At 73.0% G+C, this 110,230-nt stretch carries 107 protein-coding genes, 1 tRNA gene, 3 pseudogenes and 1 riboswitch (2 of these 112 only partly in view); of the genes and pseudogenes, 53 read left to right on the top strand and 58 right to left on the bottom strand.

The genetic code is table 11. The annotated features are described in order from the left end of the window. Together ACIGAN_RS16575 and ACIGAN_RS16570 are read right to left on the bottom strand one after the other, a co-directional pair. Positions 1 to 1,083, bottom strand: the 5' portion of a protein-coding gene (locus ACIGAN_RS16575) for an MFS transporter (protein ID WP_365091223.1). 297 nt of this gene lie to the left of the window's left edge; 1,083 of the gene's 1,380 nt are visible here — the first part of the coding sequence; its start codon is at positions 1,081 to 1,083; its stop codon lies off the left edge, out of view. 27 nt (positions 1,084 to 1,110) lie between these two features. Continuing rightward, positions 1,111 to 1,548 carry a MarR family winged helix-turn-helix transcriptional regulator gene (locus ACIGAN_RS16570; protein ID WP_309098097.1) on the bottom strand — a complete coding sequence of 146 codons (438 nt, stop codon included), beginning with the start codon at positions 1,546 to 1,548 and terminating at the stop codon, positions 1,111 to 1,113. Between the two features lie 153 nt (positions 1,549 to 1,701). On the opposite strand from ACIGAN_RS16570, the pseudogene ACIGAN_RS16565 reads away from it, so the two are divergent. Next, a pseudogene (locus ACIGAN_RS16565) lies at positions 1,702 to 1,875 on the top strand (ribbon-helix-helix protein, CopG family); the annotation flags it as partial. A 23-nt stretch (positions 1,876 to 1,898) separates the two neighbouring features. Here ACIGAN_RS16565 and ACIGAN_RS16560 read toward each other — a convergent pair. Continuing rightward, a complete protein-coding gene (locus ACIGAN_RS16560; protein ID WP_365091226.1) occupies positions 1,899 to 3,350 on the bottom strand; it encodes an NCS2 family permease in 1,452 nt (483 codons plus the stop codon). Between the two features lie 116 nt (positions 3,351 to 3,466). On the opposite strand from ACIGAN_RS16560, the gene ACIGAN_RS16555 reads away from it, so the two are divergent. The 3 genes from ACIGAN_RS16555 to ACIGAN_RS16545 all read left to right on the top strand — a co-directional run bounded on the left by ACIGAN_RS16555 (position 3,467) and on the right by ACIGAN_RS16545 (position 7,244). Further along, positions 3,467 to 3,733, top strand: coding sequence for a DUF2530 domain-containing protein (locus ACIGAN_RS16555; protein WP_365091228.1), 267 nt, complete (start codon positions 3,467 to 3,469; stop codon positions 3,731 to 3,733). Between the two features lie 140 nt (positions 3,734 to 3,873). Then, on the top strand, positions 3,874 to 4,719 hold the full coding sequence (locus tag ACIGAN_RS16550) for a class I SAM-dependent methyltransferase (RefSeq protein ID WP_399858147.1): 846 nt from the start codon (positions 3,874 to 3,876) through the stop codon (positions 4,717 to 4,719). A gap of 131 nt (positions 4,720 to 4,850) precedes the next feature. Then, a complete protein-coding gene (locus tag ACIGAN_RS16545) occupies positions 4,851 to 7,244 on the top strand; it encodes a cation-translocating P-type ATPase (RefSeq protein ID WP_399858144.1) in 2,394 nt (797 codons plus the stop codon). 10 nt (positions 7,245 to 7,254) lie between these two features. On the opposite strand, the gene ACIGAN_RS16540 is transcribed toward ACIGAN_RS16545, so the two are convergent. The 3 genes from ACIGAN_RS16540 to ACIGAN_RS16530 form a co-directional block, all read right to left on the bottom strand. Further along, complete coding sequence (locus ACIGAN_RS16540; protein ID WP_365091237.1) at positions 7,255 to 8,163, bottom strand: hypothetical protein; 909 nt, start codon at positions 8,161 to 8,163, stop codon at positions 7,255 to 7,257. Between the two features lie 172 nt (positions 8,164 to 8,335). Next, positions 8,336 to 11,452, bottom strand: a complete 3,117-nt coding sequence (locus ACIGAN_RS16535; RefSeq protein WP_399858142.1) for a sacsin N-terminal ATP-binding-like domain-containing protein — start codon at positions 11,450 to 11,452, stop codon at positions 8,336 to 8,338. A gap of 163 nt (positions 11,453 to 11,615) precedes the next feature. Continuing rightward, the gene (locus ACIGAN_RS16530; RefSeq protein WP_399858139.1) at positions 11,616 to 12,542 is read right to left on the bottom strand and encodes a DUF3027 domain-containing protein; all 927 of its coding nucleotides are present in this window, start codon (positions 12,540 to 12,542) and stop codon (positions 11,616 to 11,618) included. 251 nt (positions 12,543 to 12,793) lie between these two features. On the opposite strand from ACIGAN_RS16530, the gene ACIGAN_RS16525 reads away from it, so the two are divergent. The 4 genes from ACIGAN_RS16525 to ACIGAN_RS16510 all read left to right on the top strand — a co-directional run bounded on the left by ACIGAN_RS16525 (position 12,794) and on the right by ACIGAN_RS16510 (position 16,296). After that, a complete protein-coding gene (locus ACIGAN_RS16525; protein WP_399858136.1) occupies positions 12,794 to 14,227 on the top strand; it encodes an MFS transporter in 1,434 nt (477 codons plus the stop codon). A gap of 62 nt (positions 14,228 to 14,289) precedes the next feature. After that, entirely contained in the window at positions 14,290 to 14,763 is a 474-nt protein-coding gene (locus ACIGAN_RS16520) for a DUF2771 domain-containing protein (protein ID WP_365091248.1), read from the top strand. Beyond that, positions 14,733 to 15,458 carry a futalosine hydrolase gene (locus ACIGAN_RS16515; RefSeq protein ID WP_399858133.1) on the top strand — a complete coding sequence of 242 codons (726 nt, stop codon included), beginning with the start codon at positions 14,733 to 14,735 and terminating at the stop codon, positions 15,456 to 15,458. The genes ACIGAN_RS16520 and ACIGAN_RS16515 overlap by 31 nt, the downstream gene beginning before the upstream one ends. Then, positions 15,448 to 16,296, top strand: coding sequence for a 1,4-dihydroxy-6-naphthoate synthase (locus ACIGAN_RS16510; RefSeq protein ID WP_399858130.1), 849 nt, complete (start codon positions 15,448 to 15,450; stop codon positions 16,294 to 16,296). Before ACIGAN_RS16515 ends, ACIGAN_RS16510 begins: the two co-directional genes overlap by 11 nt. A gap of 19 nt (positions 16,297 to 16,315) precedes the next feature. Here ACIGAN_RS16510 and ACIGAN_RS16505 read toward each other — a convergent pair whose 3' ends face one another. After that, the gene (locus ACIGAN_RS16505; protein WP_010035896.1) at positions 16,316 to 16,699 is read right to left on the bottom strand and encodes a cold-shock protein; all 384 of its coding nucleotides are present in this window, start codon (positions 16,697 to 16,699) and stop codon (positions 16,316 to 16,318) included. Between the two features lie 162 nt (positions 16,700 to 16,861). Here ACIGAN_RS16505 and ACIGAN_RS16500 point away from each other — a divergent pair, with 162 nt between their 5' ends. Continuing rightward, positions 16,862 to 17,110: a hypothetical protein gene (locus ACIGAN_RS16500; protein ID WP_309096081.1), complete on the top strand. Its 249-nt coding sequence runs from the start codon at positions 16,862 to 16,864 to the stop codon at positions 17,108 to 17,110. On the opposite strand, the gene ACIGAN_RS16495 is transcribed toward ACIGAN_RS16500, so the two are convergent. Together ACIGAN_RS16495 and ACIGAN_RS16490 are read right to left on the bottom strand one after the other, a co-directional pair. Then, positions 17,089 to 17,712 (bottom strand): HAD family hydrolase, encoded by a 624-nt coding sequence (locus ACIGAN_RS16495; protein ID WP_399858126.1) that lies wholly within the window; start codon positions 17,710 to 17,712, stop codon positions 17,089 to 17,091. The two genes, ACIGAN_RS16500 and ACIGAN_RS16495, sit on opposite strands and share 22 nt — an antisense overlap. Before the next feature lie 42 nt (positions 17,713 to 17,754). Beyond that, entirely contained in the window at positions 17,755 to 18,756 is a 1,002-nt protein-coding gene (locus tag ACIGAN_RS16490) for a hypothetical protein (RefSeq protein ID WP_399858123.1), read from the bottom strand. Between the two features lie 152 nt (positions 18,757 to 18,908). Between ACIGAN_RS16490 and ACIGAN_RS16485 the strand changes: the two genes are divergently transcribed. From ACIGAN_RS16485 to ACIGAN_RS16475, 3 genes are all read left to right on the top strand, one after another. After that, entirely contained in the window at positions 18,909 to 21,446 is a 2,538-nt protein-coding gene (locus ACIGAN_RS16485) for a helicase-associated domain-containing protein (protein ID WP_399858120.1), read from the top strand. Between the two features lie 166 nt (positions 21,447 to 21,612). After that, a complete protein-coding gene (locus ACIGAN_RS16480; RefSeq protein ID WP_365089786.1) occupies positions 21,613 to 21,744 on the top strand; it encodes a hypothetical protein in 132 nt (43 codons plus the stop codon). Between the two features lie 739 nt (positions 21,745 to 22,483). Then, the gene (locus ACIGAN_RS16475) at positions 22,484 to 22,672 is read left to right on the top strand and encodes a hypothetical protein (protein ID WP_365738168.1); all 189 of its coding nucleotides are present in this window, start codon (positions 22,484 to 22,486) and stop codon (positions 22,670 to 22,672) included. Here ACIGAN_RS16475 and istB read toward each other — a convergent pair. Then, a complete protein-coding gene (gene istB / locus ACIGAN_RS16470; RefSeq protein WP_399858118.1) occupies positions 22,650 to 23,903 on the bottom strand; it encodes an IS21-like element helper ATPase IstB in 1,254 nt (417 codons plus the stop codon). The genes ACIGAN_RS16475 and istB overlap by 23 nt on opposite strands. A 189-nt stretch (positions 23,904 to 24,092) precedes the next feature. Between istB and ACIGAN_RS16465 the strand changes: the two genes are divergently transcribed. After that, entirely contained in the window at positions 24,093 to 25,736 is a 1,644-nt protein-coding gene (locus ACIGAN_RS16465; protein ID WP_365089794.1) for a DNA repair helicase XPB, read from the top strand. 16 nt (positions 25,737 to 25,752) lie between these two features. Here the strand turns inward: ACIGAN_RS16465 and ACIGAN_RS16460 are convergent, their stop codons facing one another. Continuing rightward, the gene (locus ACIGAN_RS16460) at positions 25,753 to 25,941 is read right to left on the bottom strand and encodes a hypothetical protein (protein ID WP_365089797.1); all 189 of its coding nucleotides are present in this window, start codon (positions 25,939 to 25,941) and stop codon (positions 25,753 to 25,755) included. Between the two features lie 269 nt (positions 25,942 to 26,210). Between ACIGAN_RS16460 and ACIGAN_RS16455 the strand changes: the two genes are divergently transcribed. Then, a complete protein-coding gene (locus ACIGAN_RS16455) occupies positions 26,211 to 28,250 on the top strand; it encodes a HelD family protein (RefSeq protein WP_399858114.1) in 2,040 nt (679 codons plus the stop codon). 14 nt (positions 28,251 to 28,264) lie between these two features. On the opposite strand, the gene ACIGAN_RS16450 is transcribed toward ACIGAN_RS16455, so the two are convergent. Together ACIGAN_RS16450 and ACIGAN_RS16445 are read right to left on the bottom strand one after the other, a co-directional pair. Beyond that, the gene (locus tag ACIGAN_RS16450) at positions 28,265 to 28,957 is read right to left on the bottom strand and encodes a copper homeostasis protein CutC (RefSeq protein ID WP_365089802.1); all 693 of its coding nucleotides are present in this window, start codon (positions 28,955 to 28,957) and stop codon (positions 28,265 to 28,267) included. A 109-nt stretch (positions 28,958 to 29,066) separates the two neighbouring features. Further along, positions 29,067 to 29,746: pseudogene (locus ACIGAN_RS16445) on the bottom strand (maleylpyruvate isomerase family mycothiol-dependent enzyme). 47 nt (positions 29,747 to 29,793) lie between these two features. Between ACIGAN_RS16445 and ACIGAN_RS16440 the strand changes: the two are divergent. Together ACIGAN_RS16440 and ACIGAN_RS16435 are read left to right on the top strand one after the other, a co-directional pair. Further along, positions 29,794 to 30,456: a hypothetical protein gene (locus ACIGAN_RS16440; RefSeq protein WP_399858111.1), complete on the top strand. Its 663-nt coding sequence runs from the start codon at positions 29,794 to 29,796 to the stop codon at positions 30,454 to 30,456. Between the two features lie 10 nt (positions 30,457 to 30,466). Further along, positions 30,467 to 31,546, top strand: coding sequence for a GNAT family N-acetyltransferase (locus tag ACIGAN_RS16435; RefSeq protein ID WP_399858109.1), 1,080 nt, complete (start codon positions 30,467 to 30,469; stop codon positions 31,544 to 31,546). On the opposite strand, the gene ACIGAN_RS16430 is transcribed toward ACIGAN_RS16435, so the two are convergent. Together ACIGAN_RS16430 and ACIGAN_RS16425 are read right to left on the bottom strand one after the other, a co-directional pair. Beyond that, positions 31,516 to 31,803, bottom strand: coding sequence for a DUF4031 domain-containing protein (locus ACIGAN_RS16430; protein ID WP_365738157.1), 288 nt, complete (start codon positions 31,801 to 31,803; stop codon positions 31,516 to 31,518). The genes ACIGAN_RS16435 and ACIGAN_RS16430 overlap by 31 nt on opposite strands. A gap of 7 nt (positions 31,804 to 31,810) precedes the next feature. Continuing rightward, entirely contained in the window at positions 31,811 to 32,194 is a 384-nt protein-coding gene (locus ACIGAN_RS16425; protein WP_365738156.1) for a hypothetical protein, read from the bottom strand. Positions 32,195 to 32,249: 55 nt separating this feature from the next. Here ACIGAN_RS16425 and ACIGAN_RS16420 point away from each other — a divergent pair, with 55 nt between their 5' ends. Together ACIGAN_RS16420 and murQ are read left to right on the top strand one after the other, a co-directional pair. Then, a complete protein-coding gene (locus tag ACIGAN_RS16420) occupies positions 32,250 to 33,185 on the top strand; it encodes a MurR/RpiR family transcriptional regulator (protein ID WP_399858106.1) in 936 nt (311 codons plus the stop codon). Between the two features lie 46 nt (positions 33,186 to 33,231). Next, entirely contained in the window at positions 33,232 to 34,164 is a 933-nt protein-coding gene (murQ, locus tag ACIGAN_RS16415) for an N-acetylmuramic acid 6-phosphate etherase (protein WP_365089821.1), read from the top strand. A gap of 9 nt (positions 34,165 to 34,173) precedes the next feature. Here the strand turns inward: murQ and ACIGAN_RS16410 are convergent, their stop codons facing one another. Together ACIGAN_RS16410 and ACIGAN_RS16405 are read right to left on the bottom strand one after the other, a co-directional pair. Continuing rightward, on the bottom strand, positions 34,174 to 36,225 hold the full coding sequence (locus ACIGAN_RS16410; protein WP_399858102.1) for a hypothetical protein: 2,052 nt from the start codon (positions 36,223 to 36,225) through the stop codon (positions 34,174 to 34,176). 189 nt (positions 36,226 to 36,414) lie between these two features. Beyond that, positions 36,415 to 36,606: pseudogene (locus tag ACIGAN_RS16405) on the bottom strand (hypothetical protein); the annotation flags it as partial. Positions 36,607 to 36,720: 114 nt separating this feature from the next. Here ACIGAN_RS16405 and ACIGAN_RS16400 point away from each other — a divergent pair. From ACIGAN_RS16400 to ACIGAN_RS16385, 4 genes are all read left to right on the top strand, one after another. Next, entirely contained in the window at positions 36,721 to 37,560 is an 840-nt protein-coding gene (locus tag ACIGAN_RS16400; RefSeq protein ID WP_365738151.1) for a helix-turn-helix domain-containing protein, read from the top strand. Continuing rightward, positions 37,544 to 37,741 carry a DUF397 domain-containing protein gene (locus ACIGAN_RS16395; protein ID WP_365738149.1) on the top strand — a complete coding sequence of 66 codons (198 nt, stop codon included), beginning with the start codon at positions 37,544 to 37,546 and terminating at the stop codon, positions 37,739 to 37,741. Before ACIGAN_RS16400 ends, ACIGAN_RS16395 begins: the two co-directional genes overlap by 17 nt. A gap of 253 nt (positions 37,742 to 37,994) precedes the next feature. Continuing rightward, positions 37,995 to 38,870 (top strand): hypothetical protein, encoded by an 876-nt coding sequence (locus ACIGAN_RS16390; RefSeq protein WP_399858099.1) that lies wholly within the window; start codon positions 37,995 to 37,997, stop codon positions 38,868 to 38,870. Then, positions 38,818 to 39,387, top strand: a complete 570-nt coding sequence (locus ACIGAN_RS16385) for a hypothetical protein (RefSeq protein ID WP_365089838.1) — start codon at positions 38,818 to 38,820, stop codon at positions 39,385 to 39,387. The genes ACIGAN_RS16390 and ACIGAN_RS16385 overlap by 53 nt, the downstream gene beginning before the upstream one ends. A 4-nt stretch (positions 39,388 to 39,391) precedes the next feature. On the opposite strand, the gene ACIGAN_RS16380 is transcribed toward ACIGAN_RS16385, so the two are convergent. The 6 genes from ACIGAN_RS16380 to thrC all read right to left on the bottom strand — a co-directional run bounded on the left by ACIGAN_RS16380 (position 39,392) and on the right by thrC (position 46,612). Continuing rightward, positions 39,392 to 40,948, bottom strand: coding sequence for a carboxylesterase/lipase family protein (locus ACIGAN_RS16380; RefSeq protein ID WP_399858096.1), 1,557 nt, complete (start codon positions 40,946 to 40,948; stop codon positions 39,392 to 39,394). Positions 40,949 to 41,041: 93 nt separating this feature from the next. Continuing rightward, positions 41,042 to 42,193 (bottom strand): NADH:flavin oxidoreductase, encoded by a 1,152-nt coding sequence (locus tag ACIGAN_RS16375; RefSeq protein ID WP_399858093.1) that lies wholly within the window; start codon positions 42,191 to 42,193, stop codon positions 41,042 to 41,044. Between the two features lie 159 nt (positions 42,194 to 42,352). After that, positions 42,353 to 43,975 (bottom strand): chaperonin GroEL, encoded by a 1,623-nt coding sequence (groL, locus tag ACIGAN_RS16370; RefSeq protein ID WP_365089857.1) that lies wholly within the window; start codon positions 43,973 to 43,975, stop codon positions 42,353 to 42,355. A 330-nt stretch (positions 43,976 to 44,305) separates the two neighbouring features. Next, positions 44,306 to 44,509, bottom strand: coding sequence for a cold-shock protein (locus ACIGAN_RS16365; protein ID WP_004986573.1), 204 nt, complete (start codon positions 44,507 to 44,509; stop codon positions 44,306 to 44,308). A gap of 456 nt (positions 44,510 to 44,965) precedes the next feature. Next, positions 44,966 to 45,241 (bottom strand): ubiquitin-like small modifier protein 1, encoded by a 276-nt coding sequence (locus ACIGAN_RS16360; protein ID WP_010035955.1) that lies wholly within the window; start codon positions 45,239 to 45,241, stop codon positions 44,966 to 44,968. A gap of 84 nt (positions 45,242 to 45,325) precedes the next feature. After that, positions 45,326 to 46,612 carry a threonine synthase gene (gene thrC, locus ACIGAN_RS16355; protein WP_365738143.1) on the bottom strand — a complete coding sequence of 429 codons (1,287 nt, stop codon included), beginning with the start codon at positions 46,610 to 46,612 and terminating at the stop codon, positions 45,326 to 45,328. An 18-nt stretch (positions 46,613 to 46,630) separates the two neighbouring features. Next, positions 46,631 to 46,786, bottom strand: a riboswitch (SAM riboswitch). Between the two features lie 155 nt (positions 46,787 to 46,941). Here thrC and ACIGAN_RS16350 point away from each other — a divergent pair. From ACIGAN_RS16350 to otsB, 3 genes are all read left to right on the top strand, one after another. After that, complete coding sequence (locus tag ACIGAN_RS16350; protein WP_365089864.1) at positions 46,942 to 47,886, top strand: glucosyl-3-phosphoglycerate synthase; 945 nt, start codon at positions 46,942 to 46,944, stop codon at positions 47,884 to 47,886. Positions 47,887 to 47,958: 72 nt separating this feature from the next. Next, positions 47,959 to 49,347, top strand: coding sequence for a trehalose-6-phosphate synthase (locus tag ACIGAN_RS16345; protein WP_399858088.1), 1,389 nt, complete (start codon positions 47,959 to 47,961; stop codon positions 49,345 to 49,347). Positions 49,348 to 49,355: 8 nt separating this feature from the next. After that, complete coding sequence (gene otsB, locus ACIGAN_RS16340) at positions 49,356 to 50,189, top strand: trehalose-phosphatase (RefSeq protein ID WP_399858086.1); 834 nt, start codon at positions 49,356 to 49,358, stop codon at positions 50,187 to 50,189. A 19-nt stretch (positions 50,190 to 50,208) separates the two neighbouring features. Here otsB and ACIGAN_RS16335 read toward each other — a convergent pair whose 3' ends face one another. Beyond that, on the bottom strand, positions 50,209 to 50,454 hold the full coding sequence (locus ACIGAN_RS16335; protein ID WP_365089872.1) for a DUF3263 domain-containing protein: 246 nt from the start codon (positions 50,452 to 50,454) through the stop codon (positions 50,209 to 50,211). Between the two features lie 35 nt (positions 50,455 to 50,489). Then, a complete protein-coding gene (locus ACIGAN_RS16330) occupies positions 50,490 to 51,743 on the bottom strand; it encodes an ABC transporter substrate-binding protein (protein ID WP_365738138.1) in 1,254 nt (417 codons plus the stop codon). 156 nt (positions 51,744 to 51,899) lie between these two features. On the opposite strand from ACIGAN_RS16330, the gene ACIGAN_RS16325 reads away from it, so the two are divergent. The 3 genes from ACIGAN_RS16325 to ACIGAN_RS16315 all read left to right on the top strand — a co-directional run bounded on the left by ACIGAN_RS16325 (position 51,900) and on the right by ACIGAN_RS16315 (position 55,102). Further along, entirely contained in the window at positions 51,900 to 52,841 is a 942-nt protein-coding gene (locus ACIGAN_RS16325) for an ROK family protein (protein ID WP_365089877.1), read from the top strand. Beyond that, positions 52,841 to 54,052, top strand: a complete 1,212-nt coding sequence (gene nagA, locus ACIGAN_RS16320) for an N-acetylglucosamine-6-phosphate deacetylase (protein ID WP_399858077.1) — start codon at positions 52,841 to 52,843, stop codon at positions 54,050 to 54,052. Before ACIGAN_RS16325 ends, nagA begins: the two co-directional genes overlap by 1 nt. Before the next feature lie 120 nt (positions 54,053 to 54,172). Continuing rightward, positions 54,173 to 55,102: a 1-phosphofructokinase family hexose kinase gene (locus ACIGAN_RS16315; protein ID WP_399858074.1), complete on the top strand. Its 930-nt coding sequence runs from the start codon at positions 54,173 to 54,175 to the stop codon at positions 55,100 to 55,102. Between the two features lie 12 nt (positions 55,103 to 55,114). On the opposite strand, the gene ACIGAN_RS16310 is transcribed toward ACIGAN_RS16315, so the two are convergent. Together ACIGAN_RS16310 and cdgB are read right to left on the bottom strand one after the other, a co-directional pair. Further along, the gene (locus tag ACIGAN_RS16310) at positions 55,115 to 56,062 is read right to left on the bottom strand and encodes a carbohydrate-binding protein (protein WP_365738130.1); all 948 of its coding nucleotides are present in this window, start codon (positions 56,060 to 56,062) and stop codon (positions 55,115 to 55,117) included. A gap of 118 nt (positions 56,063 to 56,180) precedes the next feature. Continuing rightward, entirely contained in the window at positions 56,181 to 57,839 is a 1,659-nt protein-coding gene (cdgB, locus tag ACIGAN_RS16305) for a diguanylate cyclase CdgB (RefSeq protein WP_365089888.1), read from the bottom strand. Positions 57,840 to 58,170: 331 nt separating this feature from the next. On the opposite strand from cdgB, the gene ACIGAN_RS16300 reads away from it, so the two are divergent. Beyond that, entirely contained in the window at positions 58,171 to 58,755 is a 585-nt protein-coding gene (locus ACIGAN_RS16300) for a flavin reductase family protein (protein WP_365738128.1), read from the top strand. Between the two features lie 44 nt (positions 58,756 to 58,799). After that, the gene (locus tag ACIGAN_RS16295) at positions 58,800 to 59,267 is read left to right on the top strand and encodes a GNAT family N-acetyltransferase (RefSeq protein WP_399858071.1); all 468 of its coding nucleotides are present in this window, start codon (positions 58,800 to 58,802) and stop codon (positions 59,265 to 59,267) included. Here the strand turns inward: ACIGAN_RS16295 and arfB are convergent. Further along, a complete protein-coding gene (gene arfB / locus ACIGAN_RS16290; RefSeq protein WP_365738124.1) occupies positions 59,264 to 59,701 on the bottom strand; it encodes an alternative ribosome rescue aminoacyl-tRNA hydrolase ArfB in 438 nt (145 codons plus the stop codon). The genes ACIGAN_RS16295 and arfB overlap by 4 nt on opposite strands. A 158-nt stretch (positions 59,702 to 59,859) precedes the next feature. Between arfB and ACIGAN_RS16285 the strand changes: the two genes are divergently transcribed. Further along, positions 59,860 to 60,435, top strand: a complete 576-nt coding sequence (locus tag ACIGAN_RS16285) for a TerD family protein (RefSeq protein WP_010035999.1) — start codon at positions 59,860 to 59,862, stop codon at positions 60,433 to 60,435. A gap of 250 nt (positions 60,436 to 60,685) precedes the next feature. On the opposite strand, the gene ACIGAN_RS16280 is transcribed toward ACIGAN_RS16285, so the two are convergent. Further along, positions 60,686 to 62,095, bottom strand: coding sequence for a M1 family metallopeptidase (locus ACIGAN_RS16280; protein WP_399858068.1), 1,410 nt, complete (start codon positions 62,093 to 62,095; stop codon positions 60,686 to 60,688). A gap of 31 nt (positions 62,096 to 62,126) precedes the next feature. On the opposite strand from ACIGAN_RS16280, the gene ACIGAN_RS16275 reads away from it, so the two are divergent. Then, on the top strand, positions 62,127 to 62,627 hold the full coding sequence (locus ACIGAN_RS16275) for a hypothetical protein (protein ID WP_399858597.1): 501 nt from the start codon (positions 62,127 to 62,129) through the stop codon (positions 62,625 to 62,627). 13 nt (positions 62,628 to 62,640) lie between these two features. On the opposite strand, the gene ACIGAN_RS16270 is transcribed toward ACIGAN_RS16275, so the two are convergent. Next, on the bottom strand, positions 62,641 to 63,318 hold the full coding sequence (locus tag ACIGAN_RS16270; protein ID WP_399858065.1) for a pentapeptide repeat-containing protein: 678 nt from the start codon (positions 63,316 to 63,318) through the stop codon (positions 62,641 to 62,643). 128 nt (positions 63,319 to 63,446) lie between these two features. Between ACIGAN_RS16270 and ACIGAN_RS16265 the strand changes: the two genes are divergently transcribed. From ACIGAN_RS16265 to ACIGAN_RS16255, 3 genes are read left to right on the top strand one after another with little or no spacing between them, the layout of a single operon-like run. After that, positions 63,447 to 64,607 carry an FAD-dependent oxidoreductase gene (locus ACIGAN_RS16265; RefSeq protein ID WP_399858064.1) on the top strand — a complete coding sequence of 387 codons (1,161 nt, stop codon included), beginning with the start codon at positions 63,447 to 63,449 and terminating at the stop codon, positions 64,605 to 64,607. Between the two features lie 58 nt (positions 64,608 to 64,665). Further along, the gene (locus tag ACIGAN_RS16260; protein ID WP_399858063.1) at positions 64,666 to 65,649 is read left to right on the top strand and encodes a zinc-binding dehydrogenase; all 984 of its coding nucleotides are present in this window, start codon (positions 64,666 to 64,668) and stop codon (positions 65,647 to 65,649) included. A gap of 38 nt (positions 65,650 to 65,687) precedes the next feature. Further along, positions 65,688 to 66,635, top strand: coding sequence for an aminoglycoside phosphotransferase family protein (locus ACIGAN_RS16255; protein ID WP_399858060.1), 948 nt, complete (start codon positions 65,688 to 65,690; stop codon positions 66,633 to 66,635). A 3-nt stretch (positions 66,636 to 66,638) separates the two neighbouring features. Here ACIGAN_RS16255 and ACIGAN_RS16250 read toward each other — a convergent pair. Further along, positions 66,639 to 66,712 (bottom strand) — tRNA-Thr (locus ACIGAN_RS16250). A 267-nt stretch (positions 66,713 to 66,979) separates the two neighbouring features. Here ACIGAN_RS16250 and ACIGAN_RS16245 point away from each other — a divergent pair. From ACIGAN_RS16245 to ACIGAN_RS16235, 3 genes are all read left to right on the top strand, one after another. Further along, positions 66,980 to 68,068, top strand: a complete 1,089-nt coding sequence (locus ACIGAN_RS16245; RefSeq protein WP_311681313.1) for an ABC transporter ATP-binding protein — start codon at positions 66,980 to 66,982, stop codon at positions 68,066 to 68,068. A gap of 219 nt (positions 68,069 to 68,287) precedes the next feature. Continuing rightward, a complete protein-coding gene (locus ACIGAN_RS16240) occupies positions 68,288 to 68,743 on the top strand; it encodes a hypothetical protein (RefSeq protein WP_365738113.1) in 456 nt (151 codons plus the stop codon). A 132-nt stretch (positions 68,744 to 68,875) separates the two neighbouring features. Next, on the top strand, positions 68,876 to 69,607 hold the full coding sequence (locus ACIGAN_RS16235; RefSeq protein WP_365738112.1) for a nucleotidyltransferase family protein: 732 nt from the start codon (positions 68,876 to 68,878) through the stop codon (positions 69,605 to 69,607). Between the two features lie 477 nt (positions 69,608 to 70,084). Here the strand turns inward: ACIGAN_RS16235 and ACIGAN_RS16230 are convergent, their stop codons facing one another. From ACIGAN_RS16230 to ACIGAN_RS16205, 6 genes are all read right to left on the bottom strand, one after another. Continuing rightward, entirely contained in the window at positions 70,085 to 71,773 is a 1,689-nt protein-coding gene (locus ACIGAN_RS16230) for a DoxX family protein (RefSeq protein WP_399858057.1), read from the bottom strand. 128 nt (positions 71,774 to 71,901) lie between these two features. Beyond that, positions 71,902 to 72,843 (bottom strand): 23S rRNA (guanosine(2251)-2'-O)-methyltransferase RlmB, encoded by a 942-nt coding sequence (gene rlmB, locus ACIGAN_RS16225; protein WP_094055622.1) that lies wholly within the window; start codon positions 72,841 to 72,843, stop codon positions 71,902 to 71,904. A 107-nt stretch (positions 72,844 to 72,950) separates the two neighbouring features. Next, entirely contained in the window at positions 72,951 to 74,345 is a 1,395-nt protein-coding gene (cysS, locus tag ACIGAN_RS16220; RefSeq protein WP_365738108.1) for a cysteine--tRNA ligase, read from the bottom strand. Positions 74,346 to 74,400: 55 nt separating this feature from the next. Further along, the gene (ispF, locus tag ACIGAN_RS16215; protein ID WP_399858052.1) at positions 74,401 to 74,895 is read right to left on the bottom strand and encodes a 2-C-methyl-D-erythritol 2,4-cyclodiphosphate synthase; all 495 of its coding nucleotides are present in this window, start codon (positions 74,893 to 74,895) and stop codon (positions 74,401 to 74,403) included. Next, a complete protein-coding gene (gene ispD, locus ACIGAN_RS16210) occupies positions 74,885 to 75,649 on the bottom strand; it encodes a 2-C-methyl-D-erythritol 4-phosphate cytidylyltransferase (RefSeq protein ID WP_365089924.1) in 765 nt (254 codons plus the stop codon). Before ispD ends, ispF begins: the two co-directional genes overlap by 11 nt. Before the next feature lie 282 nt (positions 75,650 to 75,931). Next, positions 75,932 to 76,414, bottom strand: a complete 483-nt coding sequence (locus ACIGAN_RS16205; RefSeq protein ID WP_003953493.1) for a CarD family transcriptional regulator — start codon at positions 76,412 to 76,414, stop codon at positions 75,932 to 75,934. Between the two features lie 599 nt (positions 76,415 to 77,013). On the opposite strand from ACIGAN_RS16205, the gene ACIGAN_RS16200 reads away from it, so the two are divergent. Then, positions 77,014 to 77,700, top strand: coding sequence for a DUF461 domain-containing protein (locus ACIGAN_RS16200; protein ID WP_399858050.1), 687 nt, complete (start codon positions 77,014 to 77,016; stop codon positions 77,698 to 77,700). 76 nt (positions 77,701 to 77,776) lie between these two features. Here the strand turns inward: ACIGAN_RS16200 and ACIGAN_RS16195 are convergent, their stop codons facing one another. Then, on the bottom strand, positions 77,777 to 78,457 hold the full coding sequence (locus ACIGAN_RS16195) for a response regulator transcription factor (protein WP_030243122.1): 681 nt from the start codon (positions 78,455 to 78,457) through the stop codon (positions 77,777 to 77,779). Continuing rightward, entirely contained in the window at positions 78,454 to 79,797 is a 1,344-nt protein-coding gene (locus ACIGAN_RS16190; protein WP_365089929.1) for a sensor histidine kinase, read from the bottom strand. Before ACIGAN_RS16190 ends, ACIGAN_RS16195 begins: the two co-directional genes overlap by 4 nt. Before the next feature lie 246 nt (positions 79,798 to 80,043). Here ACIGAN_RS16190 and phoU point away from each other — a divergent pair, with 246 nt between their 5' ends. From phoU to ACIGAN_RS16175, 3 genes are all read left to right on the top strand, one after another. Continuing rightward, positions 80,044 to 80,745, top strand: coding sequence for a phosphate signaling complex protein PhoU (gene phoU / locus ACIGAN_RS16185; protein ID WP_365089932.1), 702 nt, complete (start codon positions 80,044 to 80,046; stop codon positions 80,743 to 80,745). 201 nt (positions 80,746 to 80,946) lie between these two features. Then, positions 80,947 to 81,102, top strand: coding sequence for a hypothetical protein (locus ACIGAN_RS16180; protein WP_309097406.1), 156 nt, complete (start codon positions 80,947 to 80,949; stop codon positions 81,100 to 81,102). Between the two features lie 149 nt (positions 81,103 to 81,251). Continuing rightward, on the top strand, positions 81,252 to 81,503 hold the full coding sequence (locus tag ACIGAN_RS16175) for an SCO4226 family nickel-binding protein (RefSeq protein WP_365089935.1): 252 nt from the start codon (positions 81,252 to 81,254) through the stop codon (positions 81,501 to 81,503). A gap of 330 nt (positions 81,504 to 81,833) precedes the next feature. Here the strand turns inward: ACIGAN_RS16175 and ACIGAN_RS16170 are convergent, their stop codons facing one another. Both ACIGAN_RS16170 and ACIGAN_RS16165 read right to left on the bottom strand, forming a co-directional pair. Next, positions 81,834 to 82,376, bottom strand: coding sequence for a DinB family protein (locus tag ACIGAN_RS16170; protein ID WP_399858594.1), 543 nt, complete (start codon positions 82,374 to 82,376; stop codon positions 81,834 to 81,836). A gap of 376 nt (positions 82,377 to 82,752) precedes the next feature. Next, a complete protein-coding gene (locus ACIGAN_RS16165) occupies positions 82,753 to 83,514 on the bottom strand; it encodes a phosphoglyceromutase (RefSeq protein WP_365089937.1) in 762 nt (253 codons plus the stop codon). Between the two features lie 178 nt (positions 83,515 to 83,692). Here ACIGAN_RS16165 and ACIGAN_RS16160 point away from each other — a divergent pair, with 178 nt between their 5' ends. Both ACIGAN_RS16160 and ACIGAN_RS16155 read left to right on the top strand, forming a co-directional pair. Further along, positions 83,693 to 85,090: an MFS transporter gene (locus tag ACIGAN_RS16160; RefSeq protein WP_399858045.1), complete on the top strand. Its 1,398-nt coding sequence runs from the start codon at positions 83,693 to 83,695 to the stop codon at positions 85,088 to 85,090. A 177-nt stretch (positions 85,091 to 85,267) separates the two neighbouring features. Beyond that, complete coding sequence (locus ACIGAN_RS16155) at positions 85,268 to 85,681, top strand: nuclear transport factor 2 family protein (protein ID WP_365089941.1); 414 nt, start codon at positions 85,268 to 85,270, stop codon at positions 85,679 to 85,681. A gap of 25 nt (positions 85,682 to 85,706) precedes the next feature. Here the strand turns inward: ACIGAN_RS16155 and ACIGAN_RS16150 are convergent, their stop codons facing one another. Then, positions 85,707 to 86,426, bottom strand: coding sequence for a YqeB family protein (locus ACIGAN_RS16150; protein ID WP_399858042.1), 720 nt, complete (start codon positions 86,424 to 86,426; stop codon positions 85,707 to 85,709). Between the two features lie 84 nt (positions 86,427 to 86,510). Beyond that, positions 86,511 to 86,957, bottom strand: coding sequence for a DUF2000 family protein (locus ACIGAN_RS16145; protein WP_399858040.1), 447 nt, complete (start codon positions 86,955 to 86,957; stop codon positions 86,511 to 86,513). A gap of 49 nt (positions 86,958 to 87,006) precedes the next feature. On the opposite strand from ACIGAN_RS16145, the gene ACIGAN_RS16140 reads away from it, so the two are divergent. Then, positions 87,007 to 87,825, top strand: a complete 819-nt coding sequence (locus ACIGAN_RS16140; protein WP_399858037.1) for an AraC family transcriptional regulator — start codon at positions 87,007 to 87,009, stop codon at positions 87,823 to 87,825. Here the strand turns inward: ACIGAN_RS16140 and ACIGAN_RS16135 are convergent. Together ACIGAN_RS16135 and mshA are read right to left on the bottom strand one after the other, a co-directional pair. Then, a complete protein-coding gene (locus tag ACIGAN_RS16135; protein ID WP_365089951.1) occupies positions 87,822 to 88,334 on the bottom strand; it encodes a YbjN domain-containing protein in 513 nt (170 codons plus the stop codon). The genes ACIGAN_RS16140 and ACIGAN_RS16135 overlap by 4 nt on opposite strands. After that, on the bottom strand, positions 88,327 to 89,664 hold the full coding sequence (gene mshA / locus ACIGAN_RS16130; protein ID WP_399858033.1) for a D-inositol-3-phosphate glycosyltransferase: 1,338 nt from the start codon (positions 89,662 to 89,664) through the stop codon (positions 88,327 to 88,329). Before mshA ends, ACIGAN_RS16135 begins: the two co-directional genes overlap by 8 nt. 214 nt (positions 89,665 to 89,878) lie before the next feature. Here mshA and ACIGAN_RS16125 point away from each other — a divergent pair, with 214 nt between their 5' ends. From ACIGAN_RS16125 to ACIGAN_RS16115, 3 genes are all read left to right on the top strand, one after another. Next, on the top strand, positions 89,879 to 90,697 hold the full coding sequence (locus ACIGAN_RS16125) for a class I SAM-dependent methyltransferase (protein ID WP_399858030.1): 819 nt from the start codon (positions 89,879 to 89,881) through the stop codon (positions 90,695 to 90,697). 297 nt (positions 90,698 to 90,994) lie between these two features. Beyond that, positions 90,995 to 92,077, top strand: coding sequence for a C40 family peptidase (locus tag ACIGAN_RS16120; RefSeq protein ID WP_399858028.1), 1,083 nt, complete (start codon positions 90,995 to 90,997; stop codon positions 92,075 to 92,077). A 415-nt stretch (positions 92,078 to 92,492) separates the two neighbouring features. Then, on the top strand, positions 92,493 to 93,842 hold the full coding sequence (locus ACIGAN_RS16115) for a PP2C family protein-serine/threonine phosphatase (RefSeq protein ID WP_399858027.1): 1,350 nt from the start codon (positions 92,493 to 92,495) through the stop codon (positions 93,840 to 93,842). Positions 93,843 to 93,872: 30 nt separating this feature from the next. Here ACIGAN_RS16115 and ACIGAN_RS16110 read toward each other — a convergent pair whose 3' ends face one another. The 4 genes from ACIGAN_RS16110 to ACIGAN_RS16095 form a co-directional block, all read right to left on the bottom strand. Further along, positions 93,873 to 94,205 carry a DUF2516 family protein gene (locus ACIGAN_RS16110; protein ID WP_365089964.1) on the bottom strand — a complete coding sequence of 111 codons (333 nt, stop codon included), beginning with the start codon at positions 94,203 to 94,205 and terminating at the stop codon, positions 93,873 to 93,875. A 103-nt stretch (positions 94,206 to 94,308) separates the two neighbouring features. Further along, positions 94,309 to 94,989 (bottom strand): hypothetical protein, encoded by a 681-nt coding sequence (locus ACIGAN_RS16105; RefSeq protein WP_399858025.1) that lies wholly within the window; start codon positions 94,987 to 94,989, stop codon positions 94,309 to 94,311. An 83-nt stretch (positions 94,990 to 95,072) separates the two neighbouring features. Further along, complete coding sequence (locus ACIGAN_RS16100; protein ID WP_399858023.1) at positions 95,073 to 95,732, bottom strand: helix-turn-helix domain-containing protein; 660 nt, start codon at positions 95,730 to 95,732, stop codon at positions 95,073 to 95,075. 394 nt (positions 95,733 to 96,126) lie between these two features. Continuing rightward, positions 96,127 to 96,777, bottom strand: coding sequence for a class I SAM-dependent methyltransferase (locus ACIGAN_RS16095; RefSeq protein ID WP_399858020.1), 651 nt, complete (start codon positions 96,775 to 96,777; stop codon positions 96,127 to 96,129). 112 nt (positions 96,778 to 96,889) lie between these two features. Here ACIGAN_RS16095 and ACIGAN_RS16090 point away from each other — a divergent pair, with 112 nt between their 5' ends. The 3 genes from ACIGAN_RS16090 (at position 96,890) to ACIGAN_RS16080 (ending at position 99,292) form a co-directional block, all read left to right on the top strand. Further along, a complete protein-coding gene (locus ACIGAN_RS16090; RefSeq protein WP_399858018.1) occupies positions 96,890 to 97,429 on the top strand; it encodes a DUF2269 family protein in 540 nt (179 codons plus the stop codon). Between the two features lie 68 nt (positions 97,430 to 97,497). Then, positions 97,498 to 98,094, top strand: a complete 597-nt coding sequence (locus ACIGAN_RS16085) for a TetR/AcrR family transcriptional regulator (protein ID WP_399858016.1) — start codon at positions 97,498 to 97,500, stop codon at positions 98,092 to 98,094. A gap of 4 nt (positions 98,095 to 98,098) precedes the next feature. Further along, positions 98,099 to 99,292, top strand: coding sequence for a GDSL-type esterase/lipase family protein (locus ACIGAN_RS16080; RefSeq protein WP_399858014.1), 1,194 nt, complete (start codon positions 98,099 to 98,101; stop codon positions 99,290 to 99,292). Between the two features lie 61 nt (positions 99,293 to 99,353). Here ACIGAN_RS16080 and ACIGAN_RS16075 read toward each other — a convergent pair whose 3' ends face one another. From ACIGAN_RS16075 to ACIGAN_RS16055, 5 genes are all read right to left on the bottom strand, one after another. Further along, complete coding sequence (locus tag ACIGAN_RS16075) at positions 99,354 to 101,369, bottom strand: HelD family protein (RefSeq protein ID WP_399858012.1); 2,016 nt, start codon at positions 101,367 to 101,369, stop codon at positions 99,354 to 99,356. A 40-nt stretch (positions 101,370 to 101,409) separates the two neighbouring features. Continuing rightward, entirely contained in the window at positions 101,410 to 102,036 is a 627-nt protein-coding gene (locus ACIGAN_RS16070) for a TetR family transcriptional regulator (protein ID WP_399858009.1), read from the bottom strand. Between the two features lie 37 nt (positions 102,037 to 102,073). Further along, entirely contained in the window at positions 102,074 to 104,158 is a 2,085-nt protein-coding gene (locus ACIGAN_RS16065; protein WP_399858007.1) for a phosphotransferase family protein, read from the bottom strand. Between the two features lie 218 nt (positions 104,159 to 104,376). After that, on the bottom strand, positions 104,377 to 105,087 hold the full coding sequence (locus tag ACIGAN_RS16060) for an HAD family hydrolase (protein WP_399858005.1): 711 nt from the start codon (positions 105,085 to 105,087) through the stop codon (positions 104,377 to 104,379). Between the two features lie 29 nt (positions 105,088 to 105,116). Continuing rightward, positions 105,117 to 106,019, bottom strand: coding sequence for a winged helix-turn-helix domain-containing protein (locus tag ACIGAN_RS16055; protein ID WP_399858002.1), 903 nt, complete (start codon positions 106,017 to 106,019; stop codon positions 105,117 to 105,119). A gap of 169 nt (positions 106,020 to 106,188) precedes the next feature. On the opposite strand from ACIGAN_RS16055, the gene ACIGAN_RS16050 reads away from it, so the two are divergent. Beyond that, positions 106,189 to 106,377 (top strand): hypothetical protein, encoded by a 189-nt coding sequence (locus tag ACIGAN_RS16050; protein ID WP_399858000.1) that lies wholly within the window; start codon positions 106,189 to 106,191, stop codon positions 106,375 to 106,377. A 39-nt stretch (positions 106,378 to 106,416) separates the two neighbouring features. Here the strand turns inward: ACIGAN_RS16050 and ACIGAN_RS16045 are convergent, their stop codons facing one another. From ACIGAN_RS16045 to ACIGAN_RS16035, 3 genes are all read right to left on the bottom strand, one after another. After that, complete coding sequence (locus tag ACIGAN_RS16045) at positions 106,417 to 107,268, bottom strand: winged helix-turn-helix domain-containing protein (RefSeq protein ID WP_399857997.1); 852 nt, start codon at positions 107,266 to 107,268, stop codon at positions 106,417 to 106,419. A gap of 252 nt (positions 107,269 to 107,520) precedes the next feature. Continuing rightward, positions 107,521 to 108,783, bottom strand: coding sequence for a GNAT family N-acetyltransferase (locus ACIGAN_RS16040; RefSeq protein ID WP_399857994.1), 1,263 nt, complete (start codon positions 108,781 to 108,783; stop codon positions 107,521 to 107,523). Positions 108,784 to 108,848: 65 nt separating this feature from the next. Further along, positions 108,849 to 109,478, bottom strand: a complete 630-nt coding sequence (locus tag ACIGAN_RS16035; RefSeq protein WP_399857991.1) for an RsiG family protein — start codon at positions 109,476 to 109,478, stop codon at positions 108,849 to 108,851. Between the two features lie 212 nt (positions 109,479 to 109,690). Between ACIGAN_RS16035 and dtd the strand changes: the two genes are divergently transcribed. Continuing rightward, complete coding sequence (gene dtd / locus ACIGAN_RS16030) at positions 109,691 to 110,116, top strand: D-aminoacyl-tRNA deacylase (protein ID WP_365090002.1); 426 nt, start codon at positions 109,691 to 109,693, stop codon at positions 110,114 to 110,116. Between the two features lie 19 nt (positions 110,117 to 110,135). Here the strand turns inward: dtd and ACIGAN_RS16025 are convergent, their stop codons facing one another. Further along, positions 110,136 to 110,230 carry the 3' portion of a CAF17-like 4Fe-4S cluster assembly/insertion protein YgfZ gene (locus tag ACIGAN_RS16025; protein WP_399857988.1) on the bottom strand. It continues 871 nt past the right edge of the window, so only the last 95 of its 966 coding nucleotides appear in the window; its start codon lies off the right edge, out of view — the gene reads right to left on this strand; its stop codon occupies positions 110,136 to 110,138.

The raw sequence follows: 110,230 nt of genomic DNA, 5'->3' as shown, positions 1-110,230 counted from the left end.
GGTGTTCGTCGTGACGTTGACGGTCATGCCGAACAGGCCCAGCGGGATCATGAGCAGGGCGAACATCCACAGCGCGGGGGTCGTCGCGGCCAGGATCTCCAGCGCGCCGAAGGCCATCGCCGCCACGATCAGCAGCCGCAGCCGGGCCGTGCCCCGCCGCGCGGCGAGCAGCGCGCCCGCGACCGAGCCGACCGCCATCAGCGTGTTGAACATGCTGTACGCGCCGGCGCCCGCGTGGAAGACGTCGTCCGCGAAGGCGGAGAGGTAGACGGGGAAGTTGAAGGCGAACGTGCCGACGAAGCCGACCAGCACGATCGGCCAGATCAGCTCCGGCCGGCCGGTGACGTAGCGAACGCCCTCGCGCAGCTGCCCCTTGCCCCGCGGGGCGCGCTCGACGGCGTGCAGCTCCCGGGCGCGCATCAGCAGCAGGCCGGTGAGCGGCGCGATGAAGGACAGGCCGTTGAAGAGGAAGGCGTAGCCGGTGCCGACGCCCGTGATGAGTATGCCCGCGACGGCGGGGCCGACCAGGCGGGCCGACTGGAAGTTCGCCGAGTTGAGGCTGACCGCGTTCTGCAGCTGCCCGGGGCCGACCAGTTCGGAGACGAAGGACTGGCGGGCCGGGTTGTCGACGACGGTGGCCAGACCGACCGCGAAGGCGGCGACGTACACGTGCCACACCTGGACGTGCCCGGTGAGGGTGAGGACGGCCAGGGCGATCGCCGTCAGCGCCATGGACGTCTGGGTGACGAGCAGCGTGGGCCGCTTGCGCAGCCGGTCGACGAGGACACCGCCGTAGAGGCCGAACAGGAGCATCGGCAGGAACTGCAGGGCGGTCGTGATGCCGACGGCGGCGGAGGAGCCGGTGAGGCTGAGCACCAGCCAGTCCTGGGCGATGCGCTGCATCCAGGTGCCGATGTTGGAGACGACCTGCCCCATGAAGAACAGGCGGTAGTTGCGCACCCTCAGGGACGAGAACATCGAGGACCTGCGGACGCGGTCGCCGGAGGCGGGTGCTGCGGGAGCGGGCGGGGAGTCATGGGGATCAGGTGCGGGGGCGGAAGCTGCTCCGGGTCCCGAACTCAAAGGGTTCGCCTCCTTGCTACGTACGGCTTACAGGTGCGCGAGCTTCTCCAGCACGGGGGCGGCGGCGCGCAGTTTGGCCCACTCGTCCTCGTCGAGGTTCTCCACCAGGGAGGACAGGAACGCGTTCCGCTTGGCGCGGCTCTCCTCGAGCATCGCCTCGGCCTGCTCGGTGCGCGTCACGACCTTCTGGCGCCGGTCCTCGGGGTGCGGCTCCAGCCGGACCAGTCCCTTGGCCTCCAGCAGCGCCACGATGCGGGTCATCGACGGCGGCTGGACGTGCTCCTTGCGGGCGAGCTCGCCCGGGGTGGCCCGGCCGCACAGGGAGAGGGTGCCGAGCACCGACATCTCGGTGGGGCTGAGCGACTCGTCGACCCGCTGGTGCTTGAGACGGCGGGACAACCGCATCACGGCGGAGCGGAGGGAGTTCACGGCGGCTGCGTCGTCGCCATGGCTGAGGTCCGGCATGTTCTTTAGCGTAACTCATTACTCTCGCTAAATACCACCGGTGACACACGAAAGGGTCGTGACGCCCGCCACTGGCCCGCGACATCACTCATATGGGTGATCCCGGAGGGGAACGGGACACACCGCGGCGAACGGTGCCGCGACCCTCTGGTCATGGGGACCAGCGTGCTCAGCCTGCGAATAGACCACGACCTGCTCGAACGGCTCCGGCACCATGCCGCGAAACGAGGAATGAGCGTCCAGGACTATGTCGTCCGGACGCTCATTCGGGATGACTTCGACCAGCGGTTCCGGACCGCCGTCGAGGAGACGGAGAGGTTCTACGGCCCGTCCGGCTCCGGGGACGAGGATCAGGTCAGACCCAGCGCCGGCATCAGGTAGTAGAAGGCGAACACCGCCGCCACCGCGTACATCGCCGACGGCACCTCCCGGCCCCGTCCGGCGGCCAGCCGCAGCACCACGAAGGTGATGAAGCCCATGCCGATGCCGTTCGTGATCGAGTAGGTGAACGGCATCATCAGCATGGTCACGAAGGCCGGGACGGCGATCGTGTGGTCCGCCCAGTCGATCTCCTTCACCGAACCGGCCAGAATCAGGAAGCCGACCGCCACCAGCGCCGGGGTGGCCGCCTGGGACGGGACCATCGTGGCGACCGGGGTCAGGAAGAGCGCGACGGCGAAGAGACCGCCGGTGACCACGTTCGCCAGCCCCGTCCGGGCCCCCTCGCCGACACCCGCCGTGGACTCCACGAACGCCGTGGTCGCCGAGGAGGAGCTGGCACCACCGGCGGCGACCGCGAGGCCGTCCACGAACAGCACCTTGTTGATGCCGGGCATCTGGCCCTCGCCGTCGGTCAGCTTCGCCTCGTCGGAGACGCCCATGATCGTGCCCATCGCGTCGAAGAAGCACGACAGCAGCACGGTGAAGACGAACAGCACCCCGGTCAGCACGCCGACCTCGGCGAAGCCGCCGAACAGGCTGACCTCGCCGATCAACCCGAAGTCGGGGGTGGCGACCGGGTTGCCGGGCCACTTGGGCGTGGTCAGGCCCCAGCTCGGCACCTTCGCCACCGCGTTGATGACCACCGCGACGACCGTCATGGCGACGATCGAGATCAGGATCGCGCCCGAGACCTTGCGCACGATCAGCGCCAGGGTCAGCAGCACCCCGAGCACGAAGACCAGCACGGGCCAGCCGTTCAGATGCCCGTCGCCGCCGAGCTGCAGCGGGACGGTGGTCTGGGCGGCGTCCGGGATCCGGGAGACGAAACCGGCGTCGACCAGCCCGATCAGCATGATGAACAGGCCGATACCGATGGAGATGGCCTTGCGCAGCCCGTAGGGCACGGCGTTCATCACGCGCTCGCGCAGCCCCGTGGCGACCAGCAGCATCACCACGAAACCGGCCAGCACCACCATGCCCATCGCGTCCGGCCAGGACATGCGCGGGGCGAGCTGGAGGGCGACGACCGAGTTCACGCCGAGTCCGGCGGCCAGGGCGATCGGGACGTTGCCGATCACGCCCATGAGGAGCGTGGTGAGCGCCGCCGTGAGGGCCGTCGCGGTGACCAGCTGCCCGTTGTCGAGCTGGTGACCGTACATGTCCTTGGCACTGCCGAGGATGATCGGGTTCAGCACGATGATGTAGGCCATCGCGAAGAAGGTGGCGAGACCGCCGCGGACCTCGCGGGACAGGGTGCTGCCGCGCTCGGAGATGCGGAAGAAGCGGTCGAGTGCGCCGTTCGTGGGCCCGGCTCCCGGCTGTTCAGGGGCGGGGACCTTGGCGGGAGCCGAGGAGGACATGTCTTTGGTGTTTCCTACGAAGAGAAGTGGTCAAACGCAAACCGTTTCAGTATGAACATATGACCCCTCACCCGCCATCTCCGCGCGTAGACCTGATCGCCTCGTAAGCTGTCCCCATGGCGAAGTGGACCCCCCGACACGAGGCACCGGAGCCCCTGGAGGGCCCCGTGGTCGCCACCATCACCGGCGGCACGATCCTGTGGTTCGTCCTCTTCCTCGTCCAGCTCCCGTTCTACGGCTGGTTCGACGACCGCGGCAGCACCTGGTGGATCTGGACCTGCCTGGCCGGAGGCGGCCTCGGCCTGATCGGCGTCTACTACGTCCGCCGGCGCGACGCGGCCCTGAAGCGGGCCGCGGCCCGGGACGCCACCGACGCCGCCTAGGCCGGCGCACCCGCGCGAACGCGTCGCGCCCCACCGCCCGGCAGGACACGCCCGTGCCGCCTCCCTACGCTCGATAGAGGCGGGGAACCGCTCGCGACCTGGCGCGCGGGCCCGCCGCCCGACCGGTGAGGAGCGCAGCCATGACGACGCAGCAGAGCACGGCCGAGGCCGACCGGGCGCTGAAGTCCAAGCACCGCGCCATGTGGGCCCAGGGCGACTACCCGTCCCTGGCCGCCGAGCTCATCCCCGAGCTGGGACCGGTCCTGGTCGAGGCGTGCGGCGTGCGACCCGGCCAGAAGGTGCTGGACGTCGGCGCCGGTTCCGGCAACGCCGCGATCCCGGCGGCCCTGGCCGGCGCCGACGTCGTTGCCTCCGACCTGACACCCGAGCTGTTCGGGGCCGGGCGGCGCGCGGCCGAGCGGCAGGGGACGCGGCTCACCTGGCGGGAGGCCGACGCCGAGGCCCTGCCCTTCGGCGACGCGGAGTTCGACACCGTGCTGTCCTGCGTGGGCGTCATGTTCGCCCCGCACCACGAGCGGGCCGCCGGCGAACTCGTCCGGGTCTGCCGGCCGGGCGGCACCATCGGGCTGCTGAGCTGGACGCCCCAGGGGTTCATCGGACGCATGTTCGCCACCATGAAGCCGTACGCTCCCCCGCCCCCGCCGGGCGCCCAGCCGCCCCCGCTGTGGGGCGACGAGGACCATGTGCGCGCCCTCCTCGGCGACCGGGTCACGGACCTGCGCGCCGAGCGGCGGACCGTCCGGATCGAGCGCTTCGGGACGCCGGAGCTGTTCCGCGACTACTTCAAGGAGCGCTACGGCCCGACCATCAGCGTCTACCGGAACATCGCCGGCGACCCCGACCAGGTCGCCGCCCTGGACCGCGAACTGGCGCAGCTCGCCCGCGACGCCGACCTCGGCACGAGCCCGGGCGGGACGGTCCTGGACTGGGAGTACCTGCTGTGCACGGCCCGCCGGGCCGGCTGACGCACCGCGGGCACCGGGGTACGACGGCGTACAACTGCCGTACGACCACGGCACGAAGTGCGTCGTCCCCAGGTCGGATCTTCGCCGCATCCAGCGGGTGAAGCGACGCATCCGCACGTACCGTCGAAGGCATGACGCATCTCGACGCGGGTGCCCGGACCGACTCCGCGCGGCCGGCGACGGTCACCTCACGCGAGACCGGCCTGACCAGCGCCCAGGTGGCCGAACGGGTGGAGCGCGGCCAGGTCAACGACGTACCGGTGCGCAGCAGCCGGTCCACCGTCGACATCGTCCGGGCCAACGTCTTCACCCGCTTCAACGCGATCATCGGCGTGCTGTGGCTGATCATGCTGGTCGTCGCGCCGATCCAGGACAGCCTGTTCGGTTTCGTGATCCTCGCCAACACCGGCATCGGCATCGTCCAGGAGTGGCGGGCGAAGAAGACGCTGGACTCGCTCGCGCTGATCGGCGAGGTGCGGCCGACCGTGCGCCGGGACGGGGCCGCCGGGCAGGTCAGCACGTCCGAGATCGTCCTGGACGACCTGATCGAGATCGGCCCGGGCGACAAGGTCGTCGTCGACGGTGTCTGTGTCGAGGCCGACGGTCTCGAGATCGACGAGTCGCTGCTCACCGGCGAGGCCGACCCGGTCGTCAAGCGCCCCGGCGACCCGGTGATGTCCGGCAGCTTCGTGGTCGCGGGCGGCGGCGCCTTCCAGGCCACGAAGGTCGGCCGGGAGGCCTACGCGGCGCAGCTCGCGGAGGAGGCCTCCCGGTTCACACTCGTCCAGTCGGAGCTGCGCTCGGGCATCTCGACGATCCTCAAGTACGTCACGTGGATGATGGTCCCGACCGCGATCGGCCTGATCATCAGCCAGCTGTTCGTGAAGGAGAACACCTTCGACGACTCCGTCGCCCGCACGGTCGGCGGCATCGTCCCGATGGTCCCCGAGGGCCTGGTGCTGCTCACCTCGGTCGCCTTCGCCATCGGCGTGATCCGGCTGGGCCGCAAGCAGTGCCTGGTCCAGGAGCTGCCCGCGATCGAGGGCCTGGCCCGCGTCGACACCGTCTGCCTGGACAAGACCGGCACCCTCACCGAGGGCGGCATGGACGTCACCGAGCTGCGCCCGCTGCAGGGCGCCGACGAGACGTACGTACGGAAGGTGCTGGGCGCGCTGGGCGAGTCGGACCCGCGGCCGAACGCGTCGCTGAGGGCGATCAGGGACACCTACCCGGCCGGGGAGGACTGGCGGTGCACCGAGGTCCTGCCGTTCTCCTCGGCCCGCAGGTACAGCGGCGCCGCGCTCAGCGAGGGCGACGGGCCGAGCCGCACCTGGCTGCTGGGCGCCCCGGACGTGCTGCTGGCCGAGGACGATCCCGCCCTGGCCGAGACCGGCCGGCTGAACGAGCAGGGGCTGCGCGTGCTGCTGCTCGCCCGGGTCGCGCGGGACCTGGCCGATCCCGAGGTCGCCCAGGGCGCCGAGCCCGTCGCGCTGGTCGTGCTGGAGCAGCGGCTGCGCCCGGACGCCGCCGACACACTGCGCTACTTCGCCGACCAGGACGTCAGGGCGAAGGTCATCTCCGGGGACAACGCGGTGTCGGTCGGGGCGGTCGCCGCCAAGCTCGGGCTGTCCGGGACCACCGTGGACGCCCGCCGCCTCCCCGCCGACCAGGACGGCATGGCGGACGCCCTGGACGAGGGCACGGTGTTCGGGCGGGTCACCCCGCAGCAGAAGCGGAACATGGTCGGGGCGCTGCAGTCGCGCGGCCACACCGTCGCGATGACCGGGGACGGGGTGAACGACGTCCTCGCGCTGAAGGACGCCGACATCGGTGTCGCGATGGGCTCCGGCTCGGAGGCGACACGGGCGGTCGCGCAGATCGTGCTGCTGAACAACAGCTTCGCCACGCTGCCGTCGGTGGTGGCGGAGGGCCGCCGGGTCATCGGGAACATCACGCGGGTCGCGACCCTGTTCCTGGTCAAGACGGTGTACTCGGTGCTGCTGGCCGTCCTGGTGGTCTGCTCGCAGGTGGAGTACCCGTTCCTGCCGCGCCATCTGACCCTGCTGTCGACGCTGACCATCGGCGTCCCGGCGTTCTTCCTCGCGCTCGCGCCGAACAAGGAGCGCGCCAGGCCCCATTTCGTGCGGCGGGTGATGCGGTACGCGATCCCCGGCGGGGTCGTGGCGGCGGTGGCGACCTTCGCGACGTATCTGATCGCCCGGCAGCACTACCAGGGCGCGGGCGCGCTGGACGCCGAGACGAGCGCCGCGACGCTGACGCTGTTCCTCATCTCCATGTGGGTACTGGCGATCATCGCCCGGCCGTACACCTGGTGGCGGATCGCGCTGGTCGCCGCGATGGGCGGGGCGTTCGTGGTGGTGCTGGCGGTGCCGTGGCTGCAGGACTTCTTCGCGCTGAAGCTCGTCGGGATGACGATGCCGTGGATCGCGGTCGGCATCTCGGTGGTGGCGGCGGCCACCCTGGAGTTCACGTGGAAATGGGTGGACCGCCGCTTCCCGGCGTAGCGGGTGGTGCTTACTGCACGTCGACGAAGTCACCCGTGGCGTTGACCGCGGGGGTCGTGGTCGTGCCCGCGAAGGACCAGCGGTAGTAGCCGTCGGTCGACGCCGTGGTCGTGGTCTTCAGCTCACCGGTGCTGTTCGACTTGATGGTCTTCAGCGTGGTGTAGGTGTCGCTGCCCTTCTTGCGGAACTGCAGCTTCACCGACTGGTTGGTGTAGCCGTGGTACTTGTTGTCGTCCCAGTTGGCGCGGGACAGCTTGCCGGTGACCGTGATGGTCTTGCCCTTCTTCACCGGCTCGGGCGAGGCGTTGACCGTCAGCTTGGAGTAGCGCTGGAGCTTGAAGCTGTTGGTCGGGTCCGTCACCGCGACACCCACGTTGTCCAGATTGGGGTCGTCCGGGTCCTCACCGTTGAACGCGACCGCGAAACCGGCCGCCTTCCAGGAGCCGGCGTCCTCGTTCAGCAGCGCGAACGGGTCGATCTCGACGGTGGCCTTGCAGCTGGCGACGGTCGCGGAGGAGTCCGTGCAGGTCGCGTCGTTGCTGTCGAAGTAGAAGATCGACTCCTCGAACGAGGGGCCGCGGTACAGCTCGACGCCCGCGAAGAAGTCCGCGGCGTGGATGTTCACTTCCTTGCCGTGGGTCAGCGTGAAGGACACGGGGACCTTGACCACGTTGGTGGTGCCGACGGCGATGTTCTTGCCGTTGTTGACCTTGACCGAGGAGAAGGTCGCGTTCAGGGCGTAGGGCAGGCCGCCTTCGGCGGCGGCGAACGCCGACCGGCCGGCGTCGGCGTGGACGACCTCGCTGGCCGCGGCGATGTCCGCGGGGACCTTCGGCTCGGCGGCCTGGGCGGCCGGCACGGCGAGGGCGGAAAGGGCCAGGGCGCCGGTGACGGCGGCCACGGTGGCTCGGATACGCATGCGTTCCCCAGGTGGAGAGGGGCCCCGGTGCTCGTCGTCGGCTCTCGGGGCCCAAGTGATCGTGGAGTCTGTTGACTCGCATGATCAGATTCGCGAGCGGGCCGCTTGGTTGTACGGCCGGTGAAAAATATGTGCGAAGTTTTTCACCGGCCGGGTGAGCGCCGCCTCCGGCTCAGTCGAACCACCGGTCACGCGCCAGCTCCCGGGTACGGGACAGGTCCTCCAGCAGCGCCGCCACCTCGAACCGCCGCGGCCACTGTCCCGCCGCCCAGGCCAGCCCCGCGGCGACGCCCTCCAGGGTGGCGGCGTGCAGCACACCGTCGTCGGTGAGCCGCCAGTCGATCTCCACGCCGTCCACGACGAGTTCGTCGTGCTCCACGTAGGAGGCCGGGGTGCGCGGGCCGAGCAGCACCCGCACCGGCTCGGGCACCTCGTGCTCGGCGCCCTCGGAGGTGACCCGCCCGGTGACGGACTCGCTCAGCCGCCGCACCTGGAACAGTTCGGCCAGCTCGGCCGCGCGGGACGGCCGCACCGGGAGCAGCGGGACGCCCTCGGTGAACGGCAGCAGGTCGGGCGAGTCGCACACCACGGCGTCGGCCGCGTCCACGACCGCCACCCGTCCGTCGACGACGGCCCGCAGCTCGTCCGGCAGGGTCACCTGCTCCGGGTCCAGCTCGGCCAGCGCGCCGTACAGGGCGTGCAGCTGAGCCTCCGTCACCTCCCGGTCCGGGTCGGCGAGCCGGTCCAGCAGCTCGGCGGCGCCGCCGGGCTCGTCCAGCAGCGCGGCGACCGAGGTGCGCACACCGAGCGCGCGCAGCACCTGCTCGTCCTCGAAGCCGGTGGCGTCGGCCTCGTCGTACAGGCCGCGCAGCAGCGGGTCGCCGCCGGCGGCGCGCAGGCCCGCCGGGCGGCGGCCGTCCAGCACCGGGTTCCCGCGCAGCCACCAGGCCGTGTACGGGCGGACGGCCTCGTGCGTGCCGTCGTGCAACAGGATCCGCACGGGCTGCACGATCGCGTCCCTGAGCGGCGGCCGGGACAGCAGCGCCAGCGCCTGCGCCCACTTGTCCTCGGCCACGAGGTCCAGGTCCCGCACGGCGACGATCTCGGTGGCGACCGGCGGCACGGGGCTGTCCGGGAAGCGGTCGAGGACGTCCTCGCACCACACGTCGACGGCGTCCAGCAGGCCCGCGTCGTCGGGCTCGGCGAAGTCGCCCTCGCGGGGCTCCAGTTCGTCCGGGTCGAGGACGACGTCGGTGGCGCGGACCAGCGCGAAGTCCACCAGCACCCCGCAGGCGGCCAGCGGCTGCTCGCCCCACTTGGCGGCCAGCTCGGCGTCCACGGCGGCCAGTTCGCCCTCGCGCATGACCTGCGCGAAGGGGCCGCCGGGGAAGACCAGTTCGCAGGCCGGGGCCGGTTCGCCGTCCTCGTCGGGCAGGGCGAGCGCGCCGAGCCACGGCTCGTCACCGGGCTCCAGGCCCGCGTCCCGCACCAGCGCGAGCACGGTGTCGGCCAGTTCCTCGGCGTCGAGGGTGTCCTCCTCCCAGTTCACCGCGCCCTCGTCGTCGAGCGACGCGGCGACGGCGGCCCGCACCTGCGGGGTGGTGAGGACGGCCCGGGGGGTCGCGGGCAGCGCGCCCAGCTTCTCCAGGATCGGGTGGGCGGCGTCCGGGTGGGCGACCTTCAGGCCGAGCCGGGCCAGCACCTCCGGGTCGATCCGGGCGGTCTGCGTGCCGGGCAGCAGCACCTGCCGGGGCCCGATGGTCGTCCGCCCGTCGGCCAGCGGCACCGGCAGACCGGACAGCCGGTCGGGGTCGACCCCGGCCAGGCTGTCGTAGAGCCGCCGCCACCAACCCGGGTCCTTCTCCAGGCCGGCCAGCCGGTCGATCGCGTCGGCCAGCGGAACCCGGGCGACCGCCAGGGTCCGCAGTTCCGGGCGGCGTTCCAGCCCGGCGGGCAGCAGGGTGGGCAGCACCTCGGCGAGGACCCGCACGGTGTCCGCGCCCGCGCCCTCGACGAGTTCGGCGTCCCGCGGCCGCAGGGACTCCGGCAGGTCGTCGCCGTCCCGGGGCGGTACGGCGGGCGGCAGGAAGGACGTGCGGGGCAGCCGCTGAAGGACGGCCCGGCGCAGGGCGCCGTCCAGGTCCCCCTTGCCGAGCGGCCCGGGCACGAGGTCGACGATCCCCGCGGTCACCGGGCGCCACTCGCCCAGCAGTTGGGTGTACGCGTCGGCCGCGCGCTGCACGAGGAAGTCGGTCAGCGGGCCGGGGGCGGCGTGCCGGCGGGTGGTGTCCAGCGGGAACGAGGCGATGAGCAGGGCCGGCACGCCGAGCGGCTCGTCGCTGGGGGTCGGGGCGTGCACGACCGGGCTGGTGCGGGGCCGGGCCGGGCTGCCGTCGCTGCCGACGGGGACGGCCCAGGTGACGGACCAGTGGGGCCGCAGCCGCTCCTCGACGGGCCGGTCGGCCAGCAGGTCGGGGGTGAGGGTGCCGTGGGCCGCGGCGGTGCGCCAGTGGGTGACGCCGTCGGCGGAGTCGTCGACGACGGTGAAGGGGCCGTCGGTGCGGCGGGTGAGGGTGCGCGGGTCCTCGCCGCCGATCTCGACGACGACCTCCTCCAGCCCGGGCAGTGCGAGCAGCAGGGCGTCGTCGACGGCCCGCAGCAGCCGCTCGGCGAGGTCGGCGGCGGCCGCGTCGCGCAGCGGCAGGATGACGGCGGTGTCGTACGGGTCGGGGGCGGTGCCCTCGGCGGCGAACGGCAGCCGCAGCAGCGGCACGTGCCCGTCCCGGCGGCGGACCTCGTCGCCGAGGCCGGGGCTGTGCCGGGCGGTGTCCGAGGCGAGTTCGCGGGCCTCGGCCAGGGACCAGCGGACCCCGCCGTGCCGGCCGACGACGGCGGGTTCGTCGGTCACGGAGAGCACGGCCGCGAAGCCCACGCCGAACCGGCCGATCGAGGGCGTGTCCCGCTTGGCGGACGCGCGCAGCGTGGCCAGCGACTCGACGCCGGCCGCGTCCAGCGGGGCGCCGGTGTTGGCGGCGACGAGGACCCCGTCGCGCAGGGTGAGCCGCAGCCGCCCCGGCACTGCGGCCCGGGCCGCCGCGTCGGCGGCGTTCTGCGCGAGCTCGACGACGAGCCGGTCCCGGTAGCCGCCGAGGGCCAGGTCCTCCTCGGCGTTGGCGTCCTCGCGGAACCGGGCCGGGCTGGTGGCCCAGGCGTCCAGGACTCCGCGCCGCAGACGTGCCGTACCGAACGGGTCGGCACCTTCGGCGGCCGGGCGCACGAACTTGCTCACGTTGACTCTCCTCATCGGCGACGGGGGCCGTGAGGTCGAAGGTACCGCGCCCCGGCGGGGCCCCGGACCAGGTGCCGAAGCGCCCGCGGAGCCCCCGGGTCCGGACCGGGCGCGGCGGGCACGGGTCCACCCGCGTCCCACCGCCGGCCGGCGGCACCGGCCGCTACGAGTGACCCAGTTCCGCCGTCGACTCGTCCTCCGTGTCCGGTACGGAGCCCGAGTCCGGGGCGGGGCGCAGCGGGAACGGGTCCACCCGGGTCTCGTCGATGACCGGCGGGGCCGGCTGCGGCGGGCGCGGCATGACGGCGGCCTCGGAGTGGCCGCCGCAGCCGTAGGCGAGGGAGACCACGCGGCCGTCGGCCGGGGAGAACTCGTTGGCGCAGACACCGAACGCCTGCCCGAGGGAGCCGCCGACGGGGACGAGGAAGCCGCAGCTGACACAGGCCGCCGGGGCGGACTGGGCCATGGGGGTCTTGGGGCCGAACGCCTCCTCCCAGCGGTCGGCCGCGGTGTGCAGGCCGTAGCGGGACAGGACGCGGGCCCGGCGCATGCCCAGTTCCTCGGCGACCGCCGCGATGGAGCCGCGGGAGGGTGCGGCCGGCTGACGGGACGGCGGGCCCTCGGTGACGTCCGCGTCCTCGGCCTCGACCAGGTCGGCCATCTCGCGGGACACCGCGGAGTTCGGCGCCGGCTCGTCCTCGCCCGAGTAGCCGGGCTCCAGCCGCAGATCCTCGGCGTCCGTCGGCAGCAGGTCGCCCGGCCCCATGTCGCCCGGGCGCAGCCGCTCGCTCCACGGCACCCACTCGGGCGCGAGCACCGCGTCCGGGCCGGGCAGCAGCACCGCCTCGTCCACCGTGACGACCTTCGCGCGGGAGGCCCGGGCCACCGTCACGGCCCAGCGCCAGCCGCGGTAGCCGAGCTCGCGGCAGGCGAAGAAGTGCGTCACGACGCGGTCGCCCTCGGAGACCACGCCCACGTGCTCACCGACGATCCCGGGCGCGGCGGCCTCCTCGGCTGCGGCACGCGCGAGGTCGACGGCCTCGGCGCACAGACGGTCGGGGGTGCGGCTTCGCGTTGTCGCTGCGCTCACAGGTATCGCTTCTCTCCATACGCCGTCTCGTGTGCGCCACTCCCGGCGCCAAGGCGGGACGGAGCGGACCAGGGGACCGCGTCGACGTCCTTCATCCATTCTGCGGGATGGCTGAGATACGCACGCTACCCTTCCGCCCCGCTTCGCGTACACCGACCGGTTCCCCGAGCGACAACCCGGACAGTCACCCCACAGGCCCTATACAAGCGGTAATGGCACTACCCACAGCGTTCTCGGGGCACTATGACGTCGTGGCAGCCGCGAAGACGCCCCAGGACGCCACCGGGACCGGTGGGTCGAAAGGGGTCAAGGGAAGCAGCCGACCGAACGGACCGGGCCGTGTGGGCGGCCCCCTCCGCGCGGTCGGCCGTGCCCTGCACTTCCCGGTGACCGGCACGGCGCGCGGCATCCGCAAGGCCACCCACGCGCACGGCGCCGGCGAGTCCGGCCTGGGCAAACTGATCGAACTGCACGGGGTGAACGGCGCCGGCGACGTGATGATCACCGTCGCGCTCGCCTCGACCGTCTTCTTCTCCGTCCCGACCGACGAGGCCCGCGGGCGCGTCGCGCTGTACCTCGCCATCACCATGGCGCCCTTCACGCTCCTCGCGCCGGTGATCGGCCCGCTGCTGGACCGCATCCCGCACGGCCGCCGGGCCGCGATGGCCGGGGCGATGCTGGCCCGGGCGCTGCTCGCGCTGGTGCTGTCCGGCGCGGTGGTCAGCGGCAGCCTGCAGCTGTACCCGGCCGCGCTCGGCGTGCTCGTCGCGTCGAAGGCGTACGGCGTGGTCAGAAGCGCCGTCGTGCCCCGGCTGCTGCCACCGCGCTTCTCCCTGGTGAAGGCCAACTCGCGCGTCACCCTGGGCGGTCTGCTGGCCACCGGCGTCGCCGCGCCCATCGGCGCGGGCCTGCAGCAGATCGGGCCGCGCTGGCCGCTCTACGGCGCCTTCCTGATCTTCGTGGCGGGGACGGTCCTGTCGTTCACGCTGCCGCCGAAGGTCGACTCCGCCAAGGGCGAGGACCGGGCCCTGCTGGCGGCGGACGAGCGGCATCTGCACGGGCCGCACCGCAAACCGGTCAAGCGCCCCGGACTGCGCACGGTCGGCCCGGCCGTCACCCACGCCCTGGGCGCCAACGCCGCCATCCGCTGCCTGACCGGGTTCCTGATCTTCTTCCTCGCCTTCCTGCTGCGCGAGCACCCGATCTCCGGCCAGAGCGCCGCCGTGTCGCTGGGGATAGTGGGTGTCTCCGCGGGTGCGGGCAACGCCCTCGGCACGGCCGTCGGGGCGTGGCTGCGCTCCCGGGCGCCGGAGATCATCATCGTGACGGTCGTGGCGTGCGTGCTGGGCGCGGCGCTCACGGCCGCGGTGTTCTTCAGCGCGGTCCTGGTCGCCTGCCTGGCCGCGATCGCCGGCTTCGCGCAGGCCCTGGCCAAGCTGTCCCTGGACGCGCTGATCCAGCGGGACGTGCCCGAACTGGTGCGGACCTCGGCCTTCGCCCGGTCCGAGACGCTGCTGCAGATGTCCTGGGTGCTGGGCGGGGCGGTCGGCATCGCGATGCCGCTCAACGGCACGCTCGGGCTCGCGGTGGGGGCGGCGATCGTCGGCACCGGGTGGCTGACGACCGTCCGCGGGCTGGTCGGCTCGGCGCGGCGCGGGGGCTCGGGGCGGGCGCGTGTGGCGTAACCACGCGGTCACGTCACACCCCGCGTGGGAGCTCCGCCCGGCCCGCCCGATAGCCTTCCGCCATGAACACGTTGCAATCCGCTGTGCGACGCCGCCGCGCCGTCGCCGTCGCCGGTGTCGTATCCGCCGGACTGCTCGTCCTGTCGGCCTGTGACAAGCCGACGCCGATGGCCACGGTCACCGTGGGCAGCGACTCGGTGAACACCGAGGCCACCTGTGGTGGTGAGGGCGACGCGCTGAAGCAGTCCGACCTCACGCAGTGCCTGAAGGACAAGGGCATCAAGAGCATCTCCGTGGACCCGGACGAGACGGTCCGGTTCGGTGTCGACCCGGAGATCGCCGACAAGGGCTGGACGATCCTGATGAACGGTCAGCCGCTGACCGACGCCAGCAAGAAGACGTACCGCACCATTCCGGGCAGCGTGTTCTTCAACGCCCAGTACGGCGCCCAGGGCAACTCGACGCTGGTCTCCATCAAGGAGGGCGACAAGCAGCCGTCGGGTCTGTGGAACTTCAAGCTGAAGAAGGACGCCTGATCGCTGCCGCCGGGCCTCGCCGGGTGCTGATCGCCACCGCGGTTCCCGTGGAGCGGGACGCGGTGGCGGCGGGCCTCGCGCCGGCCCACGGCGGTACCGAGGCCCGGCTGGACGTGGTGGCCGTCGGTGTCGGGCCCGCGCTCGCCGCCGCCCGCACCGCCTCCGCCCTCACCGCCGCCGCCCTGCGGGACACGCCCTACGGCCTCGTCGTGTCCGCCGGGATCGCGGGCGGGTTCCAGCCCGGGGCGCCCGTGGGGTCGCTGGTCGTGGCCGACGAGGTCGTCGCGGCCGACCTGGGCGCGGAGACCGCGGACGGGTTCCTTCCGGTCACCGAGCTGGGGTTCGGGACCGTCCGCCACCGGCCGCCGCCGGAGCTGGTGCGGCGGGCCGCCGAGGCCACCGGCGCCCGGACCGGTGCCGTGCTCACCGTGTCCACCGTGACCGGGACGGCCGCCCGCGCCGCCGCCCTCCGAGAGCGGCATCCGACCGCCCTCGCCGAGGCCATGGAGGGGTTCGGGGTCGCCGAGGCCGCCGTCGCGCAGGGCGTGCCCGTGCTGGAGATCCGGGCGATCTCCAATCCGGTGGGGCCCAGGGACCGGGGCGCCTGGCGCATTTCCGACGCGCTGGCGGCCCTGACCGAGGGATTCGGGAAGCTCGCGCCCGTACTGGAGGGTTGGAACCGGCATGACCGCTGAGCAGCTGCAGATCGCGTACTCGCCCTGTCCGAACGACACGTTCGTCTTCGACGCCCTGGCCCACGGCCGCGTCCCCGGCGCCCCCGCCCTCGACGTGACCTTCGCCGACATCGACCTCACCAACGGCATGGCCGAGCGCGGCGAGTTCGACGTGCTGAAGGTGTCGTACGCGGTGCTGCCCTACGTCCTCGGCGACTACGCCCTGCTGCCCTGCGGCGGCGCGCTGGGGCGGGGCTGCGGGCCGCTGGTGCTGACGCGGGAGGCGGGCGTCGACCTGACGGGGCGGACCGTGGCGGTGCCCAGCGAGAAGTCGACCGCCTACCTGCTGTTCCGGCTGTGGGCGGCGGACACGCTGGCGGGCGGGGTCGGCGAGATCGTCGTCATGCCGTTCCACGAGATCATGCCGGCCGTGCGGGACGGGAAGGTCGACGCGGGGCTCGTGATCCACGAGGCGCGCTTCACGTACCGGAACTACGGGCTGCACAAGCTCGCCGACATGGGCGAGCACTGGGAGCACACCACCGGGCTGCCCATCCCGCTCGGCGCGATCATCGCCAAGCGGTCGCTGGGCGAGGAGAAGCTGCGGCTGCTGGCCGATGCCGTCCGGGCGTCCGTGCGGGCCGCCTGGGACGACCCCGAGGCGTCCCGGCCGTACGTCATGGAGCACGCCCAGGAGATGGACCCGGCCGTCGCCGACCAGCACATCGGGCTGTACGTCAACGAGTTCACCGCCGACCTCGGCGAGGACGGCTACGCCGCGGTGCGCGGACTGCTGACGCGCGCGGCGGCCGAGGGGCTCCTGCCGCCCCTCGGCCCGGACGCGCTGCGGTTCCCCTGAGCCCGCGGCCCCGAGGGGATCAGACGTCCAGCTGGTCGGCGACCGCGCGCAGCAGGCCGGCGATCTTCTTGCCCGCGGTCTTCTCGGGGTAGCGGCCGCGCTCCAGCATCGGTGTGATGTTCTCCAGGAGCGTCGTCAGGTCCTGCACGATCGAGGCCAGCTCGTCGGGCTTCTTGCGGGTCGCCGCCGCCACGGACGGGGTCGGGTCCAGGATCGTCAGGGACAGCGCCTGGTCGCCGCGCTGTCCGGCCACGACCCCGAACTCCACGCGCTGACCCGGCTTGAGCGTCTCGACTCCGGCGGGGAGGACCGAGGAATGGACGAAGACGTCACCGCCGTCGTCGCGGGAGAGAAAGCCGAAGCCCTTCTCGCTGTTGAACCACTTGACCTTGCCGGTAGGCACGTCTGTCCTCGTCCTCGTACTCGTCGGAAAACTGCTTCTGAAACGGCTCTTGATAGCACTCGGGCGGGTCCTGCGACCCGCCGGTACCAAGGCTAATGCTCTTGCAGCCGGTGACAAGACGTCACCCGGTTGTTCCTTCGCGCTGGGAACTACCCTGGTCGGGTGCGTGACAAAACCCAAACGAATTCCGCCGCGCCCGGTGACCGTCTGGTCCGTGCCGGAGCCGTCGTCTTCTTCATCGGCGCCGTGGCCACACTGGTCACGGTCGCCCCGCTGTTCCTCGGAACGGAGCCCTTTCCGACGTACATGTTCGGATTGAGCATGCTCATGGCGGTCGGTTTCCTGATGGCCGGTGCGGGAGTACTGCGTTCCGTCGCGGCCGGACGGCGTCAGGCGCGTGCGGGGCGGTAGTCCGAAAGCCACCCGGGGAATTCGCTCAGGTCGGTGAGGACGACGTCGGCGCCCGCAGCGCGCAGTTCCTCCGGTGAGCAGGGGCCGGTCGCCACGGCCACGGAGAGGGCTCCGGCCGTGCGGGCCCCGCGGACGTCGCCGACGTGGTCGCCGACGTAGACGGCCGCGTCGTGCTCGCGCAGGGCCTCGGCCTTCTGCTCGGCCCACAGGTCGCCGATGACCGCGTCCGGCTCCAGGCCCAGGTGGGCCAGGTGCAGCTTGGCGTTGGGCTCGTACTTGGCGGTGACGACGATCGCCCGGCCGCCGGACTGCCGCACCGCCCCGATGGCCTCCCGGGCGCCCGCCAGCGCCGGGGTCGCCGCGATGGCGATGGTGGGGTACATCGCCCGGTACAGGTCGGCCACGGCCGCCACCTCCTCGGCCGGGAACCAGTGGACCAGCTCCTCGGCCAGCGGCGGCCCGAGCCGGGTGACGGCCAGGTCGGCGTCGATGTAGGTCCCCGTCCGCTCGGACAGCGCCTGGTAGCAGGCGCGGATGCCGGGGCGGGAGTCGATGAGGGTCATGTCGAGGTCGAAGCCGACGGTGAATGCCATATGGGCCATTGTGCCCAGCCGGTGTGAACGGCGGACGCGCGCCCGGGGCCGCTAGCGGCGGCGCTGGGAGCGCCAGATCAGGAACAGCGCCGACGTCACGGCCGCGCCCCGCACCACCCAGGGCCAGGTCTGCGCCACCGCCTCGTTCATGGCGCCCTCGGCGATCGGCTCGCCCCAGCGGCCGTTCATCCGGCCCCAGAGCCACACCAGGCCCGCGGCCACGGCCGTGCTCGGCAGGATCACCACCGCCCACTTGGTCTCCGCCGGGGTCAGGCGGCGGGAGGCGTAGGCGATGAGCCAGCCGAGGAGCAGCACGAACCAGTTGCCGAGGACGGCGCCCGCGACGAGCAGGGCGGCGGCGCCCAGGAGCAGCGGGTTGCTCCAGCTGCCGGCGGCGGGCAGGCCCGGCAGCCGGCGGCGGCCCTTCTTCCCGGCCGCCTCCACCGCCTCCACGGGCTCGGCCGCCGCGACGGCGGGGGCCGGGTCCGGCCCGTCCGGCTGCGCCTTCCGCTGCGGCGGCGGCTTCAGCAGGTCGGGCAGCTCCACCCCGCCCACGAAGCCCGGCACCTCGTCCCCCACGCCGAACGGGCTGCTGTCCACCCGCCACCAGTCCGGCTGGACCGCGCTGTCCCCGAGTTCGTGCCCGGCGGCCAGGTGGGGCGGGGCCGGGCCGTCGGAGGGCGCGGGCTGCGCCTGCTCGGCGGGGCGCGCCGGGCGGGGCCGCGGCACGACGCGCCGCACCCCCTTGGCCCGCTCCCGGCCCTGCGGTGCGCGGTCGGGCTGCACGGGCACGGCGGCGGGAGCGGTGGCGCTCTGCGGCGCCCGCCCGTCCGCCGCGGCCGCCACGACCTCGTCGGGGCTGCCCAGGCGGGTCAGGATGCGGCGGACGGCGGCCGGCGAGTCGACGGTGGTCCTGGCACGGCGCCGGTCGATCTCGTTGCGCAGGTCCGCCACCAGGCGCATGCGCGTGGCCGACGACAACTGCCGTTGCTGGGCCACGTCGCCGACGCGGCTCAGATACTCGTAAACGACCTGGTCGCTCTCAATCCCCACGAAGTCCCCTCCGGGGCGGGTGCGTTGCGTGACGCCGTCGCACGACGGTACCCCGAGGAGCGCTGGGGCCACCAAAAGGCCGTGGGGCGTCCGGGTGCGAGGCGGCGCACGGTCGGCCCGGCCGCCGGAGGCGACCCGCTACCGTGGACCGGATGAGCACCGAGGACAGGCCCGTGGCCCCCCGCTCCCTCGCGGAAGCGCTCCGCGCGCGGGGCGACGCCGCGCTGGGCGCGCTCCTGCGCAGCCGGCCGGATCTCATCACGCCGGTGCCCACCGACCTCACGCAGCTCGCCACCCGCGCCGGCACGCGCGCCTCGGTCGTGCGGGCCCTGGAGCGGCTCGACCGGTTCACGCTGCAGACGGCGGAGGCGCTGGCCGTGGCGGCGGACCCGGCGACCTACGACGAACTGCTCGCCCTCATGGCGGGCGACGCGGCCGACCCGGCCGTCGCGGCCGCCCTGCCGCACGCCGTGGACGTGCTGCGCGAGCAGGCCCTGGTGTGGGGCGACGACGACCGGCTGCGGCTGGTGCGCACCGCCCGTGAGCTGCTGGCGCCCTCGCCGCAGCACCCCTCGCCGACGGGGCTCGGCCCCACTGTGCAGGAGGCCGCCGCCGGGATGTCCCCGGGGCGGATCCAGGAGATCGTCACGACGGCCGGGCTGCCCTCCACGCACGACTCCGTCTCCGCGGTGACCGCCCTGACGGAACTGTTCGACGACCGCGAGCGGATGGCGGCGCTGCTCGCGCGGGCCCCGGCCGACTCCCTGGAGGTGCTGGAGCGGCTGGTGTGGGGGCCGCCCTACGGGCAGGTCACGGCCGATCCGGCGCCCCGGCTGCGCTGGCTGCTGGACCGCGGGCTGCTGCTGCCGACCGCGCCCGGGACGGTCGTCCTGCCGCGCGAGGTGGCCCTGCATCTGCGCGGGGGGCTGGCGCACCGGACGCCCGAGCCGGTGCCGCCCGCGGTGCGGACGGCCGCCGCACATCCTCCCCAGGTGGTGGACAGCACGGCGGCCGGACAGGCGTACACCGCGCTCACGACCGTCGAGGAGCTGCTGAAGGACTGGGACGAGGGCGGTCCGGCGGTGCTGCGGGCCGGGGGCCTGAGCGTGCGGGACCTGAAGCGGACCGCCGTCGCCCTGGACGTGCCGGAGCCGGTCGCCGCGTTCTGGGTGGAGCTGGCGTACGCGGCGGGCCTGATCGCCTCGGACGGGGAGGCCGACGAACGGTACGCGGCGACCCCGGCCTACGACGAGTGGCGCGAGCAGCCCCCCGCCGAGCGCTGGTCCCGCCTGGTCACGGCGTGGCTCGCGGCGACCCGGACGGCGGGCCTGGTCGGCGGGCGGGACGCGAAGGACCGGACGCTGTCGGCGCTCGGCCCGAACCTGGACCGGTCGGCGGCGCCCGAGGTGCGGCACCGGGTGCTGGCGCTGCTGGCCGCGCTGCCGGAGGGGGCCGCGCCGGACCCCGAGTCGGTGCTGGCACGGCTGCGCTGGGAGCGCCCGCTGCGCGGCGCCCGGCCCGAGGACGACCTGCGCGGCCGGCTCGCCCGCTGGACGCTGTCCGAGGCGGAGCTGCTCGGCGTCACCGGCCGGGGCGCGCTGTCGGCCCACGGCCGGGCCCTGCTGGGCGCACCCACGGCCGCGCCGAAGGGCCCGGAGGCGGAGCCCTCCGGGCCGGGGGACAAGCTGCCCGTGCACCACCACCGCCCGGCCCCGCTCGCGCCGCTCTCCCCCGCCGAGCAGGCCGTCGCCTCCGCCGCGGCGGCCCGGGTGCTCGCGCCGCTGCTGCCCGAGCCGCTGGACCACGTGCTGCTCCAGGCCGATCTGACGGCGGTGGCGCCCGGGCCCCTGGAACGGCCGCTCGCGGACCTGCTGGGGGTGCTGGCGGACGTCGAGTCCAAGGGCGGGGCCACGGTCTACCGGTTCACGCCCGGGTCGGTGCGGCGCGCCCTCGACGCCGGGCAGACCGCGTCCGACCTGCACGCCTTCCTCGCCGCGCACTCCCGTACCCCGGTGCCGCAGCCGCTGTCGTACCTCATCGACGACGTGGCGCGCAGGCACGGGCAGTTGCGCGTGGGGGCGGCCTCGGCGTACGTGCGCTGCGACGACGACGCGATGCTGGGCGAGATCCTCGCCGACAAGCGGGCGGCCGGCCTGGGGCTGCGCCGGCTCGCCCCGACCGTGCTGGCCGCGCAGGCCGACCCGGCGGGGCTGCTGGAAGGGCTGCGGGCGATGGGGTTCGCGCCGGCCGCCGAGTCCGCCGAGGGCGATGTGCTGATCACCCGCGCGCTGGCCCGGCGCACTCCGCCGCGCTCGGCGCCCGAGCCGGTCCCGGACGGCCCGCCCGTGCCCGACGACACCCTGCTCGCGGCGGCGCTGCGCGCCATCCGCGCGGGCGACCTCGCCTCCACCACGCCGCGCAAGCCCGGCACGGCCCCGGCCGCCGACGGGGCGCTGCCGCGCACCGGCTCCGCGGAGACCCTCGCCACGGTGCAGGCCGCCGTGCTCACCGGCGAGGCCCTGTGGATCGGCTACGTCAACGCCGAGGGCGCCGCAAGCCAGCGGGTCATCGCCCCGATCCGCGTGGAGGGCGGTTTCGTCACGGCGTACGACCACACCGCGGACGAGGTCCGCACGTACCCGCTGCACCGGATCACCGGGGTCGCGGAGCTGGCGGACGACGAGGGCTGACGGCCCGCCCGGCCTCTCACCCGTTCGGGTGCACGACGGCGTTCATGCACGCCACGCCGGGGATGTCCCACGCTCGGGCGACGTTGCCGGGCCCGCCGCATCACGCCGGGTGCCCGGGGGCAGCCACGGGGTGTCCCTGTGAGCGCTGTCGAAAGGAACTCCCAGCATGCGCGCTGTTCGTCGAGTCGCCGCCGTCCTGGCCACCGCCGCCCTGATGACGCTCGGCGGGATGGCCACTCCGGCCGCCGCGGTGAGCATCGATGTGGCCGGCCTCGTCCTGGAGACACCACAGATCTGACCGCCTCCCGAGCCCCTCGGCCCGGCCGCGTCCGCCGTTCCCCCCGGGGGGCAGGGGCGGGGACTGTCCGCCGTCCCGGGGAGGCCGGGGGGTCCGTCCGCCGCCCCCCCGGGCGGGGGGCGGCCGTCTCCCGACCTCGGGGGTCGCGGGGGGAGGGATCCGTCCGCCGTCCTCGGGCCGGGGACGGCTGTCTCCCGACCTCGGGGGTGCCGGGGGAGGGATTCGTCCGCCGTCCCCGGGGCCAGGGGCAGCTGTCCCCCGACTTCGGGGGCTTGCGGGGGGGGGGATCCGTCCGCCGTCCCCCAGGCGGGGGCGGCTGTCTCCCGACCTCGGGGGTCGCGGGGGGAGGGATCCGTCCGCCGTCCTCGGGCCGGGGACGGCTGTCTCCCGACCTCGGGGGTGCCGGGGGGGGATTCGTCCGCCGTCCCCGGGGCCAGGGGCAGCTGTCCCCCGACTTCGGGGGCTTGCGGGGGGGGGATCCGTCCGCCGTCCCACAGGCGGGGGCGGCTGTCTCCCGACTTCGGGGGTCGCGGGGGGTCCGTCCGCCGTCCCCCAGGCAGGGGCAGCTGTCCCCCGACCTCATGGTCGCCGGGGGGATCCGTCCGCCGTCCTCGCGCCGGGGGCAGCTGGCTCCCGCCCCCGGGCGGGGGATCTGTCTCGTGTCCTCGGGGCCCGGGGGACCCGTCCGCTGTTCCGGGAAAGGCCCTGTCCGTCGTCTTCCGAAAGGCCTGTCGTCCGCATGCGTGAAAAGCTGCCCGCCGTCGCCCTGACCGCCGTCGCCCTCGTGGGCGCGCTCGCGCCGCCCGCCGCGGCGGCCGGGGCGCTGCCCCTGCCGCTGCCGGCCGCCGGTACCGAGTCGCTGGTCACCGAGGGGGTCACCATCGAGGGCCCACTGATCCAGAACGTCAGTCTGCCCACGCTGCGCTAGCGTGCCGCGTCCGATAGCTCTCGCCGTCCAGCCGCACGATCTCGGCGTGGTGGGCGAGCCGGTCCGTCATCGCCGGGGCGGACGCGCCGAGGACCTCGTTCCAGCGGCCGAGGGGGCGGTCGCTGGTGACGATCAGGGAGGCGCGTTCGTAGCGGTGCGCGACCAGCCGGAACAGCAGCCCGGCGGTGTCCGCGTCGAAGGGCGTGTAGCCGACCTCGTCGACGATCAGGAGGGGGTGATCGTCGAGCGCGGCCAGCTCCGCGTCGAGCCGGCCCGCGGCCCGGGCGTCGGCCAGCCGGGCGGCCCACTCGGCGGCGGTCGCGTACAGCACCCGGTGCCCGGCCTGGCAGGCCCGCACGCCCAGGGCGACGGCCAGGTGGGTCTTGCCGGTGCCGGGCGGCCCGACGAAGACCACGTTGCGCCGGGCCGTGACGAACTCCGCCTTGCCCAGCCGGGCCACGGTGTCCCGGTCGAAGCCCCGCGGGTGCTGGTGGTCGAAGTCCTCCAGCAGCTTGCGGGCCGGGAAGCCGGCGGCGCGGATCCGGGCCTCCGCCTCGCCGTCCGGGTCGGGCTGCCGGGGCACGGACGGTGTGGCCGCCGCGCTCTCGGGCCGGGCCCCGGCTGCGGGCTCGCTCCGGGTGCGTTCCACGGGCGGCCGGGCGGCATGCCCGCGATCAGCGTGCCCGCGATCGGCATGCCCGCGATCGGCATGCCCGCGATCGGCGTGCGCGGCCATCGGCCCGGACATGTAGGCGAGGATCGCCGCCGAGACGATGAACGCCATGTGGATCACCGTCCCCCACAGCAGGGCGTGCTGCGAGGTGTGGTGGACGTCCACGAACATCTGCAGCAGATGCACCGAGGAGATGCCCACGATCGCCGTGGCGAGCTTGACCTTCAGCACGTTGGAGTTGACGTGCGAGAGCCATTCGGGCTGGTCGCGGTGGCCCTGGAGGCCGATGCGGGAGACGAACGTCTCGTAGCCGCCGACGATGACCATGATCAGCAGGTTGGCGATCATGACGACGTCGACCAGCTTCAGCACGGCGAGCATGACGTACGTCTCGGTGGCGTGGCCGCCCACGCACATGAGGATTAAGGTCCACAGCTCCTTGAAGAACTTGTAGACGTAGACGCCCTGGGCGGCCACCAGCCCGAAGTACAGCGGGGCCTGGAGCCAGCGGGTGGCGAACAGGGCGTAGCCGAGCGTGGTGGTCGGGGGGTTCTGCACGCGCGCCATTCTTCGGGGCCGCCCCGGAAAAACTGAATTCACACCACACGTTGGGATGAATAGGCATTCAGTACGACCGGCGTTGTCTCCGGGACGCGCACGTCACACCGCCGCACGCCGACGATCAGGCACACTGGACGTTTGGCCGAGCACTCACGCCAGGGTGCCGCCTCCAGAAAGGGACCCGCGTTGAACGGACCTCTCATCGTCCAGTCCGACAAGACCCTGCTCCTGGAAGTCGACCACGAGCAGGCCGACGACTGCCGTCGGGCCATCGCGCCGTTCGCCGAGCTGGAGCGGGCGCCGGAGCACATCCACACCTACCGGGTGACCCCGCTGGGCCTGTGGAACGCCCGCGCGGCCGGGCATGACGCCGAGCAGGTCGTGGACGCGCTCGTGCAGTACAGCCGCTACCCGGTGCCGCACGCGCTGCTGGTCGACGTCGCCGAGACGATGGACCGCTACGGCCGCCTCACCCTCTCCAAGCACCCCGCGCACGGCCTGGTCCTGACGACCACGGACCGCCCGGTGCTGGAGGAGGTCCTGAAGTCCAAGCGGATCGCCCCGCTGGTCGGCGCCCGCATCGACCCGGACACGGTCGCCGTGCACCCCTCCGAGCGCGGCCAGATCAAGCAGACGCTGCTGAAGCTGGGCTGGCCGGCCGAGGACCTCGCCGGGTACGTCGACGGCGAGGCCCACCCGATCGAGCTGGCCGAGGACGGCTGGGCGCTCAGGCCGTACCAGAAGCAGGCGGTGGAGAACTTCTGGCACGGCGGTTCGGGCGTGGTCGTCCTGCCCTGCGGCGCGGGCAAGACGCTGGTGGGCGCCGGGGCGATGGCCCAGGCGAAGTCGACGACCCTGATCCTCGTCACGAACACGGTCTCCGCCCGGCAGTGGAAGCACGAGCTGGTGAAGCGGACCTCGCTCACCGAGGAGGAGATCGGCGAGTACAGCGGGACGAAGAAGGAGATCCGGCCCGTCACGATCGCCACGTACCAGGTGCTGACGACCCGCCGGAAGGGCGTCTACCCGCACCTGGAGCTGTTCGACTCGCGGGACTGGGGGCTGATCGTCTACGACGAGGTGCACCTGCTGCCCGCGCCGGTCTTCAAGTTCACGGCGGACCTGCAGGCGCGCCGCCGGATCGGCCTCACCGCCACCCTGGTCCGGGAGGACGGCCGCGAGTCGGACGTGTTCTCGCTGATCGGGCCCAAGCGGTTCGACGCGCCGTGGAAGGAGATCGAGGCGCAGGGCTACATCGCGCCCGCCGACTGCGTGGAGGTCCGGGTCAATCTCACGGACTCCGAGCGGCTCGCGTACGCCACGGCCGAGGCGGAGGAGAAGTACCGCTTCTGTGCGACGACCGCGACCAAGCGGAAGGTCACGGAGGCGATCGTGCGGCGCTTCGCCGGGCAGCAGATCCTGGTGATCGGCCAGTACATCGACCAGCTCGACGAGCTCGGCGAGCACCTCGGGGCGCCCGTGATCAAGGGCGAGACGTCGAACGCGCAGCGGGAGAAGCTCTTCGACGCCTTCCGCGAGGGCGAGATCAGCGTGCTGGTGGTGTCCAAGGTCGCGAACTTCTCGATCGACCTGCCGGAGGCCACGGTGGCGATCCAGGTCTCCGGCACCTTCGGCTCACGGCAGGAGGAGGCCCAGCGCCTCGGCCGGGTGCTGCGGCCCAAGGCGGACGGCCACCAGGCGCACTTCTACTCCGTGGTCGCCCGGGACACCATCGACCAGGACTTCGCCGCGCACCGGCAGCGCTTCCTGGCGGAGCAGGGGTACGCGTACCGGATCATGGACGCCGACGAGCTGCTCGCGGAGAACTGACACCGGCCCGGGCCGGTCACCTGCGGCGGACGAGGCCGACTTCCTCTCCGTACTCGCCGAGGATGACCACGTCGAAGGCGGCGCCCGCGAAGACCCTGACGGCGCGCAGGGCGTCGCCGAGGAGATGGCGGTGACTGCCGGACACGGCGGTGGCGCCGGGCGGGCGGCCCGGTGCCGGGGCGGGGTGGATGGTTGCTGCGCTCATGTCTCCATGGTGCGTTTCGCCCCGTAAGACCCGCGTCGGTCTCGGGACCGAACCTGCCGGGGGCCCGCGTACGTCCCCGGGGTGACGCCGGCCCCTCAGGGAGGAGGGCGGCGTCCCCTAGGGGACGGGAAAACCGTTCGCGTGCACCGGCCCCGCTCCCCTACAATCTCCGCTCTTGCCCGCCTCCCTTCACGGAGTGCCGCCGACCGGACGGAAACCGGCCGGCATCTCACCGTCCTTCCCCAGCAGGTCCTTCCGGAGGCACCCCCTTGTCCACGCCCGTCGACGACCCGCTCGCGCGTGAGCGCTCCCACCTCGCCGCCTCCCGTGCCGCCCTGCGCGCCATGCGCGAGGACGTCGAGGCCCTCGACATCAGCGACGTCAGCGCGAACTGGGTCAACGCGCAGGTGCTCGCCCGCCAGATCGAGGAGCGCGTCAAGGCCCTGGCCGACCTCAGCGACACCCCGCTGTTCTTCGGCCGGCTCGACTATCTGCACGCGCCGGGCAGCGACCGGGCCGAAGGGGCGGACGGGGAGCGCTTCTACATCGGGCGGCGGCATGTGCACGACCAGGACGGCGACCCCATGGTCATCGACTGGCGCGCCCCGGTGTCGCAGCCGTTCTACCGGGCCTCCAAGAAAGACCCGATGGACATCGCGCTGCGCCGCCGCTTCGGCTACACCCGCGGCGACATCACGGCGTACGAGGACGAGCACCTCTCCGACCCGGGCGAGGCGGCCCGCACCAGCAAGCTGCTCCAGCAGGAGATCGAACGGCCGCGCGTCGGCCCGATGCGGGACATCGTCGCCACGATCCAGCCCGAGCAGGACGAGATCGTCCGGTCCGGTCTGTCGGGCACGGTGTGCGTGCAGGGCGGTCCCGGCACCGGCAAGACCGCCGTCGGCCTGCACCGGGTCGCCTACCTCCTCTACGCCCACCGCGAGCGGCTCGCCCGCACCGGCACGCTCGTCATCGGGCCGAACCGGTCCTTCCTGAGCTACATCGAGCAGGTCCTCCCGGCCCTGGGCGAGCTGACCGTCCAGCAGGCCACCGTCGAGGACTTGGTCGCGCACGTCGAGATCAGGGGCACCGACGACGCCACGGCCGCGGTCGTCAAGGGCGACGCCCGCATGGCGCGGGTGCTGCGCAGGGCCCTCTACTCCCACGTCACGCCGCCCACCGAGCCGGTCGTGGTGGTGCGCGGCTCGCGCCGCTGGCGGGTCCCGGCGTACGAACTGGCGGACCTCGTCAGCGAGTTGCTCGACCGCGACATCCGCTACGGCGCCGCCCGGGAGGCCCTGCCGCAGCGCATCGCGCACGCCGTGCTGGTGCAGATGGAACGCTCCGGCGAGGCGCCCGACGACCGGGTGCAGGACGCGGTGGCCCGCAACAGCGCGGTCAAGGCCGCGGTCAAGGCGATCTGGCCGCCCGTCGACCCGGCGAAACTGGTGCTGCGGCTGCTGTCGGACGCGGAGTTCCTCGCCACGCACGCGGAGGGGATCCTCGACGCGGACGAGCAGAAGGCGATCCTCTGGGCGAAGCCGGCGCGCAGCGTGAAGTCGGCCCGGTGGAGCACCGCGGACGCCGTGCTGATCGACGAGGCCACCGACCTGGTGCAGCGCACGCACTCCCTCGGGCACGTCGTCCTCGACGAGGCACAGGACCTCTCCCCCATGCAGTACCGGGCGGTGGGCCGCCGCTGCACCACGGGCAGCGCGACGGTCCTCGGCGACCTGGCGCAGGGCACCACGCCGTGGGCGACGCGCAGCTGGCAGGAGGCCCTGACCCACCTGGGCAAGCAGGACGCCGTGATCGAGGAGCTGACGGCCGGTTTCCGTGTCCCCACGGACGTCATCACCTACGCCTCACGCCTCCTGCCGCACATCGCCCCGGGCCTGACGCCGGTGGTGTCGATCCGGGAGAACCCGGGCCACTTCGAGGTCCGGCAGGTCTCCGGGACCGACGACGTGGTCGCCGCCTGCCGTGAGTCGCTGCGCCACGAGGGCTCGACGGGCCTGATCGCGGCGGACGCGCGCGTGCCGGAGCTGGCCGCGGCCCTGACGGCGGCCGGGATCCCGTATCTCGGGCCGGGTGAGGAGACCACCGAAGACACGCGCCTGACCCTGGTCCCGGCGTCGCTGGCGAAGGGCCTGGAGTACGACTACGTGGTCCTGGACGAGCCGAGCGCGGTGGTCGACGGCGAACCCGACGAGCGCACGGGCCTGCGCCGCCTGTACGTGGCCCTCACCCGAGCGGTCTCGGGCCTGACGGTGACCCACGCGGCCCCCCTGCCGGAGCAGCTCGGGTAAGCGCCGGGCACGCTTCAGGAAGCGTCGACCGCGGCCCGCCACCGGGCGACGGCCTCGGCGGAGACCGGCTCGTCCCAGCCCCCGGGGCGGGCCGCCCCGCCGATGTGGAACCCGTCGACCCCGGCCTCGCGCAGCACCGGCACGTGGTCGAGCCGCAGCCCGCCGCCGACCAGCAACTGCTGTCCGTAGCCCGGCTCCCCGGCCCGCCCGGCCTCCGCGATCAGCACGGGCAGCCCGCCGTCGACCCCGTCCGCCGACCCGGCCGTCAGATACGTGTCGAGCCCCGGCATCCCGTCCAGCTGCTTGCGCAGGGCGTCCCGGTCGGCGGCCCGGTCGATGGCCCGGTGGAACGTCCACGGGCAGCCGTCCAGCGCCGCCACCACCCGCTCCACGGCCGCCAGATCCACCGAGCCCCCCTCGTCGAGGAAGCCGAGCACGAACTCCTCCGCCCCGGCCTCCCGCAGCTCCTCGGCCGCGCCGGCCAGCCGGTCCACGTCCCCGGCCGCGAAACCGTCCGCCAGCCGGATCATCACCCGCAGCGAGATGTCCACGGCACGCCGGATCCCCGCGACGGTCGCGGCCGGCGGGGTGAGCCCGTCGGCCGCCATGTCGGTGACCAGTTCGAGGCGGTCCGCTCCGCCCGCCTGGGCGGCGACCGCGTCCTCGACCCCGAGGGCGATCACCTCCAGGACTGCACGCTTGCTCATGGGGCCCCTTCGTCGGCATGGCGTCGGCGTTCGACGACAGGTCTAGTCCAATCAAAGACTACGCTGCCCACTCCGGCCGGCTCCCAAGCACCCTCCGGGGCCCGGGCCGTCACCCGTAGATGTTCAGCTCCGCCGCCTCCACCCCGGCCAGCTCGAACGCGGGAGCCCCGTCGACCGGCCGCCCCGCGTACAGCCGCACCAGGGTCGGCCCGTCCCGATGAACCGGCCCGGGGGCCGCTCCCCGCCGGTCTCGCCCAGCCGCAGCGGCTCGTCCAGGTCGTCGAGGTCGGCGTGGAGCGGCACGTGCCCCCGCTCCCGGGTCAGCCGGGCCAGCAGGGCGAGCGCGTCCGGCAGCCCGGCCCCGCCGTAGGCGCCCGGCTCCCCGAGGGCCTCGCGCACGTCACCGGCGTGCACCCACTCCCCCAGCGCCAGGCCGTCCAGCGCGCCGTCCGCCGCGGCGATCACCGGCCCCGCCCCGGTCATCCCGCGCTCCAGCTCGTCGACGACCCGCGCCTCGCTCCAGCCGGCCCGTTCGGCGATGTCCCGGTCGTTGGACGCGGGCGAGAACACGCCCGGCTCGAACCGGCCCTGCGCCACCCGCGTCAGGGCGGCCGCGCAGTGCGCCAGCACGTCCCGCACCGTCCAGCCCGGGCACGCGGCGACGGGCCGCGCGAAGTCCTCCCCGGCCCTGCCCCGCAACAGCGGGATCAGCGCGTCACGTTCGATCGTGAGCAGCCGGCCCGGCTGCTCGGGGTCCCGTACGTCGTGCACATCGGCAGGAGTCGTCATGCACCCCACGCTAGGTGCCGCGCCCCGGTCGGCGGGAGAATGACCCCATGGCCGATCTCGACACCCTGCGCACCCGCTTCGCCCGCACGCTGGAGGCGGCCCGCGGGCCGGCCGGCGGGCCCGACCCGGCGCCGTACGCCGAGGAGTTGCTGGGCCGCTGGCAGGAGCCCCAGCGCCGCTACCACACGGTCGAGCACCTGGCCGCGGTCCTGGACCGCGTGGACCTGCTGGAGGAGTACGCGCGGGACCCGGAGGCGGTCCGGCTGGCGGCCTGGTTCCACGACGCGGTCTATCTGCCCGACCGCTCGGAGAACGAGGAGCGCTCCGCGCGGCTCGCCGAACGGGCCCTGGCGGAAGCCGGTGTTCCGGACGCGACGACGGCCGAGGTGGCCCGGCTGGTCCGCCTCACGGTCACGCACGACCCGGCGGACGACGACCCCGACGGCCAGGTCCTGTGCGACGCCGACCTGGCGATCCTCGCCTCGCCCCCGTCGGCGTACGCCGCGTACACGACCGCGGTCCGCGAGGAGTACCACTTCGTCCCCAGCGACGCCTTCCGCACCGGCCGGACCGAGATCCTGCGCCGGCTCCTCGCCCTGCCCCGGCTGTTCCGCACCCCGTACGGGGCGGAGCGCTGGGAGGCGACGGCCCGCTACAACCTCACCGCCGAGCTGGAAATGCTGTCGCTCCCCGCGCCCGATCCCTCGTAGCCTGCCCACCATGTGGACAACGGGCGCGGAACAGGTGGAACAGGCCGTAGCGGAGTGCGTGGGCGTGCTGGGGGCCGTCGCCGGGCGGGACTGGACGGGGGTGCGGGCCGGGCGGCTGGAGTGGAGCTGCCGGGAGACGGCCGAGCACATCGCGGACGACCTGATCAGTTACGCGGGGCAGCTCGCGGGGCGGGAGACCGAGGGGTACGGCCCGTTCGAGATCTCGCTGGAGGAGGGCACCGGCAACGCGGGCGCGCTGCGGGTGATCGCGGCCATGGGCGCGCTGCTGGCCGCCGCCGTCCGCACCACCCCGCGCGAGGTGCGGGCCTTCCACCCGTACCCGTTCCGCAGCGCGGACCGCGAGGGGTTCGCCGCCATGGGCGTGGCCGAGGTGCTGCTGCACACCCACGACATCGCCGAGGGGCTCGGCGTCGCCTACGAACCCGACCCGGCGCTGTGCGCGTTCGTCCTCACCCGGATCTTCCCGCACGTCCAGCCCGGCCCCACCCCCTGGCGGACCCTGCTGTGGGCCACCGGCCGCGGCGAGCTGCCCGGGCGCGCGCCCGTCACCGACTGGCGGTGGAGCAACAACCTGGTCATCGACGCCGAGCGGCTCACCCTCCAGGGCGTCACCCCGGCCGCGGCCGCCGATCTGTCCACGGTCGGCGACGGCGGCTTCGCCTGGCTCGACGGCGGGCCGGTGGAGGGCACCCGGGTCGGCGCCGGACTTGTGTACAAGCAGTACGAGGACGGCGTCCACCGGCCGGAGTGGGGCATGTACGTGCTGGTCCGCCGCGAGGACGGCCGCGCGCTGGGCGCCATGGGGTTCCACGGCGTCCCGGACGGGGACGGCCGGGTCGAGGTCGGCTACGACCTGGTCGAGGCGGCGCGGGGCCACGGCTACGCCACCGAGGCCCTGCGCGCGCTGTCGTCCTGGGCGCTGGCCCGGCCGGAGGCGCGGGTCGTCGTCGCGAACGTCGAGCGCGGCAACCTGCCCTCGCAGCACGTCCTCGCCCGGGCCGGGTTCACCCGCGTCGCCGAGGATCCCGAGCTCCTGACCTACGAACTGGGCGCGTCCGGCGACCGGTAGCGCCCCTTGCGCCGCCGCAGCCCCGAGCCGTGCAGCAGCCGCACCACCTCGCGGCTGCTGACCTCCACGGCCCCGGCGGCGACCACCTCCGCGTACCGCTGGGCGGGGATGTCGTAGTGGTCGCGTTCGAAGGCGCGGCGGGGCACGCCCAGGCGGGCGGCGAAGGTGTGGAGTTCGTCGTAGGAGACGTCGCTGACCAGGTGGGACCAGAGGCGGCCGTGGCCGGGCCAGGTGGGCGGGTCGATGTAGATCGTCACGCCGGACTCACGAGGACGCCGGCCCGCCGAGGGCCTCGCCGAGTGCTCCCACGGCCGCGACCTTCACCCCGGCCTCGGTGCACACCCAGTGCGGGTCGGGCCCCAACTCCGGTTCCACGTCGAGCGCGTGCGGCTCGCCCGTGCCGCACACGGGGCACAGCGGCCAGCGGCCGTACCGCTCCAGCAGGGCGTCCTGGACGTCCTGCGCGACCAGGCCGGCGACGAACTGCGCGCCCTCCGGCCACTGCTCGACCCACCAGCGCCGCTGGGTGATGGACTGCTCCACCAGCGACACGACGTCGGCGTCCGCGACGCGTCCCGCGACGAGGTCGGCGAGCACGAGGGCGCGCGCGGCGTGCAGCGTCTGCTCCAGGGGGCTGATGGGGTCCATGCCCCCATTGTGCGCACTCTTGACCCCGACGCCGAGCCGAAAATATCTTTCACAGGTGACCCGCAGAGTGAAGGAAATTTTCGCCAGCGAGCGCGGTGGCCCCGGCGGCACGGGCGGCACCCCGCCCGCTCCCGCCGCCCTCGCGGCCAAGGTCCGCACACTCGCCCCGTCCATGACGCGTTCCATGCAGCGCGTCGCCGAGGCCGTGGCGAACGACCCGGCCGGCTGCGCGGCCCTCACGGTCACCGGCCTCGCCGAGCTCACCGGCACCAGCGAGGCGACCGTCGTACGCACCGCCCGGCTGCTGGGCTATCCGGGCTACCGGGACCTGCGCCTGGCCCTCGCCGGGCTCGCCGCCCAGCAGCAGTCCGGCCGCGCCCCGGCCATCACGACGGACATCGCGGTGGACGACCCGATCGCCGACGTGGTGGCCAAACTCGCCTACGACGAGCAGCAGACCCTCGCCGACACCGCGGCCGGGCTCGACACGGTCCAGTTGGGCGCCGCCGTCACCGCCCTGGCCGGCGCCCGCCGCACCGACGTGTACGGGGTCGGGGCGTCCGGGCTCGTCGCCCAGGACCTCACGCAGAAGCTGCTGCGCATAGGGCTGATGGCGCACGCCCACAGCGACCCGCACCTGGCCGTCACCAACGCCGTGCAACTGCGCGCGGGCGACGTGGCGATCGCCATCACGCACTCCGGGTCGACCGGGGACGTCATCGAGCCGCTGCGGGTCGCCTTCGAGCGCGGGGCGACGACGGTGGCGATCACCGGCCGCCCCGACGGGCCGGTCACGCAGTACGCCGACCACGTCCTGACCACGTCCACCGCACGCGAGAGCGAGCTGCGCCCGGCGGCCATGTCGTCCCGGACCGGGCAGCTCCTCGTGGTGGACTGCCTGTTCGTGGGGGTGGCGCAGCGCACGTACGAGACGGCGGCGCCGGCGCTGTCGGCGTCGTACGAGGCGCTGGCCCACCGGCATCGTTCCTGAGGCAGCCGCCCCGCACCGCACCGGAAAGACACGGAAAGAGCCGTCCATGACCTCCACCTCCGACCCCCGTGACGTCCGAGCAGAGCTGGAGTCCCTGACCACCGAGGCCTTCCGGCCGGAGCTGGCGGACATCGACCGGCTGCCCACCCTGGACATCGCGCGGCTGATGAACGGCGAGGACGCGACCGTCGCCGGTGCGGTCGCGGCGCGGCTGCCCGAGATCGCCGCCGCGATCGACGCCGTGGCGCGGCGGATGGCCCGGGGCGGCCGCCTGGTCTACGCGGGCGCCGGCACGGCGGGCCGGATGGGCGTCCTGGACGCCTCCGAGTGCCCGCCCACGTTCAACACCGACCCCTCCCGGGTCGTCGGCCTGATCGCGGGCGGGCCGGGGGCCGTGGTCACCTCGGTCGAGGGCGCGGAGGACTCCCGGGAGCTGGCCCGGGCCGATCTGGAGCCGCTCGGGCTGACCCCCGACGACACGGTGGTCGGCATCTCGGCGTCCGGCCGCACGCCCTACGCCGTCGGCGCGGTCGAGCACGCCCGGGACCGCGGCTGCCTCACCGTCGGCCTGTCCTGCAACCCCGGCAGCCCGCTCGCGGCGGCCGCCGAGCACGGCATCGAGATCGTCGTCGGACCCGAACTGCTCACCGGCTCCACCCGCTTGAAGGCCGGCACGGCGCAGAAGCTCGTCCTGAACATGCTGTCGACGATCACGATGATCCGGCTCGGCAAGACGTACGGGAACCTGATGGTGGACGTCCGCGCCTCCAACGCCAAGCTACGCGCCCGCTCCCACCGCATCGTCGCCCTCGCCACCGGCGCCGGCGACGAGGAGATCGAGCGGGCCCTGGCCGCCACCGACGGCGAGGTGAAGAACGCGATCCTGACGATCCTGGCCGGCGTGGACGGCCCCACGGCGGCCCGCCTGCTGGAGCAGTCCGACGGCCACCTGCGCGCGGCCCTGGAGGCCCGGCCGTAGGCTCTGCGCTCAGCCGGAGAGCTGCCCGACCGCCTCCCGCTCCCGCTGGTCCCGCTCCTGCTGCTCCCGCTCCGCCGCCGCCCGTTCGGCCAGGGCGTTGACGGCCGCGTTGAACCGCTCCATGGAGGTGGGGTGGTCCGGGCCGAGGACGTACTCCTTGAGCACGCGGCGCTCCGCGGCCATCGGGTCGTGCAGCGGCGCGCGGACCGCGCGGAGGATCTCCGGCAGCCGGGTGCAGTCCCGGTCGAGCAGGTACGCGCCCCCGGCGGTGGTGTAGGAGGCCCGGAAGACCTCGTCGGACAGGTCGTCGGCGTTGGTCAGGACGTACGGCTTGAGGCTCGCCACGAAGTCCGCGACCACGGACGACACGTCACTGATGAGCAGGTCGGCCTGGTCGAAGCACTCGTACAGCGTCGGCAGCTGCTTGAGGATCACCTGGTGCCGGACGGCGCCCCGGCTCTCCCAGAAGATCCGGTGCCACTCGGCCCGCAGCTCGTGCCACTCGGCCTCGCCGTCGGGGTCGGGCAGACGCGCCTCGCGGGTCTGCTGGGCGTCGTCCCCGCCGAGCCGTCCCGACAGCTCGCCGAGCCGGGCCTGGATCTCCGCGAGCCGCGGCCGGGCGGCGGCGACGGCGGCCTCCACGCGCTCCCGGTCGCCCCGCTCCCCGTCCCGCCGCTCGTTGTCCGCGCGCAGCAACTCCCGGATCGCCCGGTCGGCTTCGGCGGCGGCGCGGGAGCGCTTGCCGGTCAGGGGGTGCGGCTTGTAGAGGACCCGCACGTTCTCAGCGAGCAGCTTCTCGACCAGCGTCACGCCCATCGGGATCAGGGACGTGTGGCAGTCGTCGTCGCTCCAGCCCTCCCACGTCGGCGCGTACAGGACGGTCGGCAGCGGTCCGGGCACATGGTCCGCGTGCAGCCGGATCGACGACAGCTGCGGACGACCCACCTCGACGATCGCCGAGTCGCTGATGGCGTGCCGCACCCGCTGGTACCGGTCGCGCCCGGCCCGCCCGGCGACCCAGATCTCGTCGTACACCTTGCTCACCCGGTTGCTGCTGGCGAGCTTGTCGCTGTCGCCGTGCCCGATGAAGACGTGCTTGGCCTCGGCGACCCGCAGCATGTGCACGTTCTTGCCCGCGTTGCCGGGATAGAGCACGACCCGCAGCTCGGGCAGTTCCAGCTGGGCCACGTCGTCGGCCTTCGGCACGCACAGCACCGGGATCGACGTACGGCTCAGATAGCGGAACGAGGCCCGCTCCCGCAGGATGATCAGCGGCCGCCGGTCGAGCCGCTCCAGCGTCTCGATCCACATGTTGACCTGGTACATGAAGTCCCGGGACACCGACGCGAAGCTGAAGTACAGCGCCACCTCCGGGCGGTACGCGGCGAGTTGCCGGTTCACCTCGGCGAGCACCCGGTCGTCCGGGGGCATCCGCCGCGCCCGGCGCAACTGACCCAGCAGCGCCAGCACGGCCGCCGCCGTCAGCCCGGCGGTCAGCGCGAACCCGGCACCGGCGGGCTGCCACGCCCCCACGGCGAGCGCGGTGAGCACTCCGGCGTGGGCCGGCAGGTCCAGATGCAGCAGCTTGCGCAGGAAACGCCGGTAGAGCAGGGCGGGCGGCGCCTCGGGGATGCCGGCCCCGCTCATGTCGAGGTTGCGCACGACCACCGGCAGGACGCGCCGGCGCCGGATGGCGTGATGTACGGCCGTGTACAGCACGACCAGTGCGAAGTGCGCGCTGAACACGGCCAGCGCGGCCACCAGCAGGGCACCCGGCGCGTCCATCCGGTCGGCCAGGGCGAGCAGCATCACCGTCCGCACGGCGAACCGCATGGTCCGCGTCAGTTGCAGGGCGGCCAGCCGCCGCACGAAGGCGGGAGCGCGCACGTGCAGGACCTCGTCGGCGGCGTAACTCACGGACGAGGCGGCGGCAAAGCCCCACAGCGACGGGAGCAGCGCGAAGACGGGCAGGGCGGCGAAAGCGGCGGCGAACAGGAACACGAGAAACAGGTCGGTCTTCCCACGCACACGCAGGACACCGCACCACCAACGGAGCGTCATGGCAGGCTTTCTCTGAGGAAATCGGTCTTCCGGAGTGGCGTGCGGTGGGGCGGACGCCGGGGTGTACGCGCGATACACCTGTTCGACGACGATGACGGGCGAATGGTTGTAGTCCATCCGCCGATCACCTTCACGTCACCGCGCCTTCATCTCCCGGTTGACCTGCCGCACCCGCGCCCGCAACGCCTCACCCACCGGCAGCGACCGCAGCACCTCGGTCAGCTGCTCGGCCGTCCGCACGTTGCACCGCCCCAGATCGACCAGGGCGAACGGCTCGTCGCTCGCGGCCGTGACAGGGTCGACGCACAGGGACGGCAGTACGACACCGACTCCCGCGAGTGCGTCCCGCAGTGACTCCACGATCTCTTCGGTCGACCGCACGTTCTCCTACCTCCACGCTGAGTTGGCCATTCGCCACACAGCGTGTCCGATCCGCCTCTAACCTGGCCAGATACGGCGGTCCAACAACCCGATGTGTACGACAGGGAGTTGCCCATGCCCGGATCCAGGGATCTCGACCCGTCCTCCTCCCCGCGGGCCCTGCTGGGCGCCGAACTCCGCCACGCCCGCGAGAAGGCCGGCCTCAGCCAGGAGGAACTGGGCCAGCGGTTGTTCGTGAGCGGCTCGTTCATCGGGCAGCTGGAGGCGGGCACGCGCAGGATGCAGCGGGAGTACGCGCGTCTGCTGGACGAGGCGCTGGGGACGGAGGACTTCTTCCAGCGGCACTGCGGGGCGGCGGCGAAGTCGAGGTATCCGGAGCACTTCGCGGAGGCGGCGGAAGCGGAGGCGGAGGCGACCGAGATCCGGGAGTACGCACCCCTCCTGATCCCCGGCCTGCTCCAGACGCCTGCCTACGCGCGAGCCGTCTGCCGGGCCTACCAGCCGACGGCTCCCGAAGAGAAGATCGAGGAGCTCGTGGCCGCGCGGATCGAGCGCGCCCGCCTGCTCGGCCATCCAACAGAGCCCTTGTTGTGGGCCGTGCTTGACGAATCCGCACTCCGGCGGGTGACCGGGGGACCCGGGGTGATGGCAGAGGCGTTACGCCACATCGCGGACCTGAGCCGCCGCGGCCGGGTCATCGTCCAAGTGCTGCCGTTCGACGCGGGAGCACACCCCGCTATGGAGGGCTCGGTCAAGCTGATGGACTTCGAGGACGCCCCACCGCTGGTCTACTTCGAAGGCGTGGGCACCGGACGGCTGGACGACGACCCGGCGGTCGTCAAGCACCAGAAGTTCACCTACCAGCTCCTCACGGCCTGCGCGCTCTCCCCGAAGAACTCCCTGGCCGTCATGGAGGCGATGGCGGAGGATTACGCCCATGAGGAGCATCACTGAGGCCCGCTGGCACAAGTCCAGCTACAGCGGCGGCAGCGGCGGCAACTGCCTCGAAGTAGCCGGCGGTCACCCCGCCGTCGTCCCCGTCCGCGACTCCAAGAACCCCCACGGCCCGAAGCTCGTGTTCCGGGCCTCCGCCTGGGCCGCGTTCGTCGCGAACCTCAAGGACGGGACGGCCTGAGCTTCGGGACCCGGGCTTCGAGCCCTCTTTTCAAGGAGTGGGAGGCGGGCCTCAACCCGCCCTCCCACCCCGCGAGTTGACGCGACGCGTCCGGCTTGCCACGGACAGTCACCTGCCTCTAACGTTCCTGGACAAGCAACAGCCCCCGCCCGGTGCGCCAACACCTGCGGGGGCTTAACCAACGAGATCGAAGGAACAGTTCGGTCCCATGGCTGAGTCCCAGCTTAGTGCTGCCCTCCCGTCCGCGCACCCAATGGCGGCCCCCGGCTACGGCAAACGCTCCACTCCCGGTCAACTCCGCGCCACAGCGCACGACTTCGCGCACCTCCCACCCCGCGAAGCCGCCATCGCCGCCTACCTCGACCGACTCCCCGACGGCGCCGACATCTCCGTGAAGACGCTGGCCAAACAGCTGCCGTACGGGCAGTGCGCCCTGAGCACCGCCCTCAACCGCATCCAGCAGGCAGGGCATCTGCGCCGGGGCCGGGAGTGCGTCACGGCCGACGACGGCAGTTCCCGCTGGATCACCCGATCGTGGTGGTCCCGCACGGCCCGGGACGACGACTGGTGGGCCGCCTTCACCCGCGGGGACGTGCCCAAGGAACCGCCGCGCCCCACCCGCTCCCGGGCGCAGACCCTCCTGGCCGCCCTCGGCCGCACGGCCCCCGTGCTGTCGCTCTCCCAGGCCGACTGCGCGGCGCTCGCCCCGCTGGTGACCCAGTGGTTCGAGCGGGGCGCCTCGGAGGACGACGTCCTGCACGCCCTCACGGCCGGCCTGCCGACACCCGTGCACCACCCCGCCGCCCTGGTCCGCACCCGCCTGACCGGCAAGCTCCCGCCCCCACCGGCCCCGCGCCCGCCCCTGCGGGTCCTGGAGTGCGCGAACTGCGGCACGCCGGGCCGCCCCGAGACCCTGCCGGGGGGTCGTTGCAGCGCCTGCCGGGGCGAAAACACCCCCGCGCGACCCCCCGCACCCCTGCCCGCCCCCTCCGTACACGACCACGCGGCCCGCATCCGCGCCGCGATGGACCAGCGCCGCCGGGAGCGGATTCCGCCGACCGGGGACAATGGACGGCATGAACCACGCCCAGCTGACCGCACTCGGCCGTGCCCTCCGGCTTCTCGGTGAGCACGGGGAGGCCCTCACCGCCGACACCCCCGACGCCAAGCTGCACGAGGTGAAGGCGGATCTGCGGCGGGCCCTGGACCTGCTGGAGGAGAGCGTCTCGAACGCCGCGCCCAGCACCCGCTGTCCCGAGCACCCGAACGGCCCGGTCGACGAGGCCGCGCCCGACCTGTGCCTGCTGTGCGAGACCCGGCGCAGGGCGGCCCGCCGGAACGAGTTCAACGGGCCCGCCCCGCACCAGCCGCAGACCGAGCCCGTCCAGTCGCGGTACGGCGTGCGCGGCGACCGCCCGCAGCCCCAGCAGCGCTGGCTGCCGGAGCTGTGGAACGGCCAGACCTGGCAGCTGTGCGGCACCCCGCGCCGGGACCGCCGCGAGGCGGAGCTGTACATCGCCGCCCAGCGCCGCGCCCCCCGGGCCGCCATGGCGTACCGGCTGGTGCACGAGTTCACCGACTACGAGGTGCTGCGGGTGTGGGGGACGCCGGTGCGGATCGACATCGAGCCGATGGGCAACCTGTGACCGCCTAGAGCAACGGCAGCGGGGCGAACTCGTACCCCTCCCACAGGCGCCGGGCCGCCTCCTCCGGGTAGGGCGCCACCACCGGCTCCGCGTCCAGCACCTGCACCAGCCGCCGCTCCTCGTCGTACGCCGGCCAGCCCGGGTCGCCCGTCCTCGCGAACGCCGTCCAGGAGGAGCGGAAGCGGGCCGACAGCGCCAGGGCCTCGGCGGACGGCTCGGCGCCCGCGAACAGCAGCGCTCCCAGGTCCTTCCCGTAGGTGCCGAACAGCAGCGGGATGTCCAGGCCGTGGCAGGCGCCGAGCGCGCCGCCGTCGTAGGGAGCGGGGAAGGTCAGTTCGTAGACGTGCGCGCTGCCGCCGCCCGCGCGGTGCGCCTCGGCCAGGTGCAGGGAGGGCATGGCGAACAGCCAGTCCGTCTGGACGCGTTCGTACAGCTCGCTCGCGCAGGCGCCGGGGAAGGCCGCGCGGTAGGCCGCCTCCCCGCCGGGGCCGGGGGCGAACAGGCGCAGGGCCGTGCCCGCCCGCTCGTCGGTGACCTGCCCGAGCTGCCCGGCCAGGGCGGCGAAGAGGCGGTACTCGTGGCGGTTGTGGCCCACCAGCAGAGCGACGTCCTTCGCCGCCCCGGACGCGAGCGCCCGCCACGGGACCGCCGGCAGGATCTCACCGTCGACCACCGGGGAGAAGGGCGTCACCGTGGGCGCCGCCCGGCCCCAGCGGTCGAGATACCGCGGCATCTTCGGGCCCAGCGCCTCCCCCGCCGACGTCAGCCGGCGCGGGTCCACCGACGACAGGTCGGCGACCGTGGGGCGCAGGCCCACCTCGGCGGCGAGGGCGGTGCCGATGTCCCGGGCCAGCGCGGCGGAGAAGAACGGCCCCGGCACGCTCTGCGCGATCGCCCGCCGGAACAGCCCGGCCGCCCGGTCCATCACCAGCAGCGCGGCCACCGACCCCGCGCCCGCCGACTCACCGAAGACCGTGACCTGCTCCGGGTCGCCGCCGAACGCGCCGATGTTGTCGCGCACCCACTGAAGCGCGGCCACCTGGTCGAGCAGTCCGCGGTTGGCGGGCGCCCCCTCGATGTGCGCGAACCCCTCCATGCCGACGCGGTAGTTGAAGGTGACGACCACGACATCGCCGTCGGCGGCTATGTGCCGGGCGTCGTAGCCGGGGCTGCCGGCGTGGCCGAGCTTGTAGGCACCGCCGTAGATCCAGACCATCACCGGGCGGCGGGCCGCCGGGTCGGGGGCGGGGGTCCAGACGTTGACCGTGAGCCAGTCGTCGCCCTGCGGCACGTCGAACAGGCCCGGGCCGCCCATCAGGCCGAGGTCCTGCGGGGGCGGCGGCCCGAAGGCGTAGGCCTCCCGTATGCCGTCCCAGGGCCGGGCCGGGCGCGGCGCCTGGAAGCGGGCCTCGCCCACCGGCGGTGCGGCGAAGGGGATGCCGCGGAAGACCGCGAGCCCCTCCGCACACCGTCCGCGCACCGCGCCGGCGGTGGTGCGCACCACCGGCCCGGGCAGCTCGGACGGGCCGTCCGCGGGCGGGCGGGACTCGGTCGTCGTCATCTGGGGTCTCCTCACGGGTGCCGGCGATCAGGCGTTCGGCCAGTTTCCTCGACCGGGGCGACCGGATCCAGGCACCCGTGCGGAGCCCTCGGGTCAGCTGAGGGTCTTCAGCGCCGCCGCGTCGTACGGGGCCAGCTCGTCGAAACGGCCCGACAGGACCTTCCGCGCCCACTGCGGGTCCTGCAGCAGGGCGCGGCCGACGGCGACCATGTCGAACTCGTCGCGCTCGAAGCGGTCCAGGAGGTTGTCCAGGTCGCCGACCTCGGCGCCCTCACCCTGGAAGGCCTTGATGAAGTCGCCGTTCAGGCCGACCGAGCCGACGGTGATGGCGGGCTTGCCGGTGAGCTTCTTGGTCCAGCCGGCGAGGTTCAGGTCGGAGTCGTCGAACTCGGGCACCCAGTAGCGGCGGGTGGAGGCGTGGAAGGCGTCGACTCCGGCGGCGGCCAGCGGGGTGAGGATGGACTCCAGCTCCTCCGGGGTCTCGGCGAGGCGGGCGTCGTAGGCGTCCTGCTTCCACTGCGAGTAGCGGAAGATCACGGGGAAGCCGGGGGAGACGGCCTCGCGGACGGCCGCGACGATCTCCGCCGCGAACCGGGCGCGGGCGACGCGGTCACCGCCGTAGGCGTCGGTGCGGCGGTTGGTGCCCTCCCACAGGAACTGGTCGAGCAGGTAGCCGTGGGCGCCGTGCAGTTCCACACCGTCGAAGCCGATGCGCTCGGCGGCCGCGGCGGCCTCGGCGAAGGCTCCGACGACGGCGTCGATGTCGGCCTGCGTCATGATCTTGCCGGTGCCCTCGGTGCCGTCCGTGCGGATGCCGGAGGGGCCGACGGCCGGGGCGTCGGCGACGGGCGGGTCGCCCTGCTTGCGGACCATGCCGATGTGCCACAGCTGCGGCACGATCCTGCCGCCCGCGGCGTGCACCGCCTCGGCGACCTTCGCCCAGCCCGCGAGCTGCTCCTCCCCGTGGAAGCGCGGCACGCGGTCGCTCTGCCCGGCCGACTCGTGCCCGACGTAGGTGCCCTCGGTGACGATCAGGCCGACCCCGGCGGCGGCGCGGCGCGCGTAGTAGGAGACGACGTCCTCGCCGGGCACACCGCCCGGGGAGAACATGCGCGTCATCGGCGCCATGGCGATCCGGTTGGGGACGGTCAGCCCGCCCAGGGTGACGGGCCTGGACAGGATCTCGGCGGCGCGGGAGGCGACGGTCACGTGGGGGCTCCTTCGGATACCGGACAGGATGCGCATACCAGGCAGTATGTGCATGCGCATGAGACCTCAGGTTCAACCACACGGCCCGCCGCCGCCATCCCGTGCCCTGTGTGATCCCGCACACGCCGAAGGGCGGCACCCCCTGCCGGAGCAGGAAGTACCGCCCTCCGAAAGGACGTTGACCGACGGAGTCGATCAGAAGTCCATGTCACCGCCCGGCATGCCGCCGCCGGCGGGCGCGGCGGCCTTCTCCGGCTTGTCGGCGATGACGGCCTCGGTGGTGAGGAACAGCGCGGCGATGGAGGCGGCGTTCTGCAGGGCAGAGCGGGTCACCTTCGCCGGGTCGATGATGCCCTCGGCGATCATGTCGACGTACTCACCGGTCGCGGCGTTCAGGCCGTGGCCGACCTGGAGGTTGCGGACCTTCTCCACGACGACGCCGCCCTCGAGACCACCGTTGACGGCGATCTGCTTCAGCGGGGCCTCCAGCGCGAGCTTCACGGCGTTGGCGCCGGTCGCCTCGTCACCCTCGAGCTCCAGCTTCTCGAAGACCTGGGAGGCCTGCAGCAGGGCCACGCCACCACCGGCGACGATGCCCTCCTCGACGGCCGCCTTGGCGTTGCGCACGGCGTCCTCGATGCGGTGCTTGCGCTCCTTGAGCTCCACCTCGGTGGCGGCACCGGCCTTGATGACCGCGACACCGCCGGCGAGCTTCGCCAGGCGCTCCTGCAGCTTCTCGCGGTCGTAGTCCGAGTCGCTGTTCTCGATCTCGGCGCGGATCTGGTTGACCCGGCCCTGGACCTGCTCGGCGGAGCCGGCACCGTCGACGATGGTGGTCTCGTCCTTGGTGATGACGACCTTGCGGGCCTTGCCCAGCAGGTCGAGCGTGGCGTTCTCCAGCTTGAGGCCGACCTCCTCGGAGATCACCTCGCCGCCGGTGAGGATGCCGATGTCCTGCAGCATCGCCTTGCGGCGGTCGCCGAAGCCCGGGGCCTTGACGGCGACGGACTTGAAGGTGCCGCGGATCTTGTTGACGACCAGGGTCGACAGGGCCTCGCCCTCGACGTCCTCGGCGATGATCAGCAGCGGCTTGCCCGACTGCATGACCTTCTCCAGGAGCGGGAGCAGGTCCTTGACGTTGGAGATCTTGGAGTTGGCGATCAGGATGTACGGGTCGTCGAGGACGGCCTCCATACGCTCCATGTCGGTGGCGAAGTACGCCGAGATGTAGCCCTTGTCGAAGCGCATACCCTCGGTGAGCTCCAGCTCCAGACCGAAGGTCTGGGACTCCTCGACGGTGATGACGCCTTCCTTGCCGACCTTGTCCATGGCCTCGGCGATGAGCTCGCCGATCTGGGTGTCGGCGGCGGAGATGGAGGCCGTGGAGGCGATCTGCTCCTTGGTCTCGACGTCCTTCGCCTGCTCCAGCAGGGCGGCGGAGACGGCCTCGACGGCCTTCTCGATACCGCGCTTCAGGGCCATCGGGTTGGCACCGGCGGCCACGTTGCGCAGACCCTCGCGCACCAGGGCCTGGGCGAGAACGGTCGCCGTGGTCGTACCGTCACCGGCGACGTCGTCCGTCTTCTTGGCGACTTCCTTGACCAGCTCGGCGCCGATCTTCTCGTACGGGTCCTCGAGCTCGATCTCCTTGGCGATGGAGACACCATCGTTGGTGATCGTGGGCGCGCCCCACTTCTTCTCGAGGACGACGTTGCGGCCCTTGGGGCCGAGCGTCACCTTCACGGCGTCCGCGAGCTGGTTCATGCCGCGCTCGAGGCCGCGCCGCGCCTCCTCGTCGAACGCGATGATCTTGGCCATGTGAAGTGGTCCCTCCAGGACTGGGGGTGATTACTTCGGACCGCGCCCGCGCCCGCGACGGACGGCCTCCGACCGGTGGTTCCTTGCCCCACCTGGTCCGCGGCCTCACCGACCCGGTCCTTACGTTGTCACTCTCACCTTCAGAGTGCTAACGCAATGATTAGCACTCGGGCATGGCGAGTGCAAGCGCCTCCCGGGGATCGGGCCGGTCCGTCAGCCCCCGGCGAACACCCGCCGGCACCCCCCTGAACAGGCCGAAGGGCCCGCACCCCGAGGGGTGCGGGCCCTTCTGAGAAGACCGGTCGCTTGCGCGTTGGTCGTGGTGCGCGTTCAGGCGGTGACGCGAACCATGTCGGCCTGCGGGCCCTTCTGGCCCTGCGAGATCTCGAACTCGACCCGCTGGCCCTCTTCCAGGGTGCGGTAGCCGTCCATCTGGATCGCGCTGTAGTGGACGAAAACATCCGCACCACCGTCGACCGCGATGAAGCCGTACCCCTTCTCCGCGTTGAACCACTTGACGGTGCCCTGAGCCATGCCTAACTCCCCTATTACTGGCCCTTGCACAGATCCACACTTCGCGGACCCGGGTCAGACCTCACCCCCCACGGTTGGGGGCGTGCGCCGGAACGCGTCGACCGCGGCTGAATGTATCTGTCCAACTGCCGTCTGCAACAGGTCAATCGGACGAGAATTCTGGACGCACCGGGTCCGGAATGTGGGGAGAATTCGCCTGAATTCAGGGCAAGTCGGGCCACATAAAATGCGCAAAAGCCGCGAAAGACGCGCACACTTTGGCTACATCTTGTCGGGCTCGCGGCAGGAATTCAGGGTTCCGATCAGCGGATCGGGATCGCGTTCCCCAACTGTACCGCGCTCAATCACACAGAATTGCCCCCTCCGCTTCTCTCACGGTGGGGGCAATTCGATGAACTCTCCGTGACCGGCATTACTCCAGGTAACAATCAAGCCGGTCGACCGGTCGGGGCGGGTTCAGCCGCCGGCGACGGCCGGGATGATCGACACGCCGGCACCGTCCGGGGTGGCCGTCTCCAGCCCCTGCTCGAACCGCACGTCGTCGTCGTTCACGTACACGTTGACGAACCGGCGCAGCTTGCCCTGGTCGTCCAACACGCGGGCGGCGATCCCGGTGTGGTTCTTCTCCAGATCGGCGATGACCTCGCCCAGGGTCGCCCCCTCGGCGGCGACCTCGGCCTGCCCGCCGGTGTAGGTGCGCAGGATGGTGGGGATGCGAACGGTGACGCTCATGACTTCAGAACCTCCGGTTGGTGACGAACCCAGGGGCGCGGGGAACTGCTTGAACAACCCCCACCGGCCCGCAGACGGCAACGATCAGACGAGCCCGGCCTCACGGAACGACTCCAGGCTGGGCCGAATGGTCGCCGTCAGCCCCGTGCCCGCCACCGCGTCCAGCGTCTTCAGACCATCCCCGGTGTTGAGCACCACAGTCGTCCTGGACGGATCCAGCAGCCCGCTCTCGATCAGCTTCTTGGTGACACCCACGGTCACCCCACCGGCGGTCTCCGCGAAGATCCCCTCGGTCCGCGCGAGGACCTTGATCGCGTCGACGACCTGCTCGTCCGTCACATCCTCCACCGCACCGCCCGTGCGCCGCGCGATGTCCAGCACGTACGGCCCGTCCGCCGGGTTGCCGATCGCCAGCGACTTGGCGATCGTGTCCGGCTTCTGCGGCCGCACCACGTCGTGCCCGGCCTTGAACGCCGTGGACACCGGCGAGCAGCCGAGCGCCTGCGCACCGAAGATCTTGTACGGCTTGTCCTCGACGAGCCCGAGCTTGATCAGCTCCTGGAGCCCCTTGTCGATCTTCGTGAGCTGCGAGCCGGAGGCGATGGGCACCACGATCTGGTCGGGCAGCTCCCAGCCGAGCTGCTCGCAGATCTCGTAGGCCAGCGTCTTGGAGCCCTCGGCGTAGTACGGCCGCAGGTTGACGTTGACGAAGCCCCAGCCCTCGCCGGCCGGGTCGCCGATGAGCTCGGAGCAGAAGCGGTTGACGTCGTCGTAGTTGCCCTCGATGCCGACCAGCTCGCCGCCGTAGACGGCGGCCATGACGACCTTGCCCTGCTCCAGGTCGTGCGGGATGAACACGCACGAGCGGAAGCCGGCGCGGGCCGCGGCGGCGCCCACCGCGCCGGCCAGGTTGCCGGTGGAGGAGCAGGAGAGGGTGGTGAAGCCGAAGGCGCGGGCCGCTTCCAGGGCCTGCGCGACGACACGGTCCTTGAAGGAGTGCGTCGGGTTGCCGGAGTCGTCCTTGACGAAGAGCTTGCCGGCGTCGACGCCCAGCTCACGCGCGAGGTTGTCGGCCCGCACGAGCTTGGTCCAGCCCGGGTTGAGGTTCGGCTTGTCCGCCACGTCGGCCGGGACCGGCAGCAGCGGGGCGTAACGCCAGATGTTCGCGGGGCCCGCCTCGATCTTCTTGCGCAGCTCCTCGGCGTCGTAGGCCGAGAAGTCGTAGGCGATCTCCAGCGGGCCGAAACACTCCTCGCAGGCGAAGACCGGGCCGAGGGGCACGCGGTGACCGCACTCGCGGCAGCTCAGGGCGGCGGCCGGGCCGAGGTCTACGGTGGAGTTCGTGGTGCTTGCAACAGTCTGCACAGCCATGTGAGGCGAGGCCCTTTCTCCTCATCTTCCTCACGACGCATCTCGCCGTGAGACGGATTTGGCACCTTCCCTAGCCGGGAGCCTCGCGCTGTGGTCGCCAGTGACCTACGAGAACCGACTGGAGGGTTGCCGGGGCTTCATCGGGCCGTTTCCCTCTGCCCCTCTGGATGAGCTGTATGTGGTTGTAGGCGGCGGGCGACCCCGGACATGCGATGGTCATCCGCGTTGTTCAAGACTGTAACCGACGACCAGGACAGTTGAGATAGTCGTCCGAACCGCGAGACGCGTCACATTCCGTCCCGCCGAGAGAACGCTAAGGAGCCGCCACGGTGCTGGAAGAAGTCGAGCGCTGGCTGAGCACCCGTTCCTGGTCCGCGCACGAACGCCCGCTCCACCGGATCATGGCCGCCAAGCAGCGCACGGGCCGGACCGTCAGTGTGGTGCTGCCCGCGCTGAACGAGGAGGAGACGGTCGGCGACATCGCCGCCGCCATCCGGCACGACCTGATGCTGCAGGTCCCGCTCGTCGACGAACTGGTCGTCGTGGACTCGGGATCGACCGACCGCACCTCCCAGGTGGCCGCCGCCGCGGGCGCCACGGTGGTGCACCGCGACGCGATACTCCCGCGCCTGCCGGCCGTGCGCGGCAAGGGCGAGGTGCTGTGGCGCTCGCTGCTCGTCACCCGCGGCGACATCGTCTGCTTCGTCGACGCGGACCTGCGGGAGTTCTCGTCCGACTTCGTCTCGGGGATCGTCGGTCCGCTGCTGACCGACCCGGAGGTCGAGCTGGTCAAGGGCATGTACGACCGCCCCCTCGGCGGGGCCGCCGGCCAGGGCGGCCGGGTCACCGAGCTGATGGCCCGCCCGCTGCTCAACATGCACTGGCCGCGGCTGGCCGGGTTCGTGCAGCCGCTGGGCGGCGAGTACGCGGCCCGCCGCTCACTGCTGGAGCAGCTGCCGTTCCCCGTCGGGTACGGCGTCGAGCTGGGCATGCTGGTGGACGCGCTGCACCTGGTGGGCCTGGACGCCCTCGCCCAGGTGGACGTCGGGGTGCGCAGGCACCGGCACCAGGACGGGCAGGCGCTGGGCCGGATGGCCGCCGAGATCTACCGCACCGCCCAGCTGCGGCTGGCCCGGGGACATCTGATCCGGCCGGCCCTGACGCAGTTCGAGCGGGGCGGGGACGGCTTCGAGCCGCGCACGTACTCGGTCGACACCGAGGAACGTCCGCCGATGGTGGAGATCGCCGAGTACCAGGCGCGCAGAGCGGCCTGACCGGGACCGTTTTCGGCCCAAGGCGGCAGGTCCGTACGTTTGAGCGTTTACAGGCGGGCTAGGTTGAGGCCTATGGGTTCGACGTACGGTTCTGCGCGGGTACTGGTGGCTTCCAATCGGGGCCCGGTCTCCTACACGGTCGGTGAGGACGGTTCGCTGAACGCCAAGCGGGGCGGCGGCGGGCTGGTGTCGGGACTCTCCGCGATCGGCTCGGACGCGGACGCGCTGTGGGTCTGCTCGGCGCTGTCCGACGGCGACCGGGAGGCGGTGCGGCGCGGGGCCGGAGAGGACGGCGTGCGGATGCTGGACATCCCCGCCGACGTGCACGCCGACGCCTACAACGGCATCGCCAACTCGGTGCTGTGGTTCGTGCACCACATGCTCTACCAGACGCCGCTGGAGCCGGTCTTCGACGCGGAGTTCCGGCGCCAGTGGGCGTCCTACGAGACGTACAACCGGGCGTTCGCCGAGGCCCTGGCCGAGGAAGCCGCCCAGGGCGCGGCGGTCGTGGTGCAGGACTACCACCTGACGCTGGTGCCGGGCATGCTCCGCGAGCTGCGCCCGGACCTCAGGATCGGCCACTTCTCGCACACCCCCTGGGCGCCCCCGGAGTACTTCCGGATGCTGCCGGACGACGTGGCCGGGCAGGTGCTGCGCGGCATGCTCGGCGCGGACCGGCTGGGCTTCCTCACGCAGCGCTGGGCGGACGCGTTCACCGCGTGCGCGGAGCGGTTCGCGGGCGGGCTCGGCGGCACGCGCATCGGCGTGCACGGCCTGGGCGCCGACGCGGACTTCCTGCGCGAGCGCGCGCACGAGCCGGACGTCGAGGAGCGGATGGCCGCGCTGCGCGAGGAGATCGGCGAGGGCCGCCGCACCATCGTCCGCGTCGACCGCACCGAGCTGTCCAAGAACATCGTGCGCGGTCTGCTGGCCTACCGGCGGCTGCTGCGGACCCACGCCGAGTGGCACGAAAGCGTGGTGCACGTCGCCTTCGCCTACCCCTCCCGGCAGGACCTCGCGGTGTACCGGGACTACACGGCCGAGGTGCAGCGGCTGGCCGACGAGATCAACGCCGAGTTCGGCACGCCGGGCTGGACGCCGGTCGTGCTGCACGTCAAGGACGACTTCGCCCGCTCCCTGGCCGCCTACCGGCTGGCCGACGTGGCCCTGGTCAACCCCATCCGCGACGGCATGAACCTGGTCGCCAAGGAGGTCCCGGTGGTCTCCGACGCGGGCTGCGCGCTGGTGCTGTCCCGGGAGGCCGGGGCGCACGAGGAGCTCGGCGAGGACGCGATCACGGTGAACCCGTACGACATCACCGGCACGGCCGAGGCCCTGCACGAGGCGCTGTCGATGCGCCCGGAGGAGCGGGCCGAGCGCAGCAAGCGCCTCGCGGCGGCGGCCACGGCGCTGCCGCCGGCGCGGTGGTTCGTGGACCAGCTGGAAGCGCTGAAGGGATGACCGGCCCGATGCCCGCCTCGCAGCAGCCGCTGCCCTCGCCCGTCACGAAGGCGGGCCTGGAGGGCCTGGAGGCCCTGCTCGCCCGTCCCGGCAAGGCGCTGATCGGCCTGGACTTCGACGGGACGCTCGCGCCGATCGTCGCCGACCCGGAGCTGGCCCGGGCCCACGAGGAAGCGGTGCCCGCGCTGGCCGCGCTCGCGCCGAAGGTCGCCGCCGTGGCGGTGATCACCGGCCGGCCGGCCGCGGTGGCCGTGCGCAACGGCGCCTTCGCGGGCGTGCCCGGCCTGGAGCACCTCGTCGTGCTCGGCCACTACGGCGCCGAGCGGTGGGACGCCCGCAGCGGCGAGGTCGGCACCCCCGCGCCGCACCCGGGCGTGGCGGCCGTGCGCGCCGAGCTGCCCGGGCTGCTCGACGGGACCGGGACCTTCGTCGAGGACAAGGGCCGGGCCGTGGCCGTGCACACCCGGCGGGCCCCCGACCCGCAGGCCGCCTTCGACGCCCTGCGCGCCCCGCTCACCGCCCTGGCGGACCGGCACGGGCTGATCGTCGAGCCGGGCCGCCTGGTGCTGGAACTGCGTCCGCCCGGCATGGACAAGGGCGTCGCCCTGCGCGCCCTCGCCCGGGAGATCGGCGCGGAGTCGGTCCTCTTCGCCGGCGACGACCTCGGCGACCTGCCCGCCTACGCGGCCGTCGACGCCCTGCGCGCCGAGGGGACCCCGGGCCTGCTGGTGTGCAGCGGCAGCGACGAGGTGACCGCGCTGCGGGAACGGGCGGACCTGGTGGTGGACGGCCCCGAGGGCGTCGTACGGCTGCTGCGCGAGCTGGCCGGCCGGATCGGCTGAAGAGGCCGGTGTCGCGCGGTCAGCGTTCGGCCCGGCGCCTGTCGCGCACGCGCCGCAGCCGGTTGACCGTGACCGGGTCGTGGGCCAGGGCCCGGGGGTCGTCGAGCAGGGCGTTGAGGAGCTGGTAGTAGCGCACCGGGGCGAGCCCCAGCTCCTCGCGTATGGCCCGCTCCTTCACGCCCGGCCCGGGAAAGCCGCGGCGTTCGAGCGCGAGGATGTCCCGCTCCCTGCGCCCGAGCCGCCCGTCGTCCGTGTCGTCGTCCATGTCCGGCACCGTAACGCGCGCCACCGACAGGGGGGCTACTCCGCGCTCTCGGCCCGGACCGCCGCCGCCTGGAGGTGGCCGAGGACGCCCGTGGGGCTGCCGCCGGGGGCGACGGCCTTGCCGATCTCCGTCTTCACCTGGGCGCTGACGTCGGCCCAGGAGGTCTTGCCGACCGGGTACAGCTCCGAGGACAGCAACTGCTCCAGGAACGGCCGGAGGTGCTTGTCCCGGTCGGCTGCGGTCATGGTCGCGGACGCGGAGGCGGTGACCGGCAGCAGGTCGTACCGGCGGGAGAAGTCCAGCACGTTCTTCTCGCTGTAGACGAAGTCGAGGAAGTCGCCGATCTGGTCGCGGTGGCCGTTCGCGCGGAAGGCCATCATCCAGTCGGCCACGCCGAGCGTGGACTTGCTCGGGCCGTCCTTGCCGGGCGTGGGCACCATGCCGTACTTCACGCCCTTGTCCTCGGCCGTCTTCATCAGCGAGGGGTGGCCGTTGAGCATGCCGACCTGGCCCTGGGCGAAGGCGGCGAACGCGTCGGCCCGGTTGAGCCGGCCCGGGGCGACCGGCCCGGTCAGGTCCTTGCCGACCAGCTCGTCCTTCAGCCAGGAGAAGGTCTCGATGTTCTCGGGGGAGTCGATGCCGTAGCTGTCGACGCTGTCGGTGTAGCCGCCTCCGCCGCTGAGCATCCACTGCATGGTCTCGGCCTGCGCCTCCTCGGGGCCGAGGGGCAGCGCGTAGGGGTACTTCACGCCCTCGGCCTTGAGCGCCTCGGCGGCGTCGGCCAGGTCGTCCCAGCTCTCGGGCGGGGTGACGCCGGCCTTGGCGAAGAGGGTCTTGTTGTAGAAGAGCACGCGGGTGGAGGAGGCGAACGGCATGCCGTACTGCACGCCCTTGACCTGGCCCGCGGAGGCCAGCTGCCCGACGAAGTCGGCCTGGACGGGTATGGAGAGCAGCTCGTCGGCCTTGTAGAGCCGGTTCTGCGCCGCGTAGTCCGCGTAGGCGCCGATCTGCGCCATGTCCGGCGGGTCACCGGCCAGGACCATCTCCCGGACCTTGCGGTCGACGTCGTTCCAGGAGTAGACGCTGACGTCGACCGTGACGTCCGGGTGGTCGGCCTCGTACTCCTCGACCAGCTTGTCCCAGTACTTCTTCGAGCTGGTGGCCGCGCTGTCGCCGTAGTCCGCGGCGACCAGCTTCAGGGTGACGTCCCCCGAGCCGCCCGTGACGCCGCAGCCCCCGAGGACCGCCGTCATGCCCAGTGCGGACGCCACCGCGATCGTTCCTGCCATTCGCCGACGCTGCACCGCTGTTCTTCCCCAACCCTGGCGTCCCGCACCGCACTCGGCGCGGGGTGCCACACCCGAAACTTTTCGATATTCGGAATAAGGTCTACACCACGTGAGTGGACTAGACCTCTTGCGGGTCCCCGGGTCACACTGTTCCCCGTGAGACATGTCATCGCCCTCGACGTGGGCGGCACCGGGATGAAGGCCGCCCTGACCGGGCCGCGGGGCGAGGTCCTGCACCGCGCCCGCCGGGCCACCGGCCGCGCCCAGGGCGCGGACGCCGTCGTCGCGGGCATCCTCGACTTCGCCGCCGAGCTGCGCGCCCACGGCATCGAGCAGCTGGGCACGCCCGCGTCCGCCGCCGGCGTGGCCGTCCCCGGCATCGTCGACGAGGCCGGGGGCATCGCCGTCTACGCGGCCAACCTCGGCTGGCGCGACGTCCCGCTGCGCGCCCTGCTGGCGGAGCGGCTGGGCGTGCCGGTCGCCCTCGGGCACGACGTGCGCACCGGCGGCCTCGCCGAGGGCCGCGTGGGAGCGGGCCGGGGCGCCGACCGCTTCCTGTTCGTGGCGCTGGGCACCGGCATCGCGGGCGCCATCGGCGTCGACGGCCGGGTGGAGGCGGGGGCGCACGGCTTCGCGGGCGAGATCGGCCACATCGTCGTACGCCCCGGCGGGACCCCCTGCCCCTGCGGCCAGCGCGGCTGCCTGGAGCGCTTCGCCTCGGCGGCGGCCGTGAGCGAGGCCTGGGCGGCGGCGGCCGGCACCCCGGACGCGGACGCGGCGGACTGCGCGAAGGCGGTGGACGCCGGCGACGCCCGGGCCCGCGCCGTCTGGCAGCAGGCCGTGGACGCCCTGGCCGACGGCCTGGTCACGGCCCTGACCCTGCTGGACCCCCGGGTCCTGATCATCGGCGGCGGCCTGGCGGAGGCGGGAGAGACCCTGTTCACACCCCTGCGGGAAGCGATCCGCAGCCGCATCACCTTCCAGAGACAGCCGACCCTCGTCCCGGCGGCGCTGGGGGACGGTGCCGGCTGCCTGGGGGCGGGCCTGCTGGCCTGGGATCTTCTGGCATCGACCGACCGTATGGAGGTAACGCCCTGATGGCAGCCCACCCAGGGGCGCGGGGAACTGCGCGACCGGCCACGACGCACCCGCACCCCGCCACGGCCGACCGCCCCACGGTCCTGACCGGCGCGACCGTCGTCCTCCCCACCGGAGCCGTCGACAAGGGCAGGCTGGTCGTCGACGGCACCCGCATCGGTGCCACCGCCCCCGAGAACGCCCACGTCATCGACGCCACCGGCCACTACGTGGTCCCCGGCTTCGTGGACCTGCACAACCACGGCGGCGGCGGAGCCTCCTTCACCTCCGGCTCGGTCGACGACATCCTCAAGGGCATCCACACCCACCGGCTGCACGGCACGACCACCCTGGTCGCCTCCACCGTCACCGGCGACCTCGACTCCCTCGCCCGGCGCGCGGGCCTGCTCGCCGAACTGGCCGAGCAGGGCGAGATCGCCGGCGTCCACTTCGAGGGACCGTTCATCTCCCCCTGCCGCAAGGGCGCCCACTCCGAGGAACTGCTGCGCGACCCGGACCCCGCGGAGGTCCGCAAGCTGATCGACGCGGCCCGGGGCCGGGCGAAGATGGTCACGCTGGCCACCGAACTGCCCGGCGGCCTGGACTCCGTACGCCTGCTGGCGGACCAGGGCGTGATCGCGGCCGTGGGCCACACGGACGCCACCTACGAGCAGACGGTCCGGGCCATCGACGCGGGCGCGACGGTCGCCACGCACCTGTTCAACGCGATGCCGCCGCTCGGCCACCGCTCCCCCGGCCCGATCACCGCGCTCCTGGAGGACGAGCGGATCACGGTCGAGCTGATCAACGACGGCACGCACCTGCACCCGGCGGCCCTGCGGCTGGCCTTCCACCACGCGGGCGCCCACCGGGTCGCGTTCATCACGGACGCGATGGACGCGGCCGGCTTCGGCGACGGGCGCTACTGGCTGGGCCCCCTGGAGGTGGAGGTCGCCGAGGGCGTGGCCCGCCTGGTCGCCGACGGCACGATCGCCGGCTCGACCCTCACCCTGGACCGGGCCTTCCAGCGGGCCGTCACCGTCGACGGCCTGTCCGTCGAGGACGCGGTGGCGGCGCTGTCGGCCACCCCGGCCCGGCTGCTCGGCATGGCCGACACGATCGGCTCATTGGAACCCGGGAAATCCGCCGACCTGGTGATCCTGGACTCCGCGTACGAGCTCAAGGGCGTGATGCGCCGGGGTGAATGGGTGGTCGGTCCCCAACTGGCCTGATCCATCCCGCAGTCGACAGACGGTGGCCGACTCCTGGACTGGGCCGGCCGCCGTCTGTTTGGCATGATCGGGCTTCCGGACAGTTCACGTCAGCCAGCGCATCGGGGGAGGTCGGCCCAGGTGATCCTCACGGTCACACTGAACACCGCTCTCGACATCACCTACCGCGTACGGTCCCTGCGGCCGCACGCCTCCCACCGCGTCTCCGAGGTGACGGAACGCCCCGGCGGCAAGGGCGTCAACGTCGCCCGGGTGCTGGCGGCGCTCGGCCACGAGGTGACGGTGACCGGATTCACGGGCGGCGCGACGGGCCGCATCGTGCAGGAGCGGCTCGCGGCGGTCCCCGGCCTCGCGGACGCCCTGGTCCCGGTCTCCGGCGCGACCCGCCGCACGATAGCCGTGGTCGACGAGCGCACCGGCGACACGACCCAGCTGAACGAACCGGGCCCGACGATCACCCCCGCCGAGTGGTCGGCCTTCCAGGAGGCCTACGCGGACCTGCTGCACGGCGTCTCGGCCGTGGCCCTGTGCGGCAGCCTGCCGCCCGGCGTGCCGGTGGGCGCGTACGCGGGCCTGGTCCGCACGGCGCGCGCCGCGGGCATACCGGTCCTCCTGGACACCAGCGGCGAGCCGCTGCGCCGGGGGGTCGCGGCCCGCCCCGACATCATCAAGCCGAACGCGGACGAGCTGGCGGAGCTGACCGGCTCCCACGAGCCCTTGCGGGCCACCCAGGACGCCCGCCGCCGGGGCGCCGGCGCGGTGGTCGCGTCCCTCGGCCCGGACGGCCTGCTGGCGGCCACCCGCGAAGGCCGCTGGCGGGCCACGCCACCGGCCCCCGTCCGGGGCAACCCGACGGGCGCCGGCGACTCCGCGGTCGCGGGCCTGCTGTCGGGCCTGGCCGACCACCTCTCCTGGCCGGACCGCCTGGCCCGGGCCACGGCCCTGGCGACGGCGACGGTGACCGCACCGGCGGCCGGGGAGTTCGACCGGGAGATGTACGAGGAGCTGCTGACCGGGGTGGCGGTGTCGGGTGAGGCCAGCGCGGCCTGAAACCCGGCCGGCTCAGTCCTTGACCTGGCCCGCCTTCAGCCACAGCTGGTCCAGCAGGACGTTGCACTTGTCGCCGGCCTCGCACGAGACCGTGATCGTGTTCGTGCCCTTGCTCAGGGTCGGCCAGACGTAGGTCTTGGTCCAGCCCTTGGCGAAGTCGCCGCCCTTGGCCCCGGTGAAGTTGCCCAGGTTCAGCTTGCTGCCGAACGGCTTGCCGTTGACGGTCAGCGTCATCTTCTGGTCCTCGTCGACGGTGCTGTACCGGACGAAGACGGTGTACGGGCCGTCCTTGGGGATGCCGTCGACGGTCCAGGTGACCGAGGAGCCGGGCTGGTTCAGGTTGCCCACGTAGATGCCGCCGTCGGACTGGGCGCCCTGCACGTCCTGGGCGAGCGCGGCGCCGCCGCCGAGCCGCAGAGCCTTCGCGTCGATCTGCGGGAGCTCCTCCTGGGCCGCTCCGCCCTTGCTGGCCGAGGGGCTCGGCTCCGACTCCTGGGACTGCGTCGGCGTCGTGCCCGGGGCGGCGCCCTCGTCGCCCTTGTCCTTGTCGCCGCCGACCATCGCCACACCGATGCCTATGACGACCGCGGCGACCACCGCGATCGCGCCGATCAGCAGGCCCTTGGTGTTGGGCCCGCGACCGCCCCGGCCGCCGCCGTGGCCGCCGGACGGCATCGCCGTCTGGGTGGTGGGGGCACCGCCGGGCAGCGTCTCCGGCGCCGCGTAGTGCGCGTTCGGCTGGCCGTACGCGCCCTGCTGCTGCGGTACCTGCCCGTAGGGCGCCTGCTGCGGCTGCTGGCCGTACTGGCGGGTGCCCACCGTCCGCACCCGGTTGACCGAGTTCGGGTAGCCGTAGCCACCGGACGGCGGCTGGGCTCCGTTGGCCTGCCCGTCGGCGTAGAGGTAGCCGAACGGGTCGTCGTCCTCGGGCGTGCTCGCGCCGTTGTTGCCGGGCGTCATCCCTTGGTCTCCTCAGTCAGGTGCGGTGCATGCGGTACGGGTCGTGAGTACGCGAGCCTACCCGCTCCCAGTGACCCAAACAGGTGACTCAGACCGCATCAACTCGCTGACCTGGGGTTCACCCCGCGCGTCTGTGTTGTTTGGGACGAGATCGTTTCTCGACGTACATCCGCTCGTCAGCGGACTTCAACACTTCGTCCGCCGTCATTCCACAGTGTGCCCATCCGATGCCGAAGCTGGCGCCCACCCGCACGGCCCGCCCCTCGGCGCGGATGGGCTGGATGATCTCGTTGCGGAGGCGGACCGCGAGGTCCTGCGCGTCGGCCCGGCCGAGCCCGTCGGCCAGGATGACGAATTCGTCACCCCCGAGCCGGGCGACCGTGTCCCCGTCCCGCACGCCGTTGCTCAGCCGCCGGGCGACCTCGATGAGCACCGCGTCACCCGCGTTGTGCCCGAACCGGTCGTTGATCGACTTGAAGCCGTCGAGGTCGCAGAAGAGCACGGCGAGGCCCTTGGTGCCGTCGTCGTGGTCCCCGTCCGGGGCGACGGTGTGCACATGGTGGTCGTAGGCGTCGTAGGGCTCCACGCCCTGCCGGAAGTCGAAGCCCGGCCCGACCACGTCGAAGGCGGGATGGCCGTAGGCCGCGTCGTGGGACTCGGCGACGGCGGGGTGCGGGGTGGCGCGCTGGCACAGGCGGGCGGAGAGCCGGGAGCGCAGCTCCGCGGAGTTCGGCAGGCCGGTCAGCGAGTCGTGCGAGGCGCGGTGGGCGAGCTGCAGCTCGCGGCGCTTGCGCTCCTCGATGTCCTCGACGTGGGTGAGCAGGAAGCGCGGCCCGTCGGCGGCGTCCGCGACGACGCTGTTGCGCAGGCTGACCCAGACGTACGTGCCGTCCCTGCGGCCCAGGCGCAGCTCGGCGCGGCCGCCCTCGGCGGAGGTCCGCAGCAGCGTGCCTATGTCCTCGGGGTGGACGAGGTCGGAGAAGGAGTAGCGGCGCATCGCGGAGGCGGGGCGGCCCAGCAGCCGGCACAGGGCGTCGTTGGTGCGCAGGATCCGGCCGTGCTGGTCGCCGCCCATCTCGGCGATGGCCATGCCGGACGGGGCGTACTCGAAGGCCTGCCGGAAGCTCTCCTCGCTCGCCCGCAGCGCCTGCTGCTCGCGCTCCAGGCGGACCAGGGCGCGCTGCATGTTGGCGCGCAGCCGGGCGTTGCTGATCGCGATGGCGGCCTGGAAGGCGTACATCTGGAGCGCCTCGCGGCCCCAGGCGCCGGGCCGGCGGCCGTTGCGCGGCCGGTCCACGGAGAGCACGCCGATCAGCTCGCCGCACGTACCGCTGCCCTTCGGGGCGGGCGCGTACATGGGGGCGAAGAGGCGGTCGGCCGGGTGCCACTCGTCCTCGAAGCGGGGGGCGGGGCCGTCGGTGTACCACTGCGGGACGTCGTCGTCGTCGAGGACCCAGCCCTCGGTGTGCGGTATGAACACCAGGTCGCCCCAGTGCTCGCCCATGCCCAGGCGGCGCTCCCAGGAGTCGCGTGAGCCGACGCGGCCGGTGATGAGGGCCTCGGCGGCGGGATTCCCGGCGAAGGCGGCGACGACGAGGTCGCCGTCGGGACGTACCAGGTTCACGCACGCCAGCTCGTACCCGAGGGCGGCGACGACGCCCTCCGCGACCGTCTGCAGTGTGTCCGCCAGGCTGCGGGCCGTGTTCATGTCGGCCATGACCTGGTGCAGTTGTCGCAGGGAGGCAAGACGGACGTAGGGCTCCGACTCGGTCTCCATGCTCGCCCTCCCCCCGAGTACCTCGCAGCGAATCAAGAATCAAGGGTCTTCATCGGCGTACGGTCCTGGCAGCTTCCCCGCCACTGAATCACAGCGCGCTCCCCACTCGGTACACAGGGTCAACAATTCCTGCCCCTTGTGACTCAAGTCACAGGCAAACCTGAACAATTGAGTGGAGTTTCTGCGTTCTGCACGTGCGGCACCGAACGCAGGCTTTGTCGCGTTGAGCACCTTTCCCCGGCTCGTCCCGGGTGTCCGTCGCTGGTCCTAGGACCGTGCTCGGGCGGGAGCCCGATGCGCGGCGCGCGAGAGGGAGATTAGCGTTTCCCCCGTGCCGAACACTCCCGCCGCCCCGTCCCCGATCATTCCGTCGCCCGCCTCCGGGCATGCTGAGGGGGTGAGCAACGACGAGTTCCGCGCCGCCATGTCCCGGCTGGCCTCGGGCGTGGTCCTGGTGACCGCGCAGGAGCCGCCGCTGGACCCGGACGACCCCACGGCGCCCGGCGGCGAGGACGTGGGCATGACGGCCACGGCCTTCATGTCGGTGTCCCTGGACCCGCCCCTGGTGCTGGTCAGCCTGCGCAACGGCTCCCGCATGGACGAGCTGCTGGAGGAGCAGGAACTGTGGGCGGTCTCGGTGCTGTCCGAGAGCCAGCGGCACATCGCCGGCCGCTTCGCCATGAAGGGCCGGGTCAGCGACCGGCTGCTGTTCGCCGACATCCCCTACACGCGCGGCGCGCACACGGACGCGCCCCTGGTCGGCGGCGCCCTCGCCGTCCTGGAGTGCCGCACCGAACAGCGCGTGCTCTCCGGCGACCACACGCTGGTGATCGGCCGGGTCCTCACCGCCCGGGTGCCGAGCGCGGAGGGCGGCCCGCTCACGTACTTCCGGGGCCGGTACCGCCACTTGGCCTGAAGAAACCGTTCGCCGGGCGGGGGGCCGCGACCTAGGGTGCGCGCATGACGACGAGCGGCCCGCGCCTCGAAGAGATCACCCCGGCGAACCTGGACGCCGCCCTCGGCATCCGCGTCCACCCCGCCCAGGAGCACGCGGTCGCCCCGGTCGTGAAGTCGCTGGCGGAGGCGTACGCGCACCCGGGCGTCGCCTGGCCGCGGCTGATCGTCGACGGGGACCGGCCGGTCGGGTTCCTGATGGCGTTCCTCGACATCGACTGGCACGGGGACGGCAGCGTCCGCCGCTCGGGCCTGTGGCGGCTGAACATCGCGGCCGGGGAGCAGGGCATGGGGTACGGCCGTTTCGCCGTCGAGTCGGTCGCGCGGGAGCTGCGCCGCCGCGGCCGCACCGAGCTCCACGCCACCTGGCACCCGGGTCCGGACGGACCCGAGGGCTTCTACCTGAGCCTCGGCTTCCGCCCGACCGGCGAGATCAGCGGCGGCCAGACGGTCGGCGTGCTCGACCTGGGCTAGCTCCAGCCCTGCGGGGAGCGGCCGCGCTTGGTCTCCGAGCGCTGCTTCTTCTCCCGCAGCCGGCGTTCGTTGATGCCGCGCGGGATGCGGGTCGGCTTGCGGGGCCTGGGCGGGGGCGCGGTGGCCTCGGCCAGCAGCGCCGCGAGGCGTACGGCGGCGGCCTCGCGGTTGCGCCACTGGGAGCGGTGCTCGGAGGAGCGCACGGTGACGACCCCGTCCACCAGCCGCCCCGCCAGCCGCTCCAGCGCCCGCTGCTTCCACACCGCGGGCAGCGCCTCGGTCCGGGCCAGGTCGAAACTCAGCTCCACCTTGGAGTCACTGGTGTTGACGTGCTGCCCGCCCGGTCCCGAGGAACGCGAGAAACGCCACATGAGCTCGGCCTCGGGCAGGCAGACGGAGCCGCGGATGACATGGGGACCGGACATGCCGTCCATGTTCCCGTTCCTGTCCGGTCCACGTCACCCGAATATTCCGGGTAAAGAAAGTAAAGGACCTGGAACCTCGCGTACCCCTCTCCACGTTCAAGGGGGTAGCTGTAGCTTCGGTGCCGCAGCTTCTCTGCCGCACAAACGAGGGAAGGGACTCCCAAACAATGGCTGTAAGCCTGTCCAAGGGTGGCAACGTCTCGCTCACCAAGGAGGCTCCGGGCCTGACCGCCGTCACCGTGGGCCTCGGCTGGGACGTCCGCACCACCACCGGCACGGACTTCGACCTCGACGCCTCCGCGATCGCGGTCAACACGCAGGGCAAGGTCTACTCGGACGCCCACTTCGTCTTCTTCAACAACAAGCAGACGCCGGACAACTCCATCGTCCACACCGGTGACAACCGCACGGGTGAAGGCGCCGGCGACGACGAGGCGATCAACGTCAACCTGGCCGCCCTCCCGGCCGACATCGACAAGATCGTCTTCCCGGTGTCGATCTACGACGCCGAGAACCGCAGCCAGAACTTCGGCCAGGTGCGCAACGCGTACATCCGCATCGTCAACCAGGCCGGCGGCGCCGAGATCGCGCGCTACGACCTGTCGGAGGACGCGGCGACGGAGACGGCCATGGTCTTCGGCGAGCTCTACCGCAACGGCGCCGAGTGGAAGTTCCGCGCCGTCGGCCAGGGCTACGCCTCGGGCCTGGTCGGCATCGCCCAGGACTTCGGCGTGAACGTCTGACTCACGCCTGAGCCAGGCAGCCGAGGCAAGTCCCCGGACCGGACGACCGGCCCGGGGACTTCCCCTCTCCGGGCACGGGCGGCTTCCGTTCAGAGCCCCGGGCGGCTTCTCCCTCAGGGGCGCGGGGAATTGCGCGACGAGCCCTCACCGGCCGGCACCGCACGCGCCCCCGAGCCACCGCGAGGCCCGCACCGCACCGCGCACCCGGGGCCCTCGCGATGCCCGGGCCGTCGCTCCAGGCGTGGCGCGCTCAGGCCCGCTCCGGCCTGCCCTCCCCGTAGAGCCAGTCGTCCCAGACGGCCCGGAAGTCCTTCCCGGGTGCCCACTTCTCCACGTACGCCGTGAAGTCGGCCGTGTCGGCGTTCCCGTGCCGGTACTCCGCCGCCCAGCCCTTCAGAATCCCCCGGAACCTCTCGTCACCGACGGTCTGACGGATCTTCTGCAGCACCATCGCGCCCCGCCAGTACACCGGCGGGTCGGAGATCCGCGCGGCGCTCGGCGGGTTCGCCGGCGGGAACGCCCAGACGGCCTCGCCGGCCTCCGCCGTGGCGAAGTAGTCGCCGGAGTACAGCGCGTCGAAGGTCTCCTGCGCGCTGCGCCCGCCGTGCTCCTCCTCCCACAGCCACTCCGCGTAGGTGGCGAAGCCCTCGTTGAGCCACATGTCCCGCCAGCTCTCGGGGGAGACGGAGTCGCCGTACCACTGGTGCGCCAGTTCGTGGACGAGGAGCGTGCTGTCGGGGGCGCCCGGGAAGACCGGCCGGGTCTGGGTCTCCAGCGCGTAGCCGAGGTCGGGCGCGTGGTCGACGATCGCGCCGGCGGTGGAGAAGGGGTACGGCCCGAACCACCCCTCGGCCCAGCGCAGCACCTCGGGGATCCGCCCGAGCACCGGCCGGCTCGCCGCCGCCTCGGCCGGGTCCACGGCCGTGTACACGGGCAGTCCGCCCCCGGCCCGGGACCGGCCGATGTCGAAGCGGCCGATCGCGAGCGTGGCGAGGTAGCCGGCCATCGGCTCGGAGGTGCGCCACTCGAACGTCGTCCGGCCCCGCGCGGTCCTCTCGCCCCGCAACTCGCCGTTGGACACGGCCCGCAGCCCCCGCGGCACGGTCACCGTCAGGTCGTACGCCGCCTTGTCGGAGGGATGGTGGTTGCCGGGGAACCACGTCATCGACCCCGTCGGCTCGCCCAGCGCCAGCACCCCGTCCGCGGTGCGCAGCCAGCCCTCGCGGGAGCCGTCCGGGTCGGTGACCGTCTCCGGGGCGCCGGAGTAGCGGACGGTCACCCGGAACGTCTCGTCCCGGTCGACGTCCTGACGCGGCCGGACCGTGAGTTCCTGCCCCGCGCGGTTGAACCGGGCCGTCTCGCCGCCGACGGTGACCCGCTCGACCTCCATGCCGAGCAGGTCGAGGTTGAACGCCGAGAGGTCCTGGGTGGCCCGAGCGGTGAGGGTGGCCGTGCCGGTCAGATGGTGCGCGTCCGGGTCGTAGGCGAGGCGCAGGCCGTAGTGGGAGACGTCGTAGCCGCCGTTGCCGGCCTTCGGGAAGAACGGGTCGCGTACGCCGGAGCCGCCCGGGGTGCCGTGCACTCCCCCGCCGCACCCGGTGAGGGCGAGGCAGGCGGCGAGCAGGGCGGGGACAAGTCGTACAGATCGGGCCACGCTCATGATCCTACGGTCGCGTGACACCATCACCTGCGTGCTCGACATCGGCTACGCCCTCTCCAACCGCTTCCCCGACCCGCCGCAGACCGACTACCGCCGCGCGGACGTGCGCGCCCTGCGGCACGACCTGTTCTGCGGTGACGTCTACCTGGCGGACACCAGGACCGACCACGAGGTGTCCACCGCCTGGGGATGGGTGCCGGTGCTCGACTTCGCGTGGGCGCTGTGCGACATCGTGGAGCGGATCGACCGGGACCCGGCGGGCTCCCGGGCGTCCCGGCCGCAGCGGGCGGAGCTGGACTTCACGGAGTCGACCGACCGGATGCTCTTCGAGCGCCGCTTCGGATGGGTGGACATCGAGGCCGACTGGATGCGCGCGGAGGAGCCCCCGCTCACCGTCTCCCACGCCGAACTGCGCCGCGAGGCCCGGGACTTCCTGCACGACCTGATCGCCGACCTCACCGACCTGCACGACGACCTCGCGGAGAACTCGGCGATCTGGACCCTCCAGGCCCGCTTCCCCCGTCTGCCCTGATCCGCCGCGCGGCTCAGCCCTCCACCCGGATCCCCCACTGCGCCGCCAGCACCGGCGCCAGCTCCAGCAGCTGGGCCGGGCTGATCACCGCCCCGGCGAGCCGGTCCAGGCCCCGGCCGATCTCCAGGGTCGCGGCCCCGCGCAGATCGACGTCGACCAGGGTCGCCGCGTGCAGGTCGGCCCCCTTCAGCACACAGTCGGCGAACGCCACCCGCTCCAGACGGGCCCCGCCGAAGTCCGGCTCGACCAGCACGCAGCCCTCGAAGACGACGTCTCTGAGCCGGGCCGTGCGCAGATTCAGATAGTCGATCTTGCCGCCTCGGATCAGCACCCGCTCCAGCACCGCCCCGTGCAGCTGCGGCCCGCCGAGCCGGGCGTCGGTCAGCTCCACGTCCCGCAGGGTCGCCTCGGCGAGGTCCGTACCGACGCCCCGCACGCCGCTGAGGACCGAGTCCAGGACGCGGGCGTGCCGCAGCCGCGTCTCCTCCAGGACGCAACCCGTCAGGGCGCAGTCCATGAACCGGGCGCCCGAGCCGTCCTGCCCCGTCAGGTCGCGCTCGCGGAACTCCAGCCCGTCGTAGTCCCCGTCCGGCTCCAGTCCACCCCCCTCGTACGGCTCCAGCCGGGGCAGCCGCACCTCCGGTCGCCGCGCCGCCTTCACACCCGAACCGCCCGCCGCTCTCCTCGCCATGCCCCCATGCTGCACCCCGCCACTGACAACGTCCCCGACCTGCACGGACACCGCCCGTGTCACATTCCGGGGCGCTCGTCCCGTCGTACTGCCGGAAGGTCATCACGACCCGAGGGAGACGCCCAGTCATGCACCGCATCACCGTCATCGGCGGCGGCTTCGCCGGACTGACCGCGGCCATCACCGCCGCCGAGGCCGGCGCCAAGGTCACCCTGCACGAGGCCCACCACACCCTGGGCGGCCGGGCTCGCACCGCCCAAGGCCCCTACCGCACCAACGAGGGGCCGCACGCCCTCTACAACGGCGGCCCGCACTGGGCCTGGCTCAGGCAGCGCGACCTCATCGGCCCGCTCGCCCCGCTGCCGCCGCTGGAGGCCGCCCGGCTCCGGCTGCGCCACCACGGCGCGCTGCGCCGCACCCCGCCCTTCCCGATGCTGAAGCTGCTGCGCCGGACCGCCCGGCAGGCGCCCGTGGACGCCGACTTCCTCACCTGGGCGACCGGCATCGCGGGCGAGGAGGGCGCCCGCGCCGCCGCCCACTACTCGGCGGTCGCCCTCTTCCACCACGACCCCGGCGGGCTGTCGGCCGCGTTCGTGCAGGAGCGGCTGCGCCGCGCCACCAAGCTGCCGCCCGAGGCGCACTACCCGCGCGGCGGCTGGGCCTCCCTGATCGACCGGATGGCCGCCCGCGCCTGGAACCTGGGCGTCCGGATGGAGACCCTGTCGCGCGTCGACACGCTCCCCACCGACACGCCCGTGGTCGTCGCGACCTCCCTGGACGCCGCCCGGCGCCTGCTCGGCGACGACTCCCTGACCTGGCCGAGCGGCCGTACCGTCCTGGTCGACCTGGCCGTGCGCACCCGCCGCGGGGACGCCTTCGCGGTCTCCGACCTGGACGCGCCCGGCTGGCTGGAGCGGTTCACCGCCCAGGACCGCACGCTCGCCCCGGCCGGCGAGCAGCTGATCCAGGGTCAGATCCCCATCGCGCCGCACGAGTCGAAGGCCGACGGCACCGCCCGCGCCGAGGAGCTGCTCGACCTGGGCTTCCCGGGCTGGCGCGAGCGCGTCACCTGGCGGCGCGAGGCCGTCGCCAGCGGCCGGACGGGCGCGGTCGACCCGCCCGGCACCAGCTGGCGCGACCGGCCCGCCGTGGACCGGGGCGACGGTGTCTACCTCGCGGGCGACCAGGTCGCGGCGCCCGGGGTGCTGTCGGAGGTCTCCTTCAACAGCGCCCTGACGGCGGTCTCCCTGGCCCTCGGACGACGCGAGCTTGACCTGAAGCAAGCTTGAGGTTGAAGGCTGGGGCGACGACCACCAAACGCAGCGCCCGACCCACGAGGAGCCCGCCATGCGCGCCATCCGCCTGCACGCCTTCGGCCCGGCCGAGAACCTCCGCTACGAGGAGACCGACGACCCCCGCCCGGGGCCCGGCCAGGTGCGTGTCGCCGTACGGGCGGCGGGCGTCCACCTCCTCGACGCGGCCCTGCGCGAGGGCATGCCGGGCGGCCCGGCGAACGAGCCGACACCCCTGCCCACCATCCCCGGCCGCGAGGTCGCCGGCCTCGTCGAGTCGCTGGGCACGGACGTCGACCCGGACTGGCTCGGCAAGCGGGTCGTGGCCCACCTGGGCTTCGTGCCCGGCGGCTACGCCGAACTGGCCGTCACCGACGCCGGCCGCCTGCACGAGATCCCCGGGAACCTGGACTTCGCCGAGGCCGTCGCCATGATCGGCACGGGCCGCACGGTGATGGGCATCCTGCAGTTCGCCGACCTCGGCCCCGGCGCGGTCGCCGTCGTCCCGGCGGCCGCCGGAGGCATCGGCACCCTCCTCGTGCAGTACGCGAAGAACGCCGGCGCCACCGTCGTCGGGCTGGCGGGCGGGCCGGAGAAGACCGCCCGGGTGCGGGCCGGCGGGGCCGACCTCGCCGTCGACTACACGGACCCCGACTGGCCCGGGAAGGTCCGCGCCCACCTCGGCGGCCGGAGCGCCACGGTCGTCTTCGACGGCGTGGGCGGCGACGTGGCCCGCGAGGCCGTCGGCCTCCTCGGCCCCGGCGGCCGGCACCTCGTCTTCGGCTGGTCCGGCGAGGGCATCAAGGAAGGCGGGCCCTACCTGGTCGACGGGGTGTCGGAGCAGGTCCTCGGCCCCGTGATGCTGCGCGAGGCGGGCGGCCCCGACCCCCTGCGCACCCTGGAGTTGCGCGCCCTCGCCGAGGCCGCGGCCGGCCGGCTCACCCCGGCCGTGCAGCGGTTCCCGCTCGCCGAGGCCGCGGCGGCGCACCGCGCCCTGGAGAACCGGGGGACGATCGGCAAGGTGGTCCTGGAACCCTGACCCGCGCCCGGCGACCGCAGCGGCCCCGCCCTATTCACATGACGCTCCCGGCCCGCCCCACTACCGTGCCGCGGGTGATCGAGATTCCCCAGGAACTGGCCGCTTCGCAGCAGGAGTACAACGGGGAGGCGGGCCGCGCCTTCATCGCCGCGCTGCCCGAGCTGACGGCCCGCTTCCTCGACCACTGGGCACTGACCCCGGACGGACCGCCCATGCACGGCGTGTCCGCCCTGGTCCTCCCGGTCCGCGGCCGGGACGGCACGCCCGCGGTCCTCAAGCTGCAGATCCTCGACGAGGAGAGCGCGGGCGAACCGGTCGCCCTGCGCTTCTGGGACGGCGACGGGGCCGTCCGCCTCCTCGACCACGACGAGCCCACCGGCACCATGCTGCTGGAACGCCTCGACGAGACCCGGATGCTCTCCCGTGCCGCGGAACCCCGCGAGGCCGTCGTCACCATCGCCGGGCTCCTCGCCCACCTCACCTCCTCCCCCGCCCCGCCCGGCCTGCGCCACCTCGGCGACATCGCCCGCGCCATGCTCGACAGGACCCCGTGGGCGCTGTCCCGCATCGCCGACCCCGAGGCCCGCGGCCTGATCGCGGACTGCGCGGCCGCCGTCCGCGAGGTCGCCGGCGAACCGGGCGACCGCCTCCTGCACTGGGACCTGCACGACGAGAACGTCCTGGCCGGCGACCGCGCCCCCTGGCTCGCCATCGACCCCAAGCCCCTGGCGGGCGACCCCGGCTTCGACCTGTGGCCGGCCCTCGCCAACCGCTACGACCCCGACGACCTGCACTGGCGCTTCGACGCCATGACCGACGTCCTCGCCCTGGACCGCGCCCGCGCCCGCGCCTGGACCCTCGGCCGCCTGCTCCAGAACGCCCTGTGGGACATCGAGGACGCCCGCCCCCTGTCCCCCACCGACCTGGACCTGGCCCGCCGCCTCACCAAAAAGCCCAGGCCCGGGACGACCCGGCCTGGGCATTGACAGAGCCCCCTGTCGGATTCGAACCGACGACCTACGCATTACAAGTGCGTTGCTCTGGCCAGCTGAGCTAAGGAGGCACGCGCGCCACGACGCCGCGCGCGAGGCGGCACCACTGTACACAGAGGCCCATACCCGCAGCCACGGAGTTCGGGCCACCCCGGGCCCGTCCCGAAAATTTCCGCGAAGTTCACATGCCCGGAACTGCTGACAGACGTGTGAACGCCGGGTACCGTCCTGAGCCAGTTCACACGCGTGGACCACACCACAACGGAACACCGTCGTGGCACCGCCTTCCTACTCGGATCGTCCGGCACGTTCCTGCCGGTAGAAGGGGTTCATTCACCATGGCCACTGTGCAGTTCGACAAGGCGACCCGGATCTACCCGGGCTCCACCAAGCCCGCCGTCGACGCTCTCGACATCGACATCGAGGACGGCGAGTTCCTCGTCCTCGTCGGCCCCTCCGGCTGCGGCAAGTCCACCTCGCTCCGCATGCTCGCGGGGCTCGAGGACGTCAACGCCGGCGCCATCCGCATCGGTGACCGCGACGTCACGCACCTGCCGCCGAAGGACCGGGACATCGCCATGGTGTTCCAGAACTACGCGCTGTACCCGCACATGACGGTCGCCGACAACATGGGCTTCGCGCTCAAGATCGCCGGCGTCAACAAGGCGGAGATCCGGCAGAAGGTCGAGGAGGCCGCGAAGATCCTCGACCTCACCGAGTACCTGGACCGCAAGCCGAAGGCCCTCTCCGGCGGTCAGCGCCAGCGTGTCGCGATGGGCCGCGCCATCGTGCGTGAGCCGCAGGTGTTCCTCATGGACGAGCCGCTGTCCAACCTGGACGCCAAGCTCCGTGTGTCGACGCGTACGCAGATCGCGTCCCTCCAGCGCCGCCTCGGCATCACCACCGTCTACGTCACCCACGACCAGGTCGAGGCCATGACGATGGGCGACCGCGTGGCGGTCCTCAAGGACGGTCTGCTCCAGCAGATCGACACCCCGCGCAACATGTACGACCGGCCCGCCAACCTCTTCGTCGCCGGCTTCATCGGCTCCCCGGCCATGAACCTGGTCGAGGTGCCGGTCACCGACGGCGGCGTGAAGTTCGGCAACTCGGTCGTGCCGGTGCAGCGTGACGCGCTCACCGCCACCAGCGACAAGACCGTCACGGTCGGCGTCCGCCCCGAGCACTTCGACGTGGCCGGCCCCGAGTCCGACCAGGGCCTCGCCGTCACCGTCAACGTCGTCGAGGAACTCGGCGCCGACGCCTACGTCTACGGCACCGCCAAGCTCGGCGACGACTCCAAGGACCTCGTCGTCCGCGTCAACGGCCGTGACGTCCCGGAGAAGGGCAGCCAGCTGCGCGTCGTCCCGCGCTCCGGCGAGACCCACGTGTTCTCCACGTCGAGCGGCGAGCGCCTGTCCGACTGATCAACCGGCGGACGCACCACCTAGGGTGAATCACCCGCGTTGACGAAGAAGGGCCCCGCGACCTGCCGCGGGGCCCTTCTCGTTGTCGACAAATACCCCGGCAGACCGGACTTTTCGAGCGGTGTGCGTCAACCCAGTACCCAGAAAGGGGCACTTCCTCATCCCCCGAACCGGTGACTAAATGTCTACAAACCATTACCGGGCGCTACCCTCACACGCGTGAAGCACTCCAACAACCCTCAGACGCGACGCGGCCGGGGCCCCGCCCGCCGGATCGGCCGCACCCTCGCTTTCGTCCTGCCCGTCGTCCTGGTGCTCTCCGGGACCCTCGCGGTCACCCGAGTCAACTGGTCGGGCTACTCCACCGACCCGGTGCTCACCGCAGCGGACACCGCCACCTCCGCCGGCGCCTCGCGCGCCGCCAAGCGCGCCCCCCAGGACGTCCTGCGCGACAGACTGCTGACCGAACTGCAGGAGGAGAACCCGGGCGTCGCCCTCACCCACCTCCAGCAGGCCGTCAACGGCCGCCCGTCGCTGGCCAAGCACTGCAGGACCATCGCCCGCGCCCTCGGCGAGGCGGCCGTCCGGGTCTACGGCCCGACCCGCGCACAGTCCTACGCCCGCCCGGTCTGCGACACGTCCTTCGCCACAGGCGTCGCCGCGGCACACAGCTGAGCGCGCCACCCCGGCGCAGACCGCCGGGTCGACCCGACGGCGGACCGGCCATGCCCGGGACGCCGGTGACAGCCGACGAGGGAACCGGCTTCCCCGTCGTCCCGGGCGGGACGCCACGTACAGTTCGGTCTCATGAGCGATCCGAACGCCGCGTCCCGCCCCGTTCAAGCCGTCGTTCTGGCCGGCGGCCAGGGCTCCCGGCTGCGTCCGTACACCGACGACCGGCCCAAGCCGATGGTCGAGATCCCCGGGACGGGGACTCCGATCATCGGCCATCAGCTGTCCTGGCTCGCCGAGGAGGGCGTGACGGACGTCGTGGTCTCCTGCGGCCACCTCGCCGATGTGCTCCAGAAGTGGCTGGAGACGGCCGATCTGCCCCTCTCCGTCACCACCGTCGTGGAGCCCGAGCCCCTCGGCCGCGGCGGCGGTCTCAAGTACGCCGCGGCGCGTCTCCCTCACCCCGACCGGCCCTGGTACGCCACCAACGGGGACATCTGGACGCGCTTCTCGCTGCGCGACATGGCCGGCTTCCACGCCGAGCGCGACGCCATCGCCACGGTGGCGCTGGCCCGGCCCCGGCTGCCGTGGGGCGCGGTCAAGACCGACGGCTTCGGCCACATCACCGACTTCATCGAAGCCCCGCCCTCGACGTTCGAGATCAACGCGGGCGTCTACGTCTTCTCCCCCGAGTTCGCCGGGCTGCTGCCGGAGCGCGGGGACCACGAGCGGACGACGTTCCCGCATCTGGCCCGTGAGCGGCGCCTGGCCGGGTTCACGATCCCGCAGGGGTCCTACTGGCGGGCCATCGACACGGCGAAGGACCTGACCGAGGCGGCCAAGGAACTGGCGGCCCTGAGCCGCTGAGGACCCCTCCGACGGCCTCCGGCCTCCGGGCACGCCCCGCCGTGGAGACCCTCTGCCGCGAGCCGGCTCAGCCTGCGACCGACCTCGCTCAGAACATCGGCCGGGAGCCGGACGACCGACACCCGAACACCGACCAGACCCCCTCGCCGGTGCCCTGGGGCCGGTGCCCGGTGGCCGGTGCCCGGTGGCCGGTGCCCGGTGGCCGGTGGCCGGTGGCCCTCGAGGGCCTGGGGCCGGTGGCCTGGGGGCGGTGGCCTGGGCCTGGGGGCGGTGCCCGGTGGCCTGGGGGTGGCGTTCCGGTCGGGAGGCCAGGGTCCCGCGCATCCCAGCCGCCCAGCCAGCCCCCGGGCATGGAAAGGCCCCCCGCGGGCATGGAAAGGCCCCGCGCCCTCCCAACCGCCCAGCCGGCCCCCGGGCATCGAAAAGGGCCCCGCACCTCTTGGTGCGGGGCCCTCGGTGTTCGGGGTGGCCGGCTAGCTAGCCCAGCAGGCCGCCCACCAGACCCGGGCGGCCCGTGGAGGAGGAGCCGTCGCCGCCCGTGCCACCGCCGCCGGTGGAGCCGGAGCCGCCCGTGGCGCTGCCGCCGGACGTGGGGCCCGAGGTCGTGGTCGGCGCCTGCTCGACCGGGGAGGACTGCTGGGGCGGGGCCTGGCCTCCGGTGCCCTGCGTCTGGCTCGGGGAGCCGCCGGTGACCGTGCCGGTGTCGCGCGTGGCGTCCGGCCGGGTCGTGGTGCCCGCGCTGGGGCTGGCCGAACCGGCCGTGGCGCCCTGCGTGGGCGAGGTGGAGGCCGACGGCGTCCGCTTCTCCGGCCGCTTGCCGGGCTCGCCGGGGAGCGGGGAGCCGGGCAGCTCGTTGCGCGGGGCCTCGCCGGGGCCCGGGACGACGACCCGGTCGGCGTCGCGGACGGCACCGCCGAGCAGCGAGCCGACGAGCAGGGTGAGGCCGATGGTGACGGCGGTGACCAGGGCGCCCCGGCGCAGCACGTACCGGCGCAGGTCCCAGATGTCGGCGCGGGGGCCGAGCCGCCGCCAGGCGCTGCCGGCCAGGCGGCCGTCGACGGAGTAGACGGGCGCACCGGCGATGATCAGCGGCGACCAGGCGGCGAGGTAGATGATGTCGGGCGTCTCGTAGGCCGGGACGCTCTTCCAGCTGACGGTGACCAGCAGCGCGGCGGAGAGCAGCGCGCCGAACGCCGCGGCGACGCGCTGCCAGCAGCCCAGGACCGTCAGGACGCCGACGATGACCTGCGCGAAGGCGATGACCAGGCCGGAGCCCACCGGGTGTTCGAGGGCGAACTGGCGCAGCGGCTCGGCGACTTCCCAGGGGTGCAGCGTGTTCAGCCACTTCACCATGGAGCCGCGCTTGCCGCCGTCGAAGTAGACGGGGTCGCACAGCTTGCCCATGCCGGCGTAGATGGAGATGAAGCCGAGGAAGACGCGCAGCGGGAGGAGGACGACGCCGAGGTTCATGCGGCGGCCCGGGTAGTAGGCGTGCCGCGCGGGGTCGTCGCCGTGGCGCCTGACGCGCCGTCCGGACTCCTCCTGCTCGTCGGGGAGGTCCTCGAACTCGCTGTCCGCGTAGGCGGGTTCGTCGTAGGCGCTGCCGACCGTGCGCATGGGGGGCAGCAGCCGGGTGCCGTCGGCCGGGCCGTGGGAGCGCTGGGGGCCGACGACGGGGGTCTCGACCGTCTGGACGAGGTCGTCCTCGTAGCCGCCCTCGTAGCCGGTGGTGTAGCCCGCGCCCTCGTGGCCCGCGTCGACGCGGGAGATGACCTGGGTGGCTCCGGTGTCGGACGGGGGCTCCTCGGCGTGCCGCACGCTCTCGTGCCGCACGGCCTGCAGAAGCCGGTGGGCGCCGGTGTCGTCGGGCGCGGATCTGCCGCTCCAGACGACCGGCCGGCGCCGGGTGGTGGCCCCGTCCGCCGCGCCCCCGGCGGTGACGACGGGGATGCGGGCGGTGTCCTCGGTGGCGTTCAGATGCCGTGCGACCCGGGGGGACTGGACGCGACGCGTCGATACGCCCAACTGCACGCGGAAACTCGCGTGGTTGACGATCACCTGCGCCGGGTCGCTCGGCACCTTCACCATGCTCAGCGCGGGAGCGTCGTCGAGTCCCGACGAGCGGTCCCCCGTGGGTGTGCGGGGTGTTCTGGTGTCCACACTCATCTAACCGAGTGACGTCGGGTTAGGACACTGCTTTGACCCGCCCTATCTGTCCGGACCCCGTCAAGCGTGTCCTCGTCGCCCCGGCGGCCCCGGAATCACCCCGCACGGGTGAGATGCCGGACGCCTGTTCAGGCGCGCCGGCGGGCCGCCTCGTAGAGCACGATGCCCGCCGCCACACCGGCGTTGAGCGACTCGGCGCCGCCCGGCATCGGGATCCGCACCCGGAAGTCGCAGGTCTCCCCGACCAGCCGGGACAGCCCCTTGCCCTCGCTGCCGACGACGATCGCGACGGGGCCCTCCAGGGCCTCCAGCTCGGTGAGTTCGACGTCACCGTCGGCGGCCAGGCCGACGACCACGACACCGGCCTTCTTGTAGGCCTCCAGCGCGCGGGTCAGGTTGGTGGCGCGGGCGACGGGCGTCCGGGCTGCCGTACCGGCGGACGTCTTCCAGGCACCGGCCGTCATCCCGGCGGCCCGCCGCTCGGGTACGACGACGCCGTGCCCGCCGAACGCGGAGACGGACCGCACGACCGCGCCCAGGTTGCGCGGGTCGGTCACGCCGTCGAGCGCCACGATCAGCGGGTCGGCGCCCTCGTCGGCGGCCGCGTCGAGCAGGTCCTCGGGGTGGGCGTACTCGTACGGCGGGACCTGGAGGACCAGGCCCTGGTGGTTCAGCCCGTTCGTCATCCGGTCGAGCTCGGGGCGCGGCGCCTCCATGAGGTTGATGCCGCCGCGCTCGGCCGCGAGCTGCAGGGCCTCGCGCACACGCTCGTCGTTGTCGATGAACTGCTGGACGTACAGCGTCGAGGCGGGCACGCCCTCGCGCAGGGCCTCGTAGACCGGGTTGCGGCCGACGACCAGCTCGGAGGCCGACTTGCCGCCGCGGCCGCGGGCCGCGGGGCGGCGCGAGGTCTGGCGCGCCTTGGCGTTCGCGAGCCGGTTCTTCTTGTGTCCCTTGCGCATCTCGGCGGGCGGGGTGGGGCCCTTGCCCTCCAGGCCCTTGCGCCGCTGGCCGCCACTGCCGACCTGCGCGCCCTTCTTGCCGGACATGCGGCGGTTGTTGGCTGCCATGACCTACCTGTCTCTGCTGTCGCCGTGAGGCGGTGAACTGCGTACGTCTATGAAGTGTGCCGCCCGGGGGCCCGGACGGCACAATCGATCTTCCGGCCGCGGCCGGGCTAGCGCGGGCCGAGGCTCCAGCGCGGGCCCTGCGGGCTGTCCTCGATGACCAGGCCGGACTGGCCCAGCTGGTCGCGGATGGCGTCCGCGGTCGGCCAGTCCTTGCGGGCCCGGGCGGCCTCGCGCTGGTCGAGGACCATGCGCACGAGCGTGTCGACCACGCCGTGCAGGTCCTCACCGCGGTCGCCCTCGCCGGCCCACTGGGGGTCGAGCGGGTCGAGGCCGAGGACGCCGAGCATCGCGCGGACCTCGGCGAGCCGGGCCACGGCGGCTTCCTTGTCGTCGGCGGCGAGCGCGCTGTTGCCCTGGCGGACCGTGGTGTGCACCACGGCCAGCGCCTGCGGCACGCCCAGGTCGTCGTCCATGGCCTCGGCGAAGGCGAGCGGCACCTCGGCGGCCGGTTCGACGACGCCGGTCTTCTCCACCACGCGCTGCACGAAGCCCTCGATGCGCGCGAACGCCGACTCGGCCTCGCGCAGGGCCTCCTCGCTGTACTCGATCATCGAGCGGTAGTGCGGGGTGCCGAGGTAGTAGCGCAGCACGATGGGGCGCCAGCGCTTGACCATCTCGCTGACCAGGACCGAGTTGCCGAGCGACTTGGACATCTTCTCGCCGCTCATGGTGACCCAGGCGTTGTGCACCCAGTACTGGGCGAAGTCGTCGCCGTAGGCCTTGGCCTGCGCGATCTCGTTCTCGTGGTGCGGGAAGACCAGGTCGAGGCCGCCGCCGTGGATGTCGAAGGCGGAGCCCAGGTACTTGTGGGCCATCGCCGAGCACTCCAGGTGCCAGCCGGGCCGGCCGCGGCCCCAGGGCGTCTCCCAGTCGGGCTCGCCCGGCTTGGTGGCCTTCCACATGGCGAAGTCGCGCGGGTCGCGCTTGCCGGAGACGCCCTCGTCGGGCTGGCGCAGGTCGTCGATGTCCTGGTTGGACAGCTCCAGGTAGGCGGGGAAGGAGCGGACGTCGAAGTAGACGCTGCCGTCGGCGACGTAGGCGTGCCCGCGCTCGATGAGGCCGCGCATCATCTCGACCATCTCGGTGATGTGGCCGGTGGCGCGCGGCTCGTAGGTCGGGGGCAGGCAGCCGAGGGCGCGGTAGCCGTCGTTGAACGCCCGCTCGTTCTCGTAGCCGATGGCCCACCAGGGGCGGTTCTGGTCGGCCGACTTGGCGATGATCTTGTCGTCGATGTCGGTGACGTTCCGCACGAACGTGACCTCGTAGCCGCGGTACTCGAACCAGCGGCGCATGATGTCGAAGTTCAGGCCCGAGCGGATGTGGCCGATGTGGGGCGCGGCCTGCACGGTGGCACCACACAGGTAGATCGAGACACAACCCGGCTTGAGCGGGGCGAAGTCACGGATCTGCCGGGCGCTGGTGTCGTACAGGCGAATGGTCACGGTTCCTAGGGTAGTGGGCCGTGGGCAGTGCGCGGCCCCGATCGGCCCGCACGGCTCAGCCCGCCCGCACCACCAGGGCCGTCGCCACCGCCATCAGGCCCTCCTCGCGTCCCGGGAAGCCCAGGCCGTCCGTGGTCGCGCCCGACACCGACACCGGGGCCCCGGCCGCCTCCGACAGGATCTTCTGCGCCTCGTCCCGGCGCTTGCCGATCTTCGGCCGGGGTCCGACCACCTGGACGGCGATGTTGCCGATGCGGAAGCCGGCCGCGCGGACGATCCGGGCCGCCTCGGTGAGCAGCGTGACCCCGGACGCGCCCGACCACTCGGGCCGGCCCGTGCCGAAGTGCTGCCCGAGGTCGCCGAGGCCGGCCGCGGAGAACAGGGCGTTGCAGGCGGCGTGGGCGACCACGTCCGCGTCGGAGTGGCCCGCCAGCCCGGGGCCCTCGCCCTCCCACTTCAGGCCGGCGCACCACAGGTCGCGGCCCTCCTCGAAGGCGTGGATGTCGGTGCCGATGCCCACCTGGGGCAGCGGGAAGGCGTCAGAAGCCATCGTTGAGCCTCCTGCGGGCCAGGACCGCCTCGGCGAGGACCAGGTCCAGGGGGCGGGTGACCTTGAAGGCCTCCTCGTGGCCGGGGACGGCCACGACCGTGAGGCCGAGCTGTTCGACCATGCCGGCGTCGTCGGTGACGTCCCCGGTGACCGTCTCGTGCGCCCGGACCAGGGTGGCCCGGTCGAAGCCCTGCGGGGTCTGCACGGCCCGCAGCCGCGCGCGCTCCGGCGTGGCGACGACCGGCTCCGGCTCGCCGGGCGTCCGGGCGGGCTCGACCTGCTTGACCGTGTCGGCGAGCGGCAGCGCGGGGACCACGGCCGGGGCGCCGTCGCGTACGGCCTCGATCACGGCGTCGACCGTGTCCACCGGGACCAGCGGCCGGGCCGCGTCGTGCACCAGCACGATGTCGTGGCCGGGCGGCAGCGCGTCCAGGCCGAGCTTCACGGACTCCTGGCGGCTCTGCCCGCCGGGGACGACGAGGAAGTCGGTCCGCTCGGGCAGCGCGTGCGCGTCGAGCAGCGACTTGACCTCGGCGGCGCCGTCGGGCGGGGCCACGACCACGACCAGGGAGACGGCGCGGGAGGCGGCCATCGCGCGGACGGCGTGGATGAGCATGGGTGTGCCGCCCAGTGCGCGGAGCGCCTTGGGGGCGCCCGGGCCGAGCCGTACTCCACGGCCGGCGGCCGGGATCACGACCGCCGTACGGGCCGTCGTGGGGGCGGCGGACGGCGAGGGACGCGAATCGTCAGACATCGGTTCCTGTCAGGTTTGTGTGCCGACCCGGCGTGGGTATGGCCTGGAGGAGTGCCGGGCGCGACGCGCTCGACCGGACCCTTCCGTGACGCTGGTCGAGCCGGCTGCCCGGGCCCGGCACACCACACACCGGGGCGTGAGTGATAACACATTCCGGGGGCACGGCGCATCGGCCTCGGAGCACGAACATGCCGCAGCGCCCGGCGACAGGAAAATCGTCATCGGGCACCGCGGCATTTCGATGTGCTGAGCGAAGTGCTGAACGAACGAGCCTCACCCCGGTTAGGAGGCGAGCACCTCGTCGAGCAGGGCCTCGGCCTTGTCCTCGTTGGTGTTCTCCGCGAGCGCGAGCTCGCTCACCAGAATCTGGCGGGCCTTGGCGAGCATGCGCTTCTCACCGGCGGAGAGACCACGCTCGCGCTCCCGGCGCCACAGGTCACGCACGACTTCCGCGACCTTGATGACGTCGCCGGAGGCGAGCTTCTCCAGGTTTGCCTTGTATCGACGGGACCAGTTCGTGGGCTCCTCGGCGTACGGCGCGCGCAGCACCTCGAAGACCCGGTCCAGCCCGTCCTGACCGACCACATCACGCACGCCGACGAACTCCGCATTGTCCGCTGGCACACGTACCGTCAGGTCACCCTGGGCGACCTTCAGCACCAAGTAGGTCTTGTCCACGCCTTTGATCTGGCGAGTTTCGATAGCCTCGATCAGCGCGGCCCCGTGATGGGGATAGACCACGGTGTCGCCAACCTTGAACGTCATGTGACAGGTACCCCTTCCGTGGCTATCCAGGGTAACACGGAAACCGGCGGTTCTGAATGGCGTTTTCGCAGGTCAGGGCATATCTCGGGGCTTGACAACTCCGACAGGAACGTGCTTCGGACAGGGAGTGGAAGAAGGTATTCGCAGGTGGGAGCGGCTCTCCGGGCCGAGCGAAACGCGTACGTTACACGCATCCGCAGCCCCCTCCAGATGGCCGAACATCCCGGTATGTCCGGTTCCACGTGATCGACTTCCGCTACTCCGTTCGGCGGCCCGAGCCGGCTTCCGGTCGATTCCGGAATTGATCACACGGACCTCGGCGAGCCGCGGGTGATCGATTTTCCGGGCGGCGCGCACATTCCTTCACGGAGGTTTTGCGCTGCCGCCCGGGGCTCTTATGTGAATGCCGCACCCACACCCGGCAATGTGACGCACGAGTCACTTGTGGCATCGGAGGCCACGGAGACGCAGGTGGGATCGGAGGCGCCGGGGGGTCGGGTGCGGCCACGCGGGAACGGCTCGGTAACCTAAGGCACGCTGACAGACACTTAGGGCGGCTTTATCGGCCGCTCCGTTCGAGTCAAGGAGTTGCCGCCGCCGTGAGCAGCAGCCTTCGACGCGGCGCCCTCGCCGCTGCCGCCATCGCGTTCTCGGTCGCCTCGCTCGCCGCGTGCGGAGCCGGCCACAACGCCCAGACGCTGGAGATCAAGCCGGACAACGCGGCCACGAGCGTGGGGGACATCAAGATCCAGAACGCGATCGTGATCACGCAGCCCGACCTCGAGTCGACCGGCCCGGCCGCGATCTCCGCCACCTTCTTCAACGAGGGCCGCACCGACCAGACGCTGGAGTCGATCACCCTGCCCGGCACCGGCAAGAGCGCCGAGCTGAAGCCGGCCAAGGGCGGCAGCCTGACCATCCCGGCCGGCGGCTCGCTGATCCTGGGCGGCAAGGACAACGCCACCGCGATCCTGCCGAGCAGCCGTGAGGCCGTGCGGGACGGCAACGCCCAGAAGGTCACCTTCACCTTCAGCAAGACGGGTGAGGTAAGTCTGCGCGCCTTCGTGGTCCCGGCCGAGCACTACTTCGAGGAGTGGGGCCCGTCCGAGGTCCCGGCCGCGCCGGGCGCGTCGGCCTCCCCGTCCGGTTCGCCGTCGGGCAGCCCCTCGGGTTCGCCGGCCGGCTCCGAGAGCCCCGCCGCGGGCGAGAAGCCGGGCGGCGAGGAGTCGCCGGCCACGCCGACCGACGCCGCCTCCGCGAGCGCGACGGCCGGCGCCGGGCACTGACCCGTCGCAGCACGTGAAGGGCGGGACCTCTCCGAGGAGAGGTCCCGCCCTTCGTGCCGTCGGCGCCCGGGCCGGTCTACGGCTCGAACTTGTAGCCCAGGCCGCGGACCGTCACCAGGTAGCGCGGGGCGCCCGGGTCCGGCTCGATCTTGGCGCGCAGGCGCTTGACGTGGACGTCGAGGGTCTTGGTGTCACCGACGTAGTCGGCGCCCCAGACCCGGTCGATGAGCTGCATACGGGTCAGCACGCGGCCGGCGTTGCGCAGCAGCATCTCCAGCAGGTCGAACTCCTTCAGCGGCAGGTCGATCTTGGTGCCGCCGACGGTGACCACGTGCCGGTCGACGTCCATGCGGACCGGGCCGGCCTCCAGCGCGGCCGGAGTGACCTCCTCCGGCTCACCCCTGCGGCGCAGCACGGCCCGGATGCGGGCGACCAGTTCGCGCGAGGAGAACGGCTTGGTGACGTAGTCGTCGGCTCCTATCTCCAGCCCGACCACCTTGTCGATCTCGCTGTCCTTGGCGGTGACCATGATCACGGGGACGTTGGAGCGGCCGCGCAGCTGGCGGCAGACCTCCGTGCCCGGCAGGCCGGGCAGCATCAGGTCGAGGAGGACGAGGTCGGCGCCGTTGCGCTCGAACTCGTCGAGTCCGTCGGGCCCCGTGGTCGCGACGGCGACCTCGAAGCCCTCCTTGCGGAGCATGTACGACAGGGCGTCGGAGAAGGACTCCTCGTCCTCGACGACGAGCACACGGGTCACGGAAGGACCTCCGGGGCGGGAAGCGTTTCGTACGCGGTGGAATCGGGGGATGTGGGGGTGTGCCGCCCGGCCTCGTCATCGAGGCCCGCGCCTCCGGCGCGTTCGTCCCGGGCGGGCTGCTGATGTGCGCGGTCGCGGGCCGCAGGGGCCTCCGGCAGCCGCAGCGTGAAGGTCGAACCCTGGCCCTCGGCGCTCCACACGGTGACCTCACCGCCGTGCGAGGCGGCCACGTGCTTGACGATGGCCAGTCCCAGGCCCGTGCCGCCCGTGGCACGGGAGCGGGCCGGGTCGACGCGGTAGAAGCGCTCGAAGATGCGCTCCTTGTCCTTGTCGGAGATGCCGATGCCCTGGTCGGTGACGGCGATCTCGATGTGCTCCCCGCCGGGCGCGCTCACCCTGCGGGCCGCTATGCCGACCCGGGTGCGGGCGGGTGAGTAGTTGACCGCGTTCTCGACGAGGTTGCCGAGCGCGGCGGCGAGCTGGCCGCGGTTCCCCCACACGTGCAGGTCGGCGGTGCCGCCCGCCCGTCGCCCGCCGCCACCCTGCTCGAGCCCTTCGGGCGCCCATACGTTCGAGGCCATGGTGATCTGCTTGGTGCCGGCCTGGTGCCGGCAGCGGTCGATGGCCTCGGCGACGAGCTCGTCGACGCGGACCGGCTCGGCGTCCTCCAGCGGATCGTCGTTCTGCACCCGCGACAGGTCGATGAGCTCCTGCACCAGGCTGGTCAGCCGCGTCGCCTCGATCTGCATGCGCCCGGCGAACCGCTGCACCGCCTCGGGGTCGTCCGAGGCGTCCATCACGGCCTCGGACAGCAGCGACAGGGCGCCGACGGGCGTCTTCAGCTCATGGCTCACATTGGCGACGAAGTCGCGCCGGACCGCCTCGATGCGGCGGGCCTCGGTCAGGTCCTCCACGAGCAGCAGCACCAGCCGGGAACCGAGCGGCGCGACCCGCGCGGAGACGGCCAGGGCCTCTCCGCGTCCGGTGCCGCGCCGTGGCAGGTCCAGCTCGACCTGGCGTATCTCCCCGTCGCGCCGGGTGTCCCGGGCCATCTGCAGCATCGGCTCGACGGCGAGCTTTCCGCCGCGGACCAGGCCGAGGGCGTACGCCGCCGAACTGGCCTTCACCACGCCGTCGGCCTCGTCGAGGACCACGGCGGAGGACCTCAGGACCGACAGGACGGTGTCGACGCCCGGTGGGAGCACCGCGTCCGTGTGCAGGGAGCTGCGGGTGGGGCGCTTCTGCTCGCGCTCACTCCAGCGGAACGCCAGCATGGCGATGACGCCGGTGAGCACCCCGGCGATCGCTGCCACTGCGGCGACCGCCGCGTTCACGTCCATGCCCCCAGGTTAGGCATGCTCCGGGCACGCTCCACAGTCGTCGGGCTGCGACCTCGAACACTCGTCGCCCAGAGTTCACCTTGGAGCCAGTACCGGTTCATTTGGGATGCCGGAAACGGACGCGTACGGGCCGGAACGTGGGAGCGTGGGGTGCGGACCGTCGGTCGTACGACGGTCGTACCGCCGGTTTGTCGGTGGGGGCCCGGCCCTTGAACCCCCGACTTGAACGCACGAGAGGGAACCCTGATGCGGGACGCGTACCACGAGGAACTGGACTCGATCGGCGACGGTCTGGTGGAGATGGCCCGGCTGGTCGGGTCGGCGATCGGGCGCGCCACGACCGCCATGCTCGACTCCGACCTGAAGCTGGCCGAGAACGTGATCGAGGCCGACCAGAAGGTCGACGAGCTCCAGCACGAGCTGGAGGCCCGGGCGATAGCCCTGCTGGCGCGGCAGCAGCCGGTGGCGACGGACCTGCGCATCGTCGTGACGTCGCTGCGCATGTCGGCCGACCTGGAGCGCTCGGGCGACCTCGCCCAGCACGTGGCGAAGCTGGCACGGCTGCGCTACCCGGACCGGGCGGTCCCGAGCGACCTGCACGCCACGATCCTGGAGATGGGCCAGCTCGCGCAGCGCCTGATGGCGAAGGCCGCCGAGGTGATCATCACCAAGGACGTCGACCTCGCGCTGCAGCTGGAGCAGGACGACGACGCGATGGACCTGCTGCACCGCACGCTGTTCCAGCACCTGATGGACGACCGCTGGAAGCACGGCATCGAGACGGCCGTGGACGTCACGCTGCTGGGCCGCTACTACGAGCGGTTCGCCGACCACGCGGTGTCGGTCGCCAAGCGGGTGGTGTACCTGGTGACGGGCGAGCACGCGGACGAGCTCCAGGTGGACGTGCAGCCGGAGATCCAGCCGGCGGCGGGGGCGGAGGGGTCCTGACCTCCGGTCCTGCCGGGGCGTGGAGGGGTCCTGACCTCCGGTCCTGTCAGGGCGTGGGGGCGTCCTGACCTCCGGTCCTGCCAGGGCGTGAAAAAGGGCGGGCGGGTTCGGCCCGGGCGCGCGGGCGCCTCTGTGCGCCGTTGATGCGCCCAGCGGACCGGGCGTCCAATGGGCACAGGCACCAGCCTCGAGGAGGGACCCATGGCCGAATCCCCCAGCACCGCGCCCGACCCCACCCAGCAGCGCGAGACCGAGCAGCCCGCCGAGCTCAGGAACCTGCCCCTGATCGCCGCGTGCGGCTGCGGCTCGGGCTGCGGCTGCGGGTGTCAGTCGGGCAGCCCCTGCCAGTGCGGCTGACGCCGGCACGCCGTGTCGTTCGACCAGGAGGGCCCCGGCCGCGCGCCGGGGCCCTCCGGCGTCGGGGTCGCCCTCGGGACCGTACGGGCGGAGCATGGAAGGTACGGGGGTCAGGGCGTGGAGTGCCGTACGGGAAGGAGGCACGGGCCATGGCCAAGTTCATGGATGTCCACCACAGCATGAAGGGCATCACGGAGGAACAGCTGCGCGAGGCCCACGACGCGGACCTCGCCATCCAGGACGAGGAGCAGGTCACCTTCGAGCAGGCCTGGGCGGACCCGGAGTCCGGCGTCGTCTACTGCCTGTCGGAGGCCCCGTCGGCGGAAGCGGTGCAGCGGGTGCACGAGCGGGCCGGGCACCGGGCGGACGAGGTGCATGCGGTGCCGTTGACGGTGTCGTGAGGCATCGTCCGCGGGCGGATCTGGTGACGGGGCGGACCTGGTGACGGGGCGGGGCCGGTGACGGGATGCGACGGGGTCGTTGTCAGTGGTGGGCGTTAGGTTCGCACCGCGCGGCCGGCTTCCGGGGGTTCCAGCTCCGTAGGGAATGGCTGCATCCCCGGTCTGTGCGGGGGCGGCCCGGAGAAGTCGTCCGGGACCCAACCCACGACCGGGCTTCGTCGATGGCCAGGCGGTGACCCGCCAGCGCCGGCCGCGCGTCGGCGCTGCCGTGTGCGCAGGCGCAGCCGTTGGCGGCGCAGCTGCGGATGATCGTGGGAGTCGGTCGTCCCGTCACTGCCCGACCCGGCCGTCGATCCGCTCGCGCAGGAGGTCGGCGTGGCCGCAGTGGCGCGCGTACTCGGCGATCTGTGCCAGCAGGACGTCGCGGAGCTGGAGCCGGCCGCCGGGCTCGGGGCCGAGGTCGGAGTGGCCGGCGTTCGGCGTGGTGAGGTCGGTGACGCCGGCGAGGTAGCGGTCGGTGCGCTCCGTCTCCGTCCGCCACTGGCGCCAGGCGTCGTCCACGACCGCCTGGTCCGGCAACGCGCCGTTGAAGTCGCCGTCGCGGTCCTCGTCGGTGCGGTACAGCTTCGGGGCGTCCTCACCGGCCATGACGCGACGGAAGTGCCGCTCCTCCTCGGTCAGGTGCCGCACCAGCCCGAGCAGGGACATGGTGGACGGCGGCACGGACCGCCGGGCCATCTGCTCCGCGTCCAGGCCCGCGCACTTCATCTCCAGGGTGAGGCGGTAGGTGCGCAGGTAGTCCAGCAGAAGACCGTGCTCCCCGACGGGCTCGGCATCGGTCTCACGGGGGTCGTCGTCGGGGTCGACCCACATGTCGGGGTAGACGGTCGCCTGCGTCCACCGGGTCGCGCCGCTGCCAGTGTCGTGCTCGTGCCGGTGTCCATGCTTGTGCTCGTCCGAGACCATGCGGGCATGGTGGACGGCTCGGGAGGGTTCCGCCACCGGGTTGTTACGCGAACGCTCCGATCCCCGACCGCCCTTCGCAGCCGGCCGGGCCGATGCGACCACGATCCGGCCGGGCCGCGGACGCAGCAGACTCCTCGTCAGGCGTCGCTCAGCCTGCCTGCGCCTGGTCCGCCGGCGGGGCCAGGTCGGCGGTGTCTTCGGACGGTGGTGCCTCGACGGTCACCCCAACAACAAGCCCCCTACCCGCGGAAAACCCGCAGGTAGGGGGCTTCTTCGGCGCTGCTTACTTCTTCTTGCCCTGGTTCTTGACCGCCTCGATCGCCGCGGCGGCCGCTTCCGGGTCCAGGTACGTGCCGCCCGGGTTCACCGGCTTGAAGTCGGCGTTCAGTTCGTAGGAGAGCGGGATGCCCGTGGGGATGTTCAGGCCCGCGATGTCCTCGTCGGAGATGCCGTCCAGGTGCTTGACCAGGGCGCGGAGGCTGTTGCCGTGGGCCGCGATCAGGACCGTGCGGCCGGTCAGCAGGTCGGGGACGACCGCGTCGAACCAGTACGGGAGCATGCGGACGACGACGTCCTTCAGGCACTCCGTGCGCGGGCGCAGCTCCGGCGGGAGGGTGGCGTAGCGCGGGTCGGAGAACTGGGAGTACTCGGCGTCGACGTCCAGCGGCGGCGGCGGGGTGTCGTAGGAGCGGCGCCACAGCATGAACTGCTCCTCGCCGAACTCGGCGAGCGTCTGCGCCTTGTCCTTGCCCTGCAGGGCGCCGTAGTGGCGCTCGTTCAGGCGCCAGGAGCGGTGGACCGGGATCCACAGGCGGTCGGCGGACTCGAGGGCGAGCTGCGCGGTGCGGATGGCGCGCTTCTGGAGGGACGTGTGGACCACGTCGGGGAGCAGGCCGGCGTCCTTGAGCAGTTCGCCGCCGCGGGTCGCCTCCTTCTCGCCCTTCGCGGTGAGGTTGACGTCCACCCAGCCGGTGAACAGGTTCTTCTCGTTCCACTCGCTCTCGCCGTGGCGGAGGAGGATCAGCTTGTACGGTGCGTCGGCCATGCCTCAGAGCGTAATCCACGCTTTCGCCCGTTCGCGTGGCTGCCCGGCAGGCGGACGTTTGACGGGATCTGTTAATTGAGTGGCCCCCGACAAGAGGGGGAATGTAATTTCCCCTTGCCGCCAGAGCCGCTTACATCTGGCTGCCGCCGTCCGTGAACCGCCACCTCCGGGGGAGACCATGCCGTACGCCCTGCGTGCCCGACGTGCCGTCCGGGAGACGGTCTCAGGTCTCCCCCGGGAGTTCTGGTGGCTGTGGACCAGCACGCTGGTCAACCGGCTCGGCGCGTTCGTCGCCACGTTCATGGCGCTGTACCTGACCCTCGACCGCGGCTACTCCGCGACGTACGCCGGTCTGGTCGCCGCCCTGCACGGGCTCGGCGGCGTCATCTCCTCCCTGGGCGGCGGCGTGATGACCGACCGGCTGGGGCGGCGCCCGACGCTGCTGATCGCACAGGTCGCGACCGCCGCCTCCGTCGCCCTGCTCGGCTTCGTGCGCGACCCCGTCACGATCGCCGGCGTCGCCTTCCTCGTCGGCATGGCGAGCAACGCGTCCCGCCCGGCCGTGCAGGCGATGATGGCCGACATCGTCCGGCCCGAGGACCGCATCCGCGCCTTCTCCCTCAACTACTGGGCCATCAACCTCGGGTTCGCCATCTCCTCCATGGCCGCCGGGTTCATCGCCGAGGTCAGTTACCGCGCCGGTTTCCTCCTCGAGGCGGGGATGACGATGGTCTGCGCGATCGTCGTCTTCCTGCGCCTGCCGGAGTCCCGGCCGGCCGAGCCGGTGAAGACGGCCGCCGGCTCCGACCGCTCGGTCGGCCTCGGGACCGTACTGCGCGACGGGCGCTTCATGAGCGTGGTCGGGCTGTCCTTCCTCGTCGCGCTGATCTTCCAGCAGGGGTCGGTGGGACTGCCGGTGGCGATGGGAGCGGCGGGGTTCACCCCGGCCGAGTACGGCATGGCGATCGCCGTCAACGGTGTGCTGATCGTCGTCCTCCAGATCCCGGTCACCCGCTTCATCGAGCACCGCGACCCGCGCCGGCTGCTCGTCGTCTCGTCCGTCCTGGCCGGGTACGGCTTCGCGCTGACCGCCTTCGCGGGGTCGGTCGGGGTCATCGCCCTGACGGTGTGCGTGTGGACGCTCGCCGAGATCGTGAACGTGCCGACGCAGACGGGTCTGGTCGTACGGCTGTCCCCCGTCCACGGGCGCGGGCGCTACCAGGGCATGTACACGATGTCCTGGTCGGTCGCGGCCCTCGTCGCCCCGCTGCTCTCCGGGTTCGTCATCGACCGGTTCGGGGCGGAGTGGCTGTGGGGGCTCTGCGCCGTGGTGGGCACGGTCGCCGGTGTGGGGTACGGCGTGCTGATGCGGCGGCTGCCGGAGGAGACGGCGGATGAGACGGCGGAGGGAACACCGGCGGGTGCCGAGCCCGGGGCCCAGCCGGTGCTGGAGCCGATGACCAAGCCGGTGGAGCCGATGCTCCAGCCAGTGGAGCCGACGACCCAGCCGATGGCCAAGCCGCTGGAGCCGGTGCAGGGAGCCGTGCGGGCGCAGCCGGAGGTGGGGGCCGGGTGAGTCGCGATCCGCGCACTCACCGCCCTCGCGGACCCCGGGCCCCGATCGTCCGGTCCGAACCCCACCCGCACGCACCCCGCACCCCGGTCCTCCGGCCGGAGCCCCGCCCGCCCAGGCACGGCCCCCTTACCTCCGGCGTAATCGACGCCCACCGGCCCGCCCCGCCACGCTGCTTCCATGACGAACACCGCTGAAGCCACCCGCGCCACCGTGCAGAAGTTCCTCGAACTCCGGCTCGCCGGGGACACCGAAGGGCTTGCCGGTCTGTTCGCCGACGAGGTCGACTGGATGCTGGCCGAGAATCCCGTCGTGCCCTGGATCCGGCCCCGTTCGACGGCCGCGGAATGCGCCGCGCAGGCCGACGAGTTGGCGCGGTACACCGTCGCGGAGGACGCCCGCGCGTCGATCGACACCCTCCTCGTCGACGGGGCCGACGCCGTGCTGCTGGGGCATCTCGCCGGGACCGTGCGGGCGACCGGGAAGTCCTTCTCCGGGCCCTTCGCCCTGCGGCTCACCGTCGAGGACGGGCGGATCACCCGGCACCACCTGTACGAGAACAGCGTGTCGATCGCGGCGGCCTGCACGCCCTGACCGCCGACGGCGCCGTCCGGCCGCGTCAGACGTCGACGACCCGCCAGTACTGCCGTTCGCCCTCGTCCCGTACGACCACGCCGAGCCGCCACAGCTCCCCGCGCAGTTCCCGCGCGTCGGCCGCGCCGCCCCCGCCCTCGCGGACCCGGGCGCGGGCGCGCAGCAGGGCGTCGGCGCCCGGCGGCAGCCCCGGCGTGCCGGGGACCCAGCGGCGGAAGTCCGCGTGGTAGGGGTCCTGCTCCGCCCAGGTCCAGCCGTGCGTGCCGAGGGTGTCGGCGAGGCGGCGCCAGGGCAGGCCGCACTGCTCGCGGGCCAGTTCCCGCCCGTCCGGGGCCAGTGCGACGAGTTGCTTGCCGTCCCGGCAGAGGACGCCGACGTCCTCGCGGGCGAACTCCTGGGTGCTGTCCCTGATCATGAGGGCCAGGTGGGTGCCGGTGACGCGGACCGACAGGGACTCGTGGACCGCCGTGAGACCGAGCAGCAGACCGCCCAGCGCGCCCACCGCGACCGTGCCGAGGGTGAGGGCGGGTTCCGGGACACTGGTCAGCAGTTCGGCCGGGCCGTCCAACGGGGCCCACGGCAGGGACAGCAGCAGGCGGGCGAGGAGGGGCAGCAGCCCGCCGGCCACGGCCCCGCAGACGACGCAGAACAGCACGATCGCCCACGCCGATTCGCTGAGTTGCGCGGTTTCCTCCGCCCGCGGCACGGGGTCCTTGCGCAGCGGTACGTTCCCGGTTTCCTCCATGGCAGCGAGTCTGCTCGGGCGCTCGCGGCCCCGTCATCAGCCGTTGGTCTAGCGGTCCGCGACTTTGGTCGCCGCCCGGCCGGCTCACGGGTGCAGGCGCGCTCCCTTCACCACCTTGTCCACCGCGTTCCGCGGGCCGTGGACGGCGAGCCCCACCAGGTCCAGCTCCGCCGTCGGCACCGCGCGTACGGCCGCCCGGTTGTCGCGGTCGTTGCCCGTCGCGAACAGGTCGGACGTGAAGACCGAGCGCGGCAGGGCGCGCGACAGGGCCCGGGCGTGGGCCGCGGAGAGGGTCTCCTTCGCGGCCTCGAAGACCAGGACCGGCTGGCGGAACATCGGCAGGTACGGCACGCCGTCCGCGTCCTCGTACGGCTCGCCGATCACCTCGGGGATCTGGGTTCCCAGGCCGCTGACCAGGAACGACGTGACGTTGAGGCGCTGCCAGGGCTCCAGGTCGGCGCGCAGCAGGACGGCGATCTTCGTGTCGAAGCGAATGGGTTCCGGCCCCGGGGGTTCGGTGGTGGTGTTCATGATCCGAGCGTGCCCGGCGGCCCCGGGCCGGGTCTTGTACGTTCTTTGCATGGCCTCACCGCCCGCCCGTACGGCCCCGGACCGACAGCGGATCGTCTCCGCCTGGCGGCCGGCCGTCCCGGGTGTCGTCGAGGTGTTCCACGCCCGGTTCACCGAGTACGCGTATCCGATGCACGTCCACGACGCCTGGACCCTGCTGATCGTCGACACCGGCGCCGTACGGTACGACCTGGACCGGCACGAGCACGGCACCCCGCACGACACCGTGTCGCTGCTGCCGCCGCACGTGCCCCACAACGGCTCGCCCGTCACCGAGGAGGGCTTCCGCAAGCGGGTGCTGTACCTGGACACGACGTATCTCGGCGACGAGTTCATCGGGGCCGCCGTCGACCGGCCCGATCTGCGCGATCCACTGCTGCGGCGGCGCGTCGGCCAGGTGCACGGCGCGCTGGCCAGGCCCGGTGAGGAGCTGGAGGCCGAGAGCAGGCTGACGTTCGTCGGGGAGCGGCTGCGCGACCATCTGCGCGGGGAGGCCGGCGCGGCCCGGCCGGCCGATCCGGTGCTCGCGCGGCGGCTGCGCGAACTGCTGGACGAGCGGGTCGTCGAGGGCGTCGGACTGCGGGAGGCGGCCGGCCTGCTGGGAGCCCACCCCGCCCACCTGGTACGGGCCTTCAGCACGGCCTACGGCATCGCCCCGCACCAGTACCTGACGTCCCTGCGCGTGGGCCGCGCCCGGCGGCTGCTGCTCGAAGGGCGCTCACCGGGCGAGGTCGCGGTGGCGACCGGGTTCTACGACCAGTCCCATCTCACCCGGCACTTCCGGAAGCTGGTGGGCGTGCCGCCCGGGAGCTACCGGGCGGCGCGTTAGGGCCGCTCGGGGCGCTGGGTCAGGTGGGCGAAGGCGTCGAGATTGCGCGTGGACTCGCCCCGGGACACCCGCCACTCGTACTCCTTGCGGATCGCCGAGGCGAAGCCGAGTTCCAGCAGGGTGTTGAAGCTGCCGTCGGAGGCCTCGAGGACCTGGCCGAGCAGGCGGTCGATCTCGTCGGCGGTGACGGCGGACAGGGCGAGGCGGCCGGTGACGTAGACGTCACCGTGCTGGTCGACGGCGTAACTGACGCCGTACAGCTTGAGGTTGCGCTCCAGGAGCCAGCGGTGGACGCCCTGCTCGTTCTCGTCGGGGTGGCGGATGACGAAGGCGTTCAGCGACAGGGAGTGCCGGCCGACGATCAGGGAGACCGTCGTCTTCAGCTTGCGGGTGCCGGGCAGTTGCGCCACGTACGTGCCGGGCTGCGGGCTCTCCCACTCCAGGCCGGCGTCCTTGAGCACTCCCTCGACGACCTGGGCCGCGCGCTGTTCGAGATCGGTTTCACCCATGCAGCGAGCGTACGCGACGGCGGTGCGCCTGCAGCGCGGCCGTGTAGACGTCCGCGGTGGCGGTGGCCGCGGTGTCCCAGCCGAAGGACTGGGCGTGGCGGGCGGCCTGGTCGCCGAGCCGGGGCGTGAGGTGCGGGTCGTCGGCGAAGGCGGCCAGCACGCGCGCGTAGTCGGCCGGATCGTGGCCGCGGACGAGGAAACCGGTGTGGCCGTCCCGGACCGCGACCGGCAGGCCGCCGACCGCGGCCGCGAGGACGGGCGTGCCGGCCGCCTGGGCCTCTATGGCGACCAGGCCGAAGGACTCGCTGTAGGAGGGCATGACCAGCACGGAGGCGGCGCGGAACCAGTCGGCGAGCTGTTCCTGGCCGACCGGCGGGCGGAACCGTACGACGTCCGCGATGCCGAGGCGGGCGGCGAGCTTCTGCAGGCCCTCGGGCTTGGCGAGGCCGCTGCCGCTGGGGCCGCCGACGACGGGCACGAGGATGCGCGAGCGCAGCTCGGGGCGCTCGTCGAGGAGGACGGCGACGGCCCGCAGCAGCACGTCGGGGGCTTTCAGGGGCTGGATGCGGCCCGCGAAGAGCGGGATGAGGGCGTCCTGGGGCAGGCCGAGGCGGGCCCGGGCGGCGGCGCGGCCGTCGGCGGGCGAGAAGCGGCGTAGGTTCACGCCGGGGTGGACCACGGCGACCTTGCCGGGGTCGGCCGCGTAGTGCCGGACGAGTTCGTCGGCCTCTTCGGTGGTGTTGGCGATGAGGCGGTCGGCGGCGTCGACGATCTGGGTCTCGCCGATGACGCGGGCGGCGGGCTCGGGGGTGTCGCCGTCGGCCAGGTTGGCGTTCTTGACCTTGGCCATGGTGTGCATGGCGTGCACCAGGGGCACGCCCCAGCGCTGGGCGGCGAGCCAGCCGACGTGGCCGGAGAGCCAGTAGTGGGAGTGGACCAGGTCGTAGTGGCCGGGGCGGTGGCCCGCCCAGGCCTGCATCACGCCGTGCGTGAAGGCGCACAGCTGGGCGGGGAGGTCCTCCTTGTTGAGGCCCTCGTAGGGGCCGGCGTCGACGTGCCGGACGAGCACGCCGGGGGCCAGTTCGACGGTGGGCGGGAGGGCGGCGGCGGTCGCGCGCGTGAAGATCTCCACCTCGATGTTGATCGCGGCGAGGCGCTGCGCGAGTTCCACGATGTAGACGTTCATGCCGCCGGCGTCGCCGGTGCCGGGCTGGTGGAGCGGGGAGGTGTGCACGGAGAGCATGGCGACCCGGCGGGGCCTGCGGTGCAGCCGCAGACGCGCGGGCGAGGACGCCGAGCGCCGCCCGAGCCTGCCGATGTACTGGCTCACGTGGCGTTCCTCCTCGCTCCGGGGCATGCCTGTCGCAGGGCACACGTGCCCTCCGACGTGGTCCAACACCGGAGGAACACGCTCCATTTCCCGGTTCGAGAGTTTTACCGAATCATTACCGCTGGTCGCTCAACCGTTCGACCTCTGCTCCGCACGGCCTCCCGAGGGCTCTCCCGGTCCCCCGGGGTCCGTGGCGCCGCATACCCTCGTAGCCATGACAGCCCGCGCAGCCACCCGCCCCCTGGGAACGGTGACGCGCGGGACCACCAACCCGAACCGGCTGCGCCGCATGGACCGCTGGATCGCGGCCACGCACGGCGCCGAACTGCGCCGCGCCGCCGACCCCGTGGCGGTGGACCTCGGGTACGGCGCCGCCCCCTGGACGGCCGTGGAACTGCTGCAGCGGCTCCGCGCGGTGGCACCACGCGCGCGTGTCGTCGGCATCGAGATCGAACCGGCCCGGGTCGCGGCGGCCCGGCCCTACGAGCGGGCGGGGCTGGTCTTCCGGCACGGCGGGTTCGAGCTGCCCGTCCCGCAGCGCCCCCTGCTCGTCCGCGCGGCGAACGTGCTGCGGCAGTACGAGGAGCACGAGGTGGCGGCCGTGTGGGAGCGGCTGTGCGGGCGGCTCGCCCCGGCCGATCCCGCGACCGGCTCGCGCGGCGGGCTGCTGGTGGAGGGGACCTGCGACGAGATCGGACGCCGGCACGTGTGGGTCGCGCTCGGCCCGGAGGGCCCCCGCACGGTCACCTTCGCCACCCGGCTCGGCTCCCTGGAGCGCCCTTCCGACTTGGCCGAGCGCCTGCCGAAGGCGCTCATCCACCGCAACGTCCCGGGCGAACCCGTGCACGCCTTCCTGCGCGATTTCGACCGCGCCTGGGCCGCCGCCGCGCCCTACGCCTCCTACGGCGCCCGCCAGCGCTGGATCCGGGCGGTGCGCGATCTGACCGCCGACTGGCCGGTCGTGGACGGACCGGCACGGTGGCGCCAGGGCGAAGTGACGGTCCGATGGGGGGCGTTGGCGCCGCGCGGGTGAGGACCGCCGCGGCGGGCCCGGGCGTTCGGACGTGCGGATGCCCACGGAAGGCCCGAGGCGGCCGGGACGGCCGGGGCGGCCCGGGCGGCCGGAGTCAGGGCCTTCGGGCGGTGCGGCCCGGACGCGATGGAACGATCTCCGTGAGTCGTTCGTCACACACGGGGGGAGAACGTGGGACGGGGGCATGCCGGGAGGGGAGTGGCGGGAAGTACTCCCCCTGTCGCTTTGCCCGCCGACATGGCAGCATCCCCAGGCGAGCCGCATGTTACTGACGGTTAATAAGTGGGGGGACGACCTATGGGAACGGGCAAGCGTGGCCTGATCGCGACGGCCGTGGCCGTGGTCTGCGCGGTCACGGTCCTGGCAGCGCCGGGCACCGCGTTCGCGAGCCCCCACCCCGACCCCGAGCCCACCCCCACCGCGAGCGCGGCCCGCACACCCCACCCGGACCTGGAGGCCGTCCGCGAGAAGCTCGACAAGCTCTACCGCGCCGCCGCCCGCGCCACCGACGAGTACAACGCCGCCGAGGAGAAGGCCGACAAGCAGTCCGCCGAGATCGTCAGGCTGGCCAAGAAGATCGTCAAGGGCAAGGAGCGGCTGGAGCGGCTCAAGGACCGCGCGGGTGCCGCGGCCGCCGCCCAGTACCGCGGCGGCGGACTCCCGCCCGAGGCCCGGCTGATGCTCAGCGACGACCCGCGGGAGTTCCTCGACGGCACGGGCCGCGTCCGCCAGGGCCACCACGCGACCAGGGGCCTAATCGGCGAACTGACGCGCGCCCAGGAGGACTTGGAGCAGTACGCCGAGGACGCCTCCGCGCAGTGGAAGAAGCTGGAGGCGGGCCGCAAGGCCAAGGCCGCCGCGCAGAAGAAGATCGAGAAGCAGATCGCGCAGGCCGAGAAGCTGGAGTCCGAGCTGCGCGAGGAGGAGCACAAGCGCCTCGCCGAGCTGGAGAAGGAGGCCGCGGACCGGGCCCAGACCGCCTGGCTGGACTCCGGCGTCCTCGCCGGGATCGACGCCGCGGCCTCCGAGCAGGGCAGGAAGGCCGTCCAGTACGCCACGGCCCAGCTCGGCAAGCCGTACCAGTGGGGCGCCGAGGGTCCCGAGAGCTACGACTGCTCGGGGCTGACGTCCCAGGCCTGGGCAGCCGCCGGACGCGGCATACCGCGCACGTCGCAGGAGCAGTGGCGGCAACTGCGGCGCGTCGACGTGCGGGAGATGCGGCCCGGCGACCTCATCATCTACTTCGGCGACGCCAGCCATGTCGCGATGTACATCGGCGACGGGGCGATGGTGCACGCCCCGCGGCCCGGCCGGACGATCACCGTCGCCGGGGCGGGATCCATGCCGATCCTCGGAGTGGTGCGCCCGGACGCCGGCTGAACGGCCCCGGAGTCCCGAACACCGGCTGAGCCGCCCCCCGGACGCCGGCTGAACCTCCCCCGGACGCCGGCTGAACCTCCCCCGGACGCCTGCCGAACCGCCCCCGACCACCGGCTGAGCCGCCCTCCCGGCACCGGATACCGGACAGCCCGCACCCGCGGTGACCCGGGCCACGTGACCCACCCCACGCCGAACCCCCGCCCAGGCACCGCGCCGACGTGACGTTCGTCATCCCCGCGGCATCCCGCACCCGTCCAACTGCGGGGCATATCGCGGCATATGACACTGGCCGATGGCACGGCGGCGTGGCTCACACCATTCCACTGCGGCGCCGACACCCGCTATGGTCCCGGTCGGTGGGTCGAGGTCCCTCGCCCCCGCCATGCCCTCGGGGGGAGGGAAGGAACCCAAGACAATGCCCGTACCCATACCGCGGCAGAGAGCGATCCCGGCCGCGGAGAGTGGTCAGGCGCAGGCCGCGTCCGCGTACGACGGCCCCGCCGGGGACTCCGTGACGGACGCCTCGGCGCAGGCCCCGCGCACCCCGGACACCGCCGGAAACACCACGGACAAGGCGGACCACCACACCACCCACACCAACCTGACGCTGCTGCTGATCGAGGACGACCCGGCGGGTTCGCCGATCGTGCCCGACATGCTCGACCAGGCGGGCAAGCCGATCCGCGTCCGCACGGCCCGCAACCTCACGGAGGCCGAGCGGCTGCTGACCGACGACGTCCACTGCATCCTGCTGGACCTCGCGCTGTCCGCGCCCGGCCGCGGCGACTCCGACGACGAGCTCGCCGTGCTCAAGCACGTGCTGGAACTCGCCCCCCGGCACGCCGTGCTGGCGCTGACCGCGTCGGGCGACGCCGAGCGCGGCGCCGAGGCGGTGCGCGTGGGCGCCCAGGACTACCTCTTCCGCGACGAGCTGGACGGCCGGCTGCTGAGCCGCGCGATCCGCTACGCGGTGGAGCGCAAGCGCTCCGAGTCGGCCGAGCGCCGGCTCGCCGAGGGCAAGCTGCGCGCGCAGGAGAACCGCCGCCTGGAGCGCGGCCTGCTGCCCACCCCCCTGCTGGAGGGCTCGTCGCTGCGGTTCGCCGCCCGCTACCGCCCGGGCCGCTCGCGCGCCCTGCTCGGCGGTGACTTCTACGACGTCGTCCGCACCCCGGACGGCACGGTGCACGCCATGATCGGTGACGTCTGCGGCCACGGCCCGGACGAGGCGGCCCTGGGCGTGGAGCTGCGGATCGCGTGGCGCGCGCTGACGCTGGCGGGCCTGTGCGGCGACCAGCTGCTGGGCACGCTCCAGCAGGTGCTGGAGCACGAGCGGGCCGACGACGAGATCTTCGCGACCCTGTGCACGGTGGACATCGCGCCGGACGGCCGCCGCGCCGGACTGTGCCTGGCGGGCCACCCCTCGCCGCTGCTGGCCAGCCCCGGCCGGCCGGCCCGGCTGCTGCCCTACGACAACAACGGCCCGGCCCTCGGGCTGCTGCCGGGGGCCCGCTGGCCGCGGATGCAGGTGGAGCTGGGCGCCGAGTGGAGCCTGATGCTCTACACCGACGGTCTGATCGAGGGCCGCGTCGGCGAGGGCCGGGAGCGGCTCGGCCAGGAGGGCATGACCGAGATGGTCCGTCGCCAGTTCGCCGAGGGACTGCGCGGCGAGGAGCTGCTGCGCGCGGCGGTGAACGAGGTCCGCGACCTCAACGGCGGCGAGCTGACGGACGACGTGGCGGTACTGCTGCTGGACCGGGTGCCGTAGCCAGGAGCCGGCCCGGGCCCCGGAGCGGCCTCAGCGGCCGCCGTTGTACGGGCCGTACGGGCCGTCGCTGCTGGAGCCCCGGTTGCTGCGGCCGCCGCCCGGGAGCGCCCGGATCGCCGGCCGTACGTCGACCATGTACACGATCGTCGCGATGAGGCCGATGATCGGCAGGAACGACAGGATCGGGAAGAGCAGGTTCACCACGAAGGCGATCCCGAGGATGATCAGCCAGAACGGCTTGGTCTTCTTGTCGGCCGCGCGGTAGGCGTCCTCCCGGCGCACGGCGGCGTCCAGCACGGCGAAGCCGCTGAACACGATCAGGGCCATGCTCAGAAGCCACATAAACCCTGCGAAGCCCTGCATCAGCACAACGTCCACCACCCGACTCGGCTCGTCCCTACGCGGTCACCGTACCCGTACAACGGGCCGGGCACCCCCGGGGTGCCCGGCCCGCACCGGCCGCCGGTTACTTCGCCGGAGGCGTGGTCTTCTTGGCCGTGGTGGTCTTGCGCGCCGGGGTCTTCCTGGCGGCAGGGGCCTTCTTCGCCGCCGCGGCGGCCTTGGCCTCGGAGGCGATGACCTGGGCGGGCTTCACCGGCTCCTTCTTGACCTCGACCGGCTCGGACTTCGGCTCGACCGCGATGGCCAGCTCCTCGACGCTCTCGGCGACGTCCTCGATGCCGTCGGCGGCCTCGCCGCGCCAGGTGCGCACGGCCTGCTGGCCGTGCTCGGCGACCTTCTCGTAGGTCTCACGGGCCTTGACGGCGTACTCGGCGGCCACGCCGACGCCGCGCAGCGCGAGGTCCTGGGCGCTCTCGCCGACCTTCTTCAGGTCGGCGTCGATCGTGCTGCCGATCTTCTTGACGTCGAAGGAGCCGAGGAACTCGGTGACCTTGTTCTGCAGGGTCTCCTGCGTCTCCTTGACGCGGGCGGAGGCCTCCTTGGCCCGGGCGGAGGCCTTCTCCTGCACGGCCTTGGGGTCGGTGTTGCGCACGGCGTCGAACCGGGCCGGCGCCTCCGACCGCAGCTGCTCGACCAGGGCCGGCACCTTCTTGGCCTGCTGAAGGGCGAGGTCGGCGGTGCCCGCCGCGAAGTAGAGCGGGGTCGGGTCGCTGAAGGTCTTGCGCAGGTCGTCGGTGATGGCCATGGTGATGGTCCTCCCGGATTTCTGTCTGAGGGTTCGGCTGAGGGTTGGTGTGATCTGCGGCGGCGGCCGGTGCCCTGGTCCGGCTAGCCGGCCGTCTGCCGCGGATCGGTGTCGCTTCCGCCGGTGTCGTTTCCGCCGGTGGCCTTGCGGGGGCGGCGGGCCGGAGCGGTGCCGTTCGCACCGGTGCGGGCTGTGGTGGCGGACGGACCGTCGTTCCTGTCCTTGCCGTCGCCGCCGTGGCCGTTGCTGTCGCTGTCGCCGTCGCCGTCGACGAGAAACCCGGTGGGCCGGTCGCCGTCGGCCGTGCGGGGCACGCGTATCCCGGTGCCGGGGCCCGGGGCGTCACCGCCCCCGTCCGCCGCGCCGTCCTCGGCGACCGCGCCGTCGCCGCTCCCGAACCCGTTCTCCTTGCGGAACGACTCGTAGATCTGCAGCAGCACCTGCTTCTGCCGCTCGTGCAGGGTGGGATCGGCGAGGATGACCGCGCGGGTCTCCACCTCGTCCCGGTCCCGCTCGGCGTCGAGGATCCCGGCACGGACGTACAGCGTCTCGGCGGAGATCCGCAGGGCCTTGGCGACCTGCTGCAGCACGTCCGCGCTCGGCTTGCGCAGCCCGCGCTCGATCTGGCTCAGGTACGGATTGGACACCCCGGCGGCGTCGGCGAGCTGCCGCAGCGACAGCTGCGCGTTGCGCCGCTGCTCGCGCAGGTAGTCACCGAGATTGCCGACGTTGAGCGATGCCATGACTCCACAGTGCAGCACTGCGCTAACTATTGCAAGCACCCGCTTGCAATAGTGCGCCACACCACCCACCCGACCGCTCCGGGCGCCGTCGGGGCCGATACCCCGACGATGTGGAAGGAATGCCCGGCCGGATCAGTGAGGACCCGCCATCTGCCCTCGCCCGGCTGGCCCCGGCCTCGTCGAGGCCCGGGACACGGGAAGCCGGGGGCCCGTCCGCACCCTCCGGAGCGGCGAAGCCGGCGTTCGCCCCGGGTGCCGCCGCAGGCGCGTGGCCTCCTGGTAGAACGCCGCCAGAGGGAGCGGATCCGGACAGTCGCGGGTGATGGCGCTCGGCTTCATGCGCAGGGCCACGCGGCCTCCCGCCGGTCGTCGGGACATCCCGGGGGCGCACACGTCAACCGCCGGTCCGGCCCGCCAGGAACGTGGCCGACCGCCTCTTCGAGCCGCCCTCCGGTTCCTGCACCAGGCGGGTCGTGATCACCAGTCCGGCCTCCTCCAGGAGTTCGGCGATGCGGTCCGGCGGGAGCAGGTACGACGCGTAGGACACCGGGTGGTCACCGTAGGCGCGGGTCGGGTTCAGCTGCTCGCCCTCACCCACGTGGCCGGCCAGCATCAGTACACCGCCGGGTGCCAGGACACGGCGGAACTCGGCGAAGACGGCGGGCAGGTGCCCGGGCGGGGTGTGGTGGGTGGCGTAGTAGGCGAGGATGCCGCCGAGTTCGCCGTCCGCGAGGTCCAACGCCGTCATGGAGCCGGTGGTGAAACGGAGTTCCGGGTGGGCCGCCCGGGCCAGTTCGACCATCCTCGGCGACAGGTCCACCCCGAACGCCCGCACCCCGAGGGCGGCCAGGTGCGCGGTGACCTTGCCCGGGCCGCAGCCCAGGTCGGCGACCGGTCCCAGAGGGCGTGCCAGTTCGGCGAACGCGGCCAGCATGGCGCGGGACACGGGGTCCAGTGCGGCCGGCTCGGGGACCCGCCGGGCGTATGCGGCGGCGACGGTGTCGTAGGACTCCCGGACCGCGGAGAGGTAGGTGGGCTCGGTCATGCCCGGACGCTAGCCGCCGCCACCGGCACTCCGGTCGTACGCCCGCGTCGGTATCCCGGGTTACTCCCGCCGTAAGACGCCCTCGGGGCCGCCGCCCGGCAGCGTGGTCCGGGTGAACACCACCACCTCGAAACCGAAGCTCGGCCGGTCCGCGCGCCGGGCCGTGCTCGTCGTGCACGTCACCGCCTCCGCGAGCTGGCTCGGGCTCACGCTCGGGCTGCTCGCGCTCGGCACCACCGCCGCCACGACCGGCTCCGCCGCGACCGTGGAGGCCAGTGTGCGGGCCATGCTGCTCTTCGCCGACTGGCTGCTGCTGCCCGTCGCGCTCCTCACCCTGCTCAGCGGCCTGGTGCTGGCGCTGGGCACCCCGTGGGGGCTGGCCCGGCACCGGTGGGTCGTCACGAAGTTCTGGCTGACCCTCGCGACGACCGCCGCCACGGCGTTCGCCCTGCGCCCCGGCGTGCGCGCCGCCGTCACCGCCGTCGCCGCGGGCGGGCCGCTGCCCGACGCCGGGGACGTGCTGTTCGGGCCGGTCGTCTCGCTGTCCGCCTACGTCTTCATGACCGCGATCTCCGTGCTGAAGCCATGGGGACCCACCCGCCGGGGAAGGAGGCTGCGAGCGCGCACGCGCGGAGCCTCGACGGCAGCCTAAGGGAGGCGAGATTTGCCTAAAAGTTTTAGGCAGGTGCACAATTCCTTTCGGCAGGAGGGAGCGCCGTTATGGCACGCGCAGGACTGACCCCGGAGCGGCTGACCCGGGCCGGTGCGGAACTCGCGGACGAGGTCGGGTTCGACCGGGTCACCGTCTCGGCGCTGGCCCGGCGGTTCGACGTCAAGGTCGCCAGCCTGTACTCGCACGTCAGGAACTCCCAGGACCTGAAGACCCGGATCGCCCTGCTCGCGCTCACGGAACTGGCCGACCGCGCCGCCGAGGCCCTGGCCGGACGGTCCGGCAAGGACGCGCTGGCCGCCCTCGCGAACGTCTACCGCGACTACGCCCGGGAGCACCCGGGCCGCTACGCGGCCGCCCAGCTGCGGCTCGACCCGCAGACGGCCGCCGCGAGCGCCGGCGTCCGGCACGCGCAGATGACCCGGGCCCTGCTGCGCGGCTACGACCTGACGGAACCCGACCAGACCCACGCCGTCCGGCTGCTGGGCAGCGTCTTCCACGGCTACGTCAGCCTGGAGCTGGGCGGCGGGTTCAGCCACAGCGCCCCCGACACCGACGTCACCTGGGCCCGGATCCTCGACGCCCTCGACACGCTGCTGCGCAACTGGCCCGCGCCGGGCGAACCCCCTACGGACCCCCGAGGCTGACACCATGCACACCGAGCCCGACTGGATCACCACGCCCCTCACCGCGGACCTGCTGCGCGGCGCGCTCGACGTGGAGCGCACCGAGCACGGACTGCTCCCGCACCGCCTCCCGGCCCGGGCCCGCGCCCAGAACACCGACCCGCAACTGGCCATGGCCGAGGCCCAGCCCTCCGGCGTACGGCTGGTCTTCCGCACCGCCGCGACCGCCGTCGAGCTGGACGTCCTGCGCACCAAGCGCGACTACAGCGGCTTCCCGCCCCGCCCGGACGGCCTGTACGACCTGCGCGTCGACGGCCGCCCGGCCGGGCAGGCCCCGGGCAACGGCGGCAAGGTCCTCACCATCGACCTGGCCACGTGGAACGGCACGGTGACCGAGGGCCCGGTCGGCACCGTCCGCTTCACGGAGCTGCCCGCGCGCGAGAAGGACGTCGAGATCTGGCTCCCGCACAACGAGACCACCGAGCTGGTCGCGCTGCGCACCGACGCGCCCGTGGAACCCGCACCGGACCGGGGCCGCCGGGTCTGGCTGCACCACGGCAGCTCCATCAGCCACGGCACCGACGCCGCCAGCCCGACGGGCGTGTGGCCCGCCGTCGCCGCGCTGCTCGGCGGGGTGGAGCTGATCAACCTGGGGCTGGGCGGCAGCGCGATGCTCGACCCGTTCACCGCCCGGGCCCTGCGCGACACCCCGGCCGACCTGATCAGCGTCAAGATGGGCATCAACATCGTCAACCAGGACGTGATGCGGCTGCGCGCCTTCGGGCCGGCCCTGCACGGCTTCCTCGACACGATCCGCGAGGGGCACCCCGACACCCCGCTGCTGCTCGTCTCCCCCATCCACTGCGCCATCCACGAGGACACGCCCGGGCCCACGGCCCCGGACCTGAGCGCGGTCGAGGAGGGCCGGCTGCTGTTCGCCGCCATGGGCGACCCGGCGGAGGTGCCCACCGGCAAGCTCACCCTCGGCGTCGTCCGCGAGGAGATGGCCCGCATCGTGCGCCACCGCGCCGCGGAGGACCCGCACCTGTACTACCTCGACGGACTCGACCTCTACGGCGAGGCCGACGCGGCCGAACTCCCGCTGCCGGACCGGGTCCACCCCGACGCCGCCACCCACCGCCGCATCGGCGAGCGCTTCGCGGACCACGTCTTCGGCGGGAAGGGTCCCTTCGCGGACGCCTCCCGGCCGTCCCACTGAGGCCGGGCGGGAGCCGCCCGGCCACGGAGCGGCACCCGCCACAACCCCGGCCGGCCGCCGCTCAGAAGGGCAGGGGCCTGCCGTACACCACGTCCAGCCGTGTGACCGCCCGCGTCAGCACCACGTACAGCCGGTGCAGTCCCCGTTCCTCGGCCTCGGCGACGGCCGCCGGCTCGACGGCCACGACATGGTCGTACTCCAGGCCCTTGACCAGGCTCGCGGGCACCAGCGAGACCCGCGCGCCGAGGTCCTCCGGGCCCGCCGTCGCGACCCCGGCCGCGTCCAGCGCGGACCGCACCCGGGCCACGTCCGCGTCCGCCGCGACGACCCCGACCGAGCCCTCCCGCGCCAGCGCGTCCCGTACGGCGTCCACGACCGTCGCGGGCACCTTTTCAGGGGTCGTCTCCCGCAGGCGCAACTCCCCGTCCCCGCGCAGCGAACGGGCCGCGGGCACCGCCACGTCCAGCCGCTCCAGCAGCCGGTTGGCGAGGTCGACCACGGCCCGCGGCACCCGGAAGCCCGTGGTGAGCGCGACCACGGCCGCGTCCGGCTTGCCCAGGTGGGCGAGGGTCTCGGGCCACGAGCGCGCCGCCCACGGCGTCGTCCCCTGCGCCAGGTCGCCCAGCACCGTCAGCGAACCGAACGGGACCCGGCGGGCGATGGCCCGGCACTCCATCGGCGACAGATCCTGCGCCTCGTCCACGACGACGTGCCCGTACCCCTCCGGGTGCTCGATCAGCCCGGCCACCTCGTCGAGCAGCACCAGATCGGCGGCCGACCAGCGGGCCGACTTCCACGACCGGGGCGGCCTGTCCCACAGCAGCGCCCGCTGCTCCGCCGCGTCGAGCAGCCCGTCGGCGGCCGCCGCCAACGCCGCCGGGTCACCGAGCAGTTCGGCCACGACCTCCTCGGGCCGCACCCGGGGCCAGACGGCGTCGAGGTACGCGGACACCGGCCGCGCCCGCTCGACGCGGCGCACCCAGGCCGCGGGCGGCGGCCCGGCCCGCCGCTCGGCCTGCTCGCGCAGACTCCGCACGATCCGCGCCCGCACCCGCTCCCGCCCGACCCCGTACGGCGGTTCCTCCTGCCGCACCCCCGTCACGATCCGCTCCAGTTCCGCCTCCGGCACCCGCCACCGGTACGACCCGTCCGGCACGGCGAGCGAGCCGGCCCCGGCGGTGCGCACGCGCGCGTACAGCGCCCGCCGCAGCACCCGGGCCATCCGGGCGTCGTGCTTGACCACGGCGGCGGACTCGCCGTCGACGGCGCCGACCGGCTGACGGGCGATCTCCTCGGTCAGCGTCGACTGCCGCACGCCCGTCTCGCCGAGGGCCGGCAGGACCTCCGCGATGTACGACAGGAAGGTGCGGTTGGGGCCGAGGATCAGCAGACCGCCGCGCCGGATGCGCTGCGGGTGGGTGTAGAGCAGATAGGCGGCCCGGTGCAGGCCGACAGCGGTCTTGCCGGTGCCGGGCGCGCCCTGCACGCACACCGACCGCGCCAGGTCACCGCGGACCAGGTCGTCCTGCTCGGGCTGGATGGTGGCGGCGATGTCCCGCATGGGCCCGACCCGGGGGCGCTCGATCTCCCGGGCGACGATCTCGCTCTCCCGGGACTCGCCCCGGTCGAGATGCTCGTCCTCCAGGCCGGTCAGGTCGGCGGAGTCCCCGCGGCTGCCGGGCGCCCAGCCGAACCTCCGCCGTACGGCGACGCCCTGCGGGTCCCGGGCGGAGGCCTGGTAGAAGGCGCGGGAGACGGGCGCGCGCCAGTCGACGACGAGGGGCGGTTCGGCCGGGTGCTCGGAGATCCGCAGCCGTCCGATGTGCAGTTCGCCCTGCTCCCCGCGCAGGGCGCCGAAGAACAGGGGTCCCGGCGGCAGTTCGCGCAGTTCCTTCGCCCGGCTGCGCAGCCGGTGGCCGAGGACCTCGGCGTCGGCACCGGACGCGGAGACGTCCTCGCCGACGACGACCTGTTCACCGGCGCCCTCGACCATCGCGGCGAGGGCGTCCCGGCAGCGCTCGTGGTGGGCGCGTGCGCGGTCGAGGACGTGCTGAAGGGCGGACTCGGTCGACGTCATGCCACGGAGCGTAGCGAAAAACGTGACTGAGTTAAATTTATTACCGAATCTCGCCCACTCCTCCGCCCGGTGCCAGCCCGGCCGCCAGCCGGCCGAAGGCCCGCTCCGCCGCCGCCACCGCGTCCGGCCGCACCTGTGCCACCCGCTCCCCGGCCGCGATCCGCCGCCAGTTCTCCAGCGCCAGGACCCGGATGACGGCCATGATCTGCCCGGCGGCGAGCCGCGCGTCCAGGTCGCCCCCGAGCACCTCGGCGAGCGCGGCCTCGGACCGCTCCTGGTGCGTGTGCGCCCGGGCGACCAGCGAGGGCGTCCCGTAGAGCAGGGCGTGGAAGGCCAGCACCTGGGGGTCGTCGTTGAGCCCGGTCACCGGATCGCACCGCTCCAGCCCGGCCAGGAAGTGCCGCCGCAGCGCCTGGACGGGCGGTTCCGCGGACTCCGCCACCACCCGCGCGGCCTCCCCCTCGTGGTCGGCGATCCGGTACAGCACCAGATCCTCCTTCGCCGGGAAGTACCGGAACAGCGTCGGCTTGGAGATCTCGGCCGCCGCCGCCACCTCCGCGACGGACACCGCGTCGAACCCCCGCTCCAGGAAGAGCCGGATGGCGATGTCCGACACGGTCTGGTACATCCGCCGCTTCTTGCGCTCACGCAGGCCGGGCTCGGTCATGGAGGGGAGCCTACGCAGTGCCCCGGCGGGCGGGTCCCTAGGCCAGGGACCGGACGAGGTAGGGGTCCGCCAGGGGGCGGGCCGGGAGGCCGAGGGAGGCGGTGGCGGCGGCGAGGGTCATGGCGTACGCGTCGACGGCCCGGCGGACGTTGGGCGCGTCCAGGCCGGAGCCGGTGACCAGCCGGTCCAGGTCGACGTAGGCGGAGCGGACGATCTCCACCCAGCGGTAGACCCGCCAGTCCTTGCGCCAGTCCCGGGTGTACTCGGGCGCCAGCGTGTGCTCCCACTGCCGGAGCATGCGCTCACGGATCTCCGGCCTGGTCGGGGTGAGGTGGATGTGCCGGACCAGGTCGTACAGCGGATCGCCGACCATCGCCATCTCCCAGTCGATGATGGTGAGGGCCAGGTGGTCGCGCTGGGAGTGGCGGACGAGGTTCCAGGGGTTGAGGTCGCCGTGCAGCAGGGCGTGCCGGCGCGGGGTGACGCGGTGCCGGGCGAGGATCTCGCTCAGCCGGTCGGCGTCCGGCAGCCCCAGCGCCTTCGCGGCCTGCCGTGACGGCCGGGGCAGGCCGCGCACCAGGGTGACCAGCTGCTGGCTGAGCCAGGTGTAGAAGTCCCACGGCCCGGTGAGCGGGTCGAGGCCCGCGTGGTCGACCCGGGTCAGCTGCCCGAGCTGGTAGACGAGCCCGTCGGCCTCGTGCGGCAGCAGGCCGTTCACCGGGTGGCTCGGGGGCCGGTCGCCGTGCGGGGGTCCGGCGTAGGTGTGGACGGCGAAGGCGTCCCCGCCGTGGCTGTGGCCCAGCGCGAGGACCCGGGGGGCCGTCACGTCCACCTCGGAACGGGCGATGGCACGCAGCACCGCGTGCTCGCTGAGGTGGCTCGGCTCCCGGCGGCGGAACGAGGCCATCCTGCGCCGCACCACGACGGGGACGTCGATGTGCGGCACGCGGACCACGGAGTTGAGGTGCGCGGTGCCCTTGAAGACCCGGCCCGCCGGGGCGGTGCCCTCCGCGAGCAGGGCGTCGCGCACCGCCGCGTACGGGAAGTCGGGCTGTTCCGGGACCCGCTTGTCGGGGGTCCAGGTGAGGGGCGGGACGGGACGGAAGCCGGTGGTCCGCCGGTGCCGGGAGTCCCGGCGGCGCAGCAGCAGCCGTTCGATCTCCGTCTCGCACGGCACCCTGGCGAGCCCGAGCGGCTCGGCGGCGCCCGCCAGCGCCCGGTGCACGCCGGCCGTGGCCTCCGCCAGGCTCCGCTCGTCGAGCCGGTCGTCGAGCGACCGGGCGGCCCGCATGACGTCCGCGTACAGCGACTGGGCCCGCTCGAAGGCGACGTAGTGGCGCAGGTCCCTGGTCAGGCCGTTGACCGCCGACGGCCGCACCTCCTCCATGGCCCCGGCCCAGGCGTCGCGCACCTCGTCCCACTGCGGGTCCGGGTAGCGCATCCGGACCAGGTGGGTGGCGAGTTCGTGCAGCGGGTCGCCGTAGGTGGCGAGCTCCCAGTCCACGGCCGCGACGGACCGGCGGTCCGCGGAGACGATGAGGTTGTCGCGGTGCAGGTCGGTGTGGAGCAGGGTGTACGGTCGGCGCGCCATGGCGGGGACCCGCTCGGCCAGTCGCGTCAGCGCGTCGGCGGGCACCCCCAGTGCCTCGAACAGGCCGCCGAACTCGGGCCAGTTGGGCTGGCGGATCTGCCGGTCCGCCAGCTGGGCCAGGGCGCGCAGGAACCCCCGGCTGCCCGTGTCGCCGCCGGGCCGTACGCCCGGCAGGGGCGGCAGGCTCTCCTTGCGGACCTGCGACGTGCGGGCGACCGTGTGCATGAGGGATGTGACGAGAGGGCGGGCGACGGGTGTGCCGTCGCGGTGGAGAGCGGACAGCGGGACGCCCTCCACATAGCTGTGGACCGCCGAACCGTTCCGTCTGGCGAGGCATTCGGGGGCCCGGGGCAGCACACCGCCGATGGCGCGGAGCACGTCCGGCTCCTTCCAGGTGCGGATCACCACGGGCAGCGCGTTCAGGGCCCTGACGCGCACTATCGCCGGGGTGCCCGCCGCGCGCCCCACGTACCGGGCCATGGGCTCGGTCAGGGGCAGGACGAAATTCCGGTTGTGACGGCCGTCGTACATGACGCCGTCCGTCTTCGCCCGCCGCACGAAGTCCCCGTAAGGATCGTGCGCGGGGAACCTCCGCGAAGGGGAGGGGGAAACCGCCAGCGGGGGCACCGGCTGCTCCTGGATCACTGTGCAAAGCTCTGGAAAGTGTTGCAGAGCCTAGCGCCGCCCCGATCTCCGCACGACTCGACCAGGATGATCGCTGGTCTCGATGAGGTAACCGTGACGCCCTGTCAGGGCATGCCCCTCAGCGCCTTCAGGACGTCCTCCAGCGACCCCACGATGTGCGACCGGTCGACTCCCGCGGTGGTCAGCAGGTCGAGCTTGCGCTGGTTGCGGGCGTAGCCGAGGAACGGGACGCCCAGTTCGCGCGCCGCCTCGTAGTCCGTGCCGGCGTCGCCCAGCATCAGGGCCTGCGACGGGTGCGCGCCCAGGGACTCCAGGGCCCGGGACAGGCAGTACGGGTGGGGTTTCATCCGGGGGAGATCGCCGGTGCGCCCGTAGATGTGGGGGAAGCAGCCCGTGAGCTGCCGGCTCTCTATGTAGGCGGCCGCGGCCCGCGCCGAGTTGTTCGTGGTGATGGCGAAGCGGGCCCCCAGCGCCGACCACGTCCTGATGAGCGGGTCGGCGTACGGCGTGGGCAGCGCCCGGGGGACCGCCGTGAGCTCCTGCTCGGTGAGCCACTGCTCCAGCCGGGCGATCGGAGCGCCGTCGGCGTGCCGCCGGTCGATCAGGAGCAGCACCGCCTGGGGATCGGGGTCGAAACGTTCCTCCTCGCTGAGGAGCCCGTCCAGCCCGAGCCGTTCGAGCTCCTTCACGAGCTCCCGTGCCACCCCGTTCGCCGGATGGCCCGCGAACAGCCGGCAGATCGGCCCGTCCAGGTCCCACAGGACGTAACGGACCGGAGCGAGCAGTTCCCGCAGTTCCTCGATCGACGGCGTCACCGCACCAGTCTGCGTCGTATCAGAAGTCACTAGGAGAGTGTCAGGTCCGTCGTGATGGTTTCCCAGAGGGCGTCGAACCACTTCTGGGATTCCTCCACGAACGCCGCGTCCCGCCGGCCCGTCCGCTTCAGGAAGGAGAAGAGCAGCGACTGGGAGCCGAGGACGTCGTACATGTCCAGCGCCCGGCCCCCCCACTCCTCCTCGCGGCGGGTCAGCATGTAGTAGCCGATCAGCGCCTCCTGCTCGTTGAGCAGGTACAGCTTCACCGGGGGCGTGAACGGCAGCGCCCGGAACCTCACCCGTACGTCCATGCCGTGCGTGGCGCGCAGGGTCAGCAGGTTGTGCTCCAGGACCCGGAGCTGGGCGTTGCGCATCTCCAGCCAGCGCTGGTGCACCGCGTCGTCCTCCCCCTGCTCGTCGACCAGGCGCGGGAAGGCCAGGTTGATGTCCCGGGAGGGGAGCAGGACCCGCAGGTCGATCGAGGCGGGCCGGGTGCGGCCCTCGTGGATGCGCCGCAGCGGCTCCCCGAGCGCCACCATCAGCGTCTCGGACGTGTGGCAGACCACGTCCACCTGGACGGCCGTCGCCGAGAACGCGTCCGCCAGGCGCGGGGCCAGGCCCACCATCGTCGGCTGGGGTTCGTCCCGAGCCGGGGCGGGCGCCGCGACGCGCGGAGGGCTGCCCTTGGAGACGTGGGTGAGGAGGCCGTCCTCCTGGAGGATCCGCAGGGCCTGGCGCACGGTGCCGCGCTCCACGCCGAACCGCTCCGCGAGCTCGGCCTGCGTGGGCAGGCGGTCCCCCGGCCCGAGTTCCCCGGACCGGATGCGTTCGCGCAGGTCGTCGGCGATCTCCTGGGGCGAGAGCCTTCTGCTGCCGTTCACTGCCACGTTCTCCGCCACGTTCGCCGCCACGTCCTCCTGAGTCACGACCAAACGCTACAACTCTGATCCATCTAGCGGGAGTTGTTTGAAAGTTGTTTATGACCGGTGGCCAAGCGGGGACAACTTAATCAGAGTTGGTTGCCAACTTCTCGAAGTTGGCGGAAGTTTTGCTTCCGAAGTTCCGGCCCGCCGGACTTCCGGCTCCCGAAGGGGGAATCCGATGCCCGCCCTCGCGCTCCTCTCCGCCGTCTTCGTCGTCGCCTTCGAGCAGCTCGTGCAGTGGAAGTACGGCTTGGCCGGCATCGTCGGCCTGCTCCTGCTCACCGTGGGCCTCAAGGCCAAGAGCCCGGCCGTCAGCTCCGCGGGGGCCGTCGTCCTCGCGCTGCTGATGACGCGGCCCACCCTGTGAGCCACCCCGCCCGCCCGGACCCGGCACCGTGGGAGACCCTCAGCTCGTGAGCGCCAGCTCCGAACTGATCGTCTCCCACAGCGCGTTGAACCACAGGTGGGACTGCTCGACGAACGTCGTGTCGCGCAGCGCGTGGCCCTGCCGGAAGGAGAACAGCATCGACCGGGTGCCCTGGGCGTCGTACATCTGCAGGGGCTCGTGGTCGACCTCCGCCTCCCGGCGCGACAGCGTGTAGTAGGCGAACAGCGCCTCCACGCCGTTGAGCAGGTACAGCTTCACCGGCGGGGTGAAGGGCAGCGCGCGGAACGTCACCCGCACGTCGATGCCGTGCGTGGCGCGCAGGGCCAGCAGGTTGTGCTGGAGCACCTGCCCCTGGGCGTTGCGCATCGCCAGCCACCGCTCGTGCACCCGGTCCTCGCCGCGCCCCTCGACCGGCACCGGGAAGGCGAGGTCGATGTCGCGGCTCGGCAGCAGGACGCGGACGTCGACCTTGGCCGGTTTCAGCTGTCCCGCGTGGATCCGGCGCAGCGGTTCGCCGATGGCGAGCGTGAGGGAGACCGACGTCAGGCACACCGCGTCGATCTCGACGTGCTCCGCCGCGAACGCCGCCGCGATCCGGGGCGCGAGCGCCACCGTCGTGGGCAGCGGCGGCGCTTCCGGGCCGGTCAGCGCCCCGGCCGGGTCCGCGGCGACCTTCGCCGGGCTGCCCTTGGAGACGTTGGTCAGCAACCGCTCGGCCTGCAGGATGCGCAGCGCCCGGCGCACCGCGCCGCGCTCGACACCGAACTCGTGGGCCAGCTGGGCCTGGGTGGGCATGCGTTGCCCCGGCCGCAGCGCCCCTGACCTGATCCGGGCGCGCAGCTCCTCGGCCACCTCGCGTTCGGGGTCCACACCTCAACGCTACAACTTCCCGCCATCTTCGGGCAGTTCAGCGGGAGGTGGTTATGAGCCGCTTCCAAGCGGAGATAAGTACAGACAAGTTGGTCACCAACTTGCGTGACATGGTCGGACCTTCAGAGGGTTGGCCAGTCCGTTCGGGGCCCCCTTCCGGAGGGGAGCCGGGAGCCCCGTCGCACGATCACCACCACAACAGAACAGCTCGCTACGGATGCGGGTCCCCGTCCACCAGCCAGAAGGGAGCGCTCAGAACAGGTCCGGGCACCACGGCCGCCTGGGCGTACGCAGCAGGGCGTCGGCCTTCCGGGCGGCGCCCGCTCGTTCTTCGCGCACCCGCCCCAGCGCCGCCAGCCGCACCGCCGACTCGTCCCCGAGCCACAGCGCGCCCAGCTCGCCCAGGCCCAGCGCCAGATCCGCGCTCTCGGTGGTCGGCGCGCACGACGCCCCCACGGGCGAGGCGTCCAGCCGGTAGCGCCCGCCGGTCAGCCCGTCCACGCCGGCGATCTCCAGCACCAGCCGCCCCTCCCCCTGATACGTCCGCGCCTCCAGTGCCCGTACGACGTCCAGGATCCGGACCCACAGCCAGTCCGCCAGGGACGTGATCCTGGCCGCCCGCGGATCGGGCAGGAGCTGCGGGAGCAGGTCGTCGGGGGCCCGCCAGCCGCTCTTGACGCCGACGACCCAGTCGATGGAGCACAGGTACTGCCACAGGGCGCGCTCCGCGGCCGGCGTGACGCCGGTCAGCCACCGCACCGTCGCCGTGTTCAACGGCTGCTTGGCATCGCCCCAGTTGTCGTCCACGTCGTAGGCGACCATGCCCTCGACCTCGCCGGACGCCGAGCGGTACACGGCGAAGAAGGGGTCCTTCCAGGACGGGTCGACCCGCACCGCGCCGGTGTTCCACTTCCACCACAGCTCGTCGCGGTCGATGGCGCCGGGCTGCGTCCGGCACAGCCGCGCGTGCAGGTCGGGGCCGAGCTTGCGGACCTCCCCGGCGTCCACCAGGTCGATCCGCCCGCCGTCCGCCGGGCCCGCCCAGCGGGCGTCGAGGCCCGCGCGCGGCACGTCGACCGTCCACTCGGCCGTCGAGGTGGCCGGTCCGAAGCCGAAGCGGCCGTAGATCGGGTACTCGGCGGCCACCAGCGTGGCGACGACGTCCCCGCGGTCCCTCGCGGCGGCCAGGTCCCGCGCCATCATCCGGCTGAGCAGCCCCCGGCGGCGGTGGGTGGCGTGGACGGTGACCCCGGAGACGGCGTCGGCCGGGACCGCCGCCCCGCCCACCGCCGTGAGCCGCTGGTCGAAGGAGCGGAACGTCGCCACGCACCGGCCGCCGTCGAAAGCACCGAGGTAGCGGCCCGGGACGAACCGCTCGCGGCGGCCCTCGATCTCCTCCTCGGACAGGGTGGGCACCCGCAGGAAGCCGGTGTTCACGGCGCGCAGCCAGTCGGTGAACTCGGCTTCCGTGACGGGGCGGACGTCGATGCCGTCGGCGCGTGGGGCGGAGGTCATGCGCTCAACGTAGGCGCAGGGCCGGCCGGTGTCGCCCGAATATCCGACCGGCCCCCGCGGCCGGCTCAGACCAGCAGGTCGTCGACCTGCGCCTCGCCCTCGCGGTAGCGGCGGGCGATCTCCGCGCTGCACTCGTCGGCCGTGCGCTGCAGCCGCCGGCGGCGCCGGGAGACCTGCTGCTCGTGGCGCACCAGCCGCCCGATCCCCGTGGCCAGCTCCGCGTCCGTGCGCGCGTCCAGGTCGGACAGCTCGACGTCGTCGAGCATCTCCGCGGCCAGCCGCCGGTACTCCTCGCCCTGCGGGGTGCCCAGGGTGACGTGCCGGGCGGAGGAGCGGTGCCGGGCCGGGGCGTCGCGCAGGATCTCCGCGAGCCGCTCCACCACGGACGCCTCCTCGGCCGCGGGGGCCACCTCGTCCACCGGACCGCGCCGCGCCAGCTCCGCGCGCAGGATGTCGATGCGCCCCTGCAGCAGCCGCCGCAGGTAGCTGAGGTCGGCCTCGTCGCGCTGGGCCTCGCGGCGCAGCGCGCGCAGCTCGGACAGGCTCAGCGCGGTCAGACCGGGCTCGGGAGCGTCCGAGGGCAGCCGCGGGCTGTCCGTGCGCTGCGTGGGCGGCCGGTGGTACTCCGACGTCCCGACCCCCGTGTATGCCGACCGGACAGCCCCCGGGTACTGCCCGGTGCTTGATGTGCTCATGTGCCTCAACCGTCCCCTCGACCGGTGTGTGCATGCATCGTGCCACCCCAAGTGGTCCCTATGGGAACGAGTGGTCCCGATAGACCCCAGATGGGCGGTTAAGCAGCAAAATACGGTCCAGCACAGGCAGTTGGCGTCCTGCGCAAACCACCCTTTCGGGCCATGCGCCCACCACGCGCGGCCCTGACGTCACCTCCCGGCATGATGGACACATGCGAGCTGTGGTGCAGAGGGTGGACGGCGCGAGCGTCGTCGTGGACGGCGAGACGGTGGGGTCGATCGAGGGCGAGGGGCTGTGCGTGCTCGTCGGCGTGACCCACGAGGACACCAAGGAGAAGGCGGCCCAGCTGGCCCGCAAGCTGTGGTCGATCCGCATGCTGCACGACGAGAAGTCCTGCAGCGACACGGACGCCCCGCTCCTGGTGATCAGCCAGTTCACCCTCTACGGAGACGCCCGCAAGGGCCGCCGGCCCACGTGGAACGCGGCCGCTCCCGGGGACGTCGCCGAGCCGCTGGTGGACGAGGTGGTCGCGCAGCTGCGCTCGCTGGGCGCGACGGTGGCGACGGGCCGTTTCGGAGCGGCGATGAGGGTATCGCTCACGAACGACGGCCCGTTCACCGTGCTGATCGAAATCTGACCCGAAAGATCTACAAGTCCTACGGCTCGACGACGACTTCCTGGGCCGCGGCCGTGTCCCCGGCCACCAGGGGCGCGTCCACGGGCACGTTCCGCTTCACCAGGGCGAGGGCGA

The sequence above is a fragment of the Streptomyces sp. NPDC085931 genome, from assembly GCF_044540565.1.
In the GTDB taxonomy this organism is placed as follows: Bacteria; Actinomycetota; Actinomycetes; order Streptomycetales; family Streptomycetaceae; genus Streptomyces.
The sequence above is the reverse complement of the archived record's forward strand: the minus strand, read 5'-3'. Positions and strand labels throughout refer to the sequence as shown.

Bases quoted from the DNA above. Each gene is read 5' to 3' on its own strand.
- ACIGAN_RS16520 (WP_365091248.1), top strand. From the start codon at position 14,290: ATGAACACGTTGCAATCCGCTGTGCGACGCCGCCGCGCCGTCGCCGTC.
- ACIGAN_RS16295 (WP_399858071.1), top strand. From the start codon at position 58,800: ATGACGACGAGCGGCCCGCGCCTCGAAGAGATCACCCCGGCGAACCTG.
- ACIGAN_RS16205 (WP_003953493.1), bottom strand. From the start codon at position 76,414: ATGACGTTCAAGGTTGGCGACACCGTGGTCTATCCCCATCACGGGGCC.
- ACIGAN_RS16165 (WP_365089937.1), bottom strand. From the start codon at position 83,514: ATGGCCGACGCACCGTACAAGCTGATCCTCCTCCGCCACGGCGAGAGC.
- otsB (WP_399858086.1), top strand. From the start codon at position 49,356: ATGCCCGCCTCGCAGCAGCCGCTGCCCTCGCCCGTCACGAAGGCGGGC.
- ACIGAN_RS16570 (WP_309098097.1), bottom strand. From the start codon at position 1,548: ATGCCGGACCTCAGCCATGGCGACGACGCAGCCGCCGTGAACTCCCTC.
- ACIGAN_RS16280 (WP_399858068.1), bottom strand. From the start codon at position 62,095: ATGAGCGTGGCCCGATCTGTACGACTTGTCCCCGCCCTGCTCGCCGCC.
- nagA (WP_399858077.1), top strand. From the start codon at position 52,841: ATGGCAGCCCACCCAGGGGCGCGGGGAACTGCGCGACCGGCCACGACG.
- ACIGAN_RS16475 (WP_365738168.1), top strand. From the start codon at position 22,484: ATGCGTGAAAAGCTGCCCGCCGTCGCCCTGACCGCCGTCGCCCTCGTG.
- ACIGAN_RS16125 (WP_399858030.1), top strand. From the start codon at position 89,879: ATGACAGCCCGCGCAGCCACCCGCCCCCTGGGAACGGTGACGCGCGGG.
- ACIGAN_RS16270 (WP_399858065.1), bottom strand. From the start codon at position 63,318: ATGGCGAGGAGAGCGGCGGGCGGTTCGGGTGTGAAGGCGGCGCGGCGA.
- arfB (WP_365738124.1), bottom strand. From the start codon at position 59,701: ATGGACGGCATGTCCGGTCCCCATGTCATCCGCGGCTCCGTCTGCCTG.
- ispD (WP_365089924.1), bottom strand. From the start codon at position 75,649: ATGTCTGACGATTCGCGTCCCTCGCCGTCCGCCGCCCCCACGACGGCC.
- rlmB (WP_094055622.1), bottom strand. From the start codon at position 72,843: ATGGCAGCCAACAACCGCCGCATGTCCGGCAAGAAGGGCGCGCAGGTC.
- ACIGAN_RS16330 (WP_365738138.1), bottom strand. From the start codon at position 51,743: ATGGCAGGAACGATCGCGGTGGCGTCCGCACTGGGCATGACGGCGGTC.
- ACIGAN_RS16435 (WP_399858109.1), top strand. From the start codon at position 30,467: ATGTGGACAACGGGCGCGGAACAGGTGGAACAGGCCGTAGCGGAGTGC.
- ACIGAN_RS16365 (WP_004986573.1), bottom strand. From the start codon at position 44,509: ATGGCTCAGGGCACCGTCAAGTGGTTCAACGCGGAGAAGGGGTACGGC.
- ACIGAN_RS16245 (WP_311681313.1), top strand. From the start codon at position 66,980: ATGGCCACTGTGCAGTTCGACAAGGCGACCCGGATCTACCCGGGCTCC.
- ACIGAN_RS16555 (WP_365091228.1), top strand. From the start codon at position 3,467: ATGGCGAAGTGGACCCCCCGACACGAGGCACCGGAGCCCCTGGAGGGC.
- ACIGAN_RS16425 (WP_365738156.1), bottom strand. From the start codon at position 32,194: ATGGACCCCATCAGCCCCCTGGAGCAGACGCTGCACGCCGCGCGCGCC.
- ACIGAN_RS16540 (WP_365091237.1), bottom strand. From the start codon at position 8,163: ATGCGTATCCGAGCCACCGTGGCCGCCGTCACCGGCGCCCTGGCCCTT.
- ACIGAN_RS16095 (WP_399858020.1), bottom strand. From the start codon at position 96,777: ATGACCGAGCCCACCTACCTCTCCGCGGTCCGGGAGTCCTACGACACC.
- ACIGAN_RS16230 (WP_399858057.1), bottom strand. From the start codon at position 71,773: ATGAGTGTGGACACCAGAACACCCCGCACACCCACGGGGGACCGCTCG.
- ACIGAN_RS16080 (WP_399858014.1), top strand. From the start codon at position 98,099: ATGCACACCGAGCCCGACTGGATCACCACGCCCCTCACCGCGGACCTG.
- ispF (WP_399858052.1), bottom strand. From the start codon at position 74,895: ATGGCTTCTGACGCCTTCCCGCTGCCCCAGGTGGGCATCGGCACCGAC.
- ACIGAN_RS16400 (WP_365738151.1), top strand. From the start codon at position 36,721: ATGCCCGGATCCAGGGATCTCGACCCGTCCTCCTCCCCGCGGGCCCTG.
- ACIGAN_RS16450 (WP_365089802.1), bottom strand. From the start codon at position 28,957: ATGAGCAAGCGTGCAGTCCTGGAGGTGATCGCCCTCGGGGTCGAGGAC.
- ACIGAN_RS16175 (WP_365089935.1), top strand. From the start codon at position 81,252: ATGGCCAAGTTCATGGATGTCCACCACAGCATGAAGGGCATCACGGAG.
- ACIGAN_RS16380 (WP_399858096.1), bottom strand. From the start codon at position 40,948: ATGACGACGACCGAGTCCCGCCCGCCCGCGGACGGCCCGTCCGAGCTG.
- murQ (WP_365089821.1), top strand. From the start codon at position 33,232: ATGACCTCCACCTCCGACCCCCGTGACGTCCGAGCAGAGCTGGAGTCC.
- ACIGAN_RS16390 (WP_399858099.1), top strand. From the start codon at position 37,995: ATGGCGGCCCCCGGCTACGGCAAACGCTCCACTCCCGGTCAACTCCGC.
- ACIGAN_RS16085 (WP_399858016.1), top strand. From the start codon at position 97,498: ATGGCACGCGCAGGACTGACCCCGGAGCGGCTGACCCGGGCCGGTGCG.
- ACIGAN_RS16140 (WP_399858037.1), top strand. From the start codon at position 87,007: ATGGCCTCACCGCCCGCCCGTACGGCCCCGGACCGACAGCGGATCGTC.
- ACIGAN_RS16075 (WP_399858012.1), bottom strand. From the start codon at position 101,369: ATGACGTCGACCGAGTCCGCCCTTCAGCACGTCCTCGACCGCGCACGC.
- ACIGAN_RS16440 (WP_399858111.1), top strand. From the start codon at position 29,794: ATGGCCGATCTCGACACCCTGCGCACCCGCTTCGCCCGCACGCTGGAG.
- ACIGAN_RS16100 (WP_399858023.1), bottom strand. From the start codon at position 95,732: ATGGCATCGCTCAACGTCGGCAATCTCGGTGACTACCTGCGCGAGCAG.
- ACIGAN_RS16385 (WP_365089838.1), top strand. From the start codon at position 38,818: ATGAACCACGCCCAGCTGACCGCACTCGGCCGTGCCCTCCGGCTTCTC.
- ACIGAN_RS16170 (WP_399858594.1), bottom strand. From the start codon at position 82,376: ATGTGGGTCGACCCCGACGACGACCCCCGTGAGACCGATGCCGAGCCC.
- ACIGAN_RS16310 (WP_365738130.1), bottom strand. From the start codon at position 56,062: ATGACGCCCGGCAACAACGGCGCGAGCACGCCCGAGGACGACGACCCG.
- ACIGAN_RS16335 (WP_365089872.1), bottom strand. From the start codon at position 50,454: ATGGACGACGACACGGACGACGGGCGGCTCGGGCGCAGGGAGCGGGAC.
- ACIGAN_RS16360 (WP_010035955.1), bottom strand. From the start codon at position 45,241: ATGAGCGTCACCGTTCGCATCCCCACCATCCTGCGCACCTACACCGGC.
- ACIGAN_RS16135 (WP_365089951.1), bottom strand. From the start codon at position 88,334: ATGGGTGAAACCGATCTCGAACAGCGCGCGGCCCAGGTCGTCGAGGGA.
- thrC (WP_365738143.1), bottom strand. From the start codon at position 46,612: ATGGCTGTGCAGACTGTTGCAAGCACCACGAACTCCACCGTAGACCTC.
- cdgB (WP_365089888.1), bottom strand. From the start codon at position 57,839: ATGGAGACCGAGTCGGAGCCCTACGTCCGTCTTGCCTCCCTGCGACAA.
- ACIGAN_RS16560 (WP_365091226.1), bottom strand. From the start codon at position 3,350: ATGTCCTCCTCGGCTCCCGCCAAGGTCCCCGCCCCTGAACAGCCGGGA.
- ACIGAN_RS16160 (WP_399858045.1), top strand. From the start codon at position 83,693: ATGCCGTACGCCCTGCGTGCCCGACGTGCCGTCCGGGAGACGGTCTCA.
- ACIGAN_RS16410 (WP_399858102.1), bottom strand. From the start codon at position 36,225: ATGACGCTCCGTTGGTGGTGCGGTGTCCTGCGTGTGCGTGGGAAGACC.
- ACIGAN_RS16145 (WP_399858040.1), bottom strand. From the start codon at position 86,957: ATGAACACCACCACCGAACCCCCGGGGCCGGAACCCATTCGCTTCGAC.
- ACIGAN_RS16545 (WP_399858144.1), top strand. From the start codon at position 4,851: ATGACGCATCTCGACGCGGGTGCCCGGACCGACTCCGCGCGGCCGGCG.
- ACIGAN_RS16155 (WP_365089941.1), top strand. From the start codon at position 85,268: ATGACGAACACCGCTGAAGCCACCCGCGCCACCGTGCAGAAGTTCCTC.
- ACIGAN_RS16070 (WP_399858009.1), bottom strand. From the start codon at position 102,036: ATGACCGAGCCCGGCCTGCGTGAGCGCAAGAAGCGGCGGATGTACCAG.
- ACIGAN_RS16485 (WP_399858120.1), top strand. From the start codon at position 18,909: ATGAGCACCGAGGACAGGCCCGTGGCCCCCCGCTCCCTCGCGGAAGCG.
- ACIGAN_RS16105 (WP_399858025.1), bottom strand. From the start codon at position 94,989: ATGGCCATCACCGACGACCTGCGCAAGACCTTCAGCGACCCGACCCCG.
- ACIGAN_RS16345 (WP_399858088.1), top strand. From the start codon at position 47,959: ATGGGTTCGACGTACGGTTCTGCGCGGGTACTGGTGGCTTCCAATCGG.
- ACIGAN_RS16550 (WP_399858147.1), top strand. From the start codon at position 3,874: ATGACGACGCAGCAGAGCACGGCCGAGGCCGACCGGGCGCTGAAGTCC.
- ACIGAN_RS16040 (WP_399857994.1), bottom strand. From the start codon at position 108,783: ATGACCTCCGCCCCACGCGCCGACGGCATCGACGTCCGCCCCGTCACG.
- ACIGAN_RS16115 (WP_399858027.1), top strand. From the start codon at position 92,493: ATGCCCGTACCCATACCGCGGCAGAGAGCGATCCCGGCCGCGGAGAGT.
- ACIGAN_RS16460 (WP_365089797.1), bottom strand. From the start codon at position 25,941: ATGAGCGCAGCAACCATCCACCCCGCCCCGGCACCGGGCCGCCCGCCC.
- ACIGAN_RS16285 (WP_010035999.1), top strand. From the start codon at position 59,860: ATGGCTGTAAGCCTGTCCAAGGGTGGCAACGTCTCGCTCACCAAGGAG.
- ACIGAN_RS16180 (WP_309097406.1), top strand. From the start codon at position 80,947: ATGGCCGAATCCCCCAGCACCGCGCCCGACCCCACCCAGCAGCGCGAG.
- ACIGAN_RS16150 (WP_399858042.1), bottom strand. From the start codon at position 86,426: ATGGAGGAAACCGGGAACGTACCGCTGCGCAAGGACCCCGTGCCGCGG.
- ACIGAN_RS16050 (WP_399858000.1), top strand. From the start codon at position 106,189: ATGCCCGCCCTCGCGCTCCTCTCCGCCGTCTTCGTCGTCGCCTTCGAG.
- ACIGAN_RS16260 (WP_399858063.1), top strand. From the start codon at position 64,666: ATGCGCGCCATCCGCCTGCACGCCTTCGGCCCGGCCGAGAACCTCCGC.
- ACIGAN_RS16035 (WP_399857991.1), bottom strand. From the start codon at position 109,478: ATGAGCACATCAAGCACCGGGCAGTACCCGGGGGCTGTCCGGTCGGCA.
- ACIGAN_RS16235 (WP_365738112.1), top strand. From the start codon at position 68,876: ATGAGCGATCCGAACGCCGCGTCCCGCCCCGTTCAAGCCGTCGTTCTG.
- ACIGAN_RS16510 (WP_399858130.1), top strand. From the start codon at position 15,448: ATGACCGCTGAGCAGCTGCAGATCGCGTACTCGCCCTGTCCGAACGAC.
- ACIGAN_RS16375 (WP_399858093.1), bottom strand. From the start codon at position 42,193: ATGCGCATCCTGTCCGGTATCCGAAGGAGCCCCCACGTGACCGTCGCC.
- ACIGAN_RS16495 (WP_399858126.1), bottom strand. From the start codon at position 17,712: ATGGCCCATATGGCATTCACCGTCGGCTTCGACCTCGACATGACCCTC.
- ACIGAN_RS16255 (WP_399858060.1), top strand. From the start codon at position 65,688: ATGACGCTCCCGGCCCGCCCCACTACCGTGCCGCGGGTGATCGAGATT.
- ACIGAN_RS16065 (WP_399858007.1), bottom strand. From the start codon at position 104,158: ATGTACGACGGCCGTCACAACCGGAATTTCGTCCTGCCCCTGACCGAG.
- phoU (WP_365089932.1), top strand. From the start codon at position 80,044: ATGCGGGACGCGTACCACGAGGAACTGGACTCGATCGGCGACGGTCTG.
- ACIGAN_RS16110 (WP_365089964.1), bottom strand. From the start codon at position 94,205: ATGCAGGGCTTCGCAGGGTTTATGTGGCTTCTGAGCATGGCCCTGATC.
- dtd (WP_365090002.1), top strand. From the start codon at position 109,691: ATGCGAGCTGTGGTGCAGAGGGTGGACGGCGCGAGCGTCGTCGTGGAC.
- groL (WP_365089857.1), bottom strand. From the start codon at position 43,975: ATGGCCAAGATCATCGCGTTCGACGAGGAGGCGCGGCGCGGCCTCGAG.
- ACIGAN_RS16265 (WP_399858064.1), top strand. From the start codon at position 63,447: ATGCACCGCATCACCGTCATCGGCGGCGGCTTCGCCGGACTGACCGCG.
- ACIGAN_RS16120 (WP_399858028.1), top strand. From the start codon at position 90,995: ATGGGAACGGGCAAGCGTGGCCTGATCGCGACGGCCGTGGCCGTGGTC.
- ACIGAN_RS16480 (WP_365089786.1), top strand. From the start codon at position 21,613: ATGCGCGCTGTTCGTCGAGTCGCCGCCGTCCTGGCCACCGCCGCCCTG.
- ACIGAN_RS16395 (WP_365738149.1), top strand. From the start codon at position 37,544: ATGAGGAGCATCACTGAGGCCCGCTGGCACAAGTCCAGCTACAGCGGC.
- ACIGAN_RS16190 (WP_365089929.1), bottom strand. From the start codon at position 79,797: ATGGACGTGAACGCGGCGGTCGCCGCAGTGGCAGCGATCGCCGGGGTG.